Source organism: Paenibacillus tritici (assembly GCF_013204885.1).
GTDB lineage: Bacteria > Bacillota > Bacilli > Paenibacillales > Paenibacillaceae > Paenibacillus_AQ > Paenibacillus_AQ tritici.
Genome location: NZ_JABMKX010000012.1, coordinates 1 through 115343, shown reverse-complemented (window position 1 = coordinate 115343; position 115343 = coordinate 1). Strand labels below are relative to the sequence as shown.

The window sequence follows — 115343 nt, the reverse complement described above, 5'->3', positions numbered from 1 at the left end:
GAGTAGATGCTCTCGGGGAGGATGACGAGGAGAGCAAAGGGCAGCTTCTTTTGTGGACTTCACCGGATCTGATCACCTTCGATGATCAGGGGCTTGTACCCTTGGACAAGGAACGGTATGTACAAGAAGCCGTCTGCGGATTTGACAAGACGAGCGGACTATATGAGATACGCTGGCAGGATAACGGCGGTAACTGGTATGTGAACCGGCTGGCGGATCTGCGGAAGCCGGACCTTATATCGCCGCCGGAACCTGCAGAACTTGTTGCGGTAGAGCGGCCGGCTCAGCCGCTGCCCGGAACCCGTCCAGGGAATGAGATTACGGTAGACTACGCCGTCGGCCATAGGGTACAGAGGGCCTGGACTCCGGTGCATAACACGGGTATCCGCGTGGCGGAGCAGGCCAGTATCCGCTCCGCCGACGAATTGACAACGCTTAGAGCTACAGCGCTGTACTCTGACGGCTCCACCGCTGACAAGCCGGTAGCCTGGGATACCGATGGTATTGACTTTACCGTGCCCGGAACCTATACCGTACATGGCAAGGTAGTCACGCACGACCTTCCGTTCCCCTTGGCAAGCGGCTATGCTGACCCGGTAATCCTTCCGTGGAACGGCAGGTATTATTTCCTTGCCACCAATGACAATGCCGGGGATATCGGTATCTATGTCCGCGTGGCAGATACATTGCAGGGTTTATTCGCCCCTGGCTTCCAAGAAGCCGTTATTCTGGATCAGAATGAGGAGCTGAATTTCATCCAGACCTTCTGGGCACCGGAATTTCACCTCATCGGCGGGGAGTTGTACATTCTGTTCGCCGTAGGCGGAACAGTATGGGGGCCGCAGTGCCATCTTATGAAGCTGAAGCAGGGCGGCGATATTATGAATGCCGCCGATTGGAGCACGCCGGTCCGGGTGAAGCAGATGGATGGTACGCCTTTGACAGAGGACGGCATTACGCTGGATATGACTTATTTCAAGGCAGATGATACTTCCTGTGTCGTCTGGTCGTACCGAAAGGGAATCGGAACGCCGCTGGACACCGGCTCCATGCTGTATATCGCAACCGTTAATGAAGCGGACCCTGCGGTATTAACCAGCGAGCCGGTGCTGCTCTCGCGTCCGCTGCTGGGCTGGGAGAATGTTCAGGGCACAATCAATAACGAAGGCCCTTATCCGCTGATTACGGCAGAGACCGTGTATATTGCTTATTCCGGCGGGGCTGCAACGGGGTATACCTATGCGGTGGGCTGGTTAAGCATTTCCCGGGGCGGCGATTATCTGGATGCCGGGGCATGGAGCAAAGCCAGCACTCCTGCATTGTCATACTACTCATTGGAGGGGATCTACGGTCCGGGGCACAACTCATTCTTCCAGGATGTTGATGGCACGGTGCTGATCCTGTATCACGGGGAAGAGCAGCTGGTGAAGCATGGGACGAGATGCTCGGCGATGCACAGAGTCCATTTTAACAGCGAGGGTAAGCCGCTACTCGATGTAGCCAATGAACGGGATGTACACCCCGATTACGCCGATTGCGTTATACAGGTGACGGTGCAATCTATATAAGAAGCACTACAGAAATAAACAAAAAGCAAAAGATGCGGAGGGGAAATTTGGAACTGTAGGAGCGGTAGCGACCGCCTGAAAGCTTTCCGCAGGAAAGCTCGCTTCGGAAGCAGCAGCAGTCCCCGGATTTCCTCCGCGAAGAGCGGTATCAATCAAGAAATCTGGGGACAACAGCGGCCGGAAGTCCAAATGTTCACCGCAGTAACGACGAAGCTCAAGTTCAAAACCTAAGTGCGTCTTATTATATATAACAACTAGGAGGACAACAGAAATGACACAACAACAGGGATTCAATCCGTATCTTCCATCCTGGGAATATATCCCGGATGCTGAGCCTTATGTATTTGAAGGCAGAGTGTACGTGTATGGCTCGCATGACCGGTTCAACGGACACGCCTTCTGCCTGAACGACTATGCCTGCTGGTCTGCGCCGGAGGACAATCTGGCCGATTGGCAGTATGAGGGTGTGATCTACCGGAATACGGATGACCCGCTCAATCCCGAAGGCAATATGTGTCTCTACGCACCGGATGTGACGAAGGGTCCGGACGGTCGGTATTATCTCTACTATGTACTGGACAAGGTTCCTGTCGTCTCGGTGGCTGTCTGCGACAAGCCGGGCGGCAAATATGAATTCTACGGCTATGTAACCTACGGTGACGGCACGCGTCTGGGCGAACGGGCAGGCGACGAGCCGCAGTTCGATCCCGGGGTATTGACCGAAGGAGATACCACCTACCTGTACACCGGCTTCTGCGGGTACGGGGATAAGTCCAGACACGGCGCCATGGCTACCGTGCTAGGCCCTGATATGCTTACGATTATGGAGGAGCCTGTGTTCGTGGCACCGAGCCAGCCTTACAGCGAGGGGACCGGATTTGAAGGCTATGAGTTCTTCGAGGCCCCGTCCATCCGCAAAAGAGGGGATATCTACTACCTGATCTATTCTTCGATCTCGATGCATGAGCTGTGTTATGCGACCAGTAAGCATCCGACCCGGGACTTCGTCTACCAGGGAGTCATTGTAAGCAATTGCGATCTGCATATTGATACTTATAAGCCTGCGGACCAGCCGATGTATTATGGCGGCAATAACCACGGCAGTATCGTAGAGGTTAATGGAGAATGGTATATCTTCTACCACCGTCATACCAACGGGACCGCGTTCTCGCGCCAGGGCTGCATCGAGCCGATTACGTTCCGTGAAGACGGCACCATCCCGCAGGTGGAGATTACAACCTCCGGCCCGAACGGCGGCCCGCTGGAGGGACGCGGAGAATATCCGGCTTACCTGGCCTGTCATTTGTTCACCAAGGATCAGGAGATGTACACCGGAGGTTTCGGCCGGATTGGCGCCTGGATGGACAGCCGGTTCCCGAAGATTACCCAGGACGGCAGAGACGGCGATGAAGAGATCGGCTATATTGCCAATATGACCGATTCGGCTACCGCCGGATTCAAATATTTCAGTTGTGAAGGGGTTACCCGGGTCTCCATTAAGGTGCGCGGCTACTGCCACGGCGAGTTCGAGGTGAAGACAGCTTGGGACGGACAGGCACTTGGACGTATCCCGGTAGGGTTCACGAATGTCTGGAAAGAATACACTACGGAAGTGGCAATTCCGGACGGCGTTCAGGCGCTGTATTTCACCTATACCGGAGGCGGGGGCGCCCAGTTTGCTTCATTCACACTGGAATAACCCGCAGGACCTCCTGAATATGGCCTGATACACAAGCAGCACCTGGAAGTTCCCGGGTGCTGCTTGTTTGCTACACCCCGGAAGAATAACGGGCCTTGTAGTCGGAAGGGGTCATGTTCATATAATGCCTGAACCACTTCGAGAAGTAGCTGACATGCTGATAGCCCGACTCCAGCGCAGCCTCCAGCACGTTATATGATCCGCTGCGGAGCAGACTGGCCGCCTGGCTGATGCGGATATAGTTCAGATATTCCATTGGGCGCATACCGGTCTGGGCTTTGAAAAACTTGCAGAAATGCGAGCGGCTAAGCGATACGACGGAAGCCAGCTGATCCAGCTCCAGCCTGTCACGGGAATGCTCCTCCATATAGCTCAGCACTTCCCTGATTTGCCGGTTGTATTCCCGCCCGTGACGGGGTTCCGGCTCCGGATTCTGTCCGGTCAGCCCGTAGTGATGGCTGTCTGCAATGAACAGCAGCAGGAGGGCCTTCAAGCTCAGTTCATACGCCGCAGACTTGTGTTCATAGCGGTTCAGCAGCTCTTTTACCAGATAGAGCAGTGGAGTATGGGTATCGTCCGCAGCAGATAACAAGGCAGGCAGCCGGGTTGTCCCCTGCAATAGAGGGTCCAGGAACAGCTCCTGCACCCGGTCGGGATACGGTGAAGACAGCCAGGAGCATTTGAACACGATGGAGTAATAACAGGTGCCGCCTGAGACGGTGTCCATGCCTGAATGAAGTTCCCCCGGGTGGACGATCAGGGCATCGCCTGCCTGCATGGCGAACTCCCGGCTCTCGATATAGAAGACAGCCCGGCCCTCCGCCAGATAGATGATCTCCATCTCGTTATGCCAATGCACGGGCAGAATCGAATGGACGCGGGCCTGATGCTCCACCCGGTAGATATGAAGCGGGAATTCAGGCTGACCATGCAGCTTGTTCTCGCGGTAACGGTGTTCGTACATGATTACCTCCTGCGAATCGCAATATTGTGCCTATAAAGCACAAATATATGCTAGATAACGGATATTAATAATAATATCATTGTAATCAAAGGAAATCATAATGAAGGGTGGAACTATTGTGAAACTGATCGCTACACACTCCGGTACAGATGGCGTAAGGCTGGAGACTACAGAGGGGATTATGCATATCGCCATGTATACGCCGGGCATCGCCAGAATCCGGTATACCCTGAATGCGGAGCTAAGCGGGAAAGAGAGTCTTATGGTGGTGAACCATCCAGAGGCTGAGAGTGTAGAGTGGAAGGTCACAGAACAGACCAGCCATCTGGAAATATCGACAGCACTGCTTACGATTCAAGTGGACAAAGAGACCTGTGCATTCAGCTACCGGGATGCGGTCGGAGCGCTGCTGACACGGGAGCCGTCCAGAGGCGGCAAGACCCTGGAGCGGACCGAGGTCTATCATACGGTCTTCGATGCTTCGGCAGATACGGTTGAGACCGGCCAGGGGGCCGATGGTCTGCGCGCGCGCGCCGAAGGGGTCAACCGCAGGCTGGACAGAGAGGCTTTTCATACGAAGCTGGAATTTGAATGGCAGGAAGACGAAGCGCTATATGGACTTGGCTCCCATGAGGAAGGGATGATGAACCTCCGGGGCCAGCAGCAATACTTGTATCAGCAGAATATGAAAGCGGTTGTTCCGGTGCTTGTATCTACACGCGGCTATGGGATTCTGGTAGATTCGGGGTCATACATGACCTTCCATGATGATGCCTTTGGCTCCTATCTCTGGAGTGATGCCGATGAAGACATGGATTATTATTTCATTTACGGGCCGGAGTTCGATCAGATTACTGCGGGAATCCGTTATCTGACCGGGGAAGCGCCGATGCTTCCCAAGTGGTCCTTCGGGTATGTACAGTCCAAGGAGAGGTATATCTCCCAGGCAGAACTCATTGCCACTGTGCAGGAGTACCGTGAGCGTTCGCTTCCCCTAGATTGTATTGTGCTTGACTGGCAGTCCTGGACGGGGAATCTGTGGGGGCAAAAGACCTTCGATCCCGAACGTTTCCCTGATCCCTCGCAGATGATGGACAGCCTGCACGCCATGAATGCCAAACTCATGGTATCCATCTGGCCGATTATGGGCGCGGGCGGGGCCAACCATGAGGAGATGAAGGAACGCGGCTTCCTGCTCGGCAATCAGGCCACCTATGACGCCTTTCAGGAGGAAGCGCGCGAATTGTACTGGAAGCAGGCCAATGACGGGCTGTTCTCCCACGGAGTCGATGCCTGGTGGTGCGATTGCACCGAGCCGTTCGAAGCGGACTGGAAGGGCGCGGTGAAGCCGGAACCGGAGCAGCGTCTGCTGATCAACACCTCGGAATCCAAGCGTTATCTCGATCCGGGGCTGATCAATGCCTATTCCATGCAGCATTCCAAAGGCATCTATGAAGGCCAGCGTGCAGCCACCTCAGAGAAACGGGTGGTTAATCTGACACGGTCGGCTTTTGCGGGGCAGCACCGGTACGGCACGATTACATGGTCAGGGGATATCGCCGCCAATTGGGAGACGCTGAGGAAGCAGATTGCTGACGGCCTTAACTTCTGCCTGACAGGCTCTCCGTATTGGACACTGGATATCGGCGCTTTTTTCGTGAAGAAGATGAAGGAGCAATGGTTCTGTAACGGGGATTATGATGAAGGTGTCGCCGATCTCGGATACCGTGAGCTGTATGTCCGCTGGTTCCAGCTAGGGGCCTTCCTGCCGATGTTCCGTTCCCATGGAACGGATACGCCAAGAGAGGTGTGGCAGTTCGGAGAAGAGGGGGAGCTGATGTATGATACGCTTGTGAAATATCTGAAGCTCCGCTACAAGCTGATGCCTTACATCTACTCACTGGCCGGAGCCGTCGCACACCGCAGCTATACTCTGTTCCGTGCGCTTGCCTTCGACTACCGGGAAGATGTGCAGGTCCATTCGATCGGCGACCAGTTCATGTTCGGTCCGGCATTCATGGCAGCTCCTGTAACGGAGGCAATGTACTATGGTCCCGGCTCGCGTGAGCTGGAGGGAATCTGTAAGCAGCGCAGTGTCTACCTGCCGGCGGGGGAATGGTACGATTACTGGAGTGATGAACGGATAGAGGGCGGCCAGACGATTGAAACCAAGGCCGACCTGGAGACACTACCCCTCTTCGTCCGCGCCGGCTCGATTGTTCCGCTTGGCCCCGAGGTTCAATATACGGACGAACAGCCGGATGCTGTGATTAGTCTCAAGGTATACGGCGGCAAGGATGTCTCCTTCACCCTGTATGAAGATGAAGGGGATAACTACAATTATGAGCATGGCTACTATTCCATGATCTTGATGACCTGGAGCGAAGCGGACCGCACTTTGACCATCGGGAAGCGGGCAGGAGGGTATGCCGGTATGCAGGCGGTAAGAGCATTCGCTGTAGAGATTGCCGGACAGGCCGGAAGCTGTATGGTAACTTATGAGGGTGAAGCTGTAACCGTCCGGGAAGCAGATTTGGGTTAAAATAATGCTGCGATAGAATTGAGGTGCCTTGTGTTTAAGAACTTTGGTCTGGATGAAGTGACGTTAACCGACCATGATTTTGCTTCCCGCAGACAACTCGTCAAGAAGTATATTGCCGAATTTGATTTGAACCGTCTGCTGCATACCTTTAAGCTCAATGCCGGGCTTCCGTCGGACGCGGAGCCTTTGGGCGGCTGGGAGAGCCCGGAGAGCGGCCTGCGCGGACATTTTGCCGGACATTACCTCTCTGCTTGTGCCAAATTCGCTTACGGAGACCAGGATCAGGCGTTAAGGAGAAAGGCCTGCGAGATCGTGGATATCATGGAGGCTTGCGCGAAGCCTAACGGGTATTTGAGTGCCTTTGAAGAGGAGAAGCTGGATATACTCGAAGCAGAAGAGGACCGGAAGGTCTGGGCGCCTTATTACACACTGCACAAAATCCTGCAGGGTCTGGTAGACTGCCATCTCTATCTTCACAGTCCGAAAGCTCTGGTGCTTGCCAGGAATCTGGCGTATTACGTGAAGCGGCGTATGGATAAGCTGTCCCACTGGAAAAAAGACGGGATCTTGCGCTGTACGAAGGTAAACCCGGCCAATGAGTTCGGGGGCATGGGGGATACTCTTTACACATTATATGAAGCCACAGGAGACCGGCAAATTCTTGCGCTGGCGAACCAATTTGACCGGCCGTATCTCCTTCATCCGCTGGAGACCGGGGCAGATGTGCTTGAGAATCTGCATGCCAATACGCATCTGCCCATGGTGCTGGCGGCTATGCACCGTTACAACATCAGCGGCGAAGACAAATACCAGGCAGCGGCCATTCATTTCTACGAATATCTGCAGGGAAGGACGTTAGCGAACGGGAACAACAGCTCGAAGGCTACGGACTATATCCCGGGCGGTGTATCTGAGCGGTCAGAGCATTGGGGAGCTTACGGCGATCTGGGCGATGCGCTGACCGGCGGCGAAAGCGAAAGCTGCTGTGCGCATAATACTGAGAGAATCCTGGAGCGGTTACTGGAGTGGTCCGGTTCGGTGGAGTATCTCGATCATCTGGAGTCTCTGAAATACAATGCCATATTGAACAGTGCAAGCCGCAGCACAGGGCTATCGCAGTATCATCAGCCGCTGGGCAGCGGGGTATCCAAGACCTTCAGCGGACCGTATGATACCTTCTGGTGTTGTACCGCATCGGGAGTCGAGGCGATGAGTGAGCTTCAGAAGAACATCTGGTTCCGCAGCGGGGAGGCGTTGCTGCTGAACGCGTTCATCTCCTCTACCTTGGATTGGAAGGAGAAGAACCTGCAGATAATCCAAGAGTCCCGTTTCCCGGACGGGCTCTTATCCACGCTTCAGATCAAAGCCGCCGGGCCGGCAGCCTTCAAGCTGATCCTGAAGGAGCAGGCGGTCGCCGCAGTGACCATTAACTCTGTACCGCAGGTGCTTCAGCGGGAGAACGGGTATTGTGCCATAGAGCGGGTGTTTGCGGACCAGGATCTCATTGAAATCGAAATCGCAGCAGCCTTGCACCAGGTACCGCTCCCCGGCGCGGAGCATCTGGCGGCAGTGAAGTACGGTAACGTATTGCTTGCCCGGGTCGGCCAGGCGCAGCAAGCATCATTCGTTCCCCTGTTCCGGGTAGAGGAGGAAGAGTATACGGTGTATCTGGATGTGGAGGGACACGAAGGCCGTGACCGCCCGTTCTCCCGAGCGCAGGATGGCAGCGCAGCGTATGCAGATTGAAGAGCGGCTTAATGCGTTCTGCTGTTTCTCCGGTAGGCGGCCGGGGTCACTGTCGTAATCTTTTTGAACGTACGGTAGAAATGGGGCATACTCTCGAAGCCGCAGGCCATCGCGATCTGCTCAATGGTGCCGCTTGATTGCAGCAGACTGTCCTTGGCGGCAAAAATCCGTTTGGTCGCAATATAATCCGTCACATTCATCCCCAGACGCTGCTTGAAAACCCGGCTGAAATGGGCCGGAGAGATCGCCGCCCGCCCTGCCAATGAGCTAAGCTCCAGCGGCTGATTCAGGTGGTCGTTGATATAGCTGAGTGCTTCACGGAACCAGTCCGGCAGCAAGGTGTTTGAGGTTAGCGGCCCGGCGGTCTGCGGCAGGCAGTAGCGGTTCAAGTGAAGCAGCGTGAGATGGAGCAGCAGGGTCAGGGCTTGTCCGCCGTCCGTGCGGTTCTGCTCCCGTTCATTGTGGATAGCGTCAATATCATTTTGCACAATTCCGGCGTGTTCAGGGGATAAGGTATACTTGTACTGCTTGTTCTGCTTGGCAGCGTCAAACAGCTTCAGATAAGCATAGGACTCACTGTAAGGTTGGTTAAGAATAAGACCCGGGCTGAAAAATACGGCGGAGGAGGTCACCGGCTCCTCGTTGTCAGGGAATCCCCGGTGCACCGTGTTTCCCGGAACGACGATAACGTCGCCCTGGCGCATTTCATAAAAGGTCTGATCAATGAAAAAGCTTCCTTTGCCGCCGTATACGTATATGATTTCGTACCAGTCATGCTGATGGTCAGGCAGCTCGCGCTGCGGGCTTTTGGTCTCCTTATAGTCCAGAAGCAGGGTGAACGGCAATTCGTTGCCGAAATGCTTGCGGATCGGTTCCATGACGCGGCCTCCTTAGCCAAATCTATCAATTCTTAACCTCATCATATCAAAATAAGGTATAGTTTTGTTTGTTTTAGCTATTTTTATTCCTTTATCGGATGTATAAAATAAGGTGGAATGGAGGTGCTGTGATGTATATAGATGCTCATCAGCATTACTGGAAGATAGACAGGGACGATTACGGATGGATTACGCCGGACATTCCGGTGCTGTTCCGCGATTATCTGCCCGTTGACCTTGAACCGCATTTGCACAAGCACGGGATTAACCGCACGATTGTGGTGCAGGCTGCGCCGACCGTGGAGGAGACGGAATACATCCTGGGACTGAGTGAGCAGGCGGATTCCATAGCGGGCGTGATTGGCTGGCTGGACCTTGCGGGTCCGTCCTTCAAGGAGCAATATCAGCAGCTTCGCGGGCACCGCAAGTTCGCCGGTCTTCGCGTGATGATCCAGGAGATGGAGGACCCCGGCCTGCTTTTGACCCGTCCATATATAGAAGCGCTCTCATTCCTTGCGGACGAGGATCTGCCCGTTGACCTGTTGGTTCTGGCAGATCAGCTTCCGCAGCTTATAGAGCTGCTGGATCGGGTTCCGGGTCTAAGAGGGGTCATCGACCATTTGGCCAAGCCTCCGATTGCAGCGGGTCAACTAGAGCCGTGGCGAAGCCGGATGGCGGAGATTGCGAAGCATCCGAATATCTGCTGCAAGCTGTCCGGGATGGTAACGGAAGCCACTCCCGAGGGCTGGACACAGGAGGATTTCACGGCTTATATCCATGCGGTGCTGGAGCTGTTCGGACCGGAGCGGGTGATGTTCGGCAGCGACTGGCCCGTGTGCCTGATGGCAGCAACCTATGATGAGGTGCTTCAGATCTTGCGCACTGCCCTGCAAGAGCGGCTGTCGCCGGAAGAGATGGAGCCGGTTTTTGGAGCGAATGCGGTGAGATTTTATAAGTTGGATTCACTATAGTAAGAAGCACTAAAGAAATAAACAAAAAGCAAAAGAAGCGGAGGGGAAATTTGGAACTGTAGGAGCGGTAGCGACCGCCTTTGTCACCGGATTTATACCGCTAGAAGCGGTTCGAAATCAAGAAATCTGGGGACAACAGCGGCCGGAAGTCCAAATGTTCACCGTAGTGACGATGAAGCTTCAAGTTCAAATCTTAAGTGCAATATCAAACTACAGGAGGTAGAACGCTATGAAATACAGAAAGCTGGGGAATACAGGGCTGGATGTCTCCGTATTAAGCTACGGGGCATCGTCGCTGGGAAGCGTGTTCCGGGATGTGCCCAAGGAAGAAGGCATCCGCACGGTTCACACAGCGCTTGATATGGGGATCAACCTCATCGACGTCTCCCCCTATTACGGCCTGACCAAAGCGGAGACCGTTCTGGGAGAAGCGCTGCAGACGGTGCCGCGGGACCGCTACATCCTGAGTACGAAGGCCGGACGTTACGGCCAGGATGAGTTCGATTTCTCCAGAGAGCGGATTATCCGCAGTGCTGAAGAGAGTATGGGCCGTCTGGGAACGGACTATTTGGATATTTTGCTGCTGCATGATATTGAATTCGGCTCTCTGGCGCAGGTGATGGAAGAGGGAATTCCAGCGCTTGAGGAGTTGAAGCAATCCGGCAAAATCCGTTATTACGGCGTAACCGGCCTGCCTCTTCCTATCTTCGAGACCGTGTTGTCGCGGACCGCTCTGGATGTCATCCTGTCCTACTGCCACTATTCGCTGAATGACACCACACTGCTGCAGCTCCTTCCGCTGCTGGAGAGCCGCGGCACGGGACTAATCAATGCCTCGCCTATCTCCATGGGCCTGCTCAGCAACCGTAAAGTGCCTGACTGGCATCCGGCGAGTGCGGAGATTCAAGCCGCATGTCAGCGCGCCGCCGAATATTGTCGGGACAAGGGAGAGGACATTGCCAAGCTGGCGGTCCAGTTCTCTACAGCGAATGAACAGATTCCGACAACCCTCGTAAGCACCGCGACACCGGAGAATATCCGCAACAACATTAGATGGACGGATGAGCCGATGGATGAACAATTACTGGCCGAAGTAAGGGACATTCTGAAGCCTATCGACGGGGCAACCTGGCCGAGCGGCCTGCCGGAGTGGAACGTGGCACAAGGCCGGAACGGGGAGCGCTTATAATGAAGGGAATTATTTGTGAGGAGATCGGAAAGTTCGTATACCGGGAGGATCTGCCCGAACCGGAGCTTCAGGACGGAGAAGCCATTGTAAGCATCCGGCGGATCGGAATCTGCGGCACAGACCTGCATGCCTACCGGGGCAATCAGCCTTATTTCACTTATCCGCGTGTGCTTGGGCATGAGCTGTCCGGGACGATTGAGCGCATTGGCGACAACCCGCAAGGGCTGCGGGCCGGTGATCAGGTAAGTGTGATTCCATATCTTCATTGCGGAGAGTGCCGGGCCTGTCTGAGCGGCAAAACGAACTGTTGTCAGAAAATGAGAGTGTTCGGCGTTCATTTGGACGGCGGTATGCGGGAGCGGGTAAGCTTGCCTGTAGGCAATCTATTGAAGACAGACGGACTGACGCTGGATCAGGCGGCTATGCTGGAGCCCCTGGCGATCGGTGCACATGCCGTCCGGCGCTCGGGGCTGGGATCAGGCGATCAAGTACTGGTGATCGGAGCCGGTCCTATCGGACTGGGAGTGATGGCAATGGCCAGATATGCCGGTGCGAAGGTGATCGCGATGGATGTCAACGACGAACGCCTGGAATTCTGCAAGGGCTGGGCGCAGGCGGAGCATACCGTGAGTGCCCTGCGTGAACCGAAGGAGCAGCTATCCGGGCTGACAGAAGGCAACTTCCTGCCTTATGTCATTGATTCCACCGGCAATATCTCCTCGATGGAGGGGGCCTTCGGCCTGGTTGGCCATGGAGGAACATTGACTTATGTCGGCTTGGTCAAAGGGAATATAACCTTTAATGATCCGGATTTCCATGCGCGGGAAATGACTGTGCAAGGGAGCAGAAATGCGACCCGGGAGGATTTTGAACAGGTGATTCGGGCCATTACTGACGGTTATATTGATGTGGAGAGCTATATTTCCCACCGCTGCTCATTCGGGGATATGACCGGCCAGTTCGAGAGCTGGCTGAATCCGGAGTCCAAGGTAATCAAGGCACTGGTAGAGCTGGATTAAATACGAAGGGGCGGAATAGCGATGACAAGCATGGAACAGAGCCAGCGGTTATGGTACAGTGAACCGGCGAAGGAATGGAATGAGGCGCTGCCGATCGGCAACGGGCGGCTCGGAGCCATGATCTTCGGCAGGGTAGCCGAGGAGAAGCTGCAGCTTAATGAGGATTCCGTATGGTACGGAGGTCCGCGTGACCGCAACAACGAAGACGCGCTGCCTCATCTGCCCAAGCTCCGCAAGCTGATTCTTGAGGGCAAGCTGAAGGAGGCGGAGGAACTCGCCGCGATGTCAATGGCAGGAATGCCGGAAGCGCAGCGCCATTACCTGCCGCTGGGCGAGCTGCTGCTGTCGTTCGGCGGGCATGAGCAGCCGGCTGCGGATTATAGACGGGAGCTTGATTTGGAGCGCGGCGTATCCCGGGTGAGCTATACAACCGGAGGCGTCCGGTATACCCGTGAGCTGTTTGCGAGCTTCCCGGATCAGGCCATAGTGGTTCGCTTGACCTCCGACCGGAAGAACGCAATCTCCCTGAAGGCCAGGTTCAACCGCCAGAACTGGAGAATGCTGGAAAAGACGGAGAAGTGGCAGGACAGCGGACTGGTGATGGGCGGAGAATGTGGAGGCCGGGGAGGCAGCTCCTTCGCTGCCGTATTGAAGGCAGTTACGGAAGATGGCACCTGCCGCAACATCGGAGAATATTTGCTTGTGGAGGGGGCCAGCTCGGTTACGCTGCTGCTTGCCGCAGGAACTACATTCCGCCATCCCGATCCGGTGCTGCATGCCAAGAGGCAGCTTGAAGAACTGAGCCGGGTCTCCTATGAAGAGCTGCTGGCCCGTCATATTGCGGATTACCGCGGCCTGTACGGGCGGGTTGCGTTGACGCTTCCCGGGAACCCGCAGCTACACGGTCTGTCGACCGGCGAACGTCTGAAGCGGTTTCAGCAGGGGGAGGAGGATCACGGGCTGATCACCACCTATTTCCAGTATGGCCGTTATTTGCTGATCTCCTCCAGCCGTCCGGGTTCTCTGCCAGCGAATCTGCAGGGAATCTGGAATGACAGCTTCACCCCGGCCTGGGACAGCAAATTCACGATCAATATCAATGCGCAAATGAACTACTGGCCTGCTGAAATCTGCAATCTGGCGGAATGCCATGAGCCGCTGTTCGATTTGATCGAACGGCTGCGGGAGCCGGGACGGGTGACGGCCAGGGTAATGTACGGCTGTGGAGGCTTCACAGCGCATCATAATACGGACATCTGGGCAGATACCGCTCCGCAGGATACCTATATGTCGGCGTCCTTCTGGCCGCTGGGCGCGGCCTGGTTATGCCTGCATCTGTGGGAGCATTACCAGTTCAGCCAGGATCATTATTATCTGGCGCAGGCGTATGATACCATGAAGGAAGCTGCGCAGTTCCTGCTGGATTACCTGATAGAGGATGAGGTTGGGCGGCTGATTACCTGTCCGTCCGTCTCCCCGGAGAATACGTATCAGCTGCCCGGCGGGGAATCGGGCGTTCTGTGCGCCGGGGCCTCCATGGACTTCCAGATTATTGAAGCGTTGTTCAAGGCCGTTGTCCGCAGTGCGGAGATTATCGGCCGGGATGAGTCGTTCCGCGAAGAACTGCTCTCTGCGCTGGACCGGCTGCCTGGACCGCAAATCGGGAAATACGGCCAGATTCAGGAGTGGATGGAGGATTACGAAGAGGTGGAGCCGGGACACCGCCATATCTCCCATCTGTTCGCTTTGTATCCTGGGGACTCCTTCACAGTGGAGCATACGCCGGAGCTGGCAGCAGCAGCCCGGACTACGCTGGAGCGCAGACTTGCAAGCGGCGGCGGACATACCGGCTGGAGCCGGGCCTGGATCATTAACTTCTGGGCCAGACTACAGGATGAGAGCAAAGCCTACACGAATGTACGGGCCTTGCTGGAGCATTCGACCCTGCCTAATCTGTTCGACAACCATCCGCCGTTCCAGATTGACGGGAATTTCGGGGGAACCGCGGGAATTGCCGAGATGCTGCTGCAGAGTCACACGGATAGCCTCAGACTGCTGCCCGCGCTGCCTGCAAGCTGGAGCGAGGGCAGCGTCAAGGGTCTGCGGGCAAGAGGCGGCTATACCCTCGACTTCACCTGGGCCGATGGACTCGTTACAGAAGCGGTGGTATCATGTACCGTATCCGGCCCTTGCCGGATCGAAGGCCCGGGCCTGGATTCTATTTCGTTCACCGGCGAAGCGGGAAGCTCTTATACGTTTACCGGGTAAGCATGAAGCGGAAGCTGAGAGGGTAGAAGGTTATGGAGGATTACGAATGTAAGCCTACAGAAGACTGCACCCAAACTGGAAAGCCTCCAGAGTGGATGATTCTAGAGGATTACGGAAATTGTAAGCTGGCGAGTGGATGGTTATAGAATATTGAAGAAACTGGACGCTGGCAGAGTGGATGGTTATAGAAGATTGTGCTTGGGATTGGCGCATTTGCGCCAATCCTTTTCTGCGGTTGTGGGGAAATTCTGCTTATAAAGTAGACTCATCCGAAGTTGGCGCGGAGATGGAGAGTGGGGATGGCGGCCGAAAGTGGGCGATGCGCGGAAATGAAAGGGATAAGTCCCTCTGAGTTAGCTGGAAGTAGGCGATACGCTGGAGTGAAAGGGATAAATCCCTTTGAGTTGGTTGGGAGTAGGCGATACGCGGAAATGAAAGGGATAAATCCCTCTGAGTTAGCTGGAAGTAGGGGATATGCTGGAATGAAAGGGATAAATCCCTCTGAATCGGCTGGAAGTGGGCAATATGCAGAAATGAAAGGGATAAATCCCTCTGAGTTGGCTGGAAGTGGGCGATACGTTGAAATGAAAGGGATAAATCCCTCTGGGTCCGCCGAAAGCGGTAGGCAGCCGAAAAGGAGGAGCAAAAGTGCACCTCGTTCCGCCGAAAGCGGTCGGCAGCCAAGGAGGAGGAGCAAAAGTGCACCTCGTTCCGCCGAAAGCGGTCGGCAGCCAAGGAGGAGGAGCAAAAGTGCACCACATTCCGCCGAAAGCGGGCGGCAACCAAGGAGGAGGAGCAAAAGTGCACCTCATTCCGCCGAAAGCGGTCGGCAGCCGCGCAACCGCGAGCGGTACATAAGGTCAGGTTAGATACCGGGAGCGGCGCATCAATCCGGCCAGCTCCCCTACAGAATAACGGCAATTCGGATGCCGCGAAACAAGCAAGCGTTTTCTTTTAATCGAATTTTCGGGGGGGAAGTACTATAGTTTATGAATTGTAAGCGCATTCTCAAAAAGTATAATTAGAGATGTCACCAGGAGATGTTATAAACATAAGCGATTAGCCAAAAAGGGGAGGCATAATAACATGCACAAAACGGCAAAACGTTCAGCAAAGGCCGCTGCGGCCGGTGTACTAGCACTCACACTGGCACTTACAGGCTGTGGATCAGGCAACAACACTAACACCGGAGGCAAGAATAGCGCCACTGGGGGAAATGCCAGTCCGGCAGCAGCCGGAGACGACACTGCACCCGTAACATTCTCGATATTTATGAACGGTCCCGGACAACAGCCAACACCTGACAATAAGATTCTGAAACAGATTAAAGACAAAACCGGTATCAGTTTCAATATGGAATTCCTGGTCGGTGACCTGCAGCAGAAGCTGGGTGTCATGATCGCCGGTGGCGACTATCCGGACATCCTGTCGGGCGACGACAAATTAATCAATGCCAAGGCTTACATTCCGCTTGAGGATCTGATTGAGAAGTACGCTCCCAACCTGAAGAAGCATTATGGTGATGTCTGGAACCAGATCAAGGATGAGAGTGACGGCCACATCTACGTACTGCCAAGCTATGGCGTCTATCAAGGTAAAATTACCGAACCTACTTACCAGGGACCAGGCTTCTGGCTGCAAAAAGGCGTGCTTGAGGAAATGGGCTACCCTACTCCAAAGACCCTGGATGAGTATTTCGATATCATTGCCAAATATAAAGAAAAACACCCGGAGATGATCGGATTCGAATCACTCAACTTCGACTGGCGCGTGTTCCCGCTGCAGAATCCCCCAGAGCATCTGTCGGGACATCCGAATGACGGGGCCGTTGTTGTAGATAACAACGTAGCACAGATTTTTGCCGACAAGGATATGTCCAAGACGTACTACAAGAAGCTTAATGATATCAACGCTCAAGGCTTGATGGACAAAGAAGCCTTCGTACAAAACTATGACCAGTATCTGGCCAAGGTTGCAAGCGGTAAGGTCATCGGAATGTTCGACCAGCACTGGAACTTTCAGGACGGCGAGAAATCCCTGATCTCCCAAGGCAAGCTGGAAAATACGTATATCGGTTTCCCTCTGCTCTATCCGGGCGCAGAAGAATGGTATCGTGACCGCGGAGCGGTCGGCACCAACCGCGGATTCGGAATCTCGATCAATGCCAAGGACCCTGTCCGCATTATCAAATTCTGGGATAAGATGATTACCGAGGATTGGCAGAAGACGCTTCAATGGGGCGTGAAAGGCGAAGATTATGAAGTGAATGCAGACGGCTCCTTCTACCGTACGCCTGAGCAACGGAATAATGCAGAGCAGACCAGCTGGCAGGTTGCTAACAAAATCTCAGGGATGTTCGGTTACATGCCTAAGATTCAAGGCACGTACAGCGACGGTAATGCAGCAGATGCCGGTACACAGCCTCAGGAATTCTTCGACAGCCTGAAGCCTTACGACCAGAAGATTCTGAAGGCGTACAACAAGAAATCCTGGTCCGAATTCTTCAAGGAACCGAAAGAGAACAATATCTACTTCCCGGCGTATTCCATCGTGCTTAAAGATGGTTCACCAGCCCAGCTCGCACAGTCTAAGCTGAATGACCTCATGATTAAATATTTGCCAAAAGCCATTATGGCCAGTCCTGCAGAGTTCGAGGGCGTATGGCAGGATTATGTGGACAGAATTCACAAGCTGGACATCAAGGCCTATGAAGACCGGATGAATGAAGGCATCCAGCAGCGCATCGAAAAATGGAGCGTTAAATAAACCATTCCATATAGAAACAGGAGCGGGAAATGCGATTTCCCGCTCTTCCTAAATAGGACTGCGTGAATAGGACAACTTGGAGAGAATGACTTTTACAGGAGGGAATACAACATGTCTGATGCCGTACTGGACAAACAGGTCAAAAAACCAAAGACCCGAAAAAGCAAAATCGATCCGGAAATCGGTGTGGAACTCAGCTGGAAAACACTGAAAACACAAAAACAGCTTATTTTCATGTCTGTGCCCATCGCACTATATCTGATTATCTTCAACTATGTTCCCATTTGGGGCTGGCTCATGGCCTTTCAGAATTACCGCCCGGCGGTGTCCTTCGGCCAGCAGGAATGGGTAGGCCTGCAGCAGTTCAAATTCTTATTTTCCGATGATACCTTTCTGCTGGTACTGCGCAACACCATTGCCATGAGTTTTATTAACCTTGTACTTGGTACGGTTACCGCTATTGGTCTGGCTCTGCTGCTGAATGAGATTAAGCTCAAGTTCTTCAAGCGTGCGGTTCAGTCCATTTCCTATCTGCCGCACTTTCTGTCCATGGTTATCGCAGCAGGGATTGTCTCCACTTCGCTCTCCATTGATGGCGGGATTGTCAATGTCGTCTTAATGAAGCTTCACCTGATTCAAGAACCGATTATGTGGCTCAGTGAAGGGAAATACTTCTGGGGAATTATCGGGGCGTCGAACGTGTGGAAAGAGGTGGGCTGGGGTACGATCATCTATCTGGCTGCCATTACCTCCATTGATCCTTCCCTGTATGAGGCAGCGTCCATTGACGGCGCCAAGCGTTTTCAAAAGATGCGTTATATCACGCTTCCGGGAATTAAAGCTACCTTCGTGATTTTGCTGATTATGAACATTGGACATATTCTGGATGCCGGCTTCGAGCTTCAATATTTGCTGGGCAACGGACTTACTGTGGACTACTCACAAACGATTGATATCTTTGTAGTGAAGTATGGTCTGGCCATGGGTAACTACTCTCTGGCTACAGCGGCGGGGATCTTCAAAACGATTGTCAGTGTCATTCTCGTACTCATCGCAAACAATGTCGCAAAACGCCTCGGCGAAGAGCGATTACTATAGAGGAGGAAGCCCATATGAAAGCTGTGACCAAAGGTTCAGGCCGGATTGAGCCGGTTGTTTTTCATACATTCAACACGATATTTATGCTCTTTGTGGTTACTGTCACGCTCTATCCGTTCCTCCAGACGCTGGCGGTATCCTTCAATGACGGCAGTGACACGCTTGCAGGCGGAATCTATCTCTGGCCCCGCGAATGGACGCTGGAGAATTACCGGGCGGTCTTTATATCCGGAACGATCTATCATGCCGCATTTATCTCGGTATCCCGTACTATAATCTCAACGGTGTTCGGTGTATTCCTTACGACGATGCTTGCGTATGCACTGGCGCAGCCGCAATATATTTTCCGCAAAAAGATCGGCCTGCTGTTCATCCTGACCATGTATTTCAATGCCGGGCTGATTCCGAACTACTTCCTGATCAAGAATATGGGCCTGCTGCATAACTTCATGGTCTATATCCTTCCAAGTCTGGTCAGCGCGTTCAACCTGATTATCATGCGGACGTATATCCGCGGTCTTCCGTTCAGTCTGACTGAATCGGCGAAGATTGACGGGGCGGGGGAATTCCGGATTTTCTGGAAAATCATCTTCCCGCTGTGTACGCCGGTACTGGCAACGGTTGCTTTGTTCATCGCCGTGGGCTCGTGGAACTCCTGGTTTGACACGTTCCTCTATGCTTCTTCGGATATCAAGCTGAGCACCCTGCAATATGAAATGATGAAGATGCTGGGCTCGATCATGAGTGCGAACAATGATCCTTCGATGCTTGCAGGAGGTCAGAACAATCAGGTACAGTCGCTGGTGACTCCGGCTTCCATGCGTTCCGCGATTACGATCGTGACCGCTGTTCCGATTCTGTTCGTCTACCCTTTCTTGCAGAAGTATTTCGTGGTAGGATTGAACCTGGGAAGTGTAAAAGAATAATTGTCATATAGAATTATATAAGGTAAATATGGATACTATAACCGTTTCGGGTGCAGCCGAAGCGGTTTCTCCTGTTCCATACTGGTGAGCGTTGCAGAACTCAAAATACTTAAATTAAGAGGGTGATCCAATGCTTAAGGTACTGTTTGCCGATGATGAGCCGCTTATGCTGGAAGGGCTGCGCTTCCTGGTAGACTGGGAGAAATTAAACTTTGAGGTGTGCGGTGAAGCTCTGGACGGGGAGGATGCGCTGGAGCTGATTCACAGCACCCGTCCTGATCTGGTGATAACCGATGTGCGTATGCCGGTCATCGACGGCCTTGAACTGATCAGGAGAGCTTCTGAAAGCGATTACCGGCCCAAGTTTATTATTTTCAGCGGCTATGCCGACTTTGAATATGCCAAGCGGGCGCTTAAATACGGAGTATCCAACTATTTGACCAAACCGCTGGATGAGCAGGAGCTGACGGAGGCGCTGCAGATGGTAACGGGCCAGATCCATATGGAGCGCAAGGTGTCTTCGCGGCGCGAAGCGCTGTCGGCGCTGATGCAGGCGGATCTCGTATCCCGGCTCCTGATGCGGGAGAACACGGATGAGGAGCGGGAGGAGGGGCTGAAGAGTCTTGGAATCTCCCCCGTCTCGCGGATATCCTGTATACTGGTCCATGGAGCAGCGCCGGACAGCCTTCACCTGCGTGAGCAGGTTACCGCCATGCACGGGAAGGAGCCGCTGCGCAGCCTGAAGGTCTATCCGTTCACGGCAGGAAGCGGGAAGCATGGCTATTTGCTCGTATCCCCGCAGGCAGGACCGGCGCTTGACCCGGATATGCTCGCAAGCTGGATGGATGAGATACGGCCGTTGTACAGCACTCCCGTCTGCTTCACGGTAAGCTGTCAGCATCAAGGACCGGAAGCGCTGAACACGGCTTACCAGGAAGCGCTGGCTGCTGAACTATGCAGGCCGGAGGCTTCCGGCGGCGAGACAGCCGATATCTCCGGGAGACAGGATAAGACTCAGATGGCGCTGCTTCCGGCAGAGCTGAGAAGATCGCTGCTGCAATCCGTCACTGAGGGGAAGCTTGAGCACCTGAGTGAGCAGCTTGGCGGTGTGTTCAGGATTTTCTCGGCAGAGGCTGCTTCAAGCTCCTGGATTGATGCCTTTCTGGCCAATATCAAAGCAGAGCTGCTTCGTGAAATTACCGCCAGAGGGGGAGACTATGACGAGTGGGTGAAGAAATGGTTCCCGTCCCGGTATACAGCCAGCTGTCTGCCCCTGCTGGAGCGGCAGACGGAGGAGGAGCTGTGCGAGGCTGCGCAGTGGTTCGCTGCTGCGGCTGACGGCAGGCAGGAGGATCAGATGGTGTCCGCTGCGATAGAGTATGTCCGCGGACATTATCAGGAGAAGCTGAAGCTGCAGGATATTGCGAAGCATCTGCATGTGAATTCCGCTTACCTGGGACAACGGTTCAAGAAGCACTACGGCAGCTCTTTTAACGACTATCTCCATGAATTCCGCATTGAGGAGGCTAAGAAGCTGCTGCGCCGGACCGATATGGGGATTACCGATATCTCATGCAGAGTAGGCTATTCGGACGCGGATGTGTTCGCTGCCAAGTTCAAGGCGCTTAACGGCGTTACGCCTTCCGTATACAAGAAGAGCTAAATCAGGGGGAGGAGGGGACTTGCATGAAGCATACACGGAAGCCGTCTGCCTTCATCAATGATATTCCGCTCAAATACAAGTTTTTGTTTATCTACTTACTGTGTGTTCTCGTCCCCATACTTAGTATCAACGCCCTTTTTTATGTACAGATCAGCCGCAACGTGGAAGTACGGGAGCGGGAGAATCTGGGGATTTCGGTAGACCGGGTGGTCTATGATCTGATGCAGATCGTGAATGAATGTGTGGCGATCAGCAATACGGTGGCCGCCGACCGCCCCTATATGGAGATGATGGATTACGCCTACCCGGATAATGAGGCTTATTATGATGCCTATAACGATTTTCTCAAGGACAAGCTGCTGCAGTACAGCAATCTGCACTCCTATATTCACTGGATGGGCGTCTATACGTCCAATCCGACGATCCAGAATGGCAGCAGCTATTTCATTCTGTCGGAGAAGGATAAGCAGAGTGAATGGTACCGCCGGATAGCCGGCAGCGCAGACAAGGTACTGCTGACCTCTTATCAGGGAACCAATCCGCTGAATCCGCCGCAGCAGGAGGTGTTCGTCAGCCTGATCCGCAAGCTGGATAACTTTACGGGCCAGCCCTATGATAAGTATTTGCGGATTGATCTGCGGCTGAACAGTGTGCAGGAGCTGTTCCAGAAGGAGCGTGATTATCTGGACTTCAAGCTGCTGGATGAGAAGAACCGGATCGTGCTGGCCTCGGGGCGTTCCTTCTACTCAATGGATGCCAATGCCCTGCTGAATGCTGACATGAGCCTGGATCAGCCATCCAAGCAGATTGTCCGTACGCTCAGCAGTGCAGTCTATACCAAGGGCTGGCGGCTGGTCGGCACGCCGGAAGGCCGGGAGCCCAATTCCGAGATGAGCCGGGCACTCCGGCTGTCGCTCATTCTTGCCCTTTTGACCATCATCCTCCCTACCCTGCTCATGATTGTCATTATAAGATCCTATAATCTGCGGGTTAGACTGCTGTACAAGCACATGAAGCTGGTCAAATATGAACAGTTCGAGAGCATTGATATGTATGAGGGTAAGGATGAGATTGGCGGACTGATCCGCAGCTTCAATCTCATGACCGGGAAAATCCGCAATCTGATCAATGATGTCTATAAGCTGGAGATTCAGAAGAAGGACCTGGAGCTTGAACGGGTACGGGCGGAGCTGAAATATCTGGAGAGCCAGGTAGACCCCCACTTCCTCTTCAATACGCTGAATGCCATATTGGTCATTTGCAAGAAATATAAGTATGAACAAGTGACGGATGTCATCCGCAATCTGGCGCTGATTATGCGCAGGCTGTTAAGCTGGAAGGATGACCTTATTACTGTCGAGGAAGAAGTCTCTTTTATCGAGATGTATCTGCAGATTGAGAAGTTCCGCTTCCAGAACCGGTTCTCATATGTGCTGGATATTGAGCCGGAGGTGCTGAACTGCCGGATTCCCAAGATGAGTATACAGGCACTGGTGGAGAATTCCTGCAAGCATGGCCTGCAGTCGGTCAAATGGGCAAGGGAAATTCATGTGTCCGCTGCGAGGGATGATGCAGGTCTCGTGATCGTAGTGACGGACAATGGCAAGGGAATCGAGAAGGAGAAGCTGGAATGGATCAGGTCCCATCTGGAGACGGAGCAGGATTCCGGGCAAAATGTCGGGCTTCGCAATGTGTATAAACGTTTGATGTTGTACTTTGACGGCAGAGCCGTGTTCAACATTGAGAGCACCGAATATGAACAGACGGTCATTACCATCCGGATTCCTGAGGACTTGAGCCTGGTTCCAATAGGGGAGGGATCTCATGTATAAAGTGGTACTTGCCGATGATGAAATCATTGCATTAGAAGGATTACGGACGCAGACGGATTGGGAGGAGCTGGGCTTCGAAATCTGCGGAGCCTGTGAGAATGGGGAAGAAGCGCTGGCTGCGATTATTCACAACTCGCCGGATCTGGTGATTACCGATATTCGTATGCCCGAGATTGACGGGCTGGAGCTGATAGGGCGCGTGCGCAGCCTGCAGATGGAGCAGCCGATCTTCATCGTGCTCAGCGGCTACGGTGAATTTGAATATGCCAGAACGGCCATTCGTTACGGGGTAAGACACTATCTGCTGAAGCCGGTCGTTGAGGCCGAGTGGGATAAAATACTTACAGACATTACGGATGAGCTGGAGCTGCGCGTTAAGCAGAGGATGCAGCAGAGTATGCTGGAGAGCCGGCTGCTGCCGCTCGCGATTGCGCGTATGCTTGAGGGTCACTGGGCCGAGCCTGAAGAGGAGGCGGCCGAGCAGATGGACCGTCTGGATGAGACCGTCACGGGCTGGACGTATCTGCATGTGGAGGGCCATAGCAGCACTATCACAGAGCTGTGCCGGGAGCTGGCCGGACCGGCAGGTGCCCTGTTCATTGACCTGCCCGGCGACCAGGCCGGACTGGTGGTGGAGAGCTCGGCCGGGGCGGCCGGGCTGGCGGAGCAGCTATACGCCGGGCTGACCCGCATCGGCGTGAAGGGCTCCGTCAGCATCGGGCCAAGTGTGCGGTCCCTGCGCGAGCTGCCTGTCTCCTACAGGGAAGCGGCAGGAGCTGCGGCCCGCCATTATTTCTATTCGGGCGGCTATGGTCCGCTGGATTCGGCTATCGAAGGCGAGGGTCAGGTGAATTACAATCTCCCGGCCACGGAGTTGATTGAGGAAATGATCAGCGCTGTGGAACGGCTGAATGAGCAGAAGGTTCTGGAGAAGCTGAACGAGATGTTCAGCATGTTCAAGGAGAACCGGACAGATCCGGGAGTCGTGCAGATGACGAGCATGGATATCATGCTGAGAAGCATGGAGCTGCTGAAGGAATTCGGCGGAGCGGATGATCCGTGGATCGGCTCGCTGGATTTTTTCCGAACGGAGCCCAAATCGCTGGAATCCCTGCAGGCCACCCTGCAGAGCGCACTTATAACCTGTATGAATTCTATCCGGCAGCACAAGGAACGTAACTCCGAGCACCCGCTTATCCGCGTAGAATGCTTCTTGAGGGATCATTATTCCAGGCATTTGACTGTCAAAGAGGTTGCCGAGCATTTCTATATCAATCCGGTGTACCTGGGTCAGGCCTTCATCAAAAAGCACGGGATCAGCATTCTGGAGTACATTCACAATCTGCGCATAGAAGCAGCCAAGAAGCGGTTAATTGAAACTCACGACACCGTCAGAAGTATTGTGGAGAGTGTGGGGTATGTGCACTATCATCATTTCCTGAGAGAGTTCGAGAAGCGGACGGCACTTAAGCCGGTGGCATTCCGGGAACAGGCCCAATCTGAACAAGGCTAGGGTATCCATTTATTTATTAGGGTCCAAGTCTTTACTATGGTGATGGTAAACGCATTCAAATACGTTATGATAGAGATAGCTGTCCAAAAATTGCTATTCAATGGAGGTTAGAAAAGATGAAGCAAGCCAGCAGCGAAATTCCTGCATTACATGAAATGTTCCGGGATGCCTTCAAGATAGGGGCTGCCGTCAGTACTGGCATTATATCTACTCAGGGTTCATTCATTGCCAAGCATTACAACAGCATTACTGCCGAGAATGAAATGAAGCCGGTAGAGGTTCAGCCGGAGGAAGGGAGCTATACCTTCGATGCTGCGGACCGTATCTTTGAATTCGCAGAGGCGCATGGAATCGGCGTCCGGGGACATACGCTTCTATGGCATAATCAGACAGGCGACTGGATGTTCCGGAATGCAGAGGGCGGCCCTTGCAGCCGGGAGGAATTACTGGCCCGCCTGCAGACTCACATCAACACGGTAGTGGGACGTTACCGGGGACGGGCCTACGCCTGGGATGTGGTGAATGAAGCGATTGAGGATAAATCCGATCAATATCTGCGGGAGACCCGCTGGCTGGAGATGATCGGCGAGGATTATCTCCACCAGGCTTTTGAGATGGCACATCAGGCGGACCCTGACGCGCTTCTGTTCTACAACGACTATAATGAGACCGATCCTGTCAAAAGCGTCAAAATCCACAAGCTGGTCCGCAGCCTGCTCGATCAGAATACGCCGATTCACGGGATTGGAATGCAGGGACATTGGAATATCTACGGCCCTTCCATTGAGGAAATCCGCAATGCGCTTAAGCTGTATGCGTCGCTCGGGCTGAAGATTCACATTACCGAGCTGGATCTCTCCGTGTTCCGTCATGACGACAAACGCACAGATTTGAAAGCGCCAACAGCTGAAATGCTGAAGCTCCAGGAGGAGCGTTATGCCGAAATCTTCGCCCTTCTGCTGGAATTCAAAGATTCTATTGATTCGGTGACCTTCTGGGGTGTGGCCGATGATTATACCTGGCTGGACGGCTTCCCGGTCCGCGGACGCAAGAACTGGCCGTTCCTATTCGACGAGCAGAAGCAGCCCAAGGCTTCATTCACACGGCTGGCCGGTCTGACGGCAACGCAATCCTAATATTATTGTAAGCTGGACACCTTATTATATCTGGAGGGAATCAAATGACAACTCAATTGAAGCAGGCTACAGGCAAGGTACCGCCAAGCGGCAATCCGCTGGTAGCACACAGATACGGAGCCGACCCTTATGCCCTGGTATTCGGCGACAGAGTCTACCTGTACATGACCAACGACGCGCTGGAGTATGATGAGAGCGGCGTGGTGAAAGAGAACTCTTACAGCAGCATCAATACCATTACAGTCATCTCCTCCGCCGACCTGGTCAACTGGACCGATCATGGCGCGATTGCCGTGGCCGGACCCGAAGGCGCCGCGAAGTGGGCTACCCAGTCCTGGGCACCGGCAGCGGTTCATAAGGTGATTGGCGGCAAGGACCAGTTCTTCCTGTACTTCGCCAATAATGCCAGCGGGATTGGGGTTCTCTCCAGTGACAGTCCGGTGGGGCCATGGGTTGACCCTATCGGGGAAGCGCTGATTCTGCGCTCCACGCCTGGGGTGGAGGATGTGACCTGGCTATTCGACCCGGCCGTTCTGGTCGATGACGACGGCAAGGGCTATATTTACTTCGGAGGCGGTGTCCCGGAAGGGCAGTTCGCAGAGCCGGGCACCGCCCGGGTGATGAGGCTGGGTGAGGATATGACCAGCGTAGTGGGTACTGCTGAAGTAATTCCAGCCCCGTTCATGTTCGAGGATGCCGGGATTCATAAGTGGAACGGTGTCTACTACTATACCTACTGCTCGAACTTCTATGACGGGGAACGCCCGGAGGGCAGCCCTCCGGCGGGAGAGATCGCCTATATGACGAGCGACAGTCCCATGGGTCCCTGGAGTTATCAGCGGACGATCCTGAAGAATCCGGGGCATTTCTTCGGAGTCTCCGGGAACAACCACCATGCGGTGTTTGAATTTCATGACAGCTGGTATATTGCTTACCACGCCCAGACCTTGTCCAAGGCCGAAGGGATTGCCAACGGCTACCGCTCCACGCATCTTAACCGGCTGACTCATCATGAGGACGGTTCCATTCAGGAGATTCATGCGGACTATGAGGGCGTGCAGCAGCTTGGCACACTGAACCCGTATGAACGTATTCCGGCGGCGACGATGGGCTGGAGCGCAGGGGTGAAGACCGCATCCCTCACTGCCGGAGGAGAACAGATCGTAACGGATATAGAGAATGGCGGCTGGATCGGATTATCCGGAGTGGACTTCGGAAGCCGGGGAGCAGAGACGTTCCAGGCTTCGGTTCTGGGACTTGAAGCCGGCGGTGTACTGGAGCTGCATCTCGATGACCCGGCTGGCCCGCTTGCCGGCAAGCTGTCCGTGTCTGCCGCGAACGGGGCAGAATGGACAGAATTGAAGACGGAAGTTCATGGAGCCGTAGGAGTGCATACACTCTATCTGGTATTCACGGGCGCGGACGGCAAAGGCTTGTTTAAGCTGGCAGCTTGGCAATTCACAGCAGAAGCATAACCAACCTCAAGGAGGCCAAGGCATTGAATACCGCTATCATTACCAATCCTGTGATGTGGGCAGATGTCCCGGATGTGGATGTCATCCGGGTCGGCCCTGTGTTCTATATGGTCAGCACCAGCATGCATTCCATGCCGGGCTGTCCGATTATGAAGTCGGAGAATCTGTACGACTGGGAAATTGTGAATTATGTCTATGACACCTTCGAGGATCATGAGGCCCACCGGCTGGAAGACGGACAGGGGATATACGGCAGCGGCTCCTGGGCGGCTTCGCTCCGCTATAAGGATGGAGTCTACTATGTATGCTTCTCCTCCAACGATATGGACCAGTTCTATATCTACCGGACCGGAGATATTGAGCATGGCCCATGGGAGCGTTCGGTTATTCCGGGACTCCATCATGACCCGGCTCTGCTGCTGGACGAAGATCACCGCAATTATGTGATCTATGGCAACGGGGACATCCGGATTAAGGAGCTGACAGCGGATCTGACGGCTGTGAAGCCCGGCGGAACGGATCAGCTGCTGCTGGAAGGCGAACGGGAAGACATCGGTCTGCGGATTGAAGGCTGTCATGCGCATAAGCGTAACGGCTATTATTATCTGTTCTTTATTGAATGGCCGAGAACCGGCAATCAGCGCAGACGCCAGCTATGCTACCGTTCCCGCGAGCTGCTGGGTCCTTACGAATGGAAGGTGGTTCTGGATGATGATCTGGGCTACCAGAATAACGGTGTCGCGCAAGGCGGCATTGTTGATACACCGGATGGCGACTGGTACGCAGTGCTGTTCCAGGATCATGGGGCGGTCGGACGGATTCCGTGCGTCCTCCCTGTAAGCTGGGAGCAGGATTGGCCGGTAATCGGGGAGAACGGTGCAGCACCTAAAAGGTTCCAGACGAAGCTTCCTGCGGGGGAGCCGAAGCCGGTGGTAATCAGCGATGAGTTCGATTCTCCCAGCGGCCGGCTGGCGCTGAACTGGCAGTGGAACCATAATCCCGACAACGGGCTATGGTCGCTCACCGAGCGGCCGGGTTATCTGCGGCTGCGCACCGGACGCACAGCAGACAGCATCCTGCGGGCGCGCAATACGCTGACCCAGCGGACGGAGGGTCCGGCGTGCAGCGCGGAGGCCCTGCTGGATCTCTCAGGGATGCTGACAGGAGACAGGGCAGGAATGGTTGCCCTGCAGAACGGATATGGGACGGTAGAGGCTGCCGCTTTGGAACAGGGCGGGTTCAACCTGAGCATGTGCGTCAATAGCGGTGACGGCTGCCCGCAGACGGTGGAGAGTATTCCGTTCACCGGCAACAGGCTGTATCTCAGAATCGACTTCAATTTCGAGGATAGCGTGGACCAGGCCCATTTCTTCTATTCGGCAGACGGGGCGGTCTGGAAGCCTATTGGCGGGACGCTGCATATGAAATATACGCTGGATCATTTCATGGGCTACCGGATTGGCTTGTTCAATTATGCAACGGTCTCCTCCGGCGGTTATGCCGATTTCGATTATTTCCATTACCGCAGGCAGGCTAAGTCCGGGACTTGAACCGGGTAGCATACACGCTTGGAGTCATGGACGTATTCTGTTTGAATATTCGTCCGAAATACGTCAGGTTGGAGAATCCGACCCGGAAGGCCACCTCCTGAATCGGATACTGGCGAAGCTGAAGCAACCGGCAGGCTTCGTGCACCCGCAGCATGTTCACATATTCAATTAGGGTTTTTCCGGTGTTTTTCTTGAATAGGTGACAGAAATAGTTGGGGGTCACGCAGCAGATCCGGGCGGCTTCCTCCACCGTCAGCGGTTCATGGAAATGGTTGCTGAGATGAATCAGCAAGGGCTGGATGCCTGTCTCCTGACGGTCTTTTTTGGAAGGCGGTGCTTTGAACTCTGCCAGGGGATAAGCAAGACCCAGGGAAGAGAACAACCCGCCTTTGATACATAATTCATAACCGGGGCTTTTGTTCTGATAGCTGTACACGATCTGTTCTATACAGGCTCTGATCCGCCGGGTAACCGGCTGGTCCGCACCATAGAAGGCGGGCAGCCGGATCTCGCCGGAGAGCAGCGGCCGGATGTGCTGAAGCTCGGTAAGATCTCTCATCCCGTTCAGCAGAGCTTCGTTATAGACGACCGCATACAGCTCACTGCCCTCTTCTGTAGGATAGGCCGCGTGGATCTGGGGCCGGCTGACAAAGGCCAGCTCCCCCTCCATCAGTTCTCTGGAGCTAGGGCCGACCTGCACCCGGAAGCTGCCCTTGGTGATGAGAATCCATTCGAGATGGTCATGCCAATGAGGCGGAATAATGCTGCGGTCCGGGAAGCAGATATGAAATACATTGATGGGAAACAGGCCCTCGGGAATCTCCGTGTGCTCTTTTTTCCATGGATAAGGCTTGTCCTCGAAAGCTCCACTCATCCTAATCCCTCCACAAAAACGTAATATCGTATGATAGATGCGTACTTTCATGCGTAGTACCGCGGGTTCGCACTCTGTATACTGTGGTTGCAACCTTATTATAGAACTGTTGGAGGGATCGCGCTATGTTTCGTGAAGAGAATGGCAGACTGATCAGAGAATATGACCATGAGAGAGTCTGGATAGAGCCTTGGGGAGAGCATTCGCTGCGTATCCGGGCTTCCTATTCAGAGATCACCGATGAGCAGTGGGCGCTTCTGCCGGCAGAGCAGACCTCAAGCAAGATCACCATTACCAAGGAACGTTCGACTATCGTGAACGGAAATATCCGGGCGGAGATGACAGGCAAGGGCCAGATCTTCTTCTACAACCAGCATGGCAAGCTGTTGCTTAACGAAACGGAAGATACGTACCAGTTAAAATATGGAGGCAGAGAGCTTGCGGCCGTTCCCGGCAGCAGCGATTTCTCGGTGAAGCTCCGGCTAGAAGCGGACCCGTCAGAGAAGCTGTACGGCATGGGCCAATACCAGCATTCCTTCTTGAATCTGAAGGGCTGCTCGCTGGAGCTGACTCACCGCAACAGCCAGATCAGTATTCCGTTCGTGCTGTCAAGTGCCGGTTACGGGTTCCTGTGGCATAATCCGGCTATCGGGCAGGCGCATTTCAGTCTGAATGTTACCGAATGGACAGCCCCGTCGTCCAAACAACTGGATTATTGGATCACTGCCGGTGATACGCCTGCCGAGATCGAGGAGGCTTACGCCAAGGCAACGGGAACCGTTCCGATGATGCCGGATTACGGTATGGGCTTCTGGCAATGCAAGCTCCGCTACCGCACACAGGAGGAATTACTGGAGGTAGCCAGAGAGCATAAACGGCGGAATCTGCCGATTGACGTTATCGTCATTGATTTCTTCCACTGGACGAATCAGGGGGACTGGAGATTCGATCCCGACTATTGGCCTGATCCCGAGGCGATGGTGCAGGAGCTGCAGGAGATGGGCATTGAGCTGATGGTCTCGGTATGGCCGACAGTGCAGACGGAGAGCGAGAATTATCAGGAGATGCTGGAGAAGGGGTATTTGCTCCGTTCGGACCGCGGGGTACGGACGCAATTTCAGTTTTTGGGCCAGAATGCCATCTTTGATGCGACCCATCCGGAAGCCCGCCAATTCCTGTGGGGACTGATCAAGCAGAATTATTATGACAAAGGCATCAAGGTCTTCTGGCTGGATGAGGCGGAGCCGGAGCTGACTGTCTATGACCATGATATTTACCGTTATCATATCGGCTCCAGCAAGCAGATCGGCAATCTCTATCCGGTCAAATACAGCCAGACCTTCTATGACGGAATGGCCGCTGAGGGACAGGAGAATATCATCAATCTGGTGCGTACCGCCTGGGCAGGCAGCCAGCGCTACGGCGCGCTCGTATGGTCGGGAGATATCCACTCCAGCTTCAAGGTTCTGGCGATTCAGGTGAGGGCCGGTCTGAACATGGCCGTGGCCGGCATTCCCTGGTGGACCACGGACATCGGCGGCTTCCACGGCGGCAATCCGGCAGATGCTTCGTTCCGTGAGCTGATGGTCCGCTGGTTCCAGTATGGCGCGTTCTCTCCGGTCTTCCGGCTGCATGGGGACCGTCAGCCTTTTGTTCCGCCAACCGGAACGCGGGGCGGAGGCGTGTGCGGCAGCGGCTCGGATAATGAAGTATGGAGCTACGGGGAAGAGGCCTATGCCATCTTCAAGGAATTCATGCAGATGAGAGAGCGGCTGAAGCCTTATATCCGGGGGCTCATGGAAGCAGCCCACGAGAAGGGGACGCCGCCTATGCGTCCATTGTTCTATGATTTCCCTCAGGACCCGGCAGCCTGGGATGTCGAAGACCAGTATATGTTCGGTCCTGATCTGCTGGTTGCCCCGGTGCTGAGCGAGGGTGAACGAGCGCGCAAGGTGTACCTGCCGTCCGGCGCAAGCTGGACCCATGTCTACAGCGGGGAGACCTTTGCCGGGGGACAGGCCGTCACGACCGATGCGCCGCTGGAGCAGATTCCGCTGTTTGTGCGTGATGATGCAGCGCTGCCGGTGCTTGACGGGGCTGGGAGTAAGTAACTCTTCACAGGCTCAGACTGTATAATTTAAACAGAACAGCGATTCTCCTGGTATAGGAGGGTCGCTGCTCTGTTATGTGGGCCAAATGTAATCGAAAAACCGAACACAATTGGACTGGGAGCGCCGCGTAGGCCAAATGTAATCGAAAAACCGAACACAATTGGGCTGTGAGCGCCGCGTAGGCTAAATGTAAACGAAAAACCGAACACATTGGACGTTGCGAGTGCGTGTGGGCCGGATGTAAGCGAAAAACCGAACACATTGGACGTTGCGAGTGCGTGTGGGCCGAATGTAAGCGAAAAACCGAACACATTGGACGTTGCGAGGGCGTGTGGGCCGGATGTAATCGAAAAACCGAACACATTAGACGGCGCGAAGTAGAGCGTTATTTACCCGTAGGGTGATTTTGTTATGGAATAGGACATTATTGCGGCTAAAGAAGCAGGTTATAGCCTTGGCATGGGATTTGCCTGCGCCTTTGACGGGAATTAGTTGGCAATTCTCCACTTGCTGAGGAACGGAGGAGCCTTTGCCGGATAGCAGATGGATAAACAGCACTTAATTTGCTATAAATCTGCCGGAGTTGAGAAATGCGTGAAATTAATTGACATTTATCCAATTAATTCCTCCAAATGCTGCGGAACATCCAAATTAGGATACATTTATCCAATTAATAATGCTGGGTGGATGCTCCCCAGGATAGTCCGACAGCTAATGTAGCCGGAAACGGTGAACTAACCCAACTAACCCAACTAACTCAACTAACTCAACTAACCTAACGAACCTAACTAACCCAATCTAAGTATGGTATGAATTCGTCTAGAGTTAGAGTAACTTATGAATTCGCGTACAGTTGGAGTAATGCTCTGTAAGCTCAGCCTCCACCATCTAGGGCGCAACCCAGTTCCCCTCCCGGACGCAACCAAGTTCCTTCCCATGGAGCAACGCAGTTCTCCTGCAGTGGAGCAACCCATTTCCCTCCCATGGAGCAACGCAGTTCTCCTGCGGTGGAGCAACCTAGATCCCTTCCCATGGAGCAACGCAGTTCTCCTGCAGTGGAGCAACCTAGATCCCTTCACATGGAACAACCCAGTTCTCCTCCGGTGAAGCAACCTAGTTCTCCTCCCGGCTCAGCGGCTCTTTGGAAGCCAGCTTCTCGCGGTAGGCCCGGGGGGAGAAGCCGGTAAGCTGCCGGAACTGGCGGCAGAAGTGCTCGACATTCGCATAGCCGCAGAGTGCGGCGATCTCGGCGATTTTGTGCTGGCCATAGCCGAGCCGCTCCTTGGCCAGCCGAATCCGGCAATGAATGACATCCTCCATGCAGGAGATCCCGAAGGTGGATTTGTAGATGGTCTGCAGGTAGCCGGTGCTGATATGCAGATGCGCAGCCATAGAGGACACTGTCCAAGGGTGGCCGGGGTTGCTGTAGAGCGTCTTGCGCAGCTCCAGAAGATTATAGTATTGCGGAGTCAGCTTGTCCTGGGACGCCTCGGACAGCTTGTTGAACAAGAGCCGGAACAGGTAGTCAATGGATAGCTCCCGGTAATCGTTCTGGAAGGAGTTCTCCAGCGTCAGCAGTTGAAACAGCTGGTGGCAATAGCCGGGGTCCGGCAGCGAGAATGGAGTACCGACCGGTAAGACGGTCTCTGTAATATAAGATTCATCCGCATCGAAGCGCACCCAGTCATTCACATAATTCCGGGAACAGGCGCGGTAATAGATGTTGTGCTTAGGCGGGTACAGAACAGCAGAGTGAGCAGGATACTCCTTCAGTTCTCCATTCACTTCGAACAGCGCCGGAGTCTGTGTCAGGAGAAGAAGCCAGGCATCCAGCCCTTCCGGTATGCTGTACACGAAATCATGCTGATGCGCAGCGTCGTATTCAACGTAGTGTATAGAGGGCATTGGCTTCCCCTTTCTTCGGATAGATCAATTAATGGTCAGTAAATATCATTGTTAGAATTCCGGTGAATCTCTATAATTTATAGTGTATATTACGGGTGGAACTGAATTAAGACGGTGAGTATTACATTTCTGGTTATTAGAAATTATCAATATGAAGGAAGGTTATTGATTAATGATACCACAACCAAACGAAGATCGGAAACAGATCCTTTGCTATACAAGGCTGCCGCAGGAGGATATAGTGTACTCCACGAAGCTTGCCTACAGTATGCACCTGGCCTACAGCGAGGATGGGCTGCATTATCAGGCATTGAATCATAACTCGGGTGTTCTGTTCGCCAAGGCAACAGAGAATGAAGATGGCACACTCCGGGCCAAAAGCCTGAAGAATCCGTATCTCTTCCTTCTGGCTGACGGGAATTACGGCGTAATTGCTGTTCGTACGGAGGCAGACGGCGAAGCCGACGAACAGAGCAAGGGGAAGGTGCTGCTATTTTCCTCTGCGGATCTGCTGCAATACAGCGAGGTTGGACTGCTGGAGCTTAAGGCGGATACCTTTGTAAGCGATGTCTCCTGCACCTACGATCCGGACGGGAACGGTTACCAGATCCATTGGATAGATGAACAGGGTAAGGGGTATGAGAATTTCATCGCTGATGTGATGAGTCTCCGGAATGTCTCGGCACCGCAGGAAGCAGAGCCGTTCACTCTGGATACCGTGGATGCTGATATCGAAGGGATGCTGCCGCGCAATGTGATCTCTGTCTCCGCAGAGACCGGCCGCAGACTCTACTGCAAGCTTACGGTTCCAGAGAATATCGCTGTCGTAGTACCGGACCGTGTGAATGCGGCATCGGTGGAGGATGTGGAGGCAGTCCGGGCAACAGCCTTATACAGTGATGGTACGCAGGCTACCAAAAGAGTTCATTGGAACACGGATGCCATCAACTGGGACGAGGCCGGAACCTACAGCATCTCCGGGAAGATTCATCAGGAGCACTTTCCATTCCCGATTGCACTTAACCGTGCGGACCCCTGCATTGTAGGGTGGAAGGGAAAATATTATTTCATTGCGACCAATGATGCGGATAAGGAACATACGTTGTATATGAGGGAAGCCGATACAATTCCCGGGCTGGTGACAGCCGAGGAAGCCCTGATCCTCGATTCCTCCACGTATGAAGAGATTGGCGGCCTGCTGTGGGCGCCCGAATTCCATATCATTGAAGACGAGTTGTATATTTTCCATGCCGCAACACCCGGCGAGTTCTTCCATGAGGAATCGCATGTGATGAAGCTGAGCCCGGGCGGGAAACCCATGAGTGCTGAGGACTGGTCCAAGCCCTGCCGGGTAGTGAAGAAGGACGGCAGTTATCTGTGCGAGGCGGGCAAAACGATTTCTCTGGATATGACGGTCATCCGCTGGAACGGCCAGCTCTATGCCGCATGGTCGGAGCGTCAATTCCTGCCGGTCGATCTGGGAGCCTGGGTCTATATTGCCACGATTGACCCGCAGGAGCCGTGGAAGCTGACCAGTGATCCGGTGCTGCTGACCCGGCCGGATTACGGCTGGGCCAATAACCATACGTTCGTGGATGAAGGTCCGTTCGCACTGTACACCGATGACAAGCTGTATGTAACTTTTGCCAGCGCGGCGGTGGATGCCACCTATGTAGTCGGTCTGCTGACTGCAGATAAGGGGGCGGATCTGCTGGATATCAAAAGCTGGACTAAAGGCAATTATCCGCTGCTGACCTCAAGAAGTGTACCAGGGGAATACGGGCCGGGCCATAATTCCTACGTGACGGACGAGGACGGAGTCATCTGGAATGCCTATCATGCCAGACCGGGAATCGACGGACCGCGAAGCTCCGGCCTGCGCCGGGTGCATTTTGACATTGATGGCGCTCCTGTTCTGGATCTCACAGAGGATAAGGACCTGAATCCTGAACTGAAGCAGGTATCCATGGAAGTAATCGTAGGTTAGACTGCAGGTGGCTAACCGTATAAGCGTCTCACTATAATCCTGGAACCCTTGACCCTTCACATAGGCCGGAGGTTCCTTGGTTTCGGAGTTGCCGTTAACACGGAGCAGACAACGCTATCAATCTACTAAAGCCATTCCTATAAATGGTATAATGATTTGCAGATGACTTGTAGGGAAGAGGAGGATTTATATAATGGAATATCATGTTGCTATTCAAGGGAGCGATCAGGCGCCGGGTACGGCAGAACAACCTTTCCGCTCCATTTCCCGCGCTGCGGCGCTTGCACTGCCGGGAGATATTATTACAGTACATGCGGGGATCTACAGGGAATGGGTCAGTCCCGCCAATGGCGGCACGGAGGAACAGCGGATTGTCTATCAATCTGCAGGAGATGGGGAAGTGGTGATAACCGGTGCTGAGCCGGTAGCCGACTGGCAAGATGAAGGAGATGGTGTCTGGAGCACGAAGGTGCCTAATACCCTCTTTACTGTCCGCAACCCTTATAAGGTTAAATTATACGGAGACTGGCTGTTTGAAGGTGCGTTCGAGCCGCATTTGGGAGATGTATACCTTGACGGCAAATCCCTGTATGAATGTGATGGAGTGGACAAGCTGCGTAATCCCGAGGTATGGCCGCAGGCCAAATATGCGGAGGATTCTTTGCTGCAGTGGTATGCGGAAGCTGATGCTGCCTTCACCCGAATCTGGGCGAATTTCGGCGGCAGAGATCCTCGCAATGAGAACGTGGAAATTAATGTCCGCCCCTATTGCTTCTGGCCTGAGAAGACCGGCCGCAGCTACATAACGGTCAGGGGCTTTACGCTCCGGCAGGCCTCGCCGCAGTGGGCACCGCCAACGGCGTTGCAGGAAGGGCTTATAGGTCCTCATTGGAGCAAGGGCTGGATTATTGAAGATAACCATATCAGTGAGTCCAAATGCACAGGGATCAGTCTTGGCAAAGAAATATCGACCGGACATAACGAATGGTCGGATCGCCGCAGCAAAGGCGGAACGCAACGCGAGCAGGAGGTTATTTTCCGGGCGCTGCGCCAGGATTGGCATAAGGACAACATTGGAAGTCATATCGTCCGCAACAATGTCATTCACGATTGTGAGCAGGCTGGAATCGTTGGACATTTAGGCGCCGCTTTTAGCCGGATCTATCAGAACCGCATTTATAACATCCACCACAAACGTATATTCCACGGCGCAGAGGTGGGGGGAATCAAGCTTCATGCCGCGCTGGACACACAGATCTGTGAGAACGCCATTTATAGCTGCTACCGCGCGTTATGGCTGGATTGGCAGGCGCAAGGCACCCGTATCAGCCGGAATATTTTTTATGATAGTCTGTCCGAGGATTTCTTCATGGAGGTCTGCCATGGCCCTTATATGGTCGATCACAATCTGTTCCTGTCGCCGATGAACTTCCGTAATATGGCCCAAGGCGGGGCGTTTGTTCACAATTTGTTCGCCGGCAAGTTTGTGGTGCGTTCTGAGCTTACCCGCTATACTCCGTACCATATGCCCCATGAGACGGCGGTAGCCGGGTACAGTAATTTCACGGGCGGCGACGACAAGTATTACAACAATATCTTCCTGCGTGATGACGATCCGGGCAACGAGCCGCTGCCGATGACGTTCTTCGAGCATCTTCCGCTTGCTTCAAGAGAGAGCCTTAACGATAACGGTGAACGGATGATGGACGGTATCCCGGATAATTCCCGCTGTTATCTCCATCCTGTCGGGCTGGGCGGGTACAACGATTATCCGGGTTCCCTGGACAAGCAGTGGTGGGAATACACCAAGGAAGAGATTAAGGCGATGGTTGAAGCCGGGAAGCCGTTCCATCCCGAACAGATGGCGCTGCCTGTAGCGATCCAGGGCAATCTGTATTTGAAAGACGCTGTGCCGGGTACGCATGAGCCGAATGCTAAGGTCTATGCCGATAAGGGACTTGAGATCGAGGTTGATCCGGCTTCGGGCAAGGTGCAGGTGCACATTGTGAACCCTGAGCTGCTGCGTGCAGCAGCGCCTACAGTAGTCACCACGAATCTGCTGGGCAGAACCCACCATGCCGAGATGTATTATGAGGAACCGGATGGCTCCCCTTACCGTTTCGACCGTGACTTCTTCGGTAAGCAGCGCCCGGATACCCGTGTGACTCCCGGACCGTTTGAATTATTGGATAATAGTCCAGTGAAGATTGTGCTGTAACAGAGATTACTGCAAGCTTGTCCCTGGGGACAGGCTTTTTGCTGTGTCCTATGCAGAGTGCAATAGAACAAATTGTTATAACAAATCTATACCTATAAAAAGGAAGACTATCATATATAATTGAAACGAAGTGAAATTATGAGAGCAGAATGGAGAAGAAGGAATGAATGAAAAGTATAGTGACACCACGGAAAGTTTCAGCAATGTCCGTACCTTTTTAAGAAAAATGGTAACCTTGACAGGTAAGCTTCAAACTTGGGAATTTGTCAGATTTGAGTTCTGGAATCGGTACGAAGCTCCCAAAAGTGTAGACCCTAATTTCATGGAGCATAATGCACACCTATGGAAGAATGAAGCCGGTGAGATAACAGGTCTGTTCATTTCCGAATCTGGGGGCAGTTTCTTTAGTTTAATCGTTCATCCGGATTACCCGCATCTGGCGGGTGAGATGGTTGCATGGACCCGGAATGTATGGGGCAAGGAGAAAAAGAAGCTCAACACCGATTGTTATCCCTATGGTCTGGAGGTTCAGGCATTATTAGACCATGGTTTTGTGCAGGATTCCCATATCGGAAATACAAGAAGATACGATCTTATGCATACTGAGTACACTTTGAACCTGGAAGTAGGCTTCTACATCCGGTGCATGGCGGAAGGGGCAGACGAAGAATCGAAGGGCGAGTTGATTGAAAAGATCTTCTCTCCGTCTGATTCCGGCCCAGTCAAGGTAGAGTATTGGAGGAAAACTCTGCCGTCCTATCTTGCGGAGCTTGATTTCTCTGTGGTTGATGATAAGGGCCGGCATATTGCCTTCTGTTTCGGGTTCGTGGATCAGGATAACGGGATTGCGGTCATAGAGACCATTGGGACCCACCCCGATTACCGGAAACGCGGATTCGGCAAGGCGGTTGTGACTGCCTGCTTCTTGCGGCTGAAGGAGCAAGGTGTGACAACTGCTTATATTACAGGTTTTTCTGCTGAGGCTAATGCTCTATATCAATCCCTGCTGCCTGTAGAGACTACTCCTATTCATTCATATGTATACGAAAGTTAAATACAGTCGGGACTGTACAATGTAGAAGGCCGTTTATCCTACATATATATTTCTCTTATATTTCTCTGCAACAGGTTCCTCAGCAGGATTTTACACTTTGTTTATCGAATAAACAAAGTGTGCAGTATACATACATTCACAGAGAGGAATGAGGGCCATTGAACGGGAATAATCTGAAGTATTTGACACAAAAGCCAGGCTATGAACAGGAGAGGGAAGGAATCAAGCGTGGCGAGATCACGATGATAGAATATCCCTCTGCCACAGTAGGCAACACCCGGAAGGCCCGGGTATATACACCGCCGGGATATTCCAGCGCAGAGAAATACAGCGTCTTATACCTGCTGCATGGGATCGGCGGGGATGAGGACGAATGGTATATTCACGGAAAACCGCAGATCATCCTGGACAATCTGTATGCCGATCAGTTGCTGAAGCCAATGATTGTTGTGCTGCCTAACGGCCGCGCGATGCTGAATGACCGGCCGGAAGGCGATATTTTTGCTCCTGACAAGGTGGCGGCCTTTGCAACATTTGAGTCCGATCTGCTGAACGATCTTATCCCTTATATAGAAGCGAATTATTCAGTCCTGACAGACCGGATGTATCGTGCCCTGGCCGGATTATCCATGGGTGGCGGGCAATCGCTCAACATGGGATTGAACAACCTGGACCGGTTCGCCTGGATCGGGGCGTTCTCCCCAGCCCCCAATACAAAGGAGCCGGAACTGCTGGTGCCCGATCCGCAGAAGGTGTCCGCAGCGCTTAGCCTGCTCTGGTTATCCTGCGGAGATCGGGACAGCCTCAAGTATGTCAGCGACCGCACCCATGCCTATTTCGCTGAGCATAACGTACCGCATATCTGGGTGGAAGAGCAGGGCGACCACGACTGGCCGGTCTGGAAGAACGGCCTGTATCAGTTCTCGCAGCTTATTTTCTCCTAATCCACTCACCTACGTCCACCGATCGCACAAGACTGCACGGTACGCGATCATGAGGACATTGTGAGGAAATAGCAGTTGGATTTTATACACTTGCTGGTGGACAAACTTGCCTTCCGGGAACAGTAGTTGGAAAAACAACACTTAATCCATCACAATTCAACCAAATTGGGAAAAACAATGAAATTAGATGCTGTTTTTCCACTTGCTTATCTGCAAACGACGGAAACCGCTAATTTAAGCTACCTTTTTCCACTTGCTTGCCGACGAGGGGGCTTAATTGCCTGGAGCACGGTAGGCAGGTTGGTAGTGAGGGGGCGATTGGCTGGTTAGGAGTAGGCAGGTTGGTGGTGAGGGCTTGATTGGCTGGTTAGGAGTAGGCAGGTTGCCGACGAGGAACTCAATTGGCCGGAATTGGGCGGCACTAGGCCGGAGAAGTTGCTTTACATACTTAAGCGCGAAAAAGGCAGACCCAAGCCATGTAGATGGCTCTGGGGCTGCCTCTTCTTTTACTTTTACAGCTTACGCAGTAACGCTCATTTGCTTACTTATTGGCAATGGCATCGGCACGCATTTTGACGATTTTGTCTGCTCTTTCTTTGTCCACAGCGAAGACATCATTCCAGCCGAGGCCTTCGACATCGCTCTTGAGCTTCGTCCAGAGCTGGTCGAATTCGGCCTGATCCTTGGCGAAGATCATTTTCCAGGAGGTGTTCTTGACATAATCGGAGATCTGGCTGCGTTTGTTCTTGACCTCTGAAGAATCGGAGCCGAGACTTGTGTTGATGTTAGGTACGATATCAATCATGTTGTTCTTCTGATAGTATTCGGTCGGAGTGGCCGCGTCATAGGTCTTCTGCCAGTCTGTAGTCAGCGCTGTTTTGTTGGCTTCGATGGTGGAGGCCCAGTAGGTGCTGTTGTAGAATTCCTTGGTATCAGGGTCGACTACGAAATCACTCATAATCATCGAGTTCACCTTGCTCTGGCCGTCCTGATAACCGCCGCCGCCGTACTCATCCGGGACAGGGGTATTTTCCTGGAATGCTGTTTGGCCGACTTCGGTCAGCTTGAATTTGCCGTCAGGTGTTTTTTCATAGTTGAAGCCTTCGAAGCCGTTGGTGTAGTAGCGCAGACCTTCAGGAGAAGACATCCAGTCCATCAGTTCCATGATTCTTTCCGGTTCTTTCGCTTTGGCGCCGATGGCAAATACTCTTCCGTTCCCGAAGTAAGCATCACTGTTCTGAATCAGGTGGGTGTCCGCAATTGGAACGGCTACGTTGCCGTCGCCCTGGTTGCCTCTCTCAATCGTGTTGTAGAAGCCTCTCTGCCAGGAATACCACAGGAGCATTACCTGCTTGTTGGTCAGCTTCTCAGATACCTTGTTCCAGTCCTGGGAAGGAGAGTCCGGGTCGACGAGGCCCATCTTGTTGGCATCATAGTAGAATTGCAGAATTTTCTTGTACATACTGTTGTCGTCCACAATCGGAACGATATCACCTTTGGCATTCAGTTGAATGGTTGTCGTTCCATTCGGCTGCTCGAAGCCATACCAGTTGCTCAGCCAGCGGACATTCTCCATACTCCCCCCGTCCCAGTCCTTCCACAGGGTAATCGGAACAATCGGCTTGCCGTCCGGGGTCTTCGGATATTTGGCCTGCATGTCCTTCAGGGCGGTCATCAGATCGTTCAGATTGTTCAGCTTAGGCGCGCCGATTCCCTTGTAATAGTCCCAAGGCAGAATCGGGCTGGAGTAGGGCAGCTCTTCTGAGAAGGTCGTTGGCGAAGTATCGGCGGTGAAGGCCGGCAGGGCATAGATTTTACCATCGGGATTCTGCTTCTCGAAGGCCACATTGAACGGCTTGAAGTGATTGTCTACATACTTGGACAGATGCTCCGTATTCTTGATCAGGTCCGTAAGATCCATAATCATCCCCGCCGGAATCAATTCCTCAAGCTGGCTGTTCTCAATAATCAGCAGGTCTCCGAGGTCTCCCGAGGCCGAACGGGTCTTGTACAACTGATCGCCGGCTACCTGTGGAGCCAGAATGTTCAGTGTGATATTGAACTTGTCTTTGAGCAGCTTGCCGTACCACCCGGTCTGTTCACCCTGATAGTTCGCTGCGTTGTCGAATACCGTAATGGTTAGTGGTTTGCTGTGATCAATGCCTGTACTTGTGCCCGGATCGGATGACTGCGCAGGTGTCCCTGGTTCGGCCGTCCCGGCAGCAGGTCCTGCATTGTTGGAATTCCCGCTGCATCCGCTTAGTACCGTTGTTACCAGCAGGATGGTCGTCCCGAGCAACAGCGTGTACTTTCTTCCCAGCTTAAGGTGTGTTCTCATGAGTAGCCCCCCGAATGATTAATGTATCATAATGGCGCAGGCGTATCAGCCTTTGACTGCACCAATTATAATTCCTTTGACGAAAAATCTCTGGAAGATCGGATAGACCAGCAGAATGGGTGCGACTACGATAATGGTAACCGTCATGCGGATGGAGGTAGAGGTCTGCTTGGTCGCCAGTGTAGCCATCGCCGTAGATCCGGCATTCTGCAGATTGACCATGGTGGACAAGGAGCTCGCCTGATTGATGTAGTTATACAGAATGAACTGCAGGCTGTATAACTTGCTGTCTGTCACCAGGAGCAGCGTGTCCTGGAAGGAGTTCCACTGGTTGACCGCCGAGAAGATGGCAACGGTTGCAAGGATCGGCTTGCTGATCGGCAGAATGACCTTGTAGAATATTGTGAAAATCCCGGCACCGTCAATGCTGGCCGCCTGCTGGAGCTCCTTCGGTGTAGCTTCCACGAAGGTTTTGACCAGGATAATGAAGAAAGGAGCAACAACGGACGGAAGAATGTAAGCCAGGAAGTTGTCCGTCAGATGCAATGATCTCATGGTCAGATACCACGGGATGATCCCGGCATTGAAGAACATCGTGATGATGGTGAAGCGGTACCAGAATTTCTTGCCCCACATGTCCTCCTGGGCGAACATGAATCCGAGAAAGGCCGAAGCGCCGACCGTCAGCAGCGTACCGATCACCGTTCTTCCGAGGGAGATCATAAACGCATTGCCCAGACCCGGGATTTTGAAGACATCGACATAGTTCTGGAAATGAATCCCCTTCGGCCAGAAGATAATCTCACCCTTGGCACTGAGGTCGTTCGCGCTGATGGTATTGATAATGATCGAATAGAACGGATAAACGCAGATGAAGGCGAACAGTGAGAACAGGATATAGATAATAGTAGAGATGATTTTATCGGTAGCGCTGACTTGCATTTTGACCGTTTTTTTGGTGATGTCGATCTCCCGGGTGTTTGGCGTAAGACTGGTCTGGTTGTCACTCATACAATGCCCTCTCCTCTCAGCATTTTGGACAGCCCGTTCACCGAAAAGAGAAGCACCACGCTAATCACACTCTTCAGCATACTGATCGCAACGGAGACGGAATAGCTGCCGCCGCCCATGGCGAGGTTATACACATATAGATCAAGAACCTGAATAGTGTCCTTGTTAAACGCATTCTGGAACACGAAATATTGCTCCAGTCCATTGTTCAGGAAGCTGGCAATCTGGAGCATCAGCAGGACGAAGTAGGTTGGCATCATACTTGGCAATACGACATGCCGGATTACCTGCATCCGGGTGGCACCATCCACATAAGCCGCTTCATACAGCGACTCGTCAATGCCCATGATGGCGGCTATGTACAGGATTGCTGACCAGCCGAGTGTCTTCCAGGTCGCCCAGAACCACATGGTAAGCCAGACATGATCCGAGCTCTGCAGGAATAGCACAGGCTTATCCGACAGCCCCGTCATGTGTAGGAAGCCGTTGACCATACCTTCACTGGAGAACATGGAGAAGGCCAGGGAGTAGACGAGTACCCAACTGATGAAGTTAGGCAGCGTGGTTACGGTCTGAATGAATTTACGGAAGCGGACGGCCTTGATCTCGGTCAGGAAGATGGCGAAGATCATAGGCAGCCAGGAGAAAAGAATACCCAGTCCGCTGATGCCGAAGGTGTTCCAGATGACCTGCATCAGCTGATCAATCTTGACCTGATTCTCAACCAGAGAGTGAAACCATTTGAAGCCGACAAACGGTGATTGGGACAACGGAATAGGCGGGGTGTAGTCGAAGAAGGCGTATACCCATCCATAGAGCGGGTAATACGCAAATACTGCAAGTAGAATCATAAAGGGCGAAATGTAAAGAAATTTCCGGAAAGAATTGCTTCTTATGCTCTGACTGCGCATAGCATCGCTCCTTATCGAATTCTCTTTGTTCCTTGCCTTATTGGTAACGCTTTCATTATATGAGACCTATAATAAATTATCGTCAACCTTCTAACAATGACCGATCCTCACCATTTATTGATCTATTGTCAGGTAAAAGCTGGATACAGGGGGATAAGAGGAGCCGTGCCTGCTTGAAGTCAGCAGACACGGCTCCGGCCCGGGTCAGGCGGTGATGAAGCATTGCTTGCGGTATTCGTTGGCGCTTGCTCCGGTGTAGGCTCTGAATTTTTTGTAAAACCAGTCGATTTCGGTATATCCTACAGCGTCTGCAATCTCATAGATCTTCATGTCAGTCGTCTCCAGCAGCAGCTTCGCCTTCTCCATCCGCTGCCGCAGCAGATATTCGTTGAAGGACATATTCTCCTGCTGTTTGAATTTCTGTCCGAGATACGCGCAGTTGAAGTTCAGGGAGTCGGAGATCCGCTTGAGTGTAATATTATGATGGAGCTGCTCCTCCACGTACTGCTTGATCGTACTGACGATCGGACACGGAGAGGGCGGCTCTTTTTCATTTTGAATGGCGGGCTCCGCATAATCCCGCTGCGCAGCAGCCGGTCTGTCCGCCGGAGCAAAGCCCCGTCTAACCGTCTCCAGACTTCTGCCCAGCTCCGCCGGATCCACCGGGTCGGTCAGGTAATCGCTTACATTATAGAGCAGCGCCTGACGCGCCAGTTCGAAATCCCCGCTGCCCCCGAGAAGGATAATCGGAACGGAGCTGCCCTGCCTGATCTGTTCACAGAGTCTCATGCCCGGTGTATGGGTGCCCCGGATATTCAGAAGAACCAGTGAAATCCCCTCGCTGCGGATCAGCCGGAGAATATCGGAAGAATAATCAGCATGCGCATGTATGATGAAATTCTTAAGCCTGCTCCCTGCCATATAAGAAGCGATCTCCCGCACATGACGGTTACGCTCTACACACAAGATTCTGTACAACATGAAGACCCCGCTTTCTTAAGAGAAGTTAAGGCTGCCTCCATTCATTATGTGCAACAGAGCGAAGGGCTACAATGTGCAATTCTTGCACCAGGCTCCATTTGTTTACCTGATCGGAACTGCGTTGCCCGGTGTGTAAGGGCTTGCCGGCCGGACCTATAATTTGACAGGTGAACACCTGAAGTTAGACAGGTTGTTGCCTGAAAATGTAAGCGCTAAACTTTCGAGGTAAGTCATTCATATTTGGGGGGGCACATCATGCGGACCAAAAAGGTAATGTCAGTACTCATTAGTATGTTGTTAGTGGCTGCAACGACGGCATGCGGCGGAGGATCAGGGAACGGCGGGAATGCCGGGGGCGGGGCGTCAGCGAAGCCGGCAGCTTCGGCGAATGCGCCGGCGGCAGAGGCAACGCCTGAAGCTTCAGCAACCGCAGAGCCGACCACTGCCACACCGGAGATGGATTTCGATATGGGCGGCAGAACGATCAAGATTGTCTCCTGGTGGGATATGACGATCCCGGAGGACAACCCGGACAATATCCAGCGCTCGAAGAATCTGAAGGAACTCCAGAAGAAGCATAATTTCAAGGTTGAATATGTGGCGCTGGACTTCGGAGAATACCAGAAGAAGGTTGTAGCTTCACTGGTGGCCGGTGAGCCGCTTGGAGACATTGTCAGAATGGGCAAGGCCTATATGATTCCGGCGCTGACCAAGCAGGATCTGTTCTGGCCGGTTGATGAGTATACGAAGAATGAGAATGCCTTCAACCAGCAAATGACGAAGGAATTCTCACAATACAACGGCAAGGGCTATGGATTCTCGGAGAATGCGGGCAATCTGATCAGCGGTGTGTTCTATAACCGGACCTTGATGAAGAAGCTGGGCATGAAGCCGCTTCAGGAATATGTTAACGAGGACAACTGGAACTGGGAGACTTTCACCCAAGTGGCCAAAGAAGCGAATAAGGATACGGATAACAACGGTAAACTTGATGTCTGGGGACTGGCCTCAGGCGGATTCCTGGAAATGGCACTGGCCTCCAACGAGACCGATCTGACGGTAGACGACAAGCAGAATCTCGATGATCCCAAGGCGCTGGAGGTCTTCAAGTTCATCTCGAAGCTGGGTGCCGAGAAGGTAGCCAGACCGACAGAAGGCGGCGACTGGCAGGAACCGGCGCAGTTCTTCCGCCAGGGGAACACTCTGATGTATGCGGGAGCGGATTATGAGGCAAATGGCTTCAAGACGGATATGAAGGATTATGATATCGGCTTTGTTCCTTTTCCCAAAGGCCCGAATGCGACCGAATATCACAGTGTAGAGTCCAATGTCCAGTTCCTGACGATCCCGAAGAAGGTCGAGAATCCGGAATGGCTGCTGTATATCTGGGAGAAGATCAACGACATCGAGTCGATCTACGATTATCCTAAGCAGGCTTCCCTGGAGAGTACGTATGACAACGAAGATGATATCAATAATGCCAAGATGGTAGAGGGCGGGATGCTGTTAACGAACCATAACACCTTCTCGACCATGCCGTACTATGAGCTGCTTGACGAACTGAAGAAGGGAACTTCAGCCTCCACGGTTATCCAGAAGTACAAGGCCAAGGTCCAGGCTTCTGTGGACGCCGTATACAAAAAATAACCGGATACCCGGATGGAACAACAGTCCCCGGCGGACTGTTGTTCCCATTTTCGCTGACATTAGACTTATGATCCAGCGCTTAAGGGGAGGAGAACGTTGAATATTCGAAATAGGAGCACAGCGATAATATTGGTTGTTGTCCTGCTGGCCGGGACGATCTGGATCTTGAATTCCCCGGGGCAGCCTGTTCATTCCGATTCTCCGGCGGCGGGCAAGTTCACTGCCGTCCTGCAGGAAGCGGAGGAAGGCAGCTATGAAGCTTATCTGAAGCAATACGGGAACGCTGCACGGCCAGAGCGGGAGCTCCGCATTGAGGGGGAGGACTATTCCCGCAATCAGGGTGACCTCTTTGAAGTCAAAGCGCAATACGAGGGGCTTGACGGCACGGCGGTCATTACCCCGGAAGAGGGAACGATCTCCTGGGAGGTGCCGGTTCCGGAATCCGGACTGTATAACATCCGGGTTCATTATTACCCGGTGGAAGGCAAAAGCTCCTCCATTGAGCGTTCCTTCTCCATTAATCAGCAGATCCCGTTCAAGGGTGCGGACACATTATTGTTCGACCGGGTCTGGGGGAACCGTGAGGAGGTCATCAAGCAGGATGACCGCGGCAACGATCTCCGCCCCAGACAGGTGGAGCAGCCGGTGTGGCAGTCGACGGTGATTGCCGACAGTGAGGGCTTCTATGAGGAGCCGTATTCCTTCTATCTGGAGCAGGGGAAGCAGACCTTGTCGCTGAGCGCACTCCGCGAGCCGATGGCTATAGATTACATTGAGCTGTTCCAGGACCGGGAAGTGAGGCCTTATGCGGAGGCCAAGCAGGAGTATGAGGCGCAGGGCCTGAAGCCGGTAACCGAGCCTGATATCGAGGTTCAGGCCGAAGCGGCGTCCGCCAAATCCTCGCCCACCTTATACCCGCTGTCCGACCGCTCCAGCCCGGCGGTTGTTCCTTATGATGTCTCCAATTTAAGGATCAATACGATCGGAGGAGTGAACTGGAAGCTGCCGGGACAATGGATTGAATGGCAGATTGATGTTCCCGAAGACGGGCTGTACCGGATAGCGCTCAAGGAGAAGCAGAATCAGCTCCGGGGCGTCTATGCCAACCGCAGCTTGACGATTGACGGTGAATATCCATTCACCGAGATGAAGCAAATCCGGTTCAATTACAGTCCCGGCTGGCAAATGAACGTACTCGGCGGGGAGGAGCCTTACCTGTTCCATCTTACCAAAGGAACACACCGGCTAAGGCTGACCGTAACGCTGGGCGATATCGCGCCTCTGGTCCGTACCATTCAGTCCAGCGTCCTGACCCTGAATGAAATGTACCGTAATGTTCTGGCGATTACCTCTAATAATCCGGACAAATTCCGCGATTATCAGCTGGAGAAGCGGATACCGAATATGACCAAGGTATTCAAGGAGCAGGCAGAGATCATCCGCAGTGTCGGTGAATATCTGGAGCAGGCGACCGGAGAACGCAGCGACAAAGTATCGGTCCTGTACTCGATGGTGACCCAGCTGGAGGATATGGCAGAGCATCCGGATACGGTAGCCAAACGGCTGGTCTCCTTCAAAACAAATGTCGGCGGACTGGGCACCTGGATACTTAGCGTACGGGAGCAGCCGCTGACGCTGGATTCCCTGGTGGTCTCGGCACCCGGCAAGCCGCTGCCCCGTGCGCAGGCTACCTTCTTCCAGAAGCTGAAGCATGAGCTTAGAGCGTATGGCGCGTCGTATACCGCTGATTATGACAGCATCGGTAATGTGGCGAAGAATCAGAAGTCGATCACGGTCTGGATTTCGACCGGCCGGGATCAGGCGCAAGTGATGAAGAGCATGATTGACGACACGTTCACCCCGGATACAGGCATCTCCGTTGCACTGAGACTGGTGCCTCCGAACATTCTGCTGCCCGCCACCCTGGCAGGGGAAGGGCCGGATGTAGCCATGCAGATCGGCGAGGACCTTCCGGTTAACTATGCCATGCGTAAGGCATCTGCGGATTTATCCCGCTTCGCGGACTTCAAGGAGGTGGCCTCCCGGTTCCGGGACAGCGCCCTCACGCCTTACCAGTATAACGGAAGCGTCTACGGGCTTCCCGAGCAGCAGATCTTCCCGATGCTGTTCTACCGGAAGGATATTCTGAAGGAGCTTGGGCTGGAGCCGCCCACAACCTGGGAGGAGGTCTACAACGTAGTCTCCGTGCTGCAGCGGCATAACCTGGAGTTCTATCTGCCGCTGGAGGATACGCTGAACAATGCTACACTGGTGCCGAATGCGGCCTTCACCATGCTGCTCTATCAGAACGGGGGGCAATTGTATACGGACGACCAGAAGCGAAGCGCATTGAACTCGGAGACCTCCATGAGTGAATTCAACAAATGGACCCAGTTCTATACCAATTACAAGTTCCCGGTGAAGGTGGACTTTCCGAACCGCTTCCGGACCGGGGAGATCCCGATCGGGATTGCCGATTATACCATCTATAACAGCCTGACCGTGATGGCGCCGGAGATCCGTAACCTGTGGGAATTCGCGGTGGTGCCCGGAACGGAGCCGGCGGACGGTACGGTGGACCATAGCGTAGCCAGTCATACGACCGGCGTAATGCTGCTGGAGAATGCCAAGGACAAGGATTCGTCCTGGGAGTTCATGAAGTGGTGGACAGATAAGGATACCCAGGTCCAGTACGGCCGGGAAATGGAAGGGCTGATGGGGGCGGCGGCACGTTATCCGACCGCCAATATCGAGGCGCTGGAGGAATTGCCGTGGCCGGTGAAGGATTATACCCAGCTGGAGAACCAATGGCAATGGGTGAAGGGCAATCCGCAGGTTCCGGGCGGATACTTCACAGGCAGACATCTGGACAATGCGTTCCGCAAGGTGGTTAACGGGAACGTGAATCCGCGCGAAGCGCTGTCGGATTATCTGATCTATATTAACGATGAAATTCAGATCAAACGGAAGGAATTCAAACTTCCGTATTAGTTTGGAGGCTGTGAGCCGATGGTACAAATACACAATACCGCTGAACCAGCCTTACATGGGCTGGCCGGCGGTCCCGTCAAGGTGTCCCGCCGGGCGCAATTATGGAAAGATATCAAGAAGAGCAAGCATTATTATTTCATGATGAGTCCCTATATGATCATCTTCTTCCTGTTCACTGTGATCCCGGTGGTGGTCTCCTTCGGGCTAAGCTTCTTCTACTTCAATATGCTGGAGACGCCGCGGTTCGTAGGATGGGAGAACTATTCAAGGCTGCTTCTGGGCGACGATGTATTCATGATTGCGCTGAAGAACACCTTCCTGTTCGCAGTTATCACGGGTCCGTTAAGCTATATCGCCTGCTTCCTGTTCGCTTGGCTGATCAATGAATTGTCGCCCTTCGTCCGGGCGCTGATGACGCTGGTCTTCTATGCGCCATCCATCTCGGGCAATGTGTTCTTTATCTGGCTGATCGTATTCTCGGGGGACAGCTACGGGTATCTCAACGGCTTCCTGATGAAGATCGGGGTGCTGCTGGAGCCGATTCAATGGCTGCAGAATGAGAAGTACATTCTCGCCATTGTCATTATTGTGCAGCTCTGGCTGAGTCTCGGCACCAGCTTCCTGGCGTTCATCGCCGGACTTCAGACTGTGGACCAGACGCTGTTCGAGGCAGGAGCGATGGACGGGATCAGGAACCGCTGGCAGGAGCTGTGGTTCATCACGCTGCCGTCCATGCGGCCGCAGCTAATGTTCGGCGCGGTCATGCAGATTACCGCCTCGTTCGCGGTGGCCGAGGTCTCCATCGCGCTTGCGGGGTTCCCGAGCGTCAACTATGCGGGACATACGGTGGTAACCCATCTGATGGATTACGGGACGCTCCGCTTTGAGATGGGCTATGCTTCTGCCATCGCCACCATTCTCTTCGGCATTATGCTCGGAACCAATATGATGACCCAGAAACTGCTCAGAAAGGTGGGTGAATGACCCTGTATTCGAGAGTTATAGGGGCGTTTCGCCCTCAAAAAAGACTGAACCGGTCCTTTACGGTCAGCTTGATGCTGTTCGGCCTGCTGCTCGCCTTCGGCTCGTTCATGGTTCTCCCGCTGATCTATACCGTGAACAATGCCTTCAAGCCGCTGGATGAGCTGTTCATCTTCCCGCCGAGATTCCTGGTGCGGAACCCGACGCTGGAGAACTTCACCGATCTGGTCGTGATTATGGGGAATTCCTGGGTGCCGTTCACCAGATATGTAGCGAATACCCTGCTGATTACACTGGTAGGAACCGCAGGCCATATCCTGCTCGCTTCGGCTGCGGCTTATCCTTTGGCCAAATTCAAGTTCCCCGGCTCCAATATGCTGTTCAGGATTGTGGTGCTGTCCCTGATGTTCTCACCTCATGTGACGGCAATCCCCAATTACCTGGTCATGTCACAGCTCGGGTGGATTAATACACAGGCGGCGATTATCGTTCCTTCACTGGCCTTCTCGCTGGGGCTCTTCCTGATGAAGCAGTTCATGGAGCAGATCCCGGATGCGCTGATCGAAGCGGCCAAAATTGACGGTGCGAATGAATACCGCGTGTTCTGGCAGATCGTGATGCCCAATGTGAAGCCGGCCTGGCTGACGCTGATGATCCTGCAATTTCCGGCCCTGTGGGGCACGGATGGAGGCAGCTTCATCTACAGCGAGAACCTTAAGACGCTTCACTATGCGCTCAGCCAGGTGATCCAGGGCGGGATTGCCCGTGCCGGAGTGGGGGCGGCGGTGGCTCTGCTGCTGATGACTGTGCCGATCCTGTTGTTCATTATTTCACAGAGCAGTGTCATCCAGACGATGGCCACATCCGGTATGAAAGAGTAGAGAGGAGGAACGGTGACAATGGTCGCAAGGATAAAGAAACTGAGAACCGGCCTGCTGGCCTTGTGCTGCCTGGTCAGCCTGGGGCTTGGCGGAGAGCTTGCCTCGGCGGAGAGCGCAGCCCCTTCCTACAATTATTCATACTGGGGGTATAATGTGGCGGCTCCGTCCGCCTATCAGGCAAGCACATTAATCACGGGTGCAGGCTCCGGTGCGGGTGAGTTCAAGAATCCGCAGGATCTTCAGGTAACGGCCGACAAGCAGATCTATGTGCTGGACAGCGGCAATAACCGGTTTGTGATTCTGGATCAGAACTACAAATCCATAAAGACGGTAGACGCCTTCCAGTTCAAAGGGAAGGCGGAGAAGTTCAATAATCCCCAGGGGATTTATGTGACGCAGCAGAAGGAGATCTATGTTGCGGATACAGGCAATAAGCGGATTGTTCATTTCGATAGCGGCTTAAGTGTGGTCGGTATCATTGAATCACCGAAGTCGGAATTGCTGCCGGCAAGCTTTGACTTTCAGCCTGTCCGTGTAGCTGTAGACAAGGCAGACCGGATCTATGTGATGTCAGCCGGCGTATTCGACGGGTTCATGGAATTCGGTGCAGACGGAGCCTTCAAGTCCTTCACTGGCGCGAACCGGGTCCGTGTCGATGCTGTGGATTACTTCTGGAAATCCATATCGACCCAGGCGCAGCGTGAGCAGATGGTGATGTATACGCCAACCGAATTCACTAATCTGGATATCAATGATGAAGGCTTCCTCTACGCAACCAACGGGGACGAGTTCGGTGACCCGATCAAGAAGCTGAACGCGCAGGGGGCAGACATTCTGCGCAGAGAGGGCTATTACAAGCCGAGCGGCGATCTGCTCTACTCCACGCGCTCGGGCGGCGCTCCGCGCCTCGTGGATATTGATGTGAGCGACAGTGAGATCTATTCCGTGCTGGATGCCACCCGGGGCCGGGTGTTCACCTACAACGGGGACGGATATCTGATGCACATTATCGGCGGAATCGGGAACCGCCTGGGCGAATTCAACACCCCGGTTGCCATTGAGCACAGCGGTGACGATATCCTTGTGCTGGATCAGGCGCTGGGGGAGATTACGGTATTTCAGACTACAGAGTACGGAAGAATGCTGAACAGCGCAGTCAGAAGCTACTACAGCGGTGACGAGGAGATGGCCTATCAGCAGTTCAGCCAGGTTGTGAACCTGAATGCGAATATGGAATATGCTTATGCGGGCATAGGCAAGGCTTACCTGCGCAAAGGAGAGTACAAGGAGGCGACGGAGTATTTCAAGCGCAGCATGGACCGTCCCAACTATTCCAAAGCATTCCTGCTCTACCGCAAGGAAGTGCTCCGCGGACAATTCTCCACGATCATGACTGTTCTGATCACGCTGGCAGCCCTGTGGCTGGGCCTGAGAGTGTACCGGAAAATGAAGGCCAGAAAGAAGGTTGAGCTACATTGAACAGAGAAGCGCTGCAACATCCGCTGTACGTTATCGTTCATCCGTTCAACGGATACTGGGATCTCAAATATGAACGCAGTCAAAAAACGAGCCTGATGCTGTCCTTCGGCATTCTGTTTATGCTGATTCTGACCAATGTATTGGGCAGTCAATATAGCGGATTTCTGGTGAATCATAGTGATCCGAAGTATCTGAACAGTCTGATGGAAGCGGTCTATGTGCTGGTCCCCGTGCTCTTCTGGTGTGTGGCAAACTGGTCGCTAACCACGCTGATGGACGGGGAAGGGAAGTTCGTGGAGATTTTTATTACCACCTGCTTCTCCCTGCTGCCGATGGTGCTAATTAACTTCCCGTGGATCTGGATCAGCAATTACATCTCGGCGCAGGAAAGCTCCTTTTATTATTTCTTCAAAAACTTTGCCGTCATCTGGTCGGGCCTGCTGCTGTTCGTGGGCATTATGACCGTGCATCAGTTCTCCCCGTCCAAAACGGTCGGAACGATTCTGCTCACGGTGCTCGCCATGGCGTTCATGGCATTCCTGACCCTGCTGTTCTTCAGTCTGGTTCAGCAGATGATTGTGTTTATTTCAACCATATACCAAGAGATTGTCTTGAGAGGATAGGAGGAGGACCGGGAATGAGAAAGCCGTTAATCATGCTGCTCTCGATTCTCTTCAGTATGAGTGTGCTGGCAGGCTGTACATCGTCAAGCTCAGGCAGTCAGGCCGGCGGGCATGAACCGAATCTTGAAATGTCCTTTGAAGGGGGCGGTCTGAAGTCCGCCTTTGGCGATACAGCTGTGAATGGCATGAAGGGCGTTCTGGAGAATAAGCAGCTCCGGCTGTTTATGGATGAAGCTACCGGGGGCATCGCCGTCAAGAACCAGGCGGACGGAAGCATCTGGTATAGCAATCCTCCTGATCGTGAAGCCGATGCCAAGGCCAGCGGAGACAATAAAGACCTGTTATCCGCGCAGCTCAAGCTGGATTTCTACAATAATCTGGGCCAGGTCAGCTCTGTCAATTCGTATACGGACAGCGTGGCCCACAAGCAAATGAAGCTGGAACAGACGCCGGAAGGCGTCAAGGTCTTCTACCAGTTCGGAACGACCGCCAAGACGGCGGAGGATCTGCCCATGATGGTGGGCAAGGAGCGGTTCGAGGAGAAGATTGTGAGCAAGATGGATAAGACCGGGCAGCGGACGATGAAGATCGCCTACACCTTCGATGAGGAGAAGGGCGTGTATAAGCGTAACGATGAAGCGCTGAAGGGGCTGCAGCTGGATCGTACCCTGAAGGGCTTCGAGGAAGCGGGGTACACCGAGGAGGATCTGCAGCAGGATATCACCGAGAACAACCTGAGCCAGACTAAGCCGGTGCCGCGTATCTTCCAGCTCGCGATTGAATACTCCCTTGACGGGGATCAATTGGTAGTCAAGGTTCCGGCAGCGGACATAAGGTATCCCGCCGATTATCCGGTGAATGATATCTCCGTCCTCAGCTTCCTGGGGGCCGGCGGGAGTAAGGACTCCGGTTCCATCCTGGTGCCGGACGGCTCCGGGGCGCTGATTCATTTCAACAACGGCAAAACCCGGTACCCCGCGTACAAGCAAGCTGTATACGGCAAGGACGGGTCCATGGAGCTCACGGACGCCTATGCTCAGCAGCAGGAGGTGAAGCTGCCGGTGTTCGGCTTGATCCGCGAGCAAGGCGCGATGCTGGGCATTATTGAGCAGGGCGCATCGCTGGCCACGATTAACGCCGATACCAGCGGCAGATTGAACGGCTACAACTACGTGTATCCGAGCTTCACTCTGATCGCCAAGGGGGAGGTTACCCTGACGTCAGCCGAACAGAACCGTACCCTGCCAAGATTTCAGCAGGAGCCGCCCAAGACGGATTACGTCATCCGGTATGCGTTCCTGAGCGGAGACGAGGCGTCTTATCCCGGCATGGCGCAGTATTACCAGAACTATCTGACCCGGCACGGCGGACTGCCTGAGGCGCAGGCGGCGGGAACGCCGGAATCCCCTGTGAGTACGCCCTTTTATCTTGAACTGGTGGGCGGAATTACCAAGACGAAGCATGTGCTGGGCATTCCTTATCAATCGCTGGAGCCGTTGACCACCTTCGATGAGGCAGAGACTATTCTGAAACAGATGCAGCAGCGCGGCATTGACAATATCCGGCTGAAATATGCCGGCTGGTTCAACCGGGGCCTCGATCACAAGGTGCCGGACCGGCTGTCCGTGGACAAGGCGCTCGGCGGCAGCAAGGGGCTGAACCAGCTGACAGCGTTCGCCAAGGAGCAAGGTATTCAGCTATTCCCTGACGTTGCGCTGCTCAGAGCGAACCAGACCTCCGGCTTCAGAGTGAACCAGAAGGCTTCCCGGATGCTCAGTGAAATTCCGGCGGCCGTCTATCCGTACAATATGGCCTTGAACCGGCGGGACCGGACCGTCAGCCCGGCCTATATAATTTCACCGGCCAAGGTCGGCGGATATGTCGATGCCACGCTGAAGGGGATCGGGCCGTTTGATACCGGCGGCATCTCCCTGAGAGACATGGCCGATCAATTGAACAGTGATTTCCGCAAGAATCAGGAGATCGACCGGGCAGCGTCCGAGCAGATATCGGTCCAGTCGCTGGACCGGATCACCGGACAGTCGCTCCGTATTCTCGCGGACGGCGGGAATGCTTATGCGCTGCCGTATCTGACCGATATTACCAATGCACCGGTGTCCAGCAGCCAGTTCAAGCTGGAGGATGAGGAGATCCCGTTCTATCCGATGGTGGTGCGGGGGTATGTGAACTACACAGGCAAGCCGTATAATCTGTCCACCTTCACCAGCCCGAGACAATATGTGCTGAGAAGCCTGGAGTATGGGTCCGGCCTCTATTACGAGTGGATTCATGCGCCTAACTACAAGGTGAAGGATACAGACTTCGGCAACCTGTACGCGGTCAATTATGAACAATGGATCAATCAGGCCGCCGATATGTATCTGGAAGTCAACGCGGTGATGAAAAACGTGCAGAATCAGCGGCTGACCGGTCATGAGAAGCTGGCAGACGGTGTCTATAAAAGTACCTATGAGAACGGTCTGTCTGTCATCGTCAACTACAACCGGACGGCAGTCCTTGCCGAAGGACGCACGGTGGAAGCCGAAAGCTATATTACGGGTGGTGAGCAATCTTGAAATCCATACTGAGACTGAACCGCAGAACCTATAACGATCAAAAGGCATTAATGGGCTTCTTCTATGTGCTGCCCTGGCTGCTCGGCTTCATCTTCTTCTTCCTGATTCCGTTGTTGTCTTCGCTGCGCTACAGTCTAAGCTCGGTGCAGGCCAACTCCGACGGACTGATTATTCATTTCAGCGGCTTGCAGAATTATGTGGAGGCGCTGACGGTGAATACCGAATTCAACCGTTCGCTGGCCGATGCCATCCTGAATATGGTCATTAATGTGCCGCTCATCGTCATCTTCAGCCTGTTTCTGGCGGTGCTGCTGAATCAGAAGTTTATCGGCAGATCGCTGGCCCGGTCTATCTTCTTCCTGCCGGTTATTCTGGCCTCCGGGGTGATTCTGAGCCTGGAGAGCACCAGCCTGATTCAGGCCGTCAACGATCAGAATGCCGGGGCCGGTGCGATTCAGGGCCTGGGTACGTTCGAGCTGGAAGGAATGATGCTGGATGCGGGCTTAAGCGAATGGGTGGTTGATTATCTGACCAGCGCCGTGGGCCGAATATATGATATTGTCAGCCAGTCGGGTGTACAGATTCTGATCTTCCTGGCCGGCATCCAGACGATCTCGCCGCAGCTATACGAGGCTTCCAAGATGGAAGGGGCAACCGGCTATGAAGCTTTTTGGAAAATCACTTTCCCGATGGTCAGCCCGCTTATTCTGGTGAACGCCATCTATACAATTATCGACTCCTTCTCCAATAACGCCATGACCGATTTGATCCGGGAGACCGGCTTCACCCAGTTCAATTTCGGACTAAGCTCGGCGATGGCCTGGCTGTATTTCGCAGCCGTTGCCTTGATCCTGGCTGTCAGCAGCTACCTGATTTCGAGGAAGGTCTTCTATTATGATTAAAAGGAGGATGGGAACATTGCATGCGAACCGTTTGCTGTCGCTGGAACGCTGGAAGAAATGGATATGGTCCTTCGTACGGCTGACGCTCATTGCAGGCCTGGCGTTCGTGATCCTCTATCCGGTGCTTCAGAAGATTTCCACGGCCTTCAAGGATAAAAGCGATCTGTATTCGCCAATCGTCGTCTGGCTTCCCGAGCATTATACGCTCGACAATTTCATTAAGGCGATCGGCATCATGGATTACTGGCAGGCCCTGCTGAATACCTTCACCCTGTCGGCGCTGACTACGCTTCTGACCGCCATATCCTGCGCTCTTGCAGGGTACGGCTTCGCCCGGCTGAAGTTCAAGGGAAGCCAGCTTCTGTTCGCCGGGGTCATCCTGACGATCCTGGTTCCGCCGATTACGATTCTGATTCCGGTCTATCTGAATTTGAAGGATTTCAGCCTGATGGGGCTGATTCCGCTGCTGACCGGCAAATCGGTCAATCTGCTTAACACTTACTGGCCGTTTATCTTAACGTCAGCAACCGCGAACTCCTTGAAGGCGGGGCTGTACATTTTCATCTTCCGGCAGTTCTTCAGGGGGATTCCCAAAGAGGTCGAGGAAGCGGCTTATATCGACGGGGCAGGCGTGGGCAAGACCTTCTACAGAATTATGCTGCCCAACGCCATACCTTCCATTGTTACGGTGCTGCTCTTCTCGTTCGTGTGGCAGTGGAACGACAGCTTCTTCACTACGACCTATCTGACGTCCAGCAAGGTGATGGCTACCCAGCTTGGCTCGCTGCCTTATAATCTGGCGATTCTGCTGGAGGACGGGGCCAATTCCAAGGCAGACCCTTTCTATCTGAGCATGGTTCAGGATACCGGGATTCTGCTGGCGATTCTGCCGCTGATTATCATCTACCTGTTCGTGCAGCGGTATTTCGTGGAGAGTATTGAACGTACAGGAATTGTAGGTTAAACCGTGAATGACGAGAGGGAGAGGATGACTGTGACCAAAAACGGCAGACGGAAGCTCCCGGCCAGACTGGCCCGGAGCCTGGTCTTCGCCGCAGCGATCCTGTGGCTGTCCGGCTGCTCCGGCCCGGGCGGCAATGCCGCTCCGGCAACCTTGCCGCCGGAGCAGCAGGAGAGCGGAGGGGTATCCGCGACTGCGGCCCCGTCTCCGGCAGCGGCTTCCACTGCAGCCCCGGCCGCTACAGCTTCGCCCGAAGCTGCAGCGGAGCCTGCGGTGCAGGCGGAGGTTCCCCGGCTTGCGGCGGCGTACGCCGATTACTTCCGCATAGGGGCTGCGGTTGAACCGGACCAGCTGGAGGGACCGGCAGCCGAACTGCTGAAGCGGCATGTGAACTGGCTCGTGGCCGAGAATGCCATGAAGCCGGATGCGATGGAGCCCGCAGAGGGCAGCTTCACCTGGGAACGGGCGGACCGCATTGTGGATTTCGCCAAGGAGAACGGCATGGAGCTGCGCTTCCATACGCTGGTCTGGCACAGCCAGACGCCGGATTGGTTCTTCCGGGATGAGGCGGGCGGAGCCATGGTGGATGAGACCGATCCATCGAGACGCGAAGCGAACAAGAAGCTGCTGCTGAAGCGGCTGGACAGCTTTGTCACCACGGTGGTCAGCAGGTATAAGCAGGATATTACCTCCTGGGACGTCGTGAATGAAGTCATCGAGCCGGGAGACCCGGACGGTATGCGGGCCAGCAACTGGTACAAGATTACCGGCACCGGATTCATCGAGACGGCCTTCCGGGCGGCCCGCAAGGCCGGGGGACCGGACATCAAGCTGTATATCAATGACTACAATACAGAGGATCCGGTGAAGCGGGACATATTGTACGGGCTGGTGAAGGACATGCTGGAGAAGGGGGTACCGATTGACGGGGTGGGGCACCAGACCCATATTAATCTGGAATACCCCGCTACTGAGCGCATTATAGAATCGCTGGAGCTGTTCCACACTCTGGGACTCGACAATCAGATTACCGAGCTGGATATGAGCCTGTACGTCTATAACGATCTCAGCGATGTCGGCCCGGAGGTTCCGGGGGACATCCTGCAGCGGCAGGCTGAGCGGTACGGTGAACTATTCGCTGCGCTGAGGGCGCGCAAGGAGCTGCTAAGCGGAGTCATGTTCTGGGGAATCGCGGATGATCATACCTGGCTTAGCACCTTCCCGGTAGCCCGGACCGAGGCGCCGCTGCTGTTCGACAGGCAGCATCAGCCCAAACCGGCGTTCCAGGCGGTCACCGGCTTCTAAGTAGTAAAGATATGGTAAGCCGTGCAAGAATTGCACCTTACAATTCCTTTTGCTTTGCTTGGATAATATAATATTCCGGTATATATATTCTTGCAAAGTGAGGTTGCAACTGGTGCCCAAAACAATCAGGAACAGAATGATCTGGACTGTCGCAGCATGTATGGCCGTAGGGACGTTGACCGCTTGTGAGAGGAACCATAGTCTTCCGGAGCGTTCTCCGGTCCCTCAGGGACAGACGGGGGGCGCTCCGCTATATCAGGAGCCGGGTCTAAGCAGGTATGATCCGCCCGTTGAGCTGTCTTTCGTGCGCGAGAACAACGATGCGCTTGAAGAGATCCTGAAGGAATTGCCGGGGGAGACGCTGGAGCATAACCGCTGGACCGATCTTTATGAAGAGGTGCTGGGTATTAAGGTCACCTATGACTGGACCGAGTGGAGCTCCATCTACTCCCGCAAGCTGGGGGTATCCCTGGCCTCCGGGGATATTCCCGATATTGTGCGGGTGAATGCCTCGCAGTTAAGAGTGCTCAGCAATGCGGGGCTGATCCAGGATCTGACGGAGGTCTACAGCAAGTATGCCACGCCGCTGACCCGGCAGGTGCTGAGCGAGGAAGGCTCCGGACCCTTCGATACCGCCACCATTGACGGCAGGCTTATGGCGATCCCGGAGACCAGTTCGTCGATTGAAGGCGCTATGTTCCTGTGGATTCGCACGGACTGGCTGGAAGACCTGGGCCTGGAGCCGCCGCAGACGATGGAGGATGTGCTGGCAATCTCGAAAGCGTTTACCGAACGGGACCCCGACCGGAATGGCAGGCAGGATACCTACGGGCTGGCAACGACCAAATACCTGTGGGACCCGGTAATGGGACTTACCGGGTTCATGGCCGGTTATGGCGCGTATCCCGGGATATGGATGCAGGACAAGACCGGCAAGCTGGTCTATGGAGGCATCCAGCCGGAGGTCAAGAAGGCCCTGCTGGTGCTTCAGGACATGTACCGGACGGGGCAGATCGACAGGGAATTCGCCTTCAAGGACGGGGTCAAGGCCAGCGAATGGATCGAGAATGAACAGATCGGAATGTTGTACGGCGAGCAGTGGGGATCATTCCTGGTTCAGCTCAGCCGTACACATAATCCGCAGGCCCAGTGGCAAGCCTTCCCGCTTGTATCGGAATCCGGGGCCCCGCCGAAGGTTCCTCTTCCGTTCAGCACCAGCCATTTCCTGGCGGTCAGACAAGGGATAGCGCATCCTGAAGCGCTCATCAAGCTGATCAACCTGCATCTGGAGAAGAACTGGGGAGCGACCAGCGAGGTAGAGCGGTTCTATAACGCTCCGCAGGCGGTATGGAAGCTGTCGCCCGTGACGCCGTTTCCGGTCCGGAAGAATCTGGAGGCCTTCCGGCAATTGGAGACCTTCCGGCGGGACGGCGATGCCTCGGTGCTTAAGGATGAAGCGAAGACGATCCAGAAGCGGATTGCCGCCTATGAGGCCGGAGGCCCGGATAGCGAGACAGGCTGGGGCTGGGAGAAGACGTACGGGGTTTCGGGTGCTTTTTCCATCCTGGACAGGTATGAACGTAAATCTCAGCTGCTCTATGAGAGCTTCGTCGGTGCCCCTACAGAGACGATGATTGAGAAGCAGAATATTCTATACAATCTTCAGATTGACTCCTTTCTGGATATCATTCAGGGAAGACCGATCAGCCAGTTCGATGATTTCGTGGCCCAGTGGAACAAGCTTGGCGGCGAGCAGATCACGGCTGAGGTCAATGAATGGTACGCGGAGAAGGGCGGGAACAGGAAATGATCTGGCCTGAAATAAGCATCGGAGGCGGTACACTTGCTTAAATTTCCTGCGGTGTCCATGCGCCACACTATTTTTATCCGGATGGTCGTTACTTATCTCGCTATTATTCTGCCGATTCTGCTGCTTGGCCTTTATCTGTACAACTGGAGTTACCGCAATGCAAGCCAGGATCTGTCCAGAGCCACGCTGTCGCAATTGACCTATTACCTGGAGGACCTGAACCGCGAGGTGGAATGGATGGAGATCCAGCAGTATGATCTTGCCCAGGATACCGAACTCAACAAGATTGCCGTAACCTGGAACTACATGGACGATGTGGAGAAAAGAGAAAGCTTGAACTACGTTACGCAGCGGCTCACCTCCCTGAAGAACAGCAGCGCCTACATCGGGGATGTGTTCGTTCATATCCGTACGATCAACAAAACGCTGTCCGCGATGAACGGCATTGATGAGCTGGACAGCGGCAAGTTCAATTTCTTCCGGTCCGTCGATCTGAGAAAAGAAGGCCGGCTGATCAACTGGAACAACGCCCTGGAGCTGAGCGTGACCCAGTCCAGCGGCAGAATGGGCGAGCCGCCGCTGTTCATCGTGCAGATTGAGCTGGACAATATGAAGCTGAAGGATTCGCTGCGCGCCATTAACACTTATGAAGAGAGCGGCTCTCTGCTGGTCTCGAGGCAGACGGATTATGCACTCGGAACCGAGAACAGCTCCCCGGAGCTGATTGAGAGCTATCACCAGGCTATTGATGAAGGGAACCTGTACAACTGGGAGCTGGACGGAACACGGTATCATATCGACAGCTTCACCTCCGACAAGCTGGGGATGGCTGTAGCCACCTATTTGCCGGAGCAGGCGGTCAAGCGGCCGCTGACCAAATTCGTGGTCTGGGCCTGGCTGTTCGCGGCGGCGTCCTTCCTGGCGGTGCTGATCTATTCCTATGCCACCTATAAGTTCGTACAGAAGCCGCTGCTTGTACTGATCCGCAGCTTCAAGCGGATGGAGAGCGGCTCGCTTGACATTCAGATTGACCATGCCCGCAAGGATGAATTCGGGTATCTGTATCTGCGCTTCAACCAGATGCTCAGCAGGCTGCGGATGCTGATTGATCAGGATTACACCCAGAAGCTGATGATGCAGCGGGCGGAGCTGAAGCAGCTTCAGTCGCAGATCAACCCGCATTTTCTGTACAACAGCTTCTTCATTCTCAGCTCGCTGGCCAAGCAGGGGGACAGTGCCCGGATCGAGGACTTCTCCGGTATGCTGGGTGAGTATTTCAGATTCATCACCCGTAACGGGGAGGATAATGTCCGGCTCGCGGAGGAGACAAGGCATTCCCGGATGTATACCGAGATCCAGAAGATGCGGTTCTCCAGACGCATTCAGGTCCGGTTCGACGAGCTGCCGGAAGCCATGGAGGAGCTGCGGGTTCCGCGCCTGATTCTTCAGCCCATTATCGAGAATGCCTATGAGCATTGTCTGGAGAAGCAGGCGGAGGAGGGGGAGCTGCGGGTTGCTTTTGAGCAGGGGGAGGAAGAGATCCGGATTATTGTCGAGGACAACGGAAGCGGACTGACGGATGAGGCCATCGAAGCCTTACGGCAGCGGTTGAATCAGAATGACGGAACGCAAGAAATCACCGGCATGGGCAATATTCACCGGCGCATCCAGCTCATCTACGGGGAAGGCAGCGGCTTGTTCCTGCATAGAAGCACGCTGAACGGCCTCAGGGTCGAGATCCGAATCAGACTGACAGGAGGTGAAGGGCTTGTACAGACTTTTGATCGTTGACGATGAAGAGATTATCACGGACGGCTTATACGAGGCCTTCAATCAGCTTATTCCCGATAAGCTCGATGTCTACAAGGTCTATTCAGCCAAAGCGGCACTGGAGTGGCTCTCCCGCACCCGGATCGATATTGTGCTGACAGATATTCGGATGCCCGGGATGAGCGGACTCGAAATGTCTGAGCAAATCCGTGAATTCTGGCCGCGGTCGAGGATTGTATTCCTGACCGGCTACAGCGAGTTCGACTATGCCTACAGGGCGCTGCAAATTCCCGGTGCCCGTTACCTGCTGAAGACGGAAGGCTTCGACAAGATTATTGAGACGGTGCAGGAGGTGCTGCTGGAGATTGAGCAGGGCAACCAGCTGAGCGAGCTTCTGGAGCAGTCCAGGGAGCAGCGTGATTCGATGGAAATAGCGGCGCAGGGCGATTATCTCCGTCATCTGCTTCAGGACAGCCAAGTCTTGTGTGCGGAGGTGCAGACGTTAAGCACGGATTTCCGCAAGCTGGGCATCAGCCTGGAGCCGGGGTCCCCGGTGATGCTGATTCTTGGGCGGCTCACGTACCCGGAGGGCACCTCCTACATGGACCGGAGCGAGATTCTGACCTCTTCCCGGCTGATCTGGAATTCCCATCTGGCGGAGATGACCCGGCATACCTGGCTGGTGGACAGACACGGGGATCTCTTGTGGCTGCTCCAGCCTCTGCATCATGCCGAGGCCGTATTTGGCGGGCATCTGTCGCGGTATCTGGAAGGGACGCTGGAGCTGATCCAGGATTCCTTCCGGCAGACACTTGGCCTGCCTGTTGCTTTTACGGTCAGCGGCTCGGCCTGCGCCTGGACGGAGATCAGCCGTCACTACGAACGGCTCCACCGGCTGCAGCAGGTGAAGATCGGCGACGGCATCTCCATGGTGCAGATTGACCGGAGCGGCCCGCCGGAGCCGGACGGAATCCGGGAGGCGGGGGTCCGGCTCCAGCAGCGGGTGGAGAATCTTGCGGCACATCTGGATGCCGGCCGGCGGGAGCGGTTCGCAGAGACGCTTGAAGAGATCACGGAAGGCATCCATTCCAGCGTCTCTGTAGAAGAAGCTGCGGAGCTGTATTATACCGTTGCTGTTGTCCTGCTGTCCCATTTGAACCGTTCGGAGCACTATAGCCTTGTCCATGAATATGGCAAGCTGATGAGGCTTGACGAGCATTCGTCCCTGAAGGAGGGCTTCCATTATCTGGAGAAGCTGGCCTCCGATCTCTTTGAGCTTAGAAGCACGGCCGAGAAGGAACGCTCCTCAGAGGTGATTGAACGGATCTGCGAGTATATCCATAGCCATCTGGGCGAGGACCTGTCCCTGGTACGGCTGGCGGAGCTGCATTATTTCAACCCGTCGTATCTGTCCCGGTTCTTCAAGCAGGAGCAGGGCATCAATCTGTCGGAGTACATTGACCATTGCCGGGCGGTGAAGGCGAAGGAGCTGCTGGGGAACGAGGCGCTCAAAATACGCGATGTGGCGCTGTATGTCGGCTATGAGGCCCCCCATTCCTTCACCCGGTTCTTCAAAAAAATGTCGGGGATGACTCCCCAGGAGTTCAGGGAGTCTATGCCTGTAAATCTATAATCTGTCAGTCTATTAACTATAATCAGACAGGTTTCCCCCCATCTTCCTGGAGAGTACAATTCAATTGTATTCGCTTTCATTAGTACGGCATAAGCCGATTCCTGAAACAAGAAGGAGATGGGTATCTGTGAGAAAAAGGAAGTTGAACTGGTCCATCAAGCTGCTGGTTATGATGGCGTTGCTGCTGGTTCCTATGCAGACCGGCGGCGGTACCGCAAGTGCCTGGGAGGGAACTCCCGTGTCCAAGCTCCATGTCAGCGGCAACCAGCTGGTGAACGGCAGCGGACAGCCTGTACTCCTCAGCGGCTGGCATCAGCCTACCGGAGCCTACTGGACGTATCAGAACAGCAATTATTATCTGAACCGCAACGCAGGGAACCGCCATGCGGCCACTCTGGAATACCTTAAGGAAATTACGGACACCTTCACCAGCACCTCGGGCAAATACGGCAACAGCCATGGCTGGTACTCGAACCAGGTCCGCTTGTTCATCGACCGGGAGGATATGGGGGATGTGGCGGCAGGAACCTATAACTTCGCAGGTCTTCAGGCAGCCACCCAGAATGTGATTATCCCTTATGTCCAATATGCCAAGACGAAAGGGCTGTATGTCACGCTGGGGCTTGATTTCACCCTGCTGGATAACAAGGCGACCACCCAGGCCAATCTGGACAAGTTCAATCAGATATGGGGTTACCTGGCCTCCCAGCCGGCCCTCAAAAGCGCGGATAATGTCATGTTCGAGCTGGTTAACGAGCCGGTGCTGAGCGATGTGAACGGACAATGGGGCGGCAATCCCTCCCAGCCTAACTTCGCGGCCTTCTGGAATTCACTGAAGAACTTCCAGAACTCCATGATCTCCACGATCCGCAGCAAGGGCGCGGATAATGTGATCTGGGCTGCGGGACTCGGATGGGATCAGCATTACCAGCTGACCGCATCGAATCCGCTTACGGACCCTCTGAACAACTACGGCTATGCCGTACACTGGTATCCGGGCTACGGCGCATATGACAATTTCAATTCGCTTCAGCAGATCTGGGATAGCAGCATCAAGCCTGCTGCCGATAAGTACCCGATCAATATTACCGAGACCACCTGGTTCAAGAGACAGCCGGGAGACTCCGACTATTGGGATCTGTTCAACGGTACGAACGCAGGCTTCGGCAAGAACACCAAAGCGATCTTCACCGCAGCCGGTAATGTCAGCATTGCCGTCCATATGAACGGCTTCCTGCTGGACCCCGGTCCCAAAAGCTCCTTCGCAGACCCGGACGGCGGACTGATGTATGACGGCAATGCCACCCGGGACGGAATGGCGCGGTTTATCTTCGAATGGTATTATGAGCGGGCGCAGTTCAATCCCTGGAACGGCGTATGGAACGGGGTAACCAACAATGCGAAGTATAAGCTGATCAACCGGGCGTCAGGCAAAGCGATTGACGTTCCGAACGGGCAGAATACGAACTCCCTTCAGCTCCAGCAATGGCCGGAGAACACTGCGGCTGCCCAGCAATGGACAGCTACCGATATAGGTACGTATAATAACGTGTACCGGCTGCGCAGTGTGAACTCTTCGGACAACAAAGTAATGGATGTGCGAAACGGAACGAAGAATAACGGCGAAGCCATCCAGCTGATGCAGGATTTGAACAACACTGCCCAGCAGTTCAGACTGATTAAGCTGAGTAACGGGTACTGGAGCATTCTGAACGTGAACAGCAACAGAGCTGTTGAAGTCACAGGAGCCTCCACAGCCGACGGTGCGAAGCTGCAGCAGAACCTGTACCGCGGCGATCTGCATCAGCAATGGAAGCTGGTTCAGGTGAATTAAAGAGTAAGCGCAAAACGCAGAGCTTCCTTCTCCTGCAGGGTCCGGGATCGTACCGGACCCCGCAGGGGGACGGGAGTTTTTTGGCGGTGGTGCGGGGGAAGAGGGCGGCGTGGGAGCAATGTGTGCGAAAGGATGTAATGCGAATAGATGTGATGCGAAGGGATGTCATACGAAGAGATGTAGTGCGAAGAGATGAAAAGAGATTAGGCGGATGCCGCAGTAGAATAGTTCGGGGTTCGGCTCTAATGGGGAGCACCCTCCCTGTGAAAGAAGTGGAAAAAGGACACTTAATATTCTCGAATTATTCAATCTAAGATCAGTAGGTGGAAAAAGTACAACTAAATAAGCGAAGATCCTTATTTTTTGGATAAATAGGGTTATTAAGTGCTGTTTTTCCACTTGCTAATGGGATGTAGAGTTACTTCATATAATTAGTTGTACAATTTCCACTTACGTCCCATGTCTTGTCACGAATCAGAAGCACTTATCGCCCCCCTGCTACTTAGAAGAACATACCTTACCGGGTACTGCCACAGACTCATATCAAGCGGCTCATTCCCCGGTCTGCCTGTTCTGCCATTCGTTGAGGTCCACGCAAAGCAACATACGTCGATATGAAAGCAACGTGAAGCTATAGATTACAAGGATTAGGTGTGTTTAAATACATAAAGAATACAGCATTTGCTCTGGAACCTACATGTGGAGTGATGCGAAAGGATGAATACTGATCATGGACAAACAACTGGTGGACAAACAACTGGTGGACAAACAACAACAGCTCGGCTTAACGCCTCCGATGGGCTGGAACTCATGGAACACCTTCACCTGGGATATTAACGAGCAGTTAATCCGGGAAGCCGCCGACACCATGGTGGCAGACGGCTACAAGGCTGCGGGATATGATTACATTGTCATTGACGATTGCTGGAGCCTGAAAGAACGGGACAAGGACGGCAAGCTGGTCGCTGATCCGGTCAAATTCCCGAGCGGAATGAAGGCGCTTGCAGATTATATTCACTCCAAGGGACTGAAGTTCGGCATGTACTCTTGTGTAGGCACACATACCTGCGCCGGGTACCCGGGAAGCTTCGAGCATGAATTCCAGGATGCCGAGTCCCTGGCGGAGTGGGGTGTGGATTTTCTTAAGTATGACTATTGCTTCAAGCCCAGACATATGTCGGGAGAGCTGCTGTACAAGCGGATGAGTCTCGCACTGAAGAACTGCGGCAGAGACATTCTGTTCTCCGCGTGTAACTGGGGCGAGGACAACGTCTATCAGTGGATTCGTGAATCCGGCGCGCATATGTACCGCTCTACCGGAGATATCCAGGACAGCTGGGAATCCATCAAGACCCTGGCTCTGTCGCAGCTGGATAAAGCCGCCTACACCGGCGCCTACTGCCATAACGATCTGGATATGCTGGTTGTCGGCATGTACGGAGGCAGCAACAGCGACTTCATCGGCAGCCAGATCGGCGGGTGTACAGATGTGGAATACAAGACCCACTTCTCGCTCTGGAGCCTGCTGGGCTCTCCGCTGATGATCGGCAGCGATATCCGCAAGGCCAACGAGGCGACCAAGAATATTCTGCTGAACCCGGATCTGATTGCGATCAATCAGGATGTGGAGAGCCGCGGGGCTTACCGCATCAAGCCGGAACCCCAGTGGTTCCATGCAGACGATGTGTTCATGCTGGTCAAAGTATTGTCAGACGGAGACCTGGCGATCGGCTTCTTCAACCTGAGCGATGGACAAAGAGAAATGTCACTGCAATTCTGGGATTTCGGACTCCCGTATGCCTCCGGCAAATCGCTGTCCCTTTACGACTGCTGGGAGCATAAAGAGCTTGGCGTATTCAGAGAAAGATACGCTCCTGTCGTTGCAGCCCATGATTGTCTGATTGTGCGGGCTAAACTGGTGTAGAGAAGAGAGAGCGTGAACATGAATAGAACATGCAGACAATGCGGTGTTCCTCTGATGACGGATGATGTGGCGATTTACCTGAAGCTGGTCACGCGCAATGCCCAGGATTTCCTGTGTATTGACTGTCTTGGCGAGCAGCTCAAATGCGGGCGCGAGCCGATAGAGCGGCTGATCAAGTACTTCAGGGAGTCGGGGAAATGTGTGCTTTTCCGTTAATCGTACTACTGGCATTCCCCCTATTGGCAGGCGCCGGGAGACAGCAGCGGACAGGATGCTGCGGACGGCGGGCTTGCTGGTAGGGGTTTTTTCGCATATAGATCAGGATGACTGACCGCAGGAATATCGGGTTTAACAGCCCCCACAACAGTCTTTGACCGCCTAGGTAAGCGCCATGCGTGGTGCACCACAAAGAAGCTTGATTTCTCAAGCTTCAGCGGGTTCTTGTATGGCGTACCCTATTTTATTTAATAGAACTCATCCGGTGAACCAACAGCGCGAGCTGCAGGTGCTTGTGTCTGCGTGCCAATCTGCATCTTATTTGTCCTCTCAAATCACTTAGAAGCAATAGGGACCGCAATGTTGTTTCCAACGGTTGCTGCCATTTTGACAATCGCTTCCGGATCGGAGTTTTTAACATTCACATCAATACGAGGGGTGTAAGCATTCTCCAACCGGTCAACTTCTGAGTCTGTCAACTTGATTTCGAGCGCTTTAATTGCAGCATCAATGTGGCTGGTTTTGGTCGCTCCCACAATGGGTGCAGCCACAACCGGATTACGATACAACCAAGCAAGAGAGATTTCCGCACGGCTGACCCTACGTTCCTCTGCCACTTTACCGACCGCTTCCACAATATTCTGATCGGCTGCCGCAGTTGCCTCGAAGAATTTGGCAGCCCCGGATTCGGCTTCAGTGCGCACCGTGTTTGCGCCCCAAGGGCGAGCCAGGAGCCCGCGCTCAAGTGGGCTGTAGACAAGGGTTTGAATACCCTCGTCGGCGCAGAGTGGAATCATTTCGTTTTCTTCCTCACGGGCAACCAAATTGTAATTGTGTTGCATAGATATAAAACGTGTCCAACCATTCGCTTTCTGAATGTGAAGAGCTTTAGCGAACTGCCAAGTCCTCATCGTTGAGGCTCCCAAATAGCGCACTTTGCCCATCTTTACTAGATCATGAAGTGCTTCCAGAGTCTCTTCCCATGGAGTAAAGGGGTCAGCGCGATGAATTTGGTAAAGATCAATGTAATCCGTCCCAAGACGACGCAAGCTGTAATCAATTTCAGTCAGAATTGATTTCCGCGAGAGACCGAACGAGTTAGGTCCAGAGCGCATGGGAGCACCAAGTTTTGTAGCTATGACGATATTTTCGCGTGTAGTGAAATCCTTGAGCGCCCTGCCGATGATCTCCTCGCTTGTCCCTTGAGAATACATATTAGCAGTATCAAAGAAGCTGATCCCGGCCTCAACGGCATATTTAATTACAGAGCGGCTCTCTTCCTCTCTGATTGACCAGGAAGGGTAGCCGACTGACGGGTCTCCAAAGCCCATGCAACCGATACAGATGGGTGAAACCTCAAGACCAGATTTACCAAGTTTAATATTTTGCATAATTACCTCCGGGAATAGTTTTAATTACTATCCAAATTATAAATTCATTGCTATAGCAGCCGGTAACACAATCAAATCAAAAAACTGCCTAATCCTATCAATATTTGAAATTTATATATCTAATCCATGCTCATCCGCTTTTTTTAGGCGACGCATATCTTTTTTTGGAGAAATGCCAAACATCCGCGAATATTCACGGATGAATTGCGTTGGACTTTCGTAACCAACTTGGAATGCTGTATCTGCGATACTCAATGACTCCTCCATGATTAAAAGCTGCCGGGCCTCTTGAAGCCTCAGCTGCTTCTGAAACTGAATCGGACTCATCGCGGTAATTTGCTTAAAATGCCGGTGAAATGACGGCACACTCATCTTGGCGATATCCGCCAGGTCTTCAACTTGAAAAGACTCTTGAAAATGATTCAAAAGGTGTTGGATTGCGTTTTGTATATGAATAGCAGGAGTACCATCCGTGACAATTTGTCTAAGTGAGCTACCGTGCTCGCCGTGCAGCACTCTATATAGAATTTCTTTTGTAAACAACGGGGCAAGCACCGGGATGTCCGCCGGTTTATCCAGCAGACCAACCAGTCTCACGACAGCATCCAGCACAGATACATCTAATTCTGCCACGTTCAAACTGCGGCTTGACTTCCCCCTGTGACTTACCGTTAGCGCGTCATGGCTTAACAGCTCTAAAATGTTGCTACGTGTAAATTCAATTTTACAGGACAAATTAGGGAATTCAGCGGAAGCTTCAAGTACCTCGGCGATTATCGGTAAATCCATTGAGGCAACAAGGTAATTCGGAGGACCATACCTAAAACGCTCTTCACCCAATATGACATCCTTTACTCCTTGAACAATAATATAAATCGAAGGCTTGTCGATCTTGTAAGGAGGCTCTATTCGGTTGGAACGATAAGGAATAGAATGTCTGGAAAATAGAAGATTAGAGATTTCGGTATAAAGATCCCCATCTCTGACGGTATAACGATCTACGAGCGCTGCAAGCTCTTTTTGCAAAGTCTTTAATTTATATGACATAAGATCCTCTCAAAATTAGTATTTTCTAAAATTGCATAATTGATTTTTCAGAATCACAGCATAAGGTATAATTTCACTACAGAAACAATCGGCTTGCTGCAAATATTTTATCACTTTAGTTGTCGAAAAACTTGCTTTAATACGTATGCCAGAACAAGTATTGTATTTCACAAAATACCTAGCCGCATTTAACCCGAAACAGCAGAGCAGCGATTCTCCAGGTAACAGAAGAATCGCTGCTCTTTATAATCTATATGGTGTTGGGCATGGACATCGTCTGTCCCAACTTGCCGGAGCTATAACTGTGGATCAGCCCCGGCAGGGGGGAGTATGATGCCGCATGTCTTTAGTTCATTAATTTCGCCTGCATTAGCAATCTGAGGATGACAGTTGCTGCTTCCGCACGGGTAGCGGATTGACCCGGCTGGAATTGACCAGCCGGTGTTCCGGTGATCAGGCCGGCCTGAACTGCCTTGGCTACATCCTGCTGCGCCCAGCCTGCAATCTTGCCTGCATCCTTGAAGGCTGCAGGCTGAAGCTCTGAAGCTGGGAGCGGCGAGCCTGCAAGGGCCATCGCCTTAACCAGAATAACGGTCATCTCCTGGCGGGTAATGATGTCGTTCGGCCGGAAATTATTGTCCGTTCCGCCCCGCACCAGACCCAGCTCAGCGGCTGTTCCGACGCTTCCGTTATACCACGCACCGGAGGGGATATCCTTGAACGAAACGTCTGCCGAACCGGAGGAGGAGTAGCCCAGTGCACGAACCATCATCGCAGCGAATTCTGCACGCGTTGTGGTAGCGTTCGGTGCAAACTTGCTGTCCGTTAAGCCGGTGAGGATGAGCTTTGAGGCCAGCTTTTCGACGGATGCCTGTGCCCAGTGCCCCTTGATATCCTCGAATGTCTTGTTGCTTGAAATTACCGCAAACGTGCCGTTGCTTGGACTGTAAAAGGTTACACCGGTGCCGTTGATGACAGCCGGAACGAAGGTGAAGCTTCCGTCCTTCTCAATCCGCACCACGGTGGTATTACGGCTGTCCGCCGGAGCATCGAGCTGCAAGGTGTGCCGGGAATAGCTGTCCTTGAACCCCGGGATCTCCACCGTACGTCCATTGGCTTCAGCCGTTACCTTGTATTCAATGGCAGGGCTGATTAATTTGCCCTTGGCTGCCAGGACAGCCTGAAGGATCTCTTGCTGCCGCTGTTCCGGCAGGACCGTTATACTGACCTTAAGCTTCCAGTCCTCGGTTCCCAATTGCTGTCCCCAAGCAGCGGTATCAACCGCTTTTAGAGGGAAGTGGAAGGTGCCGAGCGGAGACGAGACGGTGAGCTGTTCCGCAGATTTTACCTTCTGGGCATCCAATGTGGCTGTTGCAGTAGCTCCTGTAACCTCTGCTTCGACGGTCAGATGGCCGCTGCCGCTTGGTGCTTCCGGCTGAACAGGGGTGACCGAACCAACGGTAGTCCCACCGCCGTTGCCGTTACCGGCGTTCGTACCGCTATTGTTACCACCGCCAGGATCACCGCCGCCGCTATTGCCGCCGCCAGGATCACCGCCGCCGTTGTTGCCGCCGCCAGGATCGCCACCGCCGTTGTTGCCGCCGCCAGGATCGCCACCGCCGTTGTTGCCGCCGCCAGGATCACCGCCGCCGTTGTTGCCGCCGCCAGGATCACCGCCGCCGCTATTGCCGCCGCCAGGATCACCGCCGCCGTTGTTACCGCCGCCAGGATCGCCGCCGCCGTCAGTCACAAGCGTATGGCGCGGATAAATATCGAACCGGTCGAACGCAGGTGCGTATTGGTGCGGGACCGCTGTGTAAGGAGTGAAGCCTTGTGCGCCGGTTCCTCCATAAGGATTGGAGCCGCCGTCATACGTATTGTTATTGGAGAAGCGGATGCTGTTGGTGCCGGCCTTCAGCTCAACATCAAAGGTCTGAGTGGCGAACTGCTGCCATGAGATAGTATTCTTGAAAAAGACGGTCTGCGGCTCGCCGCCGTTGACGCTTACTTGCGCATACCGTTCAACAACGTCATTGTTGTAGGCGTGCGTCCCGGCGCTTTCACCGTTTGCGTAGGTGACGACCAGCTTGTAAGTGCCTGCTTTGGACACTGTGATGTCCTTCAGCTCCAGATACCGCTCTGCTCCGTCGTAGGAGGTAATGCCGTTCACATATTTGCCGCCTGAAGCGTATTTGGCAAAGGCATCCTCACGGATGAGCGGCAGCTCGGAGCCGGCCGGAGTACCTACGACCGTTGCCGCCTCTGCCTCAACGGAATATACAGAAGTCTGGCTGACGAAGGCAGCGTTAATATAATCCAGGCTAAGTGCAGCGCTGGAACGCACATCAACCAGATTAATACCTGTCCGTAAGAAGGTTGGTACTGTAGCGGTCTTCCATTGTCCGCCGGTATCCGTAACAGGCAGATCCACGAGCGGTTTGCGGTCATGTTGAATTTGCATTTTGCCTACGCCTGATGCTGCATAGCGGATCTGCAGATCATACATGCCGTCTTGCAGCACACTTACCACAAACCGGGTATTGGCGTCCTGGCTGCTGCCGTAACCGGTCACATATCCGGCGCCCTCGAAGCCTTCAAGGCTGCTCTCTCTCGACAACCCCAGCGCAGGGTCGTAGTCGGCGAATTCCGCCTGTACACGGTAATTGGGGTGTGCGCCCGGTAAGCCGCTATACGTTAGTTCGATCGCATCAAGGGTGGATTCGCCCTGGCCTGCTTCTCCCGAATCCGGGTTGTATTTGCTGATGCTGATGGAATGCGTCCCTTGCGTCAGATCGGCAAAAATCGTATTGCCTCCCAGCAGCTGCATGTTGTAATCCGCACGCAGAACCACCTTCGTTGCCGGCTGATCGTCAATCTTGATGAACCATTCGGAATTGATGCGCTGATTCGCATCTCCGGTGTTGGATTGATTGCGCAGGGTGGAGGTAGCGCCGCTGCCTCCAATCAGATCCAGACGGTAGCTCCCGTCTGCCGGAACTGTAACCTCGGTCCACTTCACCAGGCTGTCCGCAGCCTTGATGCCCTGGACATACTGGCCGTTCGAGGCGGAGCGTCCGGTGCTCTTGCGCGGATAGTGATCCGTCAGGGTCACATTGGTCCGCACCTCTGCATTCTCAGCCTCGAAGCGCTGATAGAAAGTCTCCTTCGGGGCATGATCTACCGCCGGAGTAATGACTGCATAATACGCCGAGGTGTAATCGTTCAGGTTGACATCCAGAGTGACCGAGCCGTTCTTGACGGGATAATCGCGGTCCAGAATCTGGGTAGGCTCTACGAGAAAACCGGTCAAGCCTGTATATCCAGCGTGCCAAACGGTGATATGCACGGCTTCTGCGTCTGTGAGGAAGGAGGGGCTGTTCCCGTTGCCGGTCACGTTGTTGAACACGATCTGGCCGTCTCCTTGTGTGCCTCCGAACGCGATACCGACCTGTTTTTTGTTGTCCTGAATGGAGCTTAGTCCGTACAAGCCGGGGCCGAAGGCGTCATTCTCATGTCTGGCGTTGATGACCTCAATCTTGGCCATGTCGCCGCCCATCATATCGGCATACCATTTGTAGAGCCACCATGCGCCGTTAGGCTCGTTCTGCCCGGCGAGCAGGGACCCGTAGGAGTTGGCCGTATTCCAATACGGCAGCATGCTGTTCATTTTCAGCTCATCATAACGTGCGATGTAATGAATCAGCGAGCCGCCTACGGCAATCTCTGAGGTTGCGGCATACTCATTGATGTCTACCTTGATCGGGAAGGGAACCGTCCGGTCCGGGTACAGCTCTTTATAGCGCTGCACAGACCCCGCTTCCACCGTCCGGAAGGTGGCTACGTTCGAGGGAGCCTGGTTGAAGGCTTTGTCCCACAGCATATGCCAGCTGATAATGTCCGGCAGACAGTCGTTCTCTACGCAGTAGGGAATGAAATCCTCGAATACCTTGGCTCCGTATTGGGTTAGATTCACTCCCGAAATGACTGCGCCGGGGTCAATCTCTTTGATCTTCTTCGTTACCGCCAGCCAGTCGCTGTTGAATACGGCTCTTGAATTCTTGCCCGTCTGGTTATCTGACAGGAGCTGGGGATAACGGGTATTGTTCTGCTCAGGCTCATTGAACGGGATATAGATGAATCTGGCATCCGCATCCCGCCCCGGATTCGCGGCCTCCCATTGCTCTTTATAGGCTTTGACGGCCGTTGTAATCGGAATGACGGCTTCCTGAATATATTCGTTAGCCGTTCTGGACGGATAGTACCAATGCTGATAATAATCCTGCATAACGATATTTACAGCTTCCCCGCCGGCCTCGAAGAAATAGTCCGACACCCGGAGCGCGTCGCCAGTCGGATGCTGAATACCGTTCGGCGGCTTCTGGGAGATATGCGAGGGCTTGATCGGAATCAGTGTATTGATATCCGGCACATTCGGCTCGCTGATCGCATACAGTGCGCCGGAAGAGCCATGGAATACAGGTCCGAGCGAGCGGTCTGCCAGATCGACCGAGATTTTGGCCGGCTTGGCTGAAGTGTTCTCTTCATGCTTCGTCGCCGCATAGAGTGCGCTTACCTGATTGGCATCTAACTGGACATTGTAGACCCGCAGATCGTCGAATTTCCCCTTGATATCTCCATCCGAGGTATAGAGCGATCTGCCGAAATCATTGAATTTCAAGGCGTTCAGATAATCACGCGAGAAGAAATGCTCCAGAACAGAGGACATGGTTGCTCCGGATGAGCTTTTGCCCGGATCGAGACCTTTGATGCCGACGGGAACACCGTCCAGGTATACTTCGTAGGCCCCGCTGCTAGTCATCGTAATGACGACTTGCTGCCACTTGCCTCTGGCGGGATTACGGTTCCAGACGATATCACCCTTGTAGCTGGCAACTGCATTTGGATTGGTCCCGGTATATATACGGTTGCTGAACGTACCGTCCCCGGCAATCACAATAAACTCGGAATCCTGCCATCCGCTGACTCCCGCGTTTGTCAGTCCCTTCCCGGCAATGGTCGAGGAGAGCAGACGCGAATAGGCGCCTGAGGACGAGTCGATATTTGCCCAAAAGGAGATGGACAGCTCATCTTCGATTCCGCTGTAGAGCTGATCCGGCAGCTTCAGCCAGCCGGTGCCATTCCCGCCGCCGGGTAAGGAGAGGACTTCTCCGCGCTGGTCGTCGTATACAATCGACGCAACCCCTTTAAGCTCGGCACGTTCAGCCCCGGCAGCAGGATAGACGCTGTTCACCACTGAGACACGGTCCACGACCTGCCCGGGGTGGAAGCTCCATTGGTACAGCGGAGCCGCCTCAGCGTTAACCTCCTTCTGTTGCACTTGATCCTGCTGCAACTGTTCCTGTTGCGGCTGCTCCAGCTGTATTTGTTCAGGAGCAGACTCCGGGACCGGCAGCGGATCAGACAACTGATCCGTGGAAGCGCTTGCTAATGTGGAGGGCAGAATAGTCAGGAATACCAGCATGGATATCAGTGAACGTTTAAGATGCAGCCTCAATAGAATCTCACCTCTTGTGTTTTTATGAAATATAAGAATTTATAGGTTTCACCTGATAACTTATCCTTCTATTTCTCGCTGAAACGGTACCGTCCTTAATAAGGACGGTGTAGCTGTTTCTACTTGGATACCTCTTGTCATTCTGATGCAGTAACAATCTGTAGTATGAATCGCACTGTCCATTCCGGGCTATTTCTGCATAGGCACCGCAACCTCCCTGTTCATTGCCGTATCTCTTCACCGAGAATGTTAAGGGAATGGACAGCACTATAAAATCAAGCTTTTTTACTGTTTTTGTTCCTTTCTTTACGATCTGGGTTATGGCGGGAAATCCGCAGCATACGATGCTGCGCGGGGGGATAGTGGAATCCTGCCAGCCGGATAGTCCTCCAGGCCCCCAGAGGTAAAAAAGAGAGCAAAAAGAGTAAAAAAAAGACATGCAGCGCAGGGTAGAAAGAAAGCCCCCGGGAGTCTATCATTAGAGGTATTCTATCAGTTACACCATCATCGCTGCCACTTGGAGGTTATCATTTGAAATATAACTTAGCCCAGACCCGCCGCTTTGTGAGTGTGAAGAACAAAATGATGTTCTTTTTTCTGCTGGCCATTCTGATCCCGGTCATTATCATGTCTGTGAACTCTTATATCTCCTCCCAGCAGATGCTGGAGCGCAAATATACGGATCTGCTGGCCGATATTACGAGGCAGTCGAACATCCGTATTGAAGAGTTCCTGGAGGATACGAAGCAGATCTCCCTCATCTCCAGCTACGGGATTAACAGCTATATTTCCGCCGTCTCGCAGGAGAATTACCCGGTCCAGAATTATCTGCATGACAGCTCCGTCCCCAACGAACTGCAAGCCACGCAATTGCTGATGAATTACATTACGATGAAGGACCGCGCGATCTCCATTTATGTATACAATTTGAATAAGGGCAGCGACCTCTATATCGCTCCGAACAAGCCTATTGATTACACCTATCATCCCAGGAATGAGGCATGGTTCAACGATTTCCTGCGCTCCGACGATATTACGCGTGATTTGCCGACAAGGCTGGATATGCAGACCAAGGGAGACGACAACTGGGCCATTTATAATTTGCGCAAAATATTCGATATGGAGAATGGCAAGCTGCTCGGTGTCATGGCCGTCAGCGTGGATATTGACTTCATCAACCGGCTGAACAAACGGATGCAGGCCGGGAACCGCTCTGCCTTCACGGTCGCAGACGACAACGGCAGGATTATATTCAATAACAATTACAGCCTGATCGGACAGCCGTTCAGGTCACTGTTTCCGGTGCGTGAAGGGGTGCTTACCGCAGGCCTTGACCGGCAGATCGTCCGTGTATCGGGCAAGGATTATATTCTGATCCAGGCGCCGTTCGAGGAGCATGACTGGAAGACGTATATGTATATGCCGGTGGAGGAGCTGGCTGTCGAGAGCGATATCCTGAAGCGGAACCTGTGGACGATCATCGTTGTGCTTCTGTTATTCGCCCTGGTCAGCTCTGTGTATATGTCGAACCTGATTACCCGGCCGATCAAGCAGTTAATCCGCAATATGACGCTTGTGGAGCAGGGCAAATTCGACAACCTGCCTGTGGTCCGGTCCAATGACGAGATTGGGGTGATGGCCAGCCGGTTCGAGCAGATGTCGGCCGAATTGAAGCAGCTGGTGGAACGGATCTACGTGGAGCAGGAGCAGAAGGTCGAGGCTGAGATCCGGGCCTTGCAGGCGCAGATCAGCCCCCATTTTCTCTACAATACATTGAATTCGGTCAAATGGATCGCCACCATGCAGCATTCGGACAAAATTGTAGAGATGACTGAGGCGCTGATTGCCATGCTCCGCTATACTGCCAAAACGGATAACAGGCTGGTTCCCATCCGTGAAGAGCTGGAGCATATTGATCATTACATCGTGATCCAGAAGGTGCGCTATTTCAACCGCATCGAGTTCCACAGTGAAATCGAACCGGCGCTTGCGGAGCAGGAGATTCCCAAGCTCAGCATTCAGCCGCTGGTGGAGAACGCGATTTTTCACGGGATTGCCGATCAGGAGGACGGTCTGCTGTCCATCGAGGTCAGATACGCCGGGAATTCCGAGCTTGCCATTACGGTAAAAGACAACGGCGCGGGTATGAGCGGAGCGGCGGCGGCCCAGCTCCAATCCAGGCTTGACGGCGCAGAAGGAAGCGGCGGCATCGGCATTATCAACGTACATCAGCGTATCCGCCGCGTATATGGCGAGCCTTACGGGGTATCCTTTCAGAGCAGTCCGGGGCAAGGCGCGGTATTCGTGATCAGAATTCCTATAAGGAGCAGGAAGGAGGCAGGATGAATATGCTGGGTGTTCTTATCGTGGATGATGAGTTGCTAATGCGTATCGGCCTGAAGTCGATTATTCAATGGGAAGAGGAAGGCTTTACGATTCTCGGTGAAGCGGCGAACGGCCGGGAGGCGCTGGAGCTGGCCGGGATGCATAAGCCCGACCTGATTATTACAGACATCAAGATGCCGGTGATGGATGGCCTTGAACTGATCCGCGAGGCGCGGCGGCTGGACCTGGACGGACAGTTCGTGATCCTAAGCTGCCTGGAGGAATTCCAATATGCGCAGGAGGCGCTCCGGCTTGGAGCGACAGACTATCTGATTAAAAGTGATATGAAGCCGTCGCAGCTGCTGCGTGTGCTTGATATTGTCAGGAAGCGGCCTGCCCGGATCTCCCGCGCAGGCTCCGGCGAAATGCCGCCAGGCTCCTATAAAGAGAGTATCGGGTATTTGAAGGAGACGCTCTTCAAGGAGCTGATCAGCGGCTTCAAGGCCGCCGGGGATGTGCAGGCTAACCGCGAATCCCTGCGTATCCGCCTGGCGGATGAGCCGATGGTGCTCCTGAAGCTGCGGATTAACCATTTCGAACAGCATAGACGCAAGTATGTGGAGCAGGATGAGAAGCTGCTGCGTTATTCTGTCACCAATATTCTTGAAGAGATTCTTCCACGTAAGCGGGCGAAGGAGATCATTGTGATGAACTCCGCGGAATATGTGCTGCTGCTGGACCTCGGGCCGGAAGGACGGATTGTCCGCGCCGAGATCGAACGCGCGGCCGCCAAGATTCAGGCGGCCATGAAGGATTTCCTGAAGCTGACGCTGTCCATCGGCGTCAGCGGCCCCGCGCCCGGCTTTGGCGGCCTGAAGCGGGCCTATCAGGAGGCGGATATGGCTCTGGACGAACTGTTCTTCGCGTGCGGGAGCGGCCTGTCCTTCTATGATAAAGCCAGGAGCCGACAGAGAAGCGGAGAGCGGCTGTTCATCGACAGGTCTTCCATGCGGAAGTTCAGGCAGGATACCGAGAGCGGAAGCGAAGGAGCGCTTGCCTTCCTGAATAGCCTGAAGGATACCCTGCTGCTGGAGGGCTGCACGAAGCAGGCGGCGCGTTCGACCTACATACGGATGCTTGGGGCGATTCTGTCCTGCTTCCCGGCGCTTCCCGAGCCGAACGAAGCCGGGCTTACGGTGTACGAGAGCATCCTCCATGAAGAGAGCCTGGAGGGCCTGCACCAGACTGTCGCCGGTTATCTGGAGCAGTGCAGGGCGCAGATGTCGGAAGGCGAATCCTCCCGGAGTTATGCGGAGCAGGCGAGCGAACTGATCATGCAGCTGTATGCGGAGGAAATCTCCCTGCAATCCGTGGCGGACCGGATCAACGTGAACGCCTCTTATCTCAGCCGGGTATTCAAGCAGGAGACAGGCGAGAACTTCGTCAGCTTCCTGACCCGGCTGCGCATGGAGAAGGCGAAGCACATGCTTAAGGACAAGAATGTGAAGGTATATGAGGTGGCAGAGCGCGTAGGATATCCGAATACCGCATACTTCAGCAAGCTGTTTAAGAAGCTGAGCGGGATGAGTCCCGAGGAATACCGGGGCTAGAACGGCAATTGTCAAAAAAAGAACAGACACTGTAAAAGAAGTGCATCCGCTGCGGATGCGCTTCTTTGTGCAGCTGACGAATGGTCAAAAAAAGGAAATGTTCCGTAAAAAACAGCCATTTCGATACCGGCCGCCTTCACCTACTATTGGAGATGCAGCAGATGCAGCACATCCTAAATGGAAGTTGGGGGTCATTCAATTGAAGAAAAAAAGCTTAGCGACGGTGTTGTCCATCTTACTTGCGGCGGTCACCTTGACGGCTTGCGGAAATGGAAATGGCAACGGCAACAGCAATACATCGGCTTCACCATCGGCAGCGCCAACGGATGCCGCAGCAGCCACCCAGGCGGCAGGCGGCGAGAAGGCTGAGCTGACCTATGCGATCTGGGATTCCAATCAGGAGAAGGGAATCCGCACCATTGCCGATGAATTCGAGAGCCAGAACCCGGACATCAAGGTCAATATTGAGGTGACCGGCTGGTCCGATTATTGGACGATGCTGGAAGCGGGAGCCACCGGCGGCTCGCTGCCGGATGTATTCTGGATGCATTCCAATGAGATCTACCGCTATGCGAACAACGGCATGCTGCTTGATCTGACAGACCGCATCGGTAAGAGCGAAGACGTCAAGCTGGAGAATTACCCGGAAGGCCTGAACCAGATCTATAATCTGGGGGGCAAGCAATATGCGGTTCCGAAGGATTTCGATACCATCGGGCTGTGGTACAACAAGACGCTGTTTGACCAGGCGGGCGTGAAATACCCGGATGAGAGCTGGACCTGGGATGATCTTCACAGCGCCGCCAAAGCGCTCACGAAGGACGGGGTGTACGGCTTCCTCGCACCGATGCACAACCAGGAGGGGTATTACAACTTCGTCTATCAGAACGGCGGCACCATTATTACAGCGGATAAGAAGTCAGGCTATGACGATCCGAAGACCATCGAAGCCCTTGATTACTATGTAAGCTTCGTACGTGACGGACTGTCCCCTGAGGTGTACGGGGATGCCGAGCGCGCCGATCTGCTGAAGAACGGCAAGGCGGCTATGGGCCTCTTCGGCTCGTGGAACCTGAGCGGGTTCACCGAGAACGAGTTCATGGCGAAGAATTTCGATGTAGCCGTGCTGCCCAAGAAGGCTGCGCAGGCTTCCATCTATAACGGCCTCGGCAATGCGGTTGATGCTAAGACGAAGCATCCCGAGGAAGCATGGAAGTTCGTGGAATACTTAAGCTCCAAGACAGGCCAGGAGCGCCAGGCGGAGCTGGGCGTTGCCATCTCGGCGTACAAAGGTGCGGCTGACAAGTGGGTTGATTCCAACAAAACCTTCAATATCAAGGCATTCGTTGACATGGTCAGCTATGGGGTAATCCGTCCGTATTCCAATACAACGGCTGTCTGGGAAGATAAGGCGTATGAAGCGCTGAAGCCGGCGTTCTCCGGCAAAGTGTCCGTGGAGGAAGCAGCCCGCAATGCAGCCAAGGTCATGAATGAGAGTCTGGCGGAAGAGAAATAAGCATGAGCCATATGCCTGCGGCAGCCTGGGGGCTGCCGCAGGTTTGATAGGAGAGGGAAGCAGATGAATCATACCGTCAAGAGGAAAATCGGTGCCAAAACCTGGAATGAATGGTCCTGGGGCTGGTTCCTGATCGCACCAACGATGATCGGCCTTATCGTCCTCAACTTCATCCCGATTATACAGACCGCCTACCTTAGCTTCTTCAAGAGCGGAGATTTCGGCAGAGGCAATATCTACATTGGATGGGAGAACTACCGCAAGCTGATTCATGATCCTCAGGTATGGCACGCTGTCGGCAATACACTGCTCTATACGCTGCTGGTCGTGCCTGTCAGCATTGCCATCGCCATGCTGGTGGCCGTCCTGCTGAACGGCAAGCTCGCGGGCCGCTCGCTGTACCGCACGATCTATTTCATCCCGATGGTCGCCGCTCCTGCGGCAGTGACCATGGTATGGCGCTGGATGTACAACCAGCACTACGGCCTCATTAATCACGGGCTATCCAAGCTGGGCCTTCCGGCCGTCAACTGGACGACGGACCCGCAGGTTGCGATGTTGTCCATCGCGGTGATCGGCATCTGGAGTGTCATCGGCTATAATATGGTGCTGCTGCTCGCCGGTCTTCAGGAGATTCCGAAGGACTTCTATGAAGCCTCGGATATCGACGGGGCCAGCCGGGTGCGCCAATTCTTCGTCATCACCCTGCCGCTTGTTTCGCCCACCCTGTTTTTTGTGGTGGTGACCACGATTATTCAGGCCATGCAGGTGTTCGATGTCATCTATATGATGATTGATGTGAGCAACCCGGCCTATGACCATACCGTATCGCTAGTCTATCTCTTCTATAATAACTCGTTCAAGTACTCGAATAAGGGCTATGGCTCAGCGGTTGTAATGGTATTGCTCGCGCTGATCATGATCATCACCTTCTTCCAGATGCGGGCGCAAAAAAAATGGGTCAACTACATGTAGGAGGCGGCACTATTGGCCAAACATAAATACTTTAACCGGATCTTAGCTCACCTTGTGCTGCTCCTGGGAGCGGCCGCCATGATTCTTCCGTTCGTCTGGATGGTGCTGACCTCGTTCAAGTCGGTTACGGAGTCCACCTCGATGAACCCTTTTATCTTTTTCCCCAAGACCTGGCGGGCGGAGAACTATCTGGAGGTGTGGCGGCAGAATAACTTTCTGGTCCTGTACTGGAACACCTTTGCGATGATGGCGCTTAGGGTGCTGTGTGCCGTAATGTTCAGTGCGATGGCTGCGTATGCTTTTGCCAGGCTGAGGTTCCCGGGGCGCAATTTCTTCTTCAGTCTCGTATTGTTTCAGATGATGGTGCCGACGCAGATCTTCATCATCCCGCAATATCTGATGGTCGATGCGCTGGGGATGCGCAATACGATATTTGCCTTGCTGTTCCCGGGGCTGGTCAGTGCCTTCGGCACCTTCTTATTGAGACAATTCTTCATGGGACTGCCGAAAGAGCTGGAGGAGGCGGCCAAAATTGACGGCTGCAATATCGGGCAGACCTTTGCCAGAATCATGCTCCCGCTGGTCCGCTCCGGTCTGGTCGCGCTCGGGATATTCACGGCCCTGTTCTCCTTCAAGGACCTGATGTGGCCGATGATCGTCAACACAAGCTCGGATGCGGCGACTCTCTCCTCGGCTCTGGCGAAGATTCAAAGCGCCTTCGCCGTGGATTACCCGGAGCTGATGGCGGCTTCCGTGCTGGCGATTTGGCCGATGCTGCTTATTTACATCCTGTTCCAGCGGCAATTCATCGAAGGGATTGCAACTTCGGGGGGCAAGCTCTGATTGTCCGTTGACGGAGGACGGCTGTACGCTCAGAATAGAAGAATGGAGAATGGGAAGGAGGGGGACGTCATGATTACGAGAACAATCGGGATTTGGGGCAGTGCTATGCTGCTGCTGCTCATGATTGCCGGGTGTGATGACCGGAGCCGTACGGACGCCTCCCTTCTGTCCGGGTCCGGCGAGGTACCGGGCGGGCGTGAACCCGTTACGCTGCGTTACTCCAGCTACCTGCTGGATACGGCGCAGGCGGGCAAGGTGTATTTCGATGCCATTGCTGAATTTGAGAAGCTTCATCCCCATATCCAGATCGAAGCAGACTTCATTCAGAATAATAATTATACGGCAGGGATCAAGATCCGGCTGCTGGGCGGCGAGCCGATGGATGTGTTCGATACCTGGTCGCCCAGCCTGTTCGAGGAATTCCGTGCCTTGCGGAGCGATATGTATCTGGACTTAACCGGGGCCGAATTCCTTAAGGAATTCTATCCGAACTCGCTGCTGCCGGTTACGGTCGGCGGCCGGGTGTACGGTGCGCCGGAGGTCATGCACAGTGACGGGCTGCTCTACAACAAAACCTTGTTCGACTCTCTCGGGCTGGAGGTTCCGCGCACCTGGGACGAGTTCCTGGCGCTCTGCGTGAAGCTGAAGGGGGAAGGGCTTATTCCGGTGGCAATGGATGCCGAATGGTCGACGGCCCAGTTCTTCTGGGGGTCGATCATGTCGGATAACGGGGCCGATGCCGCCTGGACCAAGAAGCTGGAGAGCGGGGAGATCCGGACGCATGACCCGGTATTCGTGGATGCGATCCAGAAGCACCGGTCCATTATTGACCGGGGGTTCGTGCCGCCGAACTGGAAGAGCCTGAAGCATGAGCAGGCCAAGGATCTGGTCGGCACAGGCCGGGCGGCCATGATTATTACCGGAACCTGGGACATCCCCAGCATCAAGGAGCGCAACCCTGCACAGGATATCCGGTTCATGATGGTGCCGGGCAGCGTGAAGACGGTGCCTAATATCAATGTCGGCACGTACCGGGTGATCAGCTCCCGGACAGAGCACCCGGAGGAGGCCAAGCAGTTCGTGGCGTTCATGAACGGCAGAACCACACAGGAGAAGCTCGCCGCAGGCGCGCTGGCTGTGCCTTCCGTCATCTCGGCGCCAACAGACCGGACCGATTCCGTATCCTCCATTGCAGCGGCGGTCACGCGGGAGGACGCCACGCTCTACTGGCCGCACACGGTATCCACCGAATCGCTCCAGGTGAAGATTCAGGAGGGCGTGAACCAATATCTGGCCGGGCAGCCCATGGAGGCAGCCCTGGCCGATATCCAGCAAGCGATAGATCAGGCCGCGGCAAGGCGGCGGGAATCAGAGTGACCTGCGGCAGGAGATGGCGGATGCCTCTAGAATATAGTCAGAGAGGCAGTTAAATATGCAGTCTGAAGGGGTCTAACCAATGGTTAACTACAGAACAGCAGCTCCGCACGAACGCGAGGAATACATAGACTTGGCCAACCATGCTTTCCACTTTGATTTTGAGGTCCTGATGCCCAAGGCTTATGACACAAGTATAGATTCTTCCGCCATGCATAAGGTGGCTGTGGATGAGCAGGGCAGGCTGCGCGCACTGGTGGCTGTGTTCCCTGAGGTTGTACGGGTAGGAGAGGATACGCTGCGGACAGGCTATCTGGGGACCGTATCGGTCCATCCGCGTGCTCGTGGTGAAGGGCATATGAAAGCGCTTATGCACCTGTGGCTTGAAGAGCTGCGGGGCACCTGTGATATGGTGGTATTATATGGACAGCGGCAGAGATATGAGTATTTCGGCTTCACGCTTGGCGGTATCAAGCTCAAATATACCGTGGCAGAGGCCAATGTGCGCCATGGCATAAGAGGGGTGGATGACACCGGAATCTCCTTCAGCCCGCTGTTTGAGCTGGAAGGAGGAGCCGGATTTGCCCACAATCTGAACACCTCGCGGCTTGCGTATGTTGAACGTAACTTAGAGCAATTACCGCTGATTTTCAGCACTCTCTGTCAAAAGACACTCGGCGTTCTGGATCAGGGCAAGCTGATCGGATATCTGGTGGTCAACGAAGCGGGCGATGATATTGCTGAATTCGCAGTGGAGAATCCGGACGATATGCTGCGGACGCTTAAGGCATATATGGCCTATAGCAGAGCCGGGCGACTAACGATGTACGCGCCGGAATATGACATCCCGCTGAATAAGGCTCTTGGCAGTATAGCCGAAGACTTTGTGACCGAGAACTCGGATATGTATCATATTCTGGATTTCGCCAATGTCCTGAAGGCTTATCTGACGCTGAAGCTCAAGACCACAGGGATCGTCCCGGGAGAATTCTCCGCAGTGATGGACGGACAGCCGGTGACGGCGCGGGTGGATGAAGAGGGCGTGAGCGTCGAGCGGTCTGCCAAGCCGGGAGCTGTGGTCCTGGACAGGCTGGAAGCTCAGACGCTGCTGCTTACCCGGCATGGCCGTTATATGGCGGTGGATGCGCCCACAGATTGGTTCCCGCTGCCGCTGTTCTGGTACAAGATTGATAAGTTCTGAGTAATTTTGTTTGTCGTTAATCGAAAATAGGGCAATGAACAAGCCGGGAGGAGGCAGACATTTCATGGGAGGAACGAATGTATGGGATGCGGAGTGGGAGGTTAACGAAGAGCAGGCGCGGACGCTGATCGGCAGACAATTTCCTCAGCTGTCATCGAAGCAAGTGAAGCGATTGGGCTGGGGCTGGGACAATACGGTTTTTCGCATCGGTGACGAGTACGTGTTCCGGTTTCCAAGAAGAACGTTTGCAGTTGGCGCGATTCGTATGGAAGGGAAGCTGCTGCCGAAGCTTGAGGCATATTTGACCATCCCCTATCCGAAACCGTTGTTTTATGGCGAAGCAAGTGACGAATACCCGGCACCATTTCTTGGCTATGCCCACGTGCCAGGAGATTTCCCCATCGGTTTGACAGAAGAACGCCGGGCACTATCGGCAGAGACGCTGGCGACATTTTTGCGGAGATTGCATGAGTTTCCGGTGCAGGCGGCGCTGGAGTGCGGAGTTCAGCAAGATCATCGAAACTTGACGGACATAGCATCGCGCAAAGTGAAATTGGAAGGCTTTCTATCGAAGGTGGTTGAACACTTGTCGCCGGAGGAGTCCGGTGTGATCGAAGCGTATATTAGCAGGCTGCAAAAGGACCGTGTCGAGGCGGTGAATGCACTGCTACATGGCGATCTTCATTTCAAAAATATGCTTGTGAATGAGAACGGGATCGTTTCCGGCATCATTGATTGGGGCGATCTGAGCGTAGGCCATCCGGCTTGCGATTTGAGCGTTGCTTATAGCTTTTTACCACCTTACGCCCGCGGCGTGTTTTTCGAAACATACGGAGGAGCGGACGAGGAGACGAAGCTGCTGGCGCGGCTGATCGCGGTATACATCCCCATGCTGATCTTAATGCAAGCGGTCGATGACGGGAATGAAGCGATTGCGGCAGAGGCGAAATCCAACATCATGCGGGCACTGTCGGATTAGGCTCATTATTTCGTTGCGGTTATGGGGTTATGGCGATCGGCACCATTTTGTCGTTTAAAGGCCGCGATAAGGTACAATCCGCCTTCTCTGATGCCGCTTTATGTTGAGGAACATTAGAATTTAACATGCCAATGAAATAAACAAAAAGCAAAAGAAGCGGAGGGGGAAATTTGGAACTGCAGGAGCGGTAGCGACCGCCTGAAAGCTTTCCGCAGGAAAGCTAGCTTCGGAAGCATCAGCCGTCACCGGATTTCCACCTCGAACAGCGGAATAATTGAAGAAATCTGTTGGGGCAGCGGCCGGAAGTCCAAATGTTCACCGCAGTGACGACGAAGCTTCAAGTTAAACTTAAGTGCGTCTTATAGCAGTTGGATTTTCTCCACTTGCTGAGGAACAAATGCCCCCTGGAAGAACAGCAAGTGGATAAAGGGCACTTAAATAATAGCATTTCACCCAAAGTAGCTGAAACCACCCGTAGTAGTTGGAGTTTTTCCACTTGCTTGCCCGTAATCCTCCGAAATTCACAAATTAAGATACGTTTATCCACTTGCTTGTTGCAGCAGTGTAGTCGGCGTCCTCGGTGTCCCCAGCGTTCCCCGTTTGGCCCTCATTCCATTCAGCTCATATATTTCCCGCAGTGACAGCTTCACCATCCTCACTCCCTCAGCCTAGAGGGATTTGCGGAACTCCGCCGGGGTCATCCCGGAGAAGTTACGGAAGAGCTTGATGAAATAGCTGACATTGTCATAGCCGAGCTGCTCCGCGGTCTCCACCACGGTGAGGTTGGTCTGATTGAGCAGATCCCGGGCCCGCTCCATCTTCATCTTGGTCACATACTCAATGAAGGTCAGCCCGGTCTCGATGCGGAATAACCGGCTGAAATGGGTGGGATTCAGGCCCAGACGCCGGGCCATCTCATCCATACTGACCTTCTCGTGGGTATGATTCATGACATACCGCTTGGCTTCCGCCACTTCTTTTCGGACATTCTGCTTCCACATGGACCGCAGCATCAGAATTTTGTCCTTCAGGAAGTCTTCCAGCCACTCCATCAGCTGATCAAGGGTCTCGAACTCCTGGATGGAGCGCTGATGCCGTTCACTGTTGAAGTTATTGACGAAGTTCTGCATCACCACATATTTCAGTTCCAGCTCCATCACCATTTTGAGCAGCCAGCTTTTTACGCTTTCCACCGGGTATTGGTGGTCCCCGATCACCTTCTTGATCTCCGCAACCGTAGCGGTAACCTGTGAACCATCCTCATGCTGGATACAATCCCGTAATTGCTGCAGAATCTCCGAGTAGTGCACGAACAGGTCTTCGCCGGAAGTCTTCACAGGCGCAAGCTTCATAATCGCCCCTTCGGCCGTATAGAAACGCAGCGCCTGGGCATCGAGCAACGCCTGAAGCTGTTTCTTCAGTTCGATCAGGCTGGGAGTCACCTCGCCGTAAAAGAATGAAATCCCCATCCGCAGGTGCAGCTTCGACATCTTCTGTACGTACAGGAATTTGTTCCGGTACTCCTCATAGAGATTGCGGATCAGCATACGCGGAAAAGGGATGAACAGGATGAACTGCCGTTCGCTTAAGGCGAACTGAATGATCCCCTCAATCTCCAGAAATTCCTGCAGCACATTATCCATGACAAACTGCAGGTTCACGATTCCGCCGAACCGCCGTTCCAGCTCATAGGAGCGTTCCGGGACCGCCAGCACCGGCAGGTAAGGAAGCCCTGGCTGGAGCTGAATGCCCATCCCCTCGGCTTGTCCGAACCATTCTGCCTCATCCCAGACCGGCTGCTCGACGAACCGGCGGATGAACCTCGTGCGGATCGCAGAGTGATTCTGGCTGACGAGCTTCTGCATCTGGAGGTAGCTGTTGCGGGATTGCAGCTTCACTTCCAGACGGGAGACCGCCTCGGTCAATACAGCAATCACCTGATCAATCTGCATGCTCTCCTTCAATATATATTCGGCCACATTCAGCTTCACAGCCTTCTGCGCATATTCGAATTCCCCGTGGCAGGACAAGATAATCGTCTGAAGCTGGGGATTCACCTCGCGTGCCTTCTGGATTAACTCCAGGCCATTCATCGCGGGCATCCCGATATCGGTCAGCAGAATATCCGGCTGATGCAATTGGCAGGCTTCCCAGGCCTGTTTGCCGTCCGAGCACGCCGCGGACAATTCAAGTCCAAGGGTGTCCCAGGGAATAGCGGCGCTTAAATACTCCAGTACCGGATAATGATCATCGGCCAAGACTACTTTATAGTTCATGTCTATCTGCTCCAATCCGCTTGAGCGGCAGCACTAACCTTACGGTTGTACGTTCCCCTTGAAGGCTCTCAATCTCCATCTCGAAGCGCTCCCCGTAGATGAGCTTAAGCCGCTGATAGACGTTGATCAATCCGATGCCGTGAGAGAGCTGGACTTCAGGGGGACCGGCCATGTTCAAGCGATCTAATTCTATATCCTTCTGTGTAATCTGCTTCAATAATAAGGCCAGCGTAGGCTCATCCATTCCGGTGCCGTTATCCTCGACGCTGATGTGAAGCCTGGACTTCAGGTTCTCAATGGAGATCGTAATCCGTCCCCCGCCTTGAATGAACCCGTGCTTATAAGCATTCTCAATAATGGGCTGCAGAATGAACCTTGGCAATGTTTCCAGCAGCAGCTCCTTGTTCACCCGGACTTCAGAGTCCGTGGGGTATCTCATGGTGAATCTCATCAGCTCCATATACTGCTTCGCGGAATCCAGCTCATAGGCAACGGAGACGAATTCATCCTGGTTGGACAAGGTGGCCCGGAGCATGGAGGATAAGGAGCCTACGATAAAAGCGTTCTCCTCATCCTGCTTCATGAGCAGCTTCAGCCGGATTGAGCTTAACACGTTGAAGAGGAAGTGCGGATTAATCTGGGCCTGCAGCATGGCAATCTCCGCCTGGCGCTTCAGTTCCTGCTCCGTCTCCACCTGTCTGAGCATCAGCTGTACCCGGTCAAGCATGTTATCGAAGGACAGCCCCAGGCTGCCGATCTCGTCGGTTCCCCGAATGCCCGAGCGCACCGCCAGATCCCCGTCCTCCACTCTGCGGGCCACCTTGCCCAGCACCAGCACGGGCTTGGTGAACCTCCGCAGCAGATAGGTTAAGGCGAACAGGAAGCTGACCGCAAAAACAGCCTGGAACAACAGGCCTGTCCGGTTGATTCCGTTCAATCTTTCCGTCAACTGCTCATACGGAGCTACGCTGATTAGCCTCCATTTGGCGTACTTGAGCGGCAGGGAGAGGAGGAGCTGATTCTCCTGCTTGAATTCTACGATATCCGGGAACACCAGCTCATCTATGGGCAGCAGTGTATTGAAGCTTGAGCCTATGAGGGACGGATTCCGGTTGGAGAGAATCGTCTCCTTGTCGCTCAACAGATAGACATCCTCTTCCAGGGAAGCAAACCGCTCACGGATGGAAGCCTCGCTGCGGCTGACAATAAGGTAAGCATAGGGGGAAGACGTCGTTCCCTCTCTTAAGGCCCGCGCGGTCATGAAGACGAACGGCTGCCCGGCCGCAAGAGACGTCAGGTAATTGTCCTCCGCGCCCATAAATAAAGTGTCATACGGCGGGAGCTGCTCCAGGGTGGAGAACCAGCGCTGCTTCAGGAATTGCCGCGGATCATAGTCGTAGAAGGAATAATCGGAATAGGCATGTCCTTCCTTATCCACCAGCGTAATCCGCAGATCAAGGGTCTCTCCGGCCACCTGCTCCAGACGGCTTGTCAGGGATCTCGCAGCCACCGGATTGGTCTTGGCATCCTCCAGCAGGGTTTTGATCTCCGGGTCGAAATGAACGAAGTTCGAGACCGACACCATCTCTTCGAAGATCACATCAATCTGCGACTGGACAATGGTCAGGGACTGCGTAGCTTTTTCCAGGGAATGCTCCCGGATAATGAGCTTGGAGTAGACAATGGTGATATACAGCATCCCGATAGCCGGTATAACCAGGCAGGCGATAGAGGTAAGGATAAGCTTTTGCCGGAAGGATAACGGACTGAGCCTGTGTTTATCTTTCATTAGAGTTCCCCTCCAGTACTGGACCTTCACAAGCTTATGGTACTTGATTATGCCGTTCAGCTCATCCAACAATTTTTTCATTTTAGAAAAAATAATGCTATACAAACTTTTCATCATAGATAAATTCGTTGCATGTGCATGCAAAACAGCTCTTCTATAATGAAGCTACAAACATAAAACGAGGTGGAAACAGTGGAGGTTATTCCTGAAGAGGGGACAATTAAGCGGTACGGTAAGCCGGGAACAGGCAGAATGCGCAAGCAATCCTTTTACGACAATATTGCGGGGTATCTATTTATTTCACCCATGCTCATTCTTACCACTACGTTAGTGATTATTCCGATTCTCTTATCCGGCGTGATCAGCTTTTCGAACTGGAATTTTGTGTCCGGGCTGGAGGGGTTTCAACTGGTCGGGCTGGACAATTACACACGGCTGATGCAGGATGAATCCTTCCATCGCTCGCTGATCAACAACCTGATCATGATTGCCGTAGTTCCGGTAGCGATGTTCCTGGCTCTGGTGCTGGCAGCGTTAATCAACAAAGCAACGTATTTCAAAACCTTTTTCAAAGTGATTTATTTCATGCCCTTTATCTCAAGCTTCGTGGCCATCGCCTTATTGTGGAGAGTCCTGTATCACCCCAACAATGGTCCGATCAACGGATTCCTCAGATCCATCGGGGTAGAGAACCCGCCCCTGTGGCTGGCTGATCCCAAGTTTGCCCTGATCTCGGTCATGATTATTATGGTGTGGACCTCGCTCGGCTTCAATATGGTGATCTATCTGGCGGGCCTGCAGAATATTTCACGGGACTTGTATGAAGCCGCCGATGTGGACGGTGCATCACCGCTCAGACAATTCTTCAGAATTACCCTGCCTCTGTTATCTCCTACCTCGTTCTTCCTGCTGATTACCGGGATTGTCGGATCGTTCAAGGTCTTCGATCTGATTATGGTCCTCACAGGCGGCGGCCCGGCAGGTTCAACCTCAGTCATTGTGTTCTATCTGTACGAGGTTGCGTTCATTAATCTGGAGTCGGGTTATGCTTCCGCGATGGGGATTATTCTGCTGATGCTCATCCTGCTGGTGACCTTGATTCAATGGGTCGGACAAAAGAAATGGGTCAATTACTAGGAGGTTTACACATGCGTTCAATCAAGCTTAGCCGCGTTATCGTAACCCTCTTCATGGGGGTTGCCGGGATACTGTTTATTATGCCGTTCCTGTGGATGCTCTCCGCCTCCTTCAAGCCGGAGCTGGATGTCATGAAGTATCCCATTCAGTGGATTCCGGCGAAATGGAATATGGTAGAGAACTATAAGCAGGTATGGGCGGGCGCCGTGCCGTTCACACTTTATTACTGGAACAGCGCCAAGGTCACCCTGATGTCGACAGCGCTGTCCCTGACGATCTCTGCCATGGCAGCCTACGGGTTCTCCAAAATTGTCTTCAAAGGACGGGATTCGCTCTTCATCGTGGTCCTGGCCACCTTCATGATTCCGACCCAGGCCATCCTGGTTCCGCAGTTCATCATGTACCGCTGGCTTGGACTGTTCGACAGTCATATCGGACTGGTGCTGCTTGCGGCGTCAGGTGTGCTGGGAACCTTCCTGCTCCGGCAGTTCTTCCTGGGCATTCATGATGAGATTATTGAATCCGCAAGGATTGATGCGGCGGGCCACTGGACGATATTCAGCCGTATTGCCCTGCCGCTGGTGCAGCCAGCCCTTGCTACCTATATGATTCTCCGCTTTATCTGGACCTGGAATGATTACCAGAATCCGCTGATTTTCCTCCGGTCCGATTCCTTGTTCACCTTGCAGCTGGGTATCCGCAAATTCGCTGATTTCAGCGGCGAGTTCTACTCCTTAATGATGGCAGGTGCCGTATCAGCCATTCTACCTCTCTTGATCATCTTCATCATCGGCCAGAAGCAGGTGATTGAGGGAGTTGCTATGGGAAGCGTCAAAGGCTAGACTAATTACACTACAGGGGGTTATATCATGTTTAGAGCGAAACGGAAATTATTCATCATTGTACCGCTGTTAGCCTTGCTCGTATCCGGGTGCGGAGGGGCCAATTCGAAGGAGGATGCGGCTTCCGCTCCCGCTAAGGATGGGGATAAAGCTGTAACCATCAAGCTGAGCAACTGGTATGCCAAAAAAATGGACAACTGGGATGTCGTCATTGCCGAATTCGAGAAGCAGCATCCGAACATCAAGGTGGAGTTCGCCTCCGCTGAGGATAACAACTCCAATGAATTCTACAAGAAGCTCGATCTGGCCGTTGCCGGCGGCGATGATCTGGATATTATCATGTTCAGCAACATGACGTTTCTCTCCCAACGGGCGGGGCTGGGCATGATCGAGCCGCTGGATGATTATCTGGCTAAGGACGGAATTAAGTTCGCGGATGAATATACGGCGGATACGTCCATTGACGGCAAGGTCTACGGGCTGCCCGGCAAGTCCTCCCAGGGTCTCGTTATTATCAATGAGAACCATCTGAAGGAAGCCGGACTTGAGCTGCCCAAGGACTGGACCTGGGATCAGTATATGGAATACGCGAAGGCTATGACGAAAAAAGAAGGCGATAAAACCCGCTATGGTACCTATTTCCACAGCTGGATTCAATACGGATACCTGGTGCAGAATTTCGGCCAGCCGGTCAACGCGAACCTGACCACCGATGACGGTAAGAAGGCTAATATTGATAATCCATTCATGCGTAAGTCGCTGGAGCTGCGTCTTCAGGGCGAAGCAGAAGGCTCTGCCACACCGTATTCCGAGGTGGTCAGCCAGAAGCTGAATTACAGACCGCAATATTTCAACCAGGATACAAGCATGATTCTCACAGGCTCCTTCCTGATCCCGGAAACCGGGGGAACCGAGACCATTCCGGCCAGCTTCAAGACGGTGTTCGCTCCGACTCCTAAGCTGAAGGCGGAAGATCCGATTGCTGCGAATGTCAGCGGGGATGTACTGAGCATATACAGCAAATCCAAGCATAAAGACGAGGCGTACACCTTCATCCGCTGGTTCTCCACCGAAGGCATTGTGCTGCAAGGGAAGAATATCCCGTCCTGGAAAAAAGCCGATCTGAACGATGTGGTAGACCGCATCATCGCCGGCAGCAAGAATCCGGAGATGATAGATAAAGCGTCTCTGCTCTATGTACTGGAGAATACCAAATCCACTACTGCAGCTACGGCAGTCCCGTATCACGCTGAGCTGGAGAAGGTGCTCCTGGAGGAATTCGATAAAATGATGCTGTCGGGTCAAAGTATTGAGGATACCATTCAGCATGCACAAACCAAGATCCAGAAGATCATTGATTCCAAATCCTGAATCCTGAATACAAGAGAATAGAGAGCAGATAGGAGTGTGTTGTTCATGCTGTATCCAATAATGACGGAAACCCGCGGCCTGTATGATCTGGGCGGGGTATGGAATTTCAAGCTGGATCACGGCCCCGGATGGGACGAGAAATGGTATGCGTCCAGGCTGACAGATACGCTCCCGATGGCGGTACCCTCTGCCTATAATGATCTGGGTGTAAACCCGGAGATCCGGGGTCATGTCGGCTGGGTATGGTATGAGCGGGAGCTGTCTCTTCCGCGTAACGTCATGAGTGAGCGTCTTGTCCTGAGATTCGGGTCGGCGACACATAAGGCGAAGGTATACATCAATGGAGTGTTAGTGATGGAGCATTCCGGCGGATTCCTGCCTTTTGAAGCGGTGGTGAATGACTATATTCAAGCTGGCACGAACCGGTTGACGGTTGCCGTGAATAATGTGGTGGATTACACGACACTGCCTGTGGGGCTGTACAGTGAGACTGAGGGCCCGGACGGGAAGACCCGAGTGAAGAATCAGCCGAACTTCGATTTCTTCAATTTTGCAGGACTCCAGCGGCCGGTCAAAATCTACTCCACCCCGCACACCTTCGTTCAGGACGTTACTGTAGTAACCGATTATCAGGGTGAGCAGGGGATCGTCCGCTATAGTGTGGATGTTAGCGGAGAAGCGGATGTGCGGGTCACGGTGCTGGATGAAGAGGGGAATGCGGTCTGCTCAGGTACAGGTCGGTCCGGTGTGCTGGATATTCCTTCTGTCAGGCTATGGCAGCCGTTGAATGCCTATCTGTATACCTTGAAGATCGAGCTTCTGGAAGCGGAGCAGGTAGTTGATGTCTACGAGCTGCCGTTCGGTGTGCGGACGGTTGAAGTCATAGCCGGACAGTTCCTGATCAACAACCAGCCGTTCTACTTCAAGGGCTATGGCAGACATGAGGATACCCCGTTTCATGGCCGGGGTCTGGATGAAGCGGCGAATATTCTGGATTTCAATCTGATGAAATGGTCGGGGGCGAACTCCTTCCGTACCGCGCATTATCCTTATGCGGAAGAAGTGATGCGGCTTGCCGACCGTGAAGGCTTCGTCGTCATTGACGAGACTCCGGCGGTAGGGCTGGATCTTAATTTCCTGGTGATGTTCTCAGGAGGAACGAAGAAGGAGACCTGGCAAGAGGTGCAGACCTTCGGGCATCACCAGCAGGTGATCCGGGAGCTGATTGAGCGGGATAAGAACCATGCCTGTGTAGTGATGTGGAATGTAGCCAACGAACCGGCTTCCTATGAGGAGGGCGCTTACGAATACTTCAAGCCGCTGATCGAGCAGATGAGGGACGAAGATCCGCAGCATCGTCCGGTTACGCTGGTGACACATATTGAAGCTTCGCCAGCGAACGATAGAATCTCCGAGCTGATTGATGTGCTGGCCTTCAACCGTTATTACGGCTGGTACGTGGACGGGGGCGACCTGGAATCGGCCAAGGACAAGCTGCGGCTGGAGCTGGAAGCCTGGACCCGGCGCTGCCCGGGCAAGCCGATGATGATGACCGAATACGGAACAGATACCGTAGCCGGGCTGCATGATGTGGAGCCGATAATGTTCACGGAGGAATATCAGGTGGCGTTCTACCGGGCCAACCATGAGGTGTTCGACGAGTTCACCGAATTCGTGGGCGAGCAGGTATGGAATTTCGCCGACTTCGCTACGAGCCAGGGAATCATCCGGGTCCAGGGCAACAAGAAGGGCATCTTCACCCGGGAACGCAAGCCCAAAGCCGCAGCCCACGAGCTGCGCCGGAGATGGACGGCGATACCGGATTTTGGTTATAAGAAGTGAAATGAGCTTATGGTGTAAGCGTGAGCTTGCAAGCCTGCAAGATTGCAAGTTCGCAAGATTACAAGTCAGCGAGTTTGCTAGCTTCCCAACCTTCAAGCCTCCCATTATGGGAGGCTTTTTTTATACAACAACCCCCGGCTCGGCTGGGGGGCCTTATGCAATCGGTAGCGGGAGAGGAGGGCGGACGTAGTTGGAAAAAAGGCACTTAATTTTGCCGTAATCGAGCGTTGGGGGCGAGCAGTTGGAAAAAGTACACTTAATTCCTGGAATCTGATGGATTTAACAGAAATCGGGCTGAGTAAGCTACATTTTTCCAACTAATTAGTTTACGTACCCCTTTACCGCCAAATTAGATGTACAATTTCCACTTGCTTAAGTCCGCGCCGCTATAAATCCGCAGATGTAAGTCCGCCGCCATGAGTTAAACGCTGTAAGTCGCCGCCATGAGTTAAACGCTGTAAGCCCGCCGCCATAAGTCAGACGCTGTAAGCCCGCTGCCATGAGTCAGACGCTGTAAGCCCGCTGCCATGAGTCAGACGCTGTAGGCCCGCCGCCATAAGTCAGACGCTGTAGGCCCGCCGCCATAAGTCAGACGCTGTAAGTCCGCTGCCATGAGTCAGATGCTGTAAGCCCGCCGCGCCCTCAACTGTATGCAACACTCCTCGCAATCTGTAAATTCCCAGCCCTAATCATCCAGTCCCGCCTTCCGCATACACCGCGCCTTCCCGCTCCACTTCCCGCGAGACATTCTACAGTCTGCTTATCCCTGCCTGGCGTACCTTCCAGGGGATACTCCGGCGATCTTGGTGAAGCTGCGGATGAAGTTGGCGTAATCGCTGAAGCCGGATTGATAGCAGGCCTCGGTAAGGCTAAGCCCTTCGCGGAGGTAAGCCTTGGCTAACAAAATCCGGCGGTCCAATATATACGAACGGAGAGTTAAGCCCGTGTGTTGTTTGAATTGGCGGCTGATGTATGTGCTGTTCAAATGAAAGAGGCCGGCAAGCTGCTCCAGCGTGATGGTCTGCTCCAGATGGGCGTCAATGTACTCCATAGTCTTGCGGACCAGCTCCGGCATGATATCGGCAGGAACGATGTCTGTCTTATGAAACGCCATGTTGGTCAGCACCAATAATTGTGCGAGCGTACTGTTGGCGATAATATCTGCTCCATAGTCCTCTGACGAGAGCGTCTTCTCCAGATCGCCGGTCAGGCGGAGAAACTGCTGCAGCCGGGCTTCCTCCAGATGGACGATGTTGCCCTTACCCTTGGGCCGATAGTCGAAGCACCAGGATAGAGGGGTTGCCGGTGTAGACAGGCGGTGCAGATATGACTTCTGGAGGTTAAGGGTAATACGTTCATATTCCGATTCATCCTGGCTGAAGGAACGGTGCATCTCTTCCGGATTGATCACGAGCAGATCGCCGCGTTCCAGATGATAACAGCTATTCTCGATATAGAAGTTGACATTGCCGCGCAGGAACAAGTACAGCTCATAGGCTTCATGCCGGTGATAGAAGGTCCCCATATTATAGGTAGTCGTTCTGTGCAGGTAGAGATAATCTTGATGGATGGGATCATACCGCAGCTCAAAAGGGTCGTTCATCGCTAACCTCCAGGTCATTTGGCGCAATACATCGCACGGAATTCGCAAGGATTCTTCTCTGAAACTACTATAAAATGTCCTTATCCTAGCATGTCATTATATGATTTGCAAGCGTTGTATTGTACACAACAGACTGGAGGACCGGATGATGGAACTGATTGTAACGGCAAGAAGCAAGCACCAGGCAGATACCGGATATACCGGGTTGGACAGACATGGATTACAAGCATCCATCGGGATCACAGGCGGAGCAGGCAGTGCTGTGCAGCCGTATCAGGCATGTGTAACGATTACGAATCTAAACCGTACGCCGTGGTCGGGAGTTATTCATGTGGAGCTGCCATTTGCCAAGACAGACCCGCGTTTTTTTCTGCCCGCTTTTATGTATGGCCGCAACCGGGGGGAGGCTCCGCAGAATGTTCCGAACGAATTCCCGAGACTAAGAGAAGGCAATCCCGCGCGTCCTTCTTCTCCCTGGTGGATGGTCCGAAGCGACCGGCTATCGCATCCGGCGGCGCTTGTCTATGACAACGGCAAGGTATGGGGGCTGTGTGCCAGTCCTTATTTTATAAGCCAAGCTGGAGTGAAGTCCCAGTGGAAGCCCGGGGCAGAGGGAGAGTTCTGCCAGTATGGCGGCTTCACCTGTTCGCTTGCCAAGGGAACGGTCGGATATACGCTGGGGTATGAGAATGCTCCGCTTCTGTTCATCAAATCGCGCCTTGTCAAGGAGCGGGCTCCTCTGGAGGAGAACTGCTTTGAGCTGGCGGGCTCAGAGTCTGTAGCGTTCACGCTGGATTTGTACGAGTACACGGCTGAATCTGAGCTGGGCATCAATCCTGCGCTGGAAGACATCTATTCCCGCTATCATCAGCCTCCAAGACCCGGCAGTGAGATCCGGCGTGCTGCGGCTGACCTGTCAGAGGCGATCTACCAATATGCGTGGCTGCCTGAAGACCGGAGCTACACAACCTTTGTGTATGAGGACAAGGAGACGGGCGGGTACCGTTATAATAAAATCATCTCCATCAGCTGGACAGACGGTCTGACTGTAGCCACCCCCATGCTGATGGCTGCGCTGCGGCTGGGAGATGAGCCAATGCGCGGGCAGGCGCTCTCCTGCATTGAGAATATCATCGGGAACTGCATGAACCCGGCTTCCGGTCTTCCTTATGAGGCCTATCAGGACGGGAAATGGAGTATTCACGGCTGGTGGTTCGATGGAATGCGCACTCCGGGACATTCCGCTTATCTATGCGGACAGGCCTTATTTTATATTATGAAGGCTTATGAATATGAGAAACGGCTCAAGCATGTTATCCACGAGGAGTGGGTGGACTTCGTGCGGAGGATTCTTCCTGTACTGGAACGAAGCCGGAATGCGGACGATGAATACCCTACGATTCTCTCTGAGAGAACCGGTGCGGGGCTTGAATATGATTCCTTCAGCGGAACCTGGATCCTGGCTGCAATCGCCTACTATAGCTGGCTAACCGGAAACCGGTCGCATCTGGACAGCCTGAAGCGCAGCGAGCGGCATTATTATGAGACCTATGTGAAGCGGATGGAATGTTATGGGGCGCCGCTTGATGCGGATAAGGCGGTAGACTCTGAAGGGATTCTGGCATACATCCGGGCGGTCAGATATCTGCACGCCCTTACAGGGGATGAGCTGTATCTGGATCATATGAGAGATGCGCTAGCTTACGAGTTCACCTTCAAATTTGCTTACAATTCACCCGTTAAGGTGCCGCCACTGAGCGTGGTCGGCTGGTCCAGCTGCGGGGGAAGTGTGACCTCAGTCGCCAATCCGCATATTCATCCGATGTCGGGCAGTGTAGTGGATGAGCTGTATTACTACGTGCAGCAGCGCGATGATCCCTACGTCCGGCAGCGGATGCTGGATACGATCGGCTGGGGCTGCCAGACCTACAACCGGTATGACCGGGAATTTGGCCACGGCCTGACAGGCTGGATGTCCGAGCGGTTCTGTCATTCCGAGGGGCTGGTGACGGAGACTTACAGCGATGGTTCACCGGCCAGCACCTGGTTCTGTCTGATGCCTTGGGCCAGCGCCAGTATTATTGAAGGCCTGGTGGGTGATTACTGGGAGGCAGAGGCTAAGAATAGTCGCTAGCGCCCCATCTGATAACCTTGATCCACTGCGGCCCATTCTTTCACTTTGTGGTGCACATGCGGAGAAAAATTGTCCTGAAGCAACTTTGCGCAGGAAACGGCACCTGCTTTTTTAAATAGTCGATCTCCGCTCGCAAGCCAGCCGTTTCTTCTTCCATACTGGAAAACTTCGTTTCAGGTATTATTTTAAATATCCAAGCGTTTCGCGACTTCACGTATGCTCATATGTCTTCGTGACCAGCCGGGCCGTCTTCAATCTTAATCCTGAGAGTACCGCTATCGCGAGAGTCAACCCCCTTTTTTGTGAATCTAAAAAAAAGGGGGTTGACTTTCTCTTTGGTTCAGGGGGGGCCTTGACAGGCGTATGTTAAGATCAAAAAGTTGAAAGTTCTCCTACGGATTTTGAACGAGAATTAAATAACTTTTCAAAGGAGGTATTTTGTTCTACTTAATTTCTAACATGAATCAAAAATTAGAAAGACACTGAGGAGTGAGGGGTTTGCAATCAGGTACTATTTCTGAAAATCAAAAAGTTTCAAATGTTAAGGTTTTCCCAATTATGTTTGCATTGATGCTTGCAGGTATGATAGGTACTTTTAATGAAACGGCAATTAATATTGCTGTAAGTGATATAATTAATCAGTTTGCGATTACGGAAGCTACAGTTCAATGGTTAACAAGTGGTTATTTACTTACCCTGGGAGTTTTAGTTCCTCTTTCAGGACTATTGATACAATGGTTTTCAACACGTCAGCTTTTCCTGACATCAATCAGTATGTCTATAATAGGATCTGCAATTGGTGCTATGGCGGGAAGTTTCGATATCTTGCTATTAGGAAGGATACTTCAAGCAGCTGGAGCAGGGCTATTATTCCCATTGATGCTTAATACGGCTCTTATTATATTCCCAGCCGAGAAACGCGGAAAAGCGATGGGACTAGTCAGTCTTGTGTTCACAGCAGGACCTGCTTTAGGCCCAGCCATCTCAGGTCTTTTAATTGATTATCTAAGCTGGCATTGGATATTCTGGGTATCGCTGATGACTCTGGTGCTTGCTTTGTTGGCAGGCGTAGCGTTTATGAAAAATGTAGCACCTATAACCAAACCACGTATCGATATATACTCTCTAGTCTTGTCGACAATTGGTTTTGGTGGACTTGTTTATGGTATTAGTAGTGCAGGAGAGGGAGATCATGGTTGGAGTAACCCTGTTGTTATTGTGCCCCTGGTTGCCGGGGTTATCGCATTAATCTTATTTGTCATTCGTCAACTGAACATGAAAGAACCTCTTATGAACTTAAGAACTCTAAAGAACCCTATGTTTGCTATGGGTACTTTGCTGGTATTCATATGTATGATGGTTTATCTATCCGCCATGTTCATTCTTCCCATGTTTATGATTCGTGTTCTTGAATTTAGCGCACTGACGACTGGATTTATTCTTCTGCCAGGCAGTGTGATTTCAGCTGTATTTTCTCCTGTTATAGGGGCACTATTTGACAGATTCGGACCTAAGTTTTTGGTCGTACCTGGACTTATCATAGTTTCAGCCACTCTATGGTTCTGTTCTAATATTACAGTTGCTTCGTCCATTGCTTTGATTGTGGTCTTGCACACCTGTCTGATTGTCGGAATTCTTTTGGTATGGATGCCTGCTCAGACAAATGGTCTGAATCAGCTACCTCCTGATATGTACCCCGATGGTGCGGCTATATTGAATACACTTCAACAAATCGCAGGAGCTATAGGTATTGCAATGGCAGTAAGTATCATGACAACCGGAACCGCAGACTTTATTAAGAGTGTGGCTGATCCTACAGAGCCGGCAAATGCAACATTGGCCTTAATGGCTGGTATGCAGAACGCATTATTCTTCACGATGTTTGTAGCCCTTGCCGGACTTGTTCTAGGTGTATTTGTAAGACGAGTGAAAGTCCAAAAGTGGTCTGGAGACTCGGAATGATCATAATCTAGTGCCCCATCAGACAACCTTGATCTTATTTTGCTCGCGTAGAATTATAGCCTTCGTATCCCTAATATGTTCGACTGAGATATGATAAATCCGGCTGAGTTAAGTCACGAACAAAAATAGTCATTCCGCTCAGGGCTGTTCACTGGCTTTGTATTTGCCGGGGGGCATGCCCACTATTTTTTTGAAGCTTCTGATGAAGTTGGCATAGTCGCTGAAGCCTGACAGCTCGCAGGCTTCGGCGACGCTTTTCCCGGCGGTAAGATGGCTCATGGACAGGGAGATGCGCTTGCCCACAATGTAGGAGCGGATGGTAAGTCCCGTGTGCTCCCTGAATAGCTGGCTTATATATTTGCCGCTGTAATGAAACTCCTGCTCCAGCTGTGCGGACGAGATAGACTCTAGCAGATGCTCCTCAATGTACGTCATGGTCTGCCTGACCAGCTCCGGCATAAGGTTGTCCGAGGGGGACGTAGAAGACTGATAGAGGGTGTTAATGAACACAAGCAGCCGGGTGGCGTAAGCCTCTGCCAGCAGATCCTGTCCATAAGCCTCAGAGTGGAGGGAAGCGATCAATTGGTCGGCCAGTCTGGAGTAGAAGGCACATTGGTCCCGGGAGAGCCGGGTCAGATTGTCCTGCCCGAAGGGATGCGCGTCGAAGCAGGATAGCAGATTAGAACGCGGACTGGAGAGCCTTTGCAAGGTAGACCGCTTGATGTTCAGCCCGATCCGTTCGTACATTTGATTGTCGGTACAGACACACCGGTGCATTTCGCTGGGGCTGATGATGAACATGTCGCCGGGGGCCAGCTTGTAGCACGACTGCTCCAGATACATGTAGGCATTGCCTCTCAGGAACAGGTAGATTTCGTAGGCATCGTGGTGGTGATACGGCATGGCCGGGTTAAGAAGCTCGGTTGTGGTGGTTCTGTGGAAGCAGATCATTTCTTCCGGGATAGGGGTGAAAATATAGTTAGTGTTCTCATCCATAACAATCATTCCTTTTATTACACAATTTGGGATTATCGGTATCCGCGCAATATATGTTCGTGGATCTGCAAGGATTAACCAGTAAATATTTATTATAATACAGGAAAAGGAAGCGCTTGCAAGTGCTTCAAGAAGCATGGACAAGCAGGGTGCAAGATACCGCTGCCGCTTCAACCAGACAGGAGGTGACCACAGCAGGGTTTCGCAGAAATGATCCGAGCAGAAATTATACGATGAGGAGATGAGTCCATGATATCCAAGTTTAAAAAATCACTATGTACTGTATTGGCATCTGTAACCCTACTATCGGCAATGTTGGTACCCGCACCGCCCAAAGTTGCAGCTGCCAGCGATGTGACTGTTAATCTGTCCGCCCAGAAGCAGGTCATTCGCGGGTTCGGAGGTATCAACCACCCGGTCTGGATCGGCGATCTGACGGCCGCGCAGCGGGAGACCGCCTTCGGCAACGGAGCGAACCAGCTGGGCTTATCCATTCTGAGAATCTCTGTGGACGATAACAAGAATAACTGGTCTAAGGAGCTGGACACGGCCAAGGCGGCCGTTGCCAAGGGAGCCATCGTCTTCGCTTCACCCTGGAATCCTCCTGCAAGTATGACAGAGACCTTCAACCACAACGGGAATACCTCAGCCAAGCGGCTCAGATATGACAAGTACGGCGCGTACGCCCAGCATCTGAATGATTTCGTGACATACATGAAGAATAATGGGGTTAACCTGTATGCGATCTCGATACAGAATGAACCGGACTATGCCGAGACCTGGACCTGGTGGACACCTGCAGAAGTCCTGAACTTTATGAAGAATTATGCCGGTTCCATCAATTGCCGGGTCATTGCTCCCGAGTCTTTTCAATATCTGAAAAATATGTCCGACCCGATTCTGAATGATTCCCAGGCGCTGGCCAATATGGACATTCTGGGGGCACATTTGTATGGAACCCAGGTGAACAACTTTGCCTATCCGCTCTTCAAGCAGAAGGGCGCAGGCAAAGAGCTGTGGATGACCGAGGTCTATTACCCGAACAGCAATAACAACTCGGCCAATCTGTGGCCGGAAGCGCTGGAAGTAGCGTACCATATGCACAATGCGCTGGTGGAAGGGGATTTCCAGGCTTATGTATGGTGGTATATCCGCCGTCAATACAGCCCGATGAATGAAGACGGCAGTATCAGCAAGCGCGGGGACAGCATGGCCCAGTTCTCCAAGTTCGTCCGCCCGGGTTATGTAAGAGTGGACGCAACGAAGAACCCGAATACCAATGTCTATGTCTCGGCTTACAAGGGCAGTAACAAGGCAGTGATTGTTGCTATTAATAAAAGCAATTCGGCTGTAAGCCAGAAGTTTGTCTTGCAGAACGGCACAGCCTCCAGCGTGTCCACCTGGATCACGGACGCCAACCGGAAGGTAGCCGCCGGCTCTAACATTAATGTGTCGAACGGTGCTTTCACCGCCCAACTGCCTGCGCTTAGTGTAACTACCTTCGTAGCCACACTCGGAAGCAGCAAAAGCTCGGTAACGGATACTACTTATGAGGCCGACGCCGAAGTTGAAGCTGAAGCCGACACCACCCTGATCGTTGCAGAATAGAAGCCATTCACTCCAGTTTCCATAAGTAATCTTATCCTGGCCTGTAAACAGCAGCTTGTATAGTGCGTTTACGGGCCGGGATTTTTTAGCGAATAAGGAGGGTTATCATGTTCAAAGTGTTGGAGGGCCTTGCGTTATAGGGTTCACGGCTGCACCGTCCTTATTGGAGGACAGTGCAGCCGTTTGTACCTCAGGAGAACAATGAGACCTGGGGAATTCTCGCGGTACAGCCCGGAGGCTGTGAGGGAGCGGAATTAGTTGGATTTTCTACACTTGCTGATGGACGATGACCGCCTATGGTAACAGCAGTTGTATAAACAGCACTTAAATCTCCTGATTTTATCCCAAGTAGCGAAATTGGCTCATAATAGCTGCTGTTTATCCACTTGCTTCCGTACTTCTCTTCGTAATGGACAAATTAAGATACTTTTATCCATCTGCTTGTTCCAGTAACGGGTATCCACTCATGATCCCCTTCAGCCTGCCCCCGGCATTCCCTCAGAACACAACGTTTAGCAGTAGCTTGCCTGGTACACCTTCCGCGTGAAGTTCCCGTTTCGTTAAAAATCAAAGGTTTTTAGTTTTATTTTAAAATGAATCGTGCATCAGTCTCATACAAATTTTAATTTTGAATTGTTAAGCTATAACCATGCAATTTGATGTAAGCGTATACAAAAAGGAGGAACACGCGGAATGAGTAAAAAGATCTGGAGAAAGACACTTGCAGCAGCAATAAGCGGTACTCTGGTGTTGAGCATGATTACCCCGGGGCCGTTCTCCGCCCCGGTTCAGGCTGCTCCTGCAATTGCTGTCCCGGCGCAGGTAACCGCTGACTGGTACAAAACCTACCAGATGATGGATGGCGTAGGGGCCGCTTATGCTTATACAGATTCCGTCCATATGCTGCAGCTGGCTTCGGCCGGTCAACAAGATACCGTCAGGCATCTGCTGGATCTGACCTTCAGTGAATCCAAGGGTACAGGCCACGACATTGTCCGGGTCATCATCGGCGATAACGGCGGCCTGACCACTGCCAATGCCACCGCCGCCAGCCCGGGCTTCAATCCGCTGACCGGTCTGCTGGCAGATGTCAGCAAGCCCGGCTTCGATATCGAAGGCAATGCCATTCCCCTGCGCGGAACGGGCGGGCAATATGGATACAAAATAGAAGCGGAGAACCGCTATTACGATGGCAATACCGACAGTATCTGGCCTGTTGAACCGGAACACGCTCCAGGCACGCTGGTGCCTGTGCAGGATTTCGTATGGGATTATCCTTCCTGGGATCAGCCGGCAGGCAATGACGATGGAGGCCCGACCAACCTCCTGAGCGCACCGGGGGAGCATCCTGTGGTGATTAAGAACTCGCCGCGTACCCGCAAAGAGCTGTTCGATGTGGATCAGGTCTGGACGATGCGCCAGGCGATGCAATACGGCGTCAAGCAGTTCTACGCTTGTACATGGACGGTGCCTTACTGGATGAGCCAGTCCTCGACAGGCTCCCCTAACAAGATTGTCCGCAGTGATACAGCCACCATTAATGGTAAAGTGGTGAAAATTTACTACCAGGCCTATGCGGATTATCTCGTGAATTATATCCGCGGAATGTGGGAGCAATATGGGATTCCGATCACCCACATCAACCCCTTCAATGAGGTTGACCTCGCGGGCGGGTCAGCCGCGTACGTTACCGAGCTGATTAACGGTTACATCGGTCCTGCCTTGAAGAAGTCGATGCAGCCGGGCGGTGACCTCTATGATATTCAGAATCCGGACGGCAAGCTCATTGACTTCATTCCTCAGCTTGCCGCCGTGGACGGAACCAATCTGAACGCTTCCTTAAGCAGAGGCGGTGAGGTGTTCAGTCAGACCGATCCTGACAATGCCCTGGACAAAAACCCTTACCTCGATGTATTCACCACCCATCTGTATGGTACGGTCGGGATTGGCACGGATGAGAACAAGCTCTACCATACCGGTGACTTTTCCCAGAATCCGCTGGATTACTCCAAGGATGGGAGCAAGTATCCCGAATACCTGACCAAATATAAGCTCTGGCAGGCCGAATTCATGAATCAGGATACCGGTGACGGATCGGCCGGTGCCTATACTCAGCGGTACGGCAATCAGAACATCAATGACGCTGTGCGCTGGTCCAATCTGCTGACCAATATGTTCAGCAGCAACCCCGGATTTAACGGCTTTGTCTGGTGGAGTATGTGGGACAGCAACGGCGCGGACGGCTCCGACCTGATCCGCTTCGTTACGACCAACTCCCAGCAGGAGCCGGGACGGATTAGCACACTGACGGGCGAATACCGGTTGTTCAAGCGTTTTTACGGCTATGGGCATTTCTCCCGGTTTATGAATCCGGGTGATGTCCGGTTTGATGTCACGCGGGTGCCTGCGGCCGATATCAACGTGGTCGCCTTCAAGAACCCGAATACCAATGATTACTCGATCACGGCATCGAATGCCAAGAATGATGACAGTGTTCAGCCGCTTGAGTTCAATCTGAAGGACTTCCCGGCAGGCACAACCAGTGTTACCGTGTTCCGTACTTCAGGCAGCGAGAACCAGAAGAAGCTTGGCACGATTCCGGTAACGGACGGGAAGTTCGTTATTGACCTTCCGTCGGCCAGCATCGTAACGGTGGTTCCGTCCCAAGGCAAATTCGCCACCTACCAGGGGCTTGACGGAGAACGCGATATTTTCTCAACGCTGGAAGCAGAGGGCAACGACAATAGTATACCTGGCGACAGTGCAGGTAGTGCAGGACGCGCTGAAGAGGCCGTGACACTCGGTGCGGGCAAGTATCTCGCCTACAGAAATTTGAATTTTGCAGATGGCTCTGCGAACGGCGGTGTTGTGCGCAGACACTTGCTGTACCTGACTGCCCAGAGTAAATCAGCTCAAGGAGGCAAGCTTGCCGCTTATGTGCTTCCGGTGGGAAGCACTGTGGGCAGCAGCGACGATATCCTGTCCCAAGGCACGCGTGTAGCAGAAATACCGGTACCGGCCAATGAGGTCTACGGTAAATTCCAGGACATGGTTGATACAGGCGATCTTAGCGCTTACGGCCATAAGGATCTGTATATTGTGGCCGAACCGAACGGACCTGCGGGTACCATCACCGTTGACCGCTTCCTGTTCGGAGCAGGCGATTCCGATTGGAGTACTGCCGCGAATAACTCTACAGTATCCATTCCGGGCAACCTGCTGCTCAATGGGGATTTTGATACGGCAACCGCATCCAATACAGACAACTGGTCTGCTGGCCGTTACAACAAGGGAACCTTTGAGCCTGTTGCCTCAGGACCCGTGTTAACAGCAGATACCATACAGAGCTATTCGGGTCTGTCACGTTACCTGAAGAACAGCTCCACCTCGAAGGTTGCCGGTTCCGGCAAGCTTGCTGGCCGTATCGACGCTGCGGAGCAGTATGACGGAATGTGGCAGGATGTTACCGGTAAGCTGAGCAAGGGAGAGAGCTATAACTTCAAGGGTTATTTCCTCTCCATGATGAGCCGGCCGGAGAGCTATGATCTCGCTGCGGAGCATCCGGGGGATGTGGAAGCGGCGCTGGTATACTACGACCAGAACGGGACCCAGCTCGGCATGACGCCAATCAATGGCCGCGATATGCCGGAACCTTATGCAGCCCGGGAGGCGGGTGATCCTGCATACTGGACCGGCGGCAAATTTGTCGGACGTATCCTGGAGGGCGGGCCGCTCAGCTTAAGCTCCTTCCAGCCTGTAGATGTGAAGGTGGCGGACTGGCATGAGACGCCTAATGCTCCGTTTACCTATGATGAGCCGTCAGGTACGGCCAAGGTGGTGTTGGCGGTGTATGCGAAGGATGCCAACATCCTCTACGCCGATCAGCTGTCACTGACGCCGGAGGCCGTGGCTTCGCGCAATATTTTCGTGGATGGCGTTCAGCCGTCTAACTTCGATGCCTCCACTTACGAGTATAAGTATACGGTTTCGGGGAACGCCATACCGAAGGTAACGGCGGTAACGAGCGACCCGGCTGAAATCGTAAGCATCTCGCAAGCGGACAGTGCGCAAGGAACGGCAGTGGTCCGGTTCGTCAAAGGTGAACAGATCAGGACTTATAAAATCTTTTTCAGTACGAACGAAATTATCGGCTTTGCGGCTGGCCTTCCGGCGGGCTGGGAGGTTGTGAATCCGGCTGATCCGCAGACCGCACTTAGCTATAGTGCTGAGGGTGCGGCCATCCAGACCTTGAAGAGCGGCACGGAATATCCGGGCAGCCATAATATGCTGCAGATGCCGGGTTCGGCCGAAGGCAACTGGACGCTTACAGCGAAGCTTACGGTAGACAAACCGCTGAATGATTCGACTATGGGTGAGAATTCCCAAGCAGGACTTGGCATCAGCCGGACATCAAGCGGGGAGTTCTACAGAATCAATGCCAGGAAGGTAAACAACAATATCAAAGTGAATAATTCTGGGTTGATAGGTACTCAGCCCTTCACGAACAATACGAATCAGACTAATCTGAGCGGCATGAACTATTATCTGCGGATTGTAAAGGAAGGCAATGTGGTTCAAGGGTATTTCTCCACGAACAGCGGCTCTTCCTGGCTGGCGATGGGGAATCCATCAACGTATACCCCGGACTTCTTCAAGGATGCCAAGGTGCAGTTGTACGGAACCAATACCAGCGCAGTAACGGATTTCAAAGTAACCTTTTCCAATGTGACTCTAGTCAAGACCCTGGGGGAGACGGGTGAACTGGACCCTGATCAGCAGGCTGTGGAGGAAGCAGCGGCGCTTATCGGCAACCGGCTTACCGTTCCGAATGCAGTGGCAGGTGAAGATCACGCTAAGCTGATAGCCAAAGCACAGGCCGTCCTGAATGAGAATGAGGAACTGAGCCTGCTGGGAGTGACTACAGCTATTACCTTCCAGAACGGCGGATTTACGCTAAGGATAACGAAGGGAAGCGTCAGCGTATCGGTTAATCCTTTCACCCTTGTGGCTGGTATTAAACCGACAAGAGATTTCGAGGATCAGACGGTTCAGGGCTTCAAGCCGAAGGGCGGGGCAGGGGTAACGGTTGCACCTACCCAGGAAGCCAATCATACCCCGGGCGGAGCTTATGCACTGAAGGTTACAGGCAGAGCAGCCAATTCGGATGGACCTTCCGTGAATGTGAAGGACCTTGTCACGATTGGCAATGAGTACAAAACAACAGTATGGGTGAAGCTGATCAGCCCGGCCAGCGCACAGCTGAAGCTGACTGCCCAGGTCAATGATACTACGCCGTATTATGTCAGTCTGTCCACCCAGACGGTCAATGCAGGCGGAGACTGGGTGAAGCTGGAGGGGACGTACCGTTATCTGCACGAGGATGTCACTTTGTATGTAGAGAGCCCGAACAGTGCTGTTGCAGCCTACTATATTGATGACTTCAGCTTCGAGAATACGGGGCTCCAGACGATTGCTTCGCTTAAGGATGCCTATAAGAACGACTTCCTGCTGGGCAATGTGCCGGGCAATAATGACATTAACCCGGGCAACGGACAGAATGCGTTCTTCAATTATCATTTCAACAGCGTGACCTTCGAAAATGAGATGAAGCCGGATGCACTGCAGAAGACCAAGGGGACCTACACCTTCACGAGGTCTGACGACATGATAACCAAATCTCAGGCGATGGGAATGGAAGTACACGGTCATGTACTTGTATGGCATAGCCAGACTCCCGCGTGGTTCACCCAGCAAGTGGACGTTTCGGGCAATGCACTGAAGGATCAGGCGGGGAATCCGCTCTATCTCAGCCGCAGTGAGGCGCTTGCGAATATGCGGACTCACATCAAGACCGTAATGGAACACTACGGGAATAAGGTGAGCTCATGGGATGTTGTCAATGAGGCCATGCAGGACGGACCTCCGGCAGTATCCGACTGGAAAGATGCGCTGCGGAAGTCGCCTTGGTATTATTCCGTAGGTCCAGACTTCGTCGAGCAGGCCTTCCTGGCCGCACGGGAAGTGGTGGACAGCAACCCGGATTTGAAAGGGATCAAGCTGTATTACAATGATTTCAATGATGAATTCCCGGAGAAGCGGGACGCTATCCACGACATGGTCAAAGAGATGAATGACCGTTATGCCGAAGCCCATCCGGGCAAGCTGCTGGTTGAGGGCATTGGGCTGCAGTCCCACTATGACATGAGAACCAAGCCCGCCAATGTAGAAGCGGCCATTGAGAAGTATGCTTCCCTGGGCGTGGAAATCTCTATAAGCGAACTGGATGTGCTGGCGGGAATGAATTCTTCCCTCTCCCCGGAGTGGGCGGAGAAGCAGGCTAGCCTGTATGCCCAATTGTTCCAGATTTATAAGAAGCATGCCGATAAAATCGCGCGTGTCACCCTCTGGGGTTACACCGACAGTTCAAGCTGGAGATCCAGCCAGAATCCGCTGCCATTCCTTAGTTCTCTGGCACCGAAGCCTGCCTATTACGCAATTATCGACCCGGAGAAGTATCTGGCCGAGCATCCGCTCTATATTACGCCCGAAACCAAGAGCTCTACAGCCCTCTACGGGACACCGGATATTGACGGAAGCATGGACGACATCTGGAAGAATGCGTCTGAAATTCAAATCGACAACCATCTGATGGCCACAGCAGAAACGGCCGGCACAGCCCGGACGCTATGGGACGAGGAGAACCTGTATGTGCTGTTCCAGGTGAAGGATAAGCAGCTTAGCAAAAACAATACAGATAAGACAAAGCAGGATTCAGTAGAAGCCTACGTGGATGAAGACCGCGTCAACGCCTGGCCGTACCGTGAGGATGATGGACAATACCGGGTCAACTATGCCGGAGAACAGTCCTTCAAGTTCCTCAGTAATTCGACTCCGGCGACCTCCCCTGGCTTCGAATCAGCAGCGGTAACGGCCGGAACGGATTATATGGTGGAAATGAAGATTCCGTTCCGCACCATCACACCGGAGAATGGGACACAGATCCGGTTCGATGCGCAGGTGAATAACGCAAACGGAGCCAATCTGATCGGCGTAGCCACCTGGAATGATCTGATCGGCAGAGCGTCGAAATCGACAGAGGTATTCGGCAGCCTGACCCTCAGCGGCAAGGGAGATCAGACTCCGCCAACCTGGGCGGAGGGAAGCAAGCTTGAAGCCACGGATATCACCAGCACCGGAGTTACCTTATCGTGGCCGGCGGCAGCGGATAATCTTGGAGTCACCAGCTACCGGCTATACAACGGAGTGGATGCTGAACCGGTGATCATCACCGGCATTGAACCGGAAGAGACTGTAAGCGGAGCGGTATATCGCCATCAGGTGACCGGACTTATGCCCAATACGCAGTATACCTTCAAGGTGGAAGCCGGAGATGCTGCCGGGAACTGGAGCAAGGACGGACCTTCCGTCCCGGTAACTACACTACCGACTTCAGATACTACCCCACCGGTATGGGCAGAAGGAAGTAAGCTTGAAGCCTCTGGCATTACAAGCAAGGGATTGACTCTGACATGGTCGGCTACGGCATCGGACGAGAGCGGCATCGCCGGTTACCGGATTACGAATGGAACCGGTGACAAGCCGGTTACGGTTACGGATGCCGTGTATACGGAGACGGTGACCGGGGCTGTATACAGCCATCAGGTAACAGGACTGATGCCGGGTACGCAGTATACGTTCACAGTGGAGGCAGTAGATACCGGCGGCAATTGGAGTGCCGGTGGACCTTCGGTTTCCGCGGCAACATTGCCCGCTGCGGATACGGCACCTCCGGCTTGGACAGCGGGAAGCAAGCTTGAAGCCTCACGGATCACGGCAATCGGCCTTACGTTAACCTGGACAGACGCTGCCGACGATACAGCAGTGACTGGCTATAAGCTCTATAGAGGATCTGAGAAAATCGCGGAGTTGCCTGGAACAACGCACCGTTATGAGGTAACCGGACTCGCGCCGGGCACAGGATATAACTTCTCGGTGCAGGCCGTGGATGCGGCAGGGAACTGGAGTACGGACGGTCCCGCTATCTCGGTAGCTACGCTAAGCAATAAAGGTGCAGAACCAACGCCGGTACCAACACCTGTGCCAACGCCAGTACCAACACCAGTACCAACATCACTATCAACATCTGTGCCGGGATCGACGCCGACAGCAACACCGGTGCCGGGAACAACAGCAACACCGGCCCCGTCGCAGGCACCATCGACACCGACACCAGTGCAGGCCAGCCCGTTCACAGATGTAGGTGTCAAATACAGCTGGGCTTCGGAGGCGATTAACACGCTGTACAGTCTGGGCATCATCCAAGGAACCTCCGCGACCACCTTCAGCCCGGAGAAGAACATTACGAGAGCCGACTTCGTGCTGCTGGTAATGAGAGCATTGGGCCTCGAAGCGGAATCCGGTTCCAGCTTCGCAGATGTAAGCCCGGGAGCCTACTATGCTGAAGCCCTCAGCATGGCGAAGAAGCTGGGAATTATCAATGGAACGGATGGCAACCACTTCAATCCGAAGGGCGAAATCTCGCGGCAGGATATGATGGTGATTGCAGCCAGAGCCTTGAAGGCAGCGAACAAATTATCTGCCGGCGGCACTGCCGGTGACCTGAGCGGCTACACAGATCGAATGAAGGTGGCGAAGTATGCTATCGAAAGTGTAGCGGCACTGGTCAAAGAGGGAATTGTCCAGGGAGACGGCAAATCCCTCCATCCCACCGGAACCGCTACGCGGGCGGAAGCCGCTGTCATGATCTTCCGGATGCTGGAGAAGTAAGCATCCGCAAGCGAAGCTATGAAGTAACAAAGTGACAGTGTGACAAAATAACAAGCAACAACTAACAAAGTAACAAAGTAACAAAGTAACATACCTCTTGGCAGTCAATGTCTATAGACATCAGAAGATGGCATAGACGTTGACCGCTGGAGGTTTTTTTATTGTAACGGAAATTATATATCCGTCTGCTGTGGATAAGGGGGCATGGCGTGGGAATCAGTACTCATTGAATGAACCAGAGGCCGGATGAGTAAATGAGTAAGCCTAGAATGTATGCGAAAAACTGAATACAATGTGCGGGTGCGAGGGTGGGTGAGCTAATGTATGCGAAAACAAACATGGACTGGACGCGCCGCGTAGGCCGAATGTAATCGAAAAACCGAACATAATTGGACTGTGAGCGCCACGTAAGCCAAATGTAATCGAAAAACCGAACACAATTGGACTGTGAGCGCCACGTAAGCCGAATGTAATCGAAAAACCGAACACAATTGGACTGGACGCGCCGCGTAGGCCGAATGTAATCGAAAAACCGAACACAATCAGACTGGACGTGCCACGTAGGCCGTGCGTTTATGGCAGGTTGTGTCAGAAGTATTTTCACAGAAAACCGAATACAATGTGCTGGTACGAGGGGGCGTGGGCCGTATGCTCCAGAAATGGGTAAGGGGGAGGCAGCCATACGAGTTGCTTGGACCGCAGAGGTTCTTACATTATCCATACGCAGGGTGATTTTGTTCTTTATGTAGATAAGGCTTCATGTGAAGCACAAAGGGATAAATCCCTCTGATTGCACCGGAGGTGGGCGAAAGGAGGAAACGAAAGGTGAAAATCCCTCTGATTGCGCCGAAAGTGGGTGAGAGGAGGAAACGAAAGGGAAAAATCCCTCTGATTGCGCCCGAAGAGGGAGAGAGGAAGAAATGAGAGGGATAAATCCCTTTGATTGCGCCGAAAGTGGGTGAGAGGAAGAAATGAGAGGGATAAATCCCTTTGATTACGCCGGAGGCGGGCGAGAGGAGGAAATGAGAGGGATAAATCCCTCTGCCGCCACCCCTGGACATTGGTCAAGGAGGGAAGGAGGAGCAAAAGTGCACCTCAATCCACCGGAAGTGGGCGGTAGGCAGGAAGGAGGAGCAGAAGTGCACCCCAATTTGCCCAAAGCGGGCGGCAGGCAGGAATGAAGAGCAAAAGTGCACCTCAATCCACCGGAAGTGGGCGACAGGCGGTAGCGTCAAGAAGTTTGTGTAAGAGAGTAGAAGTACCTCCCCGGGTTACGGGTTGGGGGTGTAGGTGTTTCTGGGGGGAGGGGGAACCCCGGCCCCCAGAAACTGGATTCATCCGCTATGCTTCATCGGGTGTAGGTACGGAAGGGTAGCGGGATTCAAAGAGCTCCAGGAGCTTCTTTTTAACGGGTTCCATCCCAAAGCCAGGGACGACCCGCTGCGCATGACGTTCATTGTAGTCGAGCATTTCCAGATACACGATTTTCTCCGCCGCATCCATATTCGTCAGACTGTTCATCGGTTTCAGGCGTTTGCGGATTTCCTTGT

At 53.3% G+C, this 115343-nt stretch carries 69 protein-coding genes and 1 pseudogene (1 of these 70 running past the window's edge); 54 read left to right on the top strand and 16 right to left on the bottom strand.

Going from position 1 to position 115343, the window contains the following annotated elements; translation table 11 throughout:
* On the top strand, nucleotides 1–1568 hold the 3' portion of the coding sequence (locus HQN87_RS21735) for a family 43 glycosylhydrolase (RefSeq protein WP_173137587.1). Its footprint begins 235 nt before the window's first position; 1568 of the gene's 1803 nt are visible here — the last part of the coding sequence; its start codon lies off the left edge, out of view; it ends in the stop codon at nucleotides 1566–1568.
* A 271-nt stretch (nucleotides 1569–1839) separates the two neighbouring features.
* Complete coding sequence (locus HQN87_RS21730; RefSeq protein ID WP_173137585.1) at nucleotides 1840–3267, top strand: family 43 glycosylhydrolase; 1428 nt, start codon at nucleotides 1840–1842, stop codon at nucleotides 3265–3267.
* A gap of 70 nt (nucleotides 3268–3337) precedes the next feature.
* Here HQN87_RS21730 and HQN87_RS21725 read toward each other — a convergent pair whose 3' ends face one another.
* Nucleotides 3338–4231, bottom strand: a complete 894-nt coding sequence (locus tag HQN87_RS21725; RefSeq protein WP_173137583.1) for a helix-turn-helix transcriptional regulator — start codon at nucleotides 4229–4231, stop codon at nucleotides 3338–3340.
* A 118-nt stretch (nucleotides 4232–4349) separates the two neighbouring features.
* Between HQN87_RS21725 and HQN87_RS21720 the strand changes: the two genes are divergently transcribed.
* Together HQN87_RS21720 and HQN87_RS21715 are read left to right on the top strand one after the other, a co-directional pair.
* Complete coding sequence (locus HQN87_RS21720; RefSeq protein WP_367272766.1) at nucleotides 4350–6773, top strand: glycoside hydrolase family 31 protein; 2424 nt, start codon at nucleotides 4350–4352, stop codon at nucleotides 6771–6773.
* Between the two features lie 30 nt (nucleotides 6774–6803).
* A complete protein-coding gene (locus tag HQN87_RS21715) occupies nucleotides 6804–8519 on the top strand; it encodes a beta-L-arabinofuranosidase domain-containing protein (protein ID WP_173137579.1) in 1716 nt (571 codons plus the stop codon).
* A gap of 8 nt (nucleotides 8520–8527) precedes the next feature.
* Here HQN87_RS21715 and HQN87_RS21710 read toward each other — a convergent pair whose 3' ends face one another.
* Complete coding sequence (locus HQN87_RS21710) at nucleotides 8528–9397, bottom strand: AraC family transcriptional regulator (protein ID WP_173137577.1); 870 nt, start codon at nucleotides 9395–9397, stop codon at nucleotides 8528–8530.
* Nucleotides 9398–9528: 131 nt separating this feature from the next.
* On the opposite strand from HQN87_RS21710, the gene HQN87_RS21705 reads away from it, so the two are divergent.
* The 13 genes from HQN87_RS21705 to HQN87_RS21645 all read left to right on the top strand — a co-directional run bounded on the left by HQN87_RS21705 (nucleotide 9529) and on the right by HQN87_RS21645 (nucleotide 28803).
* The gene (locus HQN87_RS21705) at nucleotides 9529–10368 is read left to right on the top strand and encodes an amidohydrolase family protein (protein ID WP_173137575.1); all 840 of its coding nucleotides are present in this window, start codon (nucleotides 9529–9531) and stop codon (nucleotides 10366–10368) included.
* A gap of 229 nt (nucleotides 10369–10597) precedes the next feature.
* A complete protein-coding gene (locus HQN87_RS21700) occupies nucleotides 10598–11557 on the top strand; it encodes an aldo/keto reductase (RefSeq protein ID WP_173137572.1) in 960 nt (319 codons plus the stop codon).
* Nucleotides 11557–12576 carry a zinc-binding alcohol dehydrogenase family protein gene (locus HQN87_RS21695; protein ID WP_173137570.1) on the top strand — a complete coding sequence of 340 codons (1020 nt, stop codon included), beginning with the start codon at nucleotides 11557–11559 and terminating at the stop codon, nucleotides 12574–12576. Before HQN87_RS21700 ends, HQN87_RS21695 begins: the two co-directional genes overlap by 1 nt.
* A gap of 30 nt (nucleotides 12577–12606) precedes the next feature.
* Nucleotides 12607–14844 carry a glycoside hydrolase family 95 protein gene (locus HQN87_RS21690; protein WP_436836485.1) on the top strand — a complete coding sequence of 746 codons (2238 nt, stop codon included), beginning with the start codon at nucleotides 12607–12609 and terminating at the stop codon, nucleotides 14842–14844.
* A gap of 1086 nt (nucleotides 14845–15930) precedes the next feature.
* On the top strand, nucleotides 15931–17610 hold the full coding sequence (locus tag HQN87_RS21685; RefSeq protein ID WP_173137567.1) for a type 2 periplasmic-binding domain-containing protein: 1680 nt from the start codon (nucleotides 15931–15933) through the stop codon (nucleotides 17608–17610).
* A gap of 111 nt (nucleotides 17611–17721) precedes the next feature.
* On the top strand, nucleotides 17722–18708 hold the full coding sequence (locus HQN87_RS21680; RefSeq protein WP_173137565.1) for an ABC transporter permease: 987 nt from the start codon (nucleotides 17722–17724) through the stop codon (nucleotides 18706–18708).
* A gap of 14 nt (nucleotides 18709–18722) precedes the next feature.
* Nucleotides 18723–19634, top strand: a complete 912-nt coding sequence (locus HQN87_RS21675) for a carbohydrate ABC transporter permease (protein WP_173137563.1) — start codon at nucleotides 18723–18725, stop codon at nucleotides 19632–19634.
* Between the two features lie 130 nt (nucleotides 19635–19764).
* On the top strand, nucleotides 19765–21297 hold the full coding sequence (locus HQN87_RS21670; protein WP_173137561.1) for a response regulator transcription factor: 1533 nt from the start codon (nucleotides 19765–19767) through the stop codon (nucleotides 21295–21297).
* A 23-nt stretch (nucleotides 21298–21320) separates the two neighbouring features.
* On the top strand, nucleotides 21321–23129 hold the full coding sequence (locus tag HQN87_RS21665; RefSeq protein ID WP_173137559.1) for a sensor histidine kinase: 1809 nt from the start codon (nucleotides 21321–21323) through the stop codon (nucleotides 23127–23129).
* On the top strand, nucleotides 23122–24642 hold the full coding sequence (locus tag HQN87_RS21660; RefSeq protein WP_173137557.1) for a response regulator: 1521 nt from the start codon (nucleotides 23122–23124) through the stop codon (nucleotides 24640–24642). The genes HQN87_RS21665 and HQN87_RS21660 overlap by 8 nt, the downstream gene beginning before the upstream one ends.
* Before the next feature lie 116 nt (nucleotides 24643–24758).
* Nucleotides 24759–25778 carry an endo-1,4-beta-xylanase gene (locus HQN87_RS21655; RefSeq protein ID WP_173137555.1) on the top strand — a complete coding sequence of 340 codons (1020 nt, stop codon included), beginning with the start codon at nucleotides 24759–24761 and terminating at the stop codon, nucleotides 25776–25778.
* A gap of 44 nt (nucleotides 25779–25822) precedes the next feature.
* Nucleotides 25823–27253, top strand: a complete 1431-nt coding sequence (locus HQN87_RS21650; RefSeq protein WP_173137553.1) for a glycoside hydrolase family 43 protein — start codon at nucleotides 25823–25825, stop codon at nucleotides 27251–27253.
* A gap of 23 nt (nucleotides 27254–27276) precedes the next feature.
* Nucleotides 27277–28803 (top strand): glycoside hydrolase family 43 protein, encoded by a 1527-nt coding sequence (locus HQN87_RS21645; protein WP_173137551.1) that lies wholly within the window; start codon nucleotides 27277–27279, stop codon nucleotides 28801–28803.
* Here the strand turns inward: HQN87_RS21645 and HQN87_RS21640 are convergent.
* Nucleotides 28787–29677, bottom strand: a complete 891-nt coding sequence (locus HQN87_RS21640; protein ID WP_173137549.1) for an AraC family transcriptional regulator — start codon at nucleotides 29675–29677, stop codon at nucleotides 28787–28789. The two genes, HQN87_RS21645 and HQN87_RS21640, sit on opposite strands and share 17 nt — an antisense overlap.
* Nucleotides 29678–29802: 125 nt before the next feature.
* On the opposite strand from HQN87_RS21640, the gene HQN87_RS21635 reads away from it, so the two are divergent.
* Entirely contained in the window at nucleotides 29803–31788 is a 1986-nt protein-coding gene (locus tag HQN87_RS21635) for a glycoside hydrolase family 31 protein (RefSeq protein WP_173137547.1), read from the top strand.
* A 1113-nt stretch (nucleotides 31789–32901) separates the two neighbouring features.
* Here the strand turns inward: HQN87_RS21635 and HQN87_RS21630 are convergent.
* Nucleotides 32902–33693: a helix-turn-helix transcriptional regulator gene (locus HQN87_RS21630; RefSeq protein ID WP_173137545.1), complete on the bottom strand. Its 792-nt coding sequence runs from the start codon at nucleotides 33691–33693 to the stop codon at nucleotides 32902–32904.
* 241 nt (nucleotides 33694–33934) lie between these two features.
* Between HQN87_RS21630 and HQN87_RS21625 the strand changes: the two genes are divergently transcribed.
* The 4 genes from HQN87_RS21625 (at nucleotide 33935) to HQN87_RS21610 (ending at nucleotide 39896) form a co-directional block, all read left to right on the top strand.
* A complete protein-coding gene (locus HQN87_RS21625) occupies nucleotides 33935–35680 on the top strand; it encodes a family 43 glycosylhydrolase (RefSeq protein ID WP_367272765.1) in 1746 nt (581 codons plus the stop codon).
* Nucleotides 35681–35873: 193 nt separating this feature from the next.
* Nucleotides 35874–37898, top strand: a complete 2025-nt coding sequence (locus HQN87_RS21620) for a right-handed parallel beta-helix repeat-containing protein (RefSeq protein ID WP_173137542.1) — start codon at nucleotides 35874–35876, stop codon at nucleotides 37896–37898.
* 322 nt (nucleotides 37899–38220) lie between these two features.
* Entirely contained in the window at nucleotides 38221–38952 is a 732-nt protein-coding gene (locus HQN87_RS21615) for a GNAT family N-acetyltransferase (RefSeq protein ID WP_173137540.1), read from the top strand.
* A 182-nt stretch (nucleotides 38953–39134) separates the two neighbouring features.
* Nucleotides 39135–39896 (top strand): alpha/beta hydrolase, encoded by a 762-nt coding sequence (locus tag HQN87_RS21610; RefSeq protein ID WP_367272764.1) that lies wholly within the window; start codon nucleotides 39135–39137, stop codon nucleotides 39894–39896.
* Nucleotides 39897–40437: 541 nt separating this feature from the next.
* Here the strand turns inward: HQN87_RS21610 and HQN87_RS21605 are convergent.
* The 4 genes from HQN87_RS21605 to HQN87_RS21590 form a co-directional block, all read right to left on the bottom strand.
* Entirely contained in the window at nucleotides 40438–42234 is a 1797-nt protein-coding gene (locus HQN87_RS21605; RefSeq protein WP_173137538.1) for a type 2 periplasmic-binding domain-containing protein, read from the bottom strand.
* Between the two features lie 45 nt (nucleotides 42235–42279).
* A complete protein-coding gene (locus HQN87_RS21600; RefSeq protein WP_083684293.1) occupies nucleotides 42280–43245 on the bottom strand; it encodes a carbohydrate ABC transporter permease in 966 nt (321 codons plus the stop codon).
* Nucleotides 43242–44096 carry an ABC transporter permease subunit gene (locus HQN87_RS21595; protein ID WP_246553506.1) on the bottom strand — a complete coding sequence of 285 codons (855 nt, stop codon included), beginning with the start codon at nucleotides 44094–44096 and terminating at the stop codon, nucleotides 43242–43244. The genes HQN87_RS21600 and HQN87_RS21595 overlap by 4 nt, the downstream gene beginning before the upstream one ends.
* A 264-nt stretch (nucleotides 44097–44360) precedes the next feature.
* A complete protein-coding gene (locus tag HQN87_RS21590) occupies nucleotides 44361–45137 on the bottom strand; it encodes a helix-turn-helix transcriptional regulator (protein WP_254075603.1) in 777 nt (258 codons plus the stop codon).
* 255 nt (nucleotides 45138–45392) lie between these two features.
* Here HQN87_RS21590 and HQN87_RS21585 point away from each other — a divergent pair, with 255 nt between their 5' ends.
* From HQN87_RS21585 to HQN87_RS21510, 16 genes are all read left to right on the top strand, one after another.
* Nucleotides 45393–46784 carry an ABC transporter substrate-binding protein gene (locus HQN87_RS21585; RefSeq protein WP_173137534.1) on the top strand — a complete coding sequence of 464 codons (1392 nt, stop codon included), beginning with the start codon at nucleotides 45393–45395 and terminating at the stop codon, nucleotides 46782–46784.
* Nucleotides 46785–46880: 96 nt separating this feature from the next.
* Nucleotides 46881–49775, top strand: a complete 2895-nt coding sequence (locus HQN87_RS21580; RefSeq protein ID WP_173137532.1) for an extracellular solute-binding protein — start codon at nucleotides 46881–46883, stop codon at nucleotides 49773–49775.
* An 18-nt stretch (nucleotides 49776–49793) separates the two neighbouring features.
* The gene (locus tag HQN87_RS21575) at nucleotides 49794–50759 is read left to right on the top strand and encodes a carbohydrate ABC transporter permease (RefSeq protein WP_042235210.1); all 966 of its coding nucleotides are present in this window, start codon (nucleotides 49794–49796) and stop codon (nucleotides 50757–50759) included.
* Entirely contained in the window at nucleotides 50756–51637 is an 882-nt protein-coding gene (locus HQN87_RS21570) for a carbohydrate ABC transporter permease (protein ID WP_042235212.1), read from the top strand. Before HQN87_RS21575 ends, HQN87_RS21570 begins: the two co-directional genes overlap by 4 nt.
* Before the next feature lie 18 nt (nucleotides 51638–51655).
* Nucleotides 51656–53116: a hypothetical protein gene (locus HQN87_RS21565; protein ID WP_173137530.1), complete on the top strand. Its 1461-nt coding sequence runs from the start codon at nucleotides 51656–51658 to the stop codon at nucleotides 53114–53116.
* Nucleotides 53113–53739, top strand: a complete 627-nt coding sequence (locus HQN87_RS21560) for a YIP1 family protein (protein WP_173137528.1) — start codon at nucleotides 53113–53115, stop codon at nucleotides 53737–53739. Before HQN87_RS21565 ends, HQN87_RS21560 begins: the two co-directional genes overlap by 4 nt.
* Nucleotides 53740–53753: 14 nt before the next feature.
* A complete protein-coding gene (locus HQN87_RS21555; RefSeq protein WP_173137526.1) occupies nucleotides 53754–56315 on the top strand; it encodes a DUF5696 domain-containing protein in 2562 nt (853 codons plus the stop codon).
* Nucleotides 56312–57217, top strand: a complete 906-nt coding sequence (locus tag HQN87_RS21550; protein WP_246553511.1) for a carbohydrate ABC transporter permease — start codon at nucleotides 56312–56314, stop codon at nucleotides 57215–57217. The genes HQN87_RS21555 and HQN87_RS21550 overlap by 4 nt, the downstream gene beginning before the upstream one ends.
* 7 nt (nucleotides 57218–57224) lie before the next feature.
* The gene (locus tag HQN87_RS21545; RefSeq protein WP_425517030.1) at nucleotides 57225–58181 is read left to right on the top strand and encodes a carbohydrate ABC transporter permease; all 957 of its coding nucleotides are present in this window, start codon (nucleotides 57225–57227) and stop codon (nucleotides 58179–58181) included.
* A 24-nt stretch (nucleotides 58182–58205) separates the two neighbouring features.
* Nucleotides 58206–59483, top strand: coding sequence for a glycoside hydrolase family 10 protein (locus HQN87_RS21540; protein ID WP_173137524.1), 1278 nt, complete (start codon nucleotides 58206–58208; stop codon nucleotides 59481–59483).
* Nucleotides 59484–59643: 160 nt separating this feature from the next.
* Nucleotides 59644–61293: an extracellular solute-binding protein gene (locus HQN87_RS21535; protein ID WP_173137522.1), complete on the top strand. Its 1650-nt coding sequence runs from the start codon at nucleotides 59644–59646 to the stop codon at nucleotides 61291–61293.
* Nucleotides 61294–61326: 33 nt separating this feature from the next.
* The gene (locus HQN87_RS21530) at nucleotides 61327–63084 is read left to right on the top strand and encodes a sensor histidine kinase (RefSeq protein ID WP_173137520.1); all 1758 of its coding nucleotides are present in this window, start codon (nucleotides 61327–61329) and stop codon (nucleotides 63082–63084) included.
* Nucleotides 63062–64696: a response regulator gene (locus HQN87_RS21525; protein WP_173137518.1), complete on the top strand. Its 1635-nt coding sequence runs from the start codon at nucleotides 63062–63064 to the stop codon at nucleotides 64694–64696. The genes HQN87_RS21530 and HQN87_RS21525 overlap by 23 nt, the downstream gene beginning before the upstream one ends.
* A 127-nt stretch (nucleotides 64697–64823) precedes the next feature.
* Nucleotides 64824–66530: an RICIN domain-containing protein gene (locus tag HQN87_RS21520; protein WP_367272763.1), complete on the top strand. Its 1707-nt coding sequence runs from the start codon at nucleotides 64824–64826 to the stop codon at nucleotides 66528–66530.
* A 730-nt stretch (nucleotides 66531–67260) separates the two neighbouring features.
* Nucleotides 67261–68454, top strand: a complete 1194-nt coding sequence (locus HQN87_RS21515) for a glycoside hydrolase family 27 protein (protein ID WP_173137516.1) — start codon at nucleotides 67261–67263, stop codon at nucleotides 68452–68454.
* A gap of 18 nt (nucleotides 68455–68472) precedes the next feature.
* Nucleotides 68473–68670: a hypothetical protein gene (locus HQN87_RS21510; RefSeq protein WP_042135931.1), complete on the top strand. Its 198-nt coding sequence runs from the start codon at nucleotides 68473–68475 to the stop codon at nucleotides 68668–68670.
* Between the two features lie 335 nt (nucleotides 68671–69005).
* Here HQN87_RS21510 and HQN87_RS21505 read toward each other — a convergent pair whose 3' ends face one another.
* The 3 genes from HQN87_RS21505 to HQN87_RS21495 form a co-directional block, all read right to left on the bottom strand.
* Nucleotides 69006–70061 carry an aldo/keto reductase gene (locus tag HQN87_RS21505; protein WP_173137514.1) on the bottom strand — a complete coding sequence of 352 codons (1056 nt, stop codon included), beginning with the start codon at nucleotides 70059–70061 and terminating at the stop codon, nucleotides 69006–69008.
* 111 nt (nucleotides 70062–70172) lie between these two features.
* Nucleotides 70173–71108 carry an AraC family transcriptional regulator gene (locus tag HQN87_RS21500; protein WP_173137512.1) on the bottom strand — a complete coding sequence of 312 codons (936 nt, stop codon included), beginning with the start codon at nucleotides 71106–71108 and terminating at the stop codon, nucleotides 70173–70175.
* A 346-nt stretch (nucleotides 71109–71454) separates the two neighbouring features.
* Nucleotides 71455–76623: an S-layer homology domain-containing protein gene (locus tag HQN87_RS21495; protein WP_173137510.1), complete on the bottom strand. Its 5169-nt coding sequence runs from the start codon at nucleotides 76621–76623 to the stop codon at nucleotides 71455–71457.
* Nucleotides 76624–77154: 531 nt separating this feature from the next.
* Between HQN87_RS21495 and HQN87_RS21490 the strand changes: the two genes are divergently transcribed.
* From HQN87_RS21490 to HQN87_RS21455, 8 genes are all read left to right on the top strand, one after another.
* Nucleotides 77155–78969, top strand: coding sequence for a sensor histidine kinase (locus HQN87_RS21490; RefSeq protein ID WP_254075602.1), 1815 nt, complete (start codon nucleotides 77155–77157; stop codon nucleotides 78967–78969).
* A 2-nt stretch (nucleotides 78970–78971) separates the two neighbouring features.
* Entirely contained in the window at nucleotides 78972–80558 is a 1587-nt protein-coding gene (locus tag HQN87_RS21485) for a response regulator (RefSeq protein ID WP_173137508.1), read from the top strand.
* Between the two features lie 199 nt (nucleotides 80559–80757).
* Nucleotides 80758–82074, top strand: coding sequence for an ABC transporter substrate-binding protein (locus HQN87_RS21480; RefSeq protein ID WP_173137506.1), 1317 nt, complete (start codon nucleotides 80758–80760; stop codon nucleotides 82072–82074).
* 63 nt (nucleotides 82075–82137) lie between these two features.
* Complete coding sequence (locus HQN87_RS21475; RefSeq protein WP_173137504.1) at nucleotides 82138–83049, top strand: carbohydrate ABC transporter permease; 912 nt, start codon at nucleotides 82138–82140, stop codon at nucleotides 83047–83049.
* A 12-nt stretch (nucleotides 83050–83061) separates the two neighbouring features.
* Nucleotides 83062–83892 (top strand): carbohydrate ABC transporter permease, encoded by an 831-nt coding sequence (locus HQN87_RS21470; RefSeq protein WP_173137502.1) that lies wholly within the window; start codon nucleotides 83062–83064, stop codon nucleotides 83890–83892.
* A gap of 69 nt (nucleotides 83893–83961) precedes the next feature.
* A complete protein-coding gene (locus HQN87_RS21465) occupies nucleotides 83962–85269 on the top strand; it encodes an ABC transporter substrate-binding protein (protein WP_173137499.1) in 1308 nt (435 codons plus the stop codon).
* A 79-nt stretch (nucleotides 85270–85348) separates the two neighbouring features.
* Complete coding sequence (locus HQN87_RS21460) at nucleotides 85349–86467, top strand: GNAT family N-acetyltransferase (protein WP_173137497.1); 1119 nt, start codon at nucleotides 85349–85351, stop codon at nucleotides 86465–86467.
* 64 nt (nucleotides 86468–86531) lie between these two features.
* Nucleotides 86532–87446 (top strand): phosphotransferase, encoded by a 915-nt coding sequence (locus HQN87_RS21455; protein ID WP_173137495.1) that lies wholly within the window; start codon nucleotides 86532–86534, stop codon nucleotides 87444–87446.
* A gap of 668 nt (nucleotides 87447–88114) precedes the next feature.
* Here the strand turns inward: HQN87_RS21455 and HQN87_RS21450 are convergent.
* Both HQN87_RS21450 and HQN87_RS21445 read right to left on the bottom strand, forming a co-directional pair.
* Nucleotides 88115–89722, bottom strand: a complete 1608-nt coding sequence (locus tag HQN87_RS21450; RefSeq protein WP_173137493.1) for a response regulator transcription factor — start codon at nucleotides 89720–89722, stop codon at nucleotides 88115–88117.
* On the bottom strand, nucleotides 89712–91511 hold the full coding sequence (locus HQN87_RS21445) for a sensor histidine kinase (RefSeq protein WP_173137491.1): 1800 nt from the start codon (nucleotides 91509–91511) through the stop codon (nucleotides 89712–89714). The genes HQN87_RS21450 and HQN87_RS21445 overlap by 11 nt, the downstream gene beginning before the upstream one ends.
* Nucleotides 91512–91703: 192 nt before the next feature.
* On the opposite strand from HQN87_RS21445, the gene HQN87_RS21440 reads away from it, so the two are divergent.
* The 4 genes from HQN87_RS21440 to uidA are packed head-to-tail and all read left to right on the top strand — an operon-like array spanning nucleotide 91704 to nucleotide 96703.
* Nucleotides 91704–92648, top strand: a complete 945-nt coding sequence (locus HQN87_RS21440) for a carbohydrate ABC transporter permease (protein WP_246553518.1) — start codon at nucleotides 91704–91706, stop codon at nucleotides 92646–92648.
* An 11-nt stretch (nucleotides 92649–92659) separates the two neighbouring features.
* Entirely contained in the window at nucleotides 92660–93490 is an 831-nt protein-coding gene (locus HQN87_RS21435) for a carbohydrate ABC transporter permease (RefSeq protein ID WP_173137489.1), read from the top strand.
* Between the two features lie 27 nt (nucleotides 93491–93517).
* Nucleotides 93518–94861 carry an ABC transporter substrate-binding protein gene (locus tag HQN87_RS21430; protein ID WP_173137487.1) on the top strand — a complete coding sequence of 448 codons (1344 nt, stop codon included), beginning with the start codon at nucleotides 93518–93520 and terminating at the stop codon, nucleotides 94859–94861.
* 45 nt (nucleotides 94862–94906) lie between these two features.
* Nucleotides 94907–96703 carry a beta-glucuronidase gene (gene uidA, locus HQN87_RS21425; protein ID WP_173137485.1) on the top strand — a complete coding sequence of 599 codons (1797 nt, stop codon included), beginning with the start codon at nucleotides 94907–94909 and terminating at the stop codon, nucleotides 96701–96703.
* A 760-nt stretch (nucleotides 96704–97463) separates the two neighbouring features.
* Here uidA and HQN87_RS21420 read toward each other — a convergent pair.
* On the bottom strand, nucleotides 97464–98306 hold the full coding sequence (locus tag HQN87_RS21420; RefSeq protein ID WP_173137483.1) for an AraC family transcriptional regulator: 843 nt from the start codon (nucleotides 98304–98306) through the stop codon (nucleotides 97464–97466).
* Nucleotides 98307–98451: 145 nt separating this feature from the next.
* Between HQN87_RS21420 and HQN87_RS21415 the strand changes: the two genes are divergently transcribed.
* Complete coding sequence (locus HQN87_RS21415; RefSeq protein WP_254075601.1) at nucleotides 98452–100440, top strand: hypothetical protein; 1989 nt, start codon at nucleotides 98452–98454, stop codon at nucleotides 100438–100440.
* A 558-nt stretch (nucleotides 100441–100998) separates the two neighbouring features.
* Nucleotides 100999–102402: a DHA2 family efflux MFS transporter permease subunit gene (locus HQN87_RS21410; RefSeq protein WP_173137854.1), complete on the top strand. Its 1404-nt coding sequence runs from the start codon at nucleotides 100999–101001 to the stop codon at nucleotides 102400–102402.
* Between the two features lie 138 nt (nucleotides 102403–102540).
* Here the strand turns inward: HQN87_RS21410 and HQN87_RS21405 are convergent, their stop codons facing one another.
* Nucleotides 102541–103398: an AraC family transcriptional regulator gene (locus tag HQN87_RS21405; protein WP_173137479.1), complete on the bottom strand. Its 858-nt coding sequence runs from the start codon at nucleotides 103396–103398 to the stop codon at nucleotides 102541–102543.
* A 249-nt stretch (nucleotides 103399–103647) separates the two neighbouring features.
* On the opposite strand from HQN87_RS21405, the gene xynC reads away from it, so the two are divergent.
* Together xynC and HQN87_RS21395 are read left to right on the top strand one after the other, a co-directional pair.
* Nucleotides 103648–105006, top strand: coding sequence for a glucuronoarabinoxylan endo-1,4-beta-xylanase XynC (xynC, locus tag HQN87_RS21400; RefSeq protein ID WP_173137477.1), 1359 nt, complete (start codon nucleotides 103648–103650; stop codon nucleotides 105004–105006).
* Nucleotides 105007–105699: 693 nt separating this feature from the next.
* Entirely contained in the window at nucleotides 105700–113793 is an 8094-nt protein-coding gene (locus HQN87_RS21395; RefSeq protein ID WP_173137475.1) for an endo-1,4-beta-xylanase, read from the top strand.
* A 1341-nt stretch (nucleotides 113794–115134) separates the two neighbouring features.
* Here the strand turns inward: HQN87_RS21395 and HQN87_RS21390 are convergent.
* Nucleotides 115135–115343, bottom strand: a pseudogene (locus HQN87_RS21390) (IS256 family transposase); the annotation flags it as partial.

What these genes read in the sequence shown, in the direction of transcription:
- HQN87_RS21615 (WP_173137540.1), top strand. Translation starts at nt 38,221, where the DNA reads ATGGAGCATAATGCACACCTATGGAAGAATGAAGCCGGTGAGATAACA.
- HQN87_RS21515 (WP_173137516.1), top strand. Translation starts at nt 67,261, where the DNA reads ATGGACAAACAACTGGTGGACAAACAACTGGTGGACAAACAACAACAG.
- HQN87_RS21590 (WP_254075603.1), bottom strand. Translation starts at nt 45,137, where the DNA reads ATGTTGTACAGAATCTTGTGTGTAGAGCGTAACCGTCATGTGCGGGAG.
- xynC (WP_173137477.1), top strand. Translation starts at nt 103,648, where the DNA reads ATGATATCCAAGTTTAAAAAATCACTATGTACTGTATTGGCATCTGTA.
- HQN87_RS21410 (WP_173137854.1), top strand. Translation starts at nt 100,999, where the DNA reads ATGTTTGCATTGATGCTTGCAGGTATGATAGGTACTTTTAATGAAACG.
- HQN87_RS21630 (WP_173137545.1), bottom strand. Translation starts at nt 33,693, where the DNA reads ATGCCCTCTATACACTACGTTGAATACGACGCTGCGCATCAGCATGAT.
- HQN87_RS21565 (WP_173137530.1), top strand. Translation starts at nt 51,656, where the DNA reads ATGGTCGCAAGGATAAAGAAACTGAGAACCGGCCTGCTGGCCTTGTGC.
- HQN87_RS21510 (WP_042135931.1), top strand. Translation starts at nt 68,473, where the DNA reads ATGAATAGAACATGCAGACAATGCGGTGTTCCTCTGATGACGGATGAT.
- HQN87_RS21620 (WP_173137542.1), top strand. Translation starts at nt 35,874, where the DNA reads ATGGAATATCATGTTGCTATTCAAGGGAGCGATCAGGCGCCGGGTACG.
- HQN87_RS21710 (WP_173137577.1), bottom strand. Translation starts at nt 9,397, where the DNA reads ATGGAACCGATCCGCAAGCATTTCGGCAACGAATTGCCGTTCACCCTG.
- HQN87_RS21465 (WP_173137499.1), top strand. Translation starts at nt 83,962, where the DNA reads ATGATTACGAGAACAATCGGGATTTGGGGCAGTGCTATGCTGCTGCTG.
- HQN87_RS21650 (WP_173137553.1), top strand. Translation starts at nt 25,823, where the DNA reads ATGACAACTCAATTGAAGCAGGCTACAGGCAAGGTACCGCCAAGCGGC.
- HQN87_RS21635 (WP_173137547.1), top strand. Translation starts at nt 29,803, where the DNA reads ATGTTTCGTGAAGAGAATGGCAGACTGATCAGAGAATATGACCATGAG.
- HQN87_RS21420 (WP_173137483.1), bottom strand. Translation starts at nt 98,306, where the DNA reads ATGAACGACCCTTTTGAGCTGCGGTATGATCCCATCCATCAAGATTAT.
- HQN87_RS21540 (WP_173137524.1), top strand. Translation starts at nt 58,206, where the DNA reads ATGACTGTGACCAAAAACGGCAGACGGAAGCTCCCGGCCAGACTGGCC.
- HQN87_RS21505 (WP_173137514.1), bottom strand. Translation starts at nt 70,061, where the DNA reads ATGCAAAATATTAAACTTGGTAAATCTGGTCTTGAGGTTTCACCCATC.
- HQN87_RS21730 (WP_173137585.1), top strand. Translation starts at nt 1,840, where the DNA reads ATGACACAACAACAGGGATTCAATCCGTATCTTCCATCCTGGGAATAT.
- HQN87_RS21700 (WP_173137572.1), top strand. Translation starts at nt 10,598, where the DNA reads ATGAAATACAGAAAGCTGGGGAATACAGGGCTGGATGTCTCCGTATTA.
- HQN87_RS21690 (WP_436836485.1), top strand. Translation starts at nt 12,607, where the DNA reads ATGGAACAGAGCCAGCGGTTATGGTACAGTGAACCGGCGAAGGAATGG.
- HQN87_RS21460 (WP_173137497.1), top strand. Translation starts at nt 85,349, where the DNA reads ATGGTTAACTACAGAACAGCAGCTCCGCACGAACGCGAGGAATACATA.
- HQN87_RS21675 (WP_173137563.1), top strand. Translation starts at nt 18,723, where the DNA reads ATGAAAGCTGTGACCAAAGGTTCAGGCCGGATTGAGCCGGTTGTTTTT.
- HQN87_RS21455 (WP_173137495.1), top strand. Translation starts at nt 86,532, where the DNA reads ATGGGAGGAACGAATGTATGGGATGCGGAGTGGGAGGTTAACGAAGAG.
- HQN87_RS21600 (WP_083684293.1), bottom strand. Translation starts at nt 43,245, where the DNA reads ATGAGTGACAACCAGACCAGTCTTACGCCAAACACCCGGGAGATCGAC.
- HQN87_RS21685 (WP_173137567.1), top strand. Translation starts at nt 15,931, where the DNA reads ATGCACAAAACGGCAAAACGTTCAGCAAAGGCCGCTGCGGCCGGTGTA.
- HQN87_RS21725 (WP_173137583.1), bottom strand. Translation starts at nt 4,231, where the DNA reads ATGTACGAACACCGTTACCGCGAGAACAAGCTGCATGGTCAGCCTGAA.
- HQN87_RS21545 (WP_425517030.1), top strand. Translation starts at nt 57,225, where the DNA reads ATGGGAACATTGCATGCGAACCGTTTGCTGTCGCTGGAACGCTGGAAG.
- HQN87_RS21445 (WP_173137491.1), bottom strand. Translation starts at nt 91,511, where the DNA reads ATGAAAGATAAACACAGGCTCAGTCCGTTATCCTTCCGGCAAAAGCTT.
- HQN87_RS21570 (WP_042235212.1), top strand. Translation starts at nt 50,756, where the DNA reads ATGACCCTGTATTCGAGAGTTATAGGGGCGTTTCGCCCTCAAAAAAGA.
- HQN87_RS21405 (WP_173137479.1), bottom strand. Translation starts at nt 103,398, where the DNA reads ATGGATGAGAACACTAACTATATTTTCACCCCTATCCCGGAAGAAATG.
- uidA (WP_173137485.1), top strand. Translation starts at nt 94,907, where the DNA reads ATGCTGTATCCAATAATGACGGAAACCCGCGGCCTGTATGATCTGGGC.
- HQN87_RS21575 (WP_042235210.1), top strand. Translation starts at nt 49,794, where the DNA reads ATGGTACAAATACACAATACCGCTGAACCAGCCTTACATGGGCTGGCC.
- HQN87_RS21680 (WP_173137565.1), top strand. Translation starts at nt 17,722, where the DNA reads ATGTCTGATGCCGTACTGGACAAACAGGTCAAAAAACCAAAGACCCGA.
- HQN87_RS21415 (WP_254075601.1), top strand. Translation starts at nt 98,452, where the DNA reads ATGATGGAACTGATTGTAACGGCAAGAAGCAAGCACCAGGCAGATACC.
- HQN87_RS21605 (WP_173137538.1), bottom strand. Translation starts at nt 42,234, where the DNA reads ATGAGAACACACCTTAAGCTGGGAAGAAAGTACACGCTGTTGCTCGGG.
- HQN87_RS21435 (WP_173137489.1), top strand. Translation starts at nt 92,660, where the DNA reads ATGCGTTCAATCAAGCTTAGCCGCGTTATCGTAACCCTCTTCATGGGG.
- HQN87_RS21595 (WP_246553506.1), bottom strand. Translation starts at nt 44,096, where the DNA reads ATGATTCTACTTGCAGTATTTGCGTATTACCCGCTCTATGGATGGGTA.
- HQN87_RS21655 (WP_173137555.1), top strand. Translation starts at nt 24,759, where the DNA reads ATGAAGCAAGCCAGCAGCGAAATTCCTGCATTACATGAAATGTTCCGG.
- HQN87_RS21450 (WP_173137493.1), bottom strand. Translation starts at nt 89,722, where the DNA reads ATGAACTATAAAGTAGTCTTGGCCGATGATCATTATCCGGTACTGGAG.
- HQN87_RS21665 (WP_173137559.1), top strand. Translation starts at nt 21,321, where the DNA reads ATGAAGCATACACGGAAGCCGTCTGCCTTCATCAATGATATTCCGCTC.
- HQN87_RS21695 (WP_173137570.1), top strand. Translation starts at nt 11,557, where the DNA reads ATGAAGGGAATTATTTGTGAGGAGATCGGAAAGTTCGTATACCGGGAG.
- HQN87_RS21705 (WP_173137575.1), top strand. Translation starts at nt 9,529, where the DNA reads ATGTATATAGATGCTCATCAGCATTACTGGAAGATAGACAGGGACGAT.
- HQN87_RS21485 (WP_173137508.1), top strand. Translation starts at nt 78,972, where the DNA reads ATGCTGGGTGTTCTTATCGTGGATGATGAGTTGCTAATGCGTATCGGC.
- HQN87_RS21475 (WP_173137504.1), top strand. Translation starts at nt 82,138, where the DNA reads ATGAATCATACCGTCAAGAGGAAAATCGGTGCCAAAACCTGGAATGAA.
- HQN87_RS21585 (WP_173137534.1), top strand. Translation starts at nt 45,393, where the DNA reads ATGCGGACCAAAAAGGTAATGTCAGTACTCATTAGTATGTTGTTAGTG.
- HQN87_RS21555 (WP_173137526.1), top strand. Translation starts at nt 53,754, where the DNA reads ATGAGAAAGCCGTTAATCATGCTGCTCTCGATTCTCTTCAGTATGAGT.
- HQN87_RS21395 (WP_173137475.1), top strand. Translation starts at nt 105,700, where the DNA reads ATGAGTAAAAAGATCTGGAGAAAGACACTTGCAGCAGCAATAAGCGGT.
- HQN87_RS21535 (WP_173137522.1), top strand. Translation starts at nt 59,644, where the DNA reads ATGGCCGTAGGGACGTTGACCGCTTGTGAGAGGAACCATAGTCTTCCG.
- HQN87_RS21430 (WP_173137487.1), top strand. Translation starts at nt 93,518, where the DNA reads ATGTTTAGAGCGAAACGGAAATTATTCATCATTGTACCGCTGTTAGCC.
- HQN87_RS21660 (WP_173137557.1), top strand. Translation starts at nt 23,122, where the DNA reads ATGTATAAAGTGGTACTTGCCGATGATGAAATCATTGCATTAGAAGGA.
- HQN87_RS21640 (WP_173137549.1), bottom strand. Translation starts at nt 29,677, where the DNA reads ATGAGTGGAGCTTTCGAGGACAAGCCTTATCCATGGAAAAAAGAGCAC.
- HQN87_RS21670 (WP_173137561.1), top strand. Translation starts at nt 19,765, where the DNA reads ATGCTTAAGGTACTGTTTGCCGATGATGAGCCGCTTATGCTGGAAGGG.
- HQN87_RS21500 (WP_173137512.1), bottom strand. Translation starts at nt 71,108, where the DNA reads ATGTCATATAAATTAAAGACTTTGCAAAAAGAGCTTGCAGCGCTCGTA.